We start from the raw sequence: 103,219 nt of genomic DNA on the forward strand, positions 1-103,219 counted from the left end.
AGAAAGAAAACGGGTTTACGATGTCTGGGCCGAATCGCGAGAGGATTGTTTAGCTGTTTTCACACAGCCTCGGCCCAAAGCCGACGGTGGGCATCGCTCTCCAAAGCGGTCTGCGATGCGCTACCCAGCGTTCCCGCGGTCACAACCTTGCCCTGCGAGCGCCCCGATTTCATATCTTTGCAAGCTATAGTTCCGGATTGCAAGCCTGCCGGGTCTCGCGGAATTTTTATACCTGGATGTTTGCACAGAAAGATCGTTAAAACGCAGGCTGTAAGCCACTCTCAGGAGGAAGCCGTGACCAGAATACCCCGCATCACCCAGCTTATCCCGCAGATTTTGCGGCCTACATCACGTTAGACCGCCAGGAAGAATTGAAGTGCACATGGAACTTTCTGATTCGCTGAGCGCGATTCACCGTAGCTACGCCCAGTCTGTTACGTTGCTGAACGGCTACCTTCATCATATGGACAACTCCATAAAGCAGCTCCGAAAGGAACACGGGGCGCTTTTTGCAAGGCTGGAGGCGGCGCAGTATGGGAAGCCAGATCCCCGCCCGCCAAAACCGGGGGAGAAGACATTCGAGATCGAGCTAAGCGGCACGGATTTGGCTCTCATTGTGGAGGCGATGAATCATGCGGCGGGGCACCAGGCGGCATACCCCAACCTGACGTTTCGAATGTCGTTCGTTTACCTCGTGGCGTTGTTCGACGCGTTCCTGGTTGACATATTCGCCAATGTCGTAAAGACACGACCGACGATCCTGAAGTCTTCGAAGAAGCAGATCTCCTACGATCGACTTCTTGAGTTCGGAACGTTCGAGGCTATGGTTGAATTCATCGCAAGCCGCGAGCTTAACGAGCTAAGTTACAAATCAATTAAGGACCAGGCTGAGTACTACCGTGATCGTTTTGGAGTCATACTTGACGACTCCGGCGTCTCTGTGAACGAGCTTGTGGAGCTCAGGTGCACTCGCAACTTGCTTGTGCACAGCAACGGTATCGTTAATCACATCTACTTGGAGCAGGTATCAGGAGCTACGTATAAATCCGGAGACGATGTTCAAGTAGATGCGGAATATTTCAGCCGCGCGGTCAAGAGTCTGGAAGCGGTCGCGTCTTTCATAACAGCAAAGCTGATCGAGAAGCACGCGACCGTGACCGCAGGGGAAACGCTCATTCAACTGCAGGCGACTTGATGCTGTAGACGAGCGGTCTAACTTATTGGTCGACACGGACTCGCGCGGGTGGCGGACCGCAACGTGCGCGCTGGTCACCTTCAGAGTTGAGCGTCCGCTTTCTCAAAAAGTCACTGGCTGATATTGGCCGTATTCTGTCGCACCGGGCTCGCCCCCGCGGCTACCCAGGTGCAGCCCTGCACTAGTGTGTTGTGGTTACGGCTGTATGCCTGTAGACGGCAGAGTCTTTTCAAGATTGGCTTTGACATTCAGGGCGGGGAGCGGCGGTGCATCAGGGTGCGTGGGCCTGCATAGCCACAGCTGGCCATGCTCATGGGGGGCGGCCTTCCTGCAGACCGATCTCGGTCCTGGTCAGCAGCCAGCCATCACCCACGGATCGAAGGATGACGGGATCTGCAATCACGGCAATCGTACGACACGCTGTGCTTCCGTAGCGCTCATACAGCGTAGCGCAGCGAAGGTGGTGTTGCTCTTGGCGTCCATGTCGCCAAAGATCAGGTGCGCGCGCACTGGCTGCGGCCATTCGTCTTGACGCAGCCGCATGCCATTTTTTCGCAGGAAGATGCTTTCGCAAAGCACTGTTCAAACATGCAGTCCTTTGCCCAGGCCATAGGACTGCATCCATGTGCGAAAAAGGTGATCCACAAAAGAAAAAACCGCCATGTAGACGGTCTTAACATTCTTGCTTTGCGGAACGTGTCGCGGAACATGCTACACATTTAATAGCTATAAAGCTATGGTGCCCGGGGCCGGAATCGAACCGGCACGCCTTGCGGCGGGGGATTTTGAGTCCCCTGCGTCTACCAATTTCACCACCCGGGCATGTGCAGAAGCAAGACCAATATTATGGCACAGTGTGGGGCATGAAATACCAAACAATTGAAGACGTCATCGGAAAAACTCCGCTTGTGGCTTTGCAGCGCATTGGTGCTGCGGACAATTCGGCGCGTGGCAACGTGGTTTTGGGCAAGCTGGAGGGCAACAACCCCGCAGGCTCGGTGAAGGACCGGCCGGCCTTGTCCATGATCCAGCGGGCGCAGGAGCGCGGCGAAATCAAGCCGGGCGATAGCCTGATCGAGGCCACCTCGGGCAACACCGGTATCGCATTGGCGATGGCGGCGGCGGTCAAGGGCTACCGCATGGTGTTGATCATGCCGGAGGACTTGTCCATCGAGCGGGCCCAGACCATGAAGGCTTTTGGTGCCGAGCTGATCCTGACGCCCAAGAGCGGCGGCATGGAGTACGCCCGGGACCTGGCCGACCAGATGCAGCGCGAAGGCAAGGGTAAGGTGCTGGACCAGTTTGCTAATGCAGACAACCCCCGCGCCCATTATGAAAACACCGGTCCTGAAATTTGGGCCGATACCCAGGGCAAGATCACGCACTTCGTCAGCGCCATGGGCACGACCGGCACCATCACCGGCGTGTCGCGCTTTTTGAAAGAGAAGAATCCGGCCGTCAAGATCATCGGCGCCCAGCCCAGCGAGGGCTCGCGCATTCCCGGCATCCGCAAATGGCCGCAGGAATACCTGCCCAAGATTTACGACCCCAGCCATGTGGACGAGCTGGTCTATGTGGGCCAGGACGATGCCGAAGAAATGTGCCGCCGCCTGGCGCGCGAGGAAGGCATTTTTGCCGGTATCTCGGCTGCAGGCGCTTGCTGGGTGGCGCAGCAGATTGCACAGCGCGAAGAGAATGCGACCATTGTTTTCGTTGTCTGCGACCGTGGTGATCGCTACCTTTCAACCGGCGTGTTTCCGGCTTGATTCAGACATGCTGAATTTATAAGAAATAGGCCGCTGGCGCTGATTTCACCTGCGCTAGATGCTATGTTTTCTGTAGCTTTGAAGGATGCCCGAAGCCATGGCCGCTGAGTTCAAATTCTGCCCGCAGTGTGCCACTGCGCTGGCCTGGATCAGCCAGGAAGAAGACGGCGGGCCGAAGCAGCGCCTGCGTTGTCCGGCCTGCGACTTCACGCACTGGAACAACCCCACACCGGTGTTGGCTGCCATCGTCGAATACGGCGGGCAGATCCTGCTGGCACGCAACGCCGCCTGGACCTCTGATATCTACGCGTTGATCACCGGCTTCATGGAGGCCGGTGAAACGCCCGAAGAGGGCATTGCCCGCGAAATTCTGGAAGAAACCAACCTCACGGCCTCTGCGCTGGAGCTGATCGGCGTATATGACTTTCAACGCATGAACCAGCTGCTGATCGTCTACCACGCGGTCGCGCATGGCGAAGTGCGTTTGTCGCCCGAGTTGGTCGACTACCGGCTGTACAACTTTGAAGACGTGAAGTGCTGGCCTGCGGGTACCGGCTACGGGCTGGCCGAGTTCCTGAAGCGCCGGGGCTACGAGCCGCAGTTTCGCGAGCTGGGCTGATGCCGTGCGCGGGCATCTTCCGCACTAAAATCACGCACCACCCAAGGACCACCGCCCCATGCAGACAGACAAAGAAATCGACACGCGCGGCCTGAACTGCCCGCTGCCCATCCTCAAGGCCAAGAAAGCGCTGACCGATATGCAAAGCGGCCAGTTGCTCAAGGTGGTGTCTACCGATGCGGGTTCGGTGCGCGACTTCCAGGCTTTCTCCAAACAGACTGGAAACGAACTGATGGAGCAGACCACGGAAGGGGCTGACTTCATCCACGTGCTACGCCGGCGCTAATGCTTGGCACGCGCCGTGCCCCGTAATAGGGGCAGCGGCGCGGCGATTCCTGTTTTACTTCAGCAGCGCCTTGCGTGCTGCCAGCGCCGTGTCGGTGAAGTCGGTGAACACGCCGTCCACACCGGTCTTGTAGATAGCGGTGTATTCGTTTGCGCCATCTTTCGCATAGTCGATGGCCAGGCGGCGTGACTCGTTGCGGAATGTGAAGGGGTGCACGAACAGGCCGGCCTTGTGGGCATCTGTCACCAGGCTGGTGGGCGCCATGGAGGTGGCGTCGGCGTCGTTGATCTTGCCATCACCATTCACGTCCACAGGCTTGCCATCGGCGCCGATGGTGCCTTTGATGCTGATGATGTAGCGCTTCCACGGGCCGATGCCGTCGGCATAGGTTTTGATCTCGGCCAGACCTGTGGGCGTGACCATGGCGTCGAAGTTGCGTTTGTCACCCATCAGCGTCCAGTCATAAGGGCGGTCGCTAGGCAGCTTGAAGGTGACCTTGCCGGTCGCCAGGTCGATGTTGTCGCCGTCGACCAGCTGGACCATCTTGGTTTGCAGGCCTTTGCTCTTCATGTACTTCAGGCTGCCGGGCTCAAACGACTGGACGAAGATGGGCGCCGATTTGCTGTTCCAGCCGGCCTTGACGATGTGTTCGACAAACATGTCTTCCATCGGCAGGCCGAGCGACGCGAAGTAGCTGGGGTTCTTGGTTTCCGGGTAGATGGCAATCGTGCGGCCGGTGGCCTGCGACTGGGCCTTGGCCAGGTCAATCACTTCTTGGAAGGTGATGACCTTGAACTGGCCATTAAATTGCTGTGGCCGCTCTGCATCGGTGGAGATTGCGCCTAGGGTCTTGATTTCGGCCAGCGTGAAGTCGTCGCTGAACCAGCCGGTCTGGGTTTCGCCATCGACCTGGATGGTCTTCTTGCGCGAGGCGAATTCGGGGTGTTTGGCGACATCGGTGCTGATGGCCAGGTTCGGGTCGTGGCGGGCGATCAGTTGGCGGTCTTTGGTGACGATGATGTCCATCTCGATCACGTCGGCGCCCAGTTCGATGGCGCGGATATAGGCTTCGCGGGTTTCTTCGGGCAGGTAGCCGGATGCGCCGCGGTGCGCAATCACCAGTGGTTGTTGGCCGTTGAGGGTAGACACGGCGCCCATGGTTTGGCCAGGCATGCTGCTGCAGGCACTCAGGCCTACCGCGACCAGCAGGGCCGAGGTGGTACGCAGGGGAAAGGAAATCGAGGACATGCACTACTCCTAGGTTAAGTAGCGGCCGATGCTATGGCGGATATGTGACAGTTGTGTTGAAAAAAAGCCCCAGTGCCGCGTGTGCGGCCTGGGGCTTGAGTGGAGCTTGCGGGCTTAACCCAGGCGTGCCAACTGCTCTTTCAGGCGCTCCAGGGTGGCGCCGAAGTCGCTGATGCGGCCGCGCTCCAGCGCGATCACGGCCGGCGGCGCCTTGGCCACAAAGGCTTCGTTACTCAGCTTGTTGGTGGCCTTGGCGATTTCGCCTTCCAGGCGCGCGGCTTCCTTGCCCAGGCGGGCTTTCTCGGCGGCCACGTCGATCTCCATGTGCAAGCACAGGCGGGCATCGCCGGCCACCACGGTGGGGGCGGCCTGCGCGGCAGCTTGCCAGGCGGCTTCGTCATCGAACAGCTTGACTTCGCTGAGCTTGGCCAGCGACTGCAGCACCGGCGCCACCTCTTGCATGAAGGCGGCATCGCCCACGCAGTACAACGGCATGCGGGTGGCGGGTGACACATTCATCTCGCCGCGCAGATTGCGGCAAGCGTCGACCAGGCCCTTGAGCTTGGTCACATGGGCGATGGCGGCCGGGTCAATCTTGGCCGGCTGGCATTGCGGATAGGGCGCGATGCTCACCGAGTCACCGGGAATGCCGGCCACTGGCGCGACCTTTTGCCACAGCTCTTCGGTGATGAACGGGGTGATCGGGTGGGCCAGGCGCAGGATGGCTTCCAGCGTGCGGATCAGGGTGCGGCGGGTGGCGCGTTTTTGGGCGTCGCTGCCGATGTTGATCTGCACCTTGGCGATTTCCAGGTACCAGTCGCAGAACTCGTTCCAGGTGAAGTCGTAGATGGCGTTGGCCACGTTGTCCAGGCGGTAGTCGGCAAAGCCCTTGGCGACTACCGCCTCGGCTTGCTGCAGCTTGGAGCTGATCCAGCGGTCGGCCTGGCTGAAGTCCAGGTAGCCGCCGGGGCCGCATTCCTCGGGGGTGTGGTCGCGTACACCGCAATCCTGGCCTTCGCACTGCATCAGCACGAAGCGGGTGGCGTTCCACAGCTTGTTGCAGAAGTTGCGGTAGCCCTCGCAGCGCTTGCTGTCGAAGTTGATGCTACGGCCCAGGCTGGCCAGGGAGGCAAAGGTGAAGCGCAGCGCATCGGCGCCAAAGGCCGGAATGCCCTCGGGGAATTCCTTCTCGGTGTTCTTGCGCACCGCAGGCGCGGTCTCGGGCTTGCGCAGGCCGGTGGTGCGCTTGTCCAGCAAGGGTGCCAGGGCGATGCCGTCGATCAAATCCACCGGGTCCAGCACATTGCCTTCGGACTTGCTCATCTTCTTGCCCTGCGCGTCGCGCACCAGGCCGTGGATGTAGACATGCTTGAACGGCACCTGGCCGGTGAAGTGCGTGGTCATCATGATCATCCGGGCGACCCAGAAGAAGATGATGTCGTAGCCCGTGACCAGCACGGAGGAGGGCAGGTACAGGTCGTAGTCCTGCGTCTTCTCTGGCCAGCCCATGGTGCTGAACGGCACCAGCGCCGACGAGTACCAGGTGTCGAGCACGTCTTCATCGCGCTTGAGCGTTTTGCCCGGCGCCTGGGCTTGGGCCTCGGCTTCGTTGCGCGCCACATAGACCTTGCCGTCTTCGTCGTACCAGGCTGGGATCTGGTGGCCCCACCACAGTTGGCGGCTGATGCACCAGTCCTGGATGTTGTTCATCCATTGGTTGTAGGTGTTGACCCAGTTCTCGGGCACGAACTGCACCTGGCCGCTGCTCACAGCCTCGATGGCTTTTTGCGCGATGCTCTTGCCGGTCGAGTCCTGGTCGCTGACCTTGGTCATGGCAACGAACCACTGGTCGGTCAGCATGGGCTCGATGACCTGGCCGGTACGGGCGCAGCGTGGCACCTGCAGCTTGTGCTTTTTGGTCTCGACCAGCAGGCCGAGCTCGGTCAGGTCGGCAACCACCTTCTTGCGCGCCACGAAGCGGTCCAGGCCCTGGTAGGCGGCGGGGGCGTTTTCGTTGATCTTGGCGTCCAGGGTCAACACGCAGATCATCGGCAGCTTGTGGCGCTGGCCGACCTGGTAATCGTTCTGGTCGTGGGCGGGCGTGACCTTCACCACGCCGGTGCCGAAGGCCTTGTCCACATAGTCGTCGGCAATCACCGGGATCTCGCGGTTGCACAGCGGCAGCTTGACCATTTTGCCGATCAGGTGCGTGTAGCGTTCGTCCTCGGGGTGCACCATCACGGCCACGTCGCCGAGCATGGTTTCCGGGCGGGTGGTGGCCACGGTCAGCGAACCGGAGCCCGAAGCCGCAAGGCTTCCATCCGGATCCACCAGCGGGTACTGGATGTGCCACAGGAAGCCGTCTTCCTCTTCGCTTTCAACTTCCAGGTCGGACACCGCGCTTTGCAAAATCGGGTCCCAGTTCACCAGGCGTTTGCCGCGGTAGATCAGGCCTTGCTGGTACAGCTGCACAAAGGTTTCGGTCACCGTCTTGGACAGCTTCGGGTCCATGGTGAAGTACTCGCGACTCCAGTCCACGCTGTCGCCCATGCGGCGCATCTGGCCGGTGATGATGTTGCCGGACTTCTCTTTCCACTCCCACACCTTGGCGGTGAAGGCTTCGCGGCCCAGGTCGTGGCGGCTGATTTTTTGTTCCTGCAACTGGCGCTCGACCACGATCTGGGTGGCAATGCCCGCGTGGTCGGTGCCCGGAATCCAGGCGGTGTTATGGCCCGCCATGCGGTGGTAGCGGGTCAGGCTGTCCATGATGGTCTGGTTGAAGGCGTGGCCCATGTGCAGCGTGCCAGTCACATTCGGTGGCGGCAGCTGGATGGCGAACGACTCCGCGCCGGCCTGCGCCTGGCCCGTGCCCCGGTGCCCGGCCACGCCATAACCGCGCCGTTCCCATTCCGGGCCCCAGTGCGCTTCCAGCGCGGCAGGTTCGAAGGATTTGGACAGGGATTGCAAGCCGGGCTGGGCGGGAGCGGTGGAAGCGGTGTCGGTCATGGTCTAACAGGTTCTTTCAGGGAGGGCGCGATTTTACCGGGCGGGTACAGAGATATGGATTTGCTACGGTTTTGGTAGCTGCTGGCGCAGGTGTTATCTGCGCCAGAGCCCTGTTTTTCATATAAATACCCGGGGCCTGCGGGGGCTTAGGCGCTGGGTTAGGCTGGCAGCCACTTTTCAACGGAGTACATCCATGGACCTCGGTTTGGGCGGTAAAAACGTATTGATCACCGGCGGCAGCAAGGGCATAGGCCTGGCCTGCGCCCAGTTGTTTCTGGCCGAGGGCGCGCGCGTGGCACTGGTCTCGCGCTCGCCGGCGAACCTGGATGCGGCCCGTGCCGCACTCGGCGATGTCTACACCGTGGCCGCCGACCTGACGGATGCGGCCGCCGCCGCGGCCATGGTGGCGCAGGTCGAGGCGCAGTTCGGCCCCATCGACATTCTGGTCAACAGCGCCGGCGCCGCGCGCCGCACCCATGCTGACGACCTGACGCCGGCCGCCTGGCGCGCCGCCATGGATGCCAAGTACTTCAGCTACATCCATGTGATCGACCCGGTGGTCAAGCTGATGGCGGCGCGCGGGCAGGGTGCCATCGTCAACATCATCGGCAACGGCGGCAAACTGGCCTCGGCCGTGCACCTAGCCGGCGGGGCGGCGAATGCGGCGCTGATGCTGGCCACCGCGGGTCTGGCCCATGCCTATGCGGGCCGGGGTGTGCGTGTGGTGGGCTTGAACCCGGGCTTGACGAATACCGAGCGCGTGGCCGAAGGCATGCTGGCCGAGGCCAAGCACGCGGGTATCAGCCCCGAGGAAGCGCGCGAGCGTGCCATCCAGAAGCTGGCCCAGGGCCGGCTGGCCGAGCCGGAGGAGATCGCCAACATCGTGCTGTTCGCCGCCTCCGAGCGCGGCCGCTACCTGACGGGTGCCAACATCACTGTGGACGGGGCTTCGGCGCCTACGGTGGTGTAGCTCTTCGCCATGCAAATAGGGCTGGCCTGACACCGAACTCTGTCTCTAGAATGGGCTCACCTTCTTTTTCAAGGAGAGTCCATGATCAAGCCTGGCCTTGCGCCCGACGAGCCTTTCCGCCTCGGCACGCTGCGCTCGCTCAACCTGCTGGACACCCCGCCCGAGGAACGCTTTGACCGGCTGACCCGCATGGCCAAACGCATGTTTGGCGTGCCCATGGCACTGGTCAGCCTGGTGGATGAGAACCGCCAGTGGTTCAAATCGGCCCAGGGTATGGCGCTTACCGAGACCCCGCGCGATATCTCCTTCTGCGGCCATGCCATCCTGAGCGATCGGCCGGTCCTGCTGGTGCCCGATGCGCTGCAGGACGAGCGTTTTTTTGACAATCCGCTGGTGGTGAACCCGCCGCACGTGCGCTTCTACGCTGGCTGGCCCTTGAAGGCGGTCAACGGCAGCAAGCTGGGGACGCTCTGCCTGCTGGATACGCAGCCGCGCAAGCTCAGCCCCGAAGATCTGCAGCTGATGGGCGACCTGGCCGCCATCGTGGAGCAGGAGATATCCACCTACCAGATGGCCACGGTGGACGAGCTGACGCGGCTGCAGAACCGGCGCGGTTTTCTGGCGCTGGCCGAGCACGCGCTGGCACTGGCTACGCGCAAGTCCATTGCATGTTGCCTGGTGTTTTTTGACCTGGACAAGTTCAAGGCCATCAATGACAACTTTGGCCATGCCGAGGGCGACAAGGCTCTGCAGGCCTTTGCTGACCAGATGCGGCGCAGTTTTCGCAATGCCGACATCCTGGCCCGCCTGGGCGGCGATGAGTTCGTGGTCCTGCTGTTCGATTGCCCGCATGCTCTGGCGCAGACCATTGTGGAGCGCTTGCTGGCCGCCTTGGACCGGCGTAACCAGTTCTCCCACAGCGGATATGCGATTGCGTGCAGCCACGGCATTGTGCGGGTGTCCCCGGAGGTGCGCGAGTCGGTGGAGGCTCTGCTGTCGCGTGCGGATGCGCTGATGTACGAAAACAAGCGCAGTAAAAAGACCTTGGCGACGGTCGCGTAGCGCGGTTCCAAGAACCTGTTCAAGGCCTATTCGGAGCGGCAACCGGGTTGTGGGTGGCAGCACCCGATAATCCCGGCCAAAGGATGTTTGCCCATGTTGTTTTTGTTGTCGCCCGCAAAGGCCCTTGATTTTGAAACGCCCGCCACGGGAAAGCCGCATACCCAACCCCTGTTCACCCAACAGTCCACCGAGCTGATTGCGCTGCTGCGGGCCTACTCGCCCCAGCAGATTTCCGAGCTGATGCACCTCAGCGATGCGTTGGCCGGGCTGAACGTGGCCCGCTACCAGGCCTGGAGCCCCCAATTCACTGCCAAGAACTCCAAGCAGGCCGTACTGGCCTTCAACGGCGATGTGTACGGTGGGCTGGACGCGGCTACGCTGGCACCCGAGGCTCTGGCCTGGGCCCAAGACCATGTCTGCATACTCAGCGGCCTGTACGGCGTGCTGCGCCCGCTGGACTGGATGCAGCCCTACCGGCTGGAGATGGGCACCCGCCTGCCCAATCCGCAGGGCGCCACTCTGTACAAGTTCTGGGGCGCGCAGATATCCGACTACCTGAACCAGCGCCTGCAGGCCGATGCCACGCCGGTGGTGGTGAATCTGGCCTCGCAAGAGTATTTCAAGGCGGTGGACCGCAAGACCTTGAAGGCGCGGGTGGTGGAATGCGTATTTGAAGAGCACAAGAACGGCCAGTACAAGATCATCAGCTTCATGGCCAAGCGCGCCCGCGGGCTGATGGCGCGCTACGCCACCCTGCACCACCTCAGCCTGCCGCAGCAGTTGCAGGGCTTTAACCTGGAAGGCTATGCTTATGTGCCCCAGGTGTCCGAGCCCGACCGCCTGGTTTTCCGTCGCCAAGGAGCCCCCCATGCCTAAGTCCCACGCCAACGCCGCGCAGCAGACCATCACCCCGGCACTGCGGCAATGGATCATTGCCCAGGCCGAGGCCGGTTTCACGCCCGATGTGGTGCTGAAGGCCATGCGGGATTCGGGCTGGAGCGAAGAGGTGGCCGTGGAGGCGATGGAGAGCACGCTTACCGCCCATTTGCAGGCGCGTAAACAGAGCTTGCCGCCGGCGGTGGCCGTTCCTGGGCCTGACCTGTCGCAGGCCCCCTTGCAACTGGATGTGGGCGACCGCCAGGTCCGCGTGCTGTCCGTGATGCAGAACCCGCGCGTGGTGGTGTTTGGCAACCTGCTCAGCGACGAGGAGTGCGACGCCTTGGTCGAGGCCGCCCGGCCGCGCCTGAGCCGCTCGCTGACAGTGGCCACCCGGACCGGCGGCGAAGAAGTGCACGTGGACCGCACGAGCGACGGCATGTTCTTCAGCCGGGGTGAAAGCCCGCTGGTCCAGTGCATTGAAGAGCGCATTGCCCGCCTGCTGCAGTGGCCCCTGGAAAACGGTGAAGGCCTGCAGGTGCTGCACTACCAGCCCGGCGCGCAGTACAAGCCGCATTACGACTACTTCGACCCGCAGGAGCCGGGTACGCCCACCATCGTCAAGCGCGGCGGCCAGCGCGTAGGCACCTTGATCATCTACCTGCGCGAGCCCGAACAGGGCGGTGCCACCATCTTCCCCGATGTGCAGCTGGAGGTGGCACCGCAGCGCGGCAACGCCGTGTTCTTCAGCTACGACCGCCCGCACCCGGCCACCAAGACCCTGCACGGCGGCGCACCCGTGCTGGCGGGCGAAAAGTGGATCGCCACCAAGTGGCTGCGGGAACGAGAGTTTAATTAGACACCCCCAGGCTCCACGCTGCGCGTTTCCGCCAACCCCTCCTTCGGCAAGCTCAGGACAGGCCTTGCAGGGGGTGAACCCGACGGCCCGCCAGAGCCGGTTCCACGGGTTCCTTGGAGGAATGCAGGGCGCGCCTATGCCGTGGTGTCACGAATCACAAGAAAAATAAGCAGTTGGCGCAGATATCTTCTGCGCAGGCTGCTACTAAAGGTATAGCAATCATGAACACTCCAGAACAATCCCAACTGGGCAAGTCCTCGGCCTATATCGACCAGTACGACGCGTCGTTGCTGTTCCCGATTCCGCGTGCCGTCAAGCGCGCCGAGATCGGGCTGGCCGACAAAGCCGCGCCTTTCTTTGGTGCCGACCTGTGGACTGCCTTCGAGCTCAGCTGGCTGAACCTGCGCGGCAAGCCACAGGTGGCGCTGGCGCACATCACCGTGCCTTGCGAGACGCCCAACATCATCGAGAGCAAGTCCTTCAAGCTTTACCTGAACAGCTTCAACAACACCCGCTTTGCCGATGCCGCCATGGTGCAGGCGCGCATCCGCACCGATATCAGTGAAGCCGCCTGGCGCGGCAGCGATACGCCCTCAACGGTGGGCGTGCGCATTCTGCTGCCCGAGCTGTTCGACCAGGAGCCCGTGCACGAGCTGGACGGCCTGAGCCTGGACCGGCTGGACATGGACTTTGACAATTACAGCCCCGCACCCGAGCTGCTCAGCGCCGCGCTGGACGAGGCCCCGGTGTCCGAGGTGCTGACCAGCAATCTGCTGAAAAGCAATTGCCTGGTCACCGGCCAGCCCGACTGGGGCAGCGTGCAGATCAGCTACAGCGGCCCGCAGATCGACCAGGCCGGGTTGTTGAAATACCTGGTGAGCTTCCGCAACCACAACGAGTTCCACGAGCAGTGCGTGGAACGCATCTTCATGGAGCTGTGGACCCGCTGCAAGCCGATCAAGCTTAGCGTCTACGCACGCTACACGCGGCGCGGCGGTCTTGACATCAACCCCTACCGCACCAGCCACCCGGGCACGCTGCCGGGCAATATCCGCACTGCGCGGCAGTAGGGGGCGGCCAGGCCTAGCCCCTCCGGCTGCGGATATTCACTGCGGCCATGTGTTTGTCCTGGGGAGCTCCGTTCTTTCCAGTTGTTAGCGCTTTGCTTTAGTTTTGCTACGCAAGGGGGAGGGGCTGCTCTGGGTTGATTGCTGCCATTCGCGGCGGACTTGACGTCAGGCAGCTAGCGCCCCGGACCGGTCACTCGGCCTTCTCGCAAGTCGCGGCTCGTCCAGCGAACTTCGCAACTATCGTTAGTTCAGCCCTTTTGCTCTACGGAGTCGAAGGAGGTTGCATCGCCCCCAAATGCAACGGCTATCCGCGCCTCAGCGGCCTCTTGCGCTTCTCGCAGCACTGAGGGCCGCGACCAGCGCTTGGTGTACTTCCCTAGAAAGTCTGAAAAGAACATCCGGGCCGACTGTCCGTCCTGATTCGCGGCCGCAGATTCCTTTAAAAGCATGGATAAGTTGACTTCACCTGCGGCGACGCAACCCATCGTGTTCTCGAAGTCGTCGATGGAAAGGATGAAGACGTTCGAAAGAGGAAGCCGCTGCTTCGCCTGTTCGTCCGGGTAGTCAAACTCGCTTGGCGTATAGAGCCGCTGGAGCGCATCGCCCCCGCCGATGACTAGGTTTCGGCTCGTTACTACCAGCAGAAAATCCTGTTCCGCACTGAACCGTGAACCAAATCCGCTTGCCTCATCCCGAACCTGACTACCGACGCGCCAGCCCTGCTTAATGCCGTCGCGAACCCGTTTTGTTTTTTGATAAATTGCCTTCTCGTTGTCCTGCAGTAGCACGTCGTCTGCGAACAAGCTCATCTTGGCTTCAACGAAAATGTTGCAGGCCTCACCTTCAAGGATGACTTCTACAGAGTGAGCTTCACCCCCAACCGTTTTCTTATAGTCGGCTTCGGTAAGGGCAGCCATTCCGCATCCGGTGGCGAGTTCCGTCACGTACTGCTCGAACACACGGCTGAATGAATCGACGTAATCCTTCCCGAGCGACGACATGCGGAGGTGCACCGCATCCTCTAGGCCGCGTGCAAACACCAACGGGTGCCAGCAATGCAGCGTGCCATCGCGTAACCGTAGAAAAGGGAATCGACGTAAGTATGGAAACTCATAGAGTTCCTGTTTTCCGCGGATTCGCTGGGCTGCATCTCCCCGCAACTCGGCTCGCAGCCCAGGTAGGTCACGCACGAATAGCTCATACATGCGGTCGACGGCTGCCCCATAGGTAGGTCTCCACGGCGAAAGCCAATCGGGGCCGAGGGGCATCTTCCCGTCAAGGACCGCCGCATAGAGACCGTAAGCTAGGTCGATGAATACATTCGGCTCCATGCCTATCACTTCCCTAAACTGCTTCCTACTAGTGCTACCGGGGTTCAGTCGTGCGTAAAGCGCAGGCCACCTAAGGAAGCTCCAGGTTTCCCGCCGTTGGAACTCGATTTGGACGTGGAGAATTGATCTCACCATGAGCCATACATTTGACCGGTTATTGGCGCCATCCACTAAGCCTGGCAGGTCCCACAACTGCTGGCGCAAGCGGTCGAGCTCTAACTGAGTAATCGGGGGGCCTATGCGGAGATTGACTTCCTTGTCCTGCAGCGCCCATTTCACGAGCAGCAGCGTCAGCCATGGCGCGCTGCGCAGCTCTTCGATTGCAGGTTTGGGTGGGTTCCACATCATATACAGCGCTATGTCAACGATGGACGTAGCGCTGTATCTGCGCAGACGATTTACGATGGATTTGTGCGCCTCTTCGATGCCTCGTTTTGGCAAAGGGGCCACTGTAGCGACCATGCGGTAAATGAGGGGCAATTTCGACGTGGTGGGCATAAGTGCGGCATTGTCCTCCCGACTCAGTTTGCGGTTACTGCGGGTGCGAACGGCTTCGCTGGGTCAGGATAGCAACCACTATCCCCACGCCATTTCTGGCACCCGAACACACGAGGTGACATGAAATTTCAGCCGATGCCATGTTAAGCGCGTGAGCGCGTTTCAGTGACTGGTTGAAGCCGCCGCCGAAAGCCGCCCCTCGTGGTCTGCAAGTTGAGCAACCGCAACCGCTGCGAAGCAGACGCCGTGCGCTCCGGTTACAACTCACCAGCAATCCCGGCACGCTGCCTCTCAACATTAGCACGGCGTGTGTGTAGCGCCAGTAAGCCGACTCAGGCCGACCGGCCGTCGTAGTGCTGCACCGGGATGGCATCCAGGTCCAGCCCCTCCAGGCAGCGGATGTTGATGGCGGCCATGCGATTACCTTTGGGGTCGGTGCCTTCACCAAACGGATGGATGCCGCAGCTGGCGCAGAAGTGGTGCTGGATCACATGCTTGTTGAACAGGTAGGTGCTCAGGTTTTCCTCGGGGGTCTGCAGCTGCAGCTGCTCGCGCGGCACGAACCACATCAGCGAACCCTTGCGCACGCAGATCGAGCAATTGCATTCCATGGCGCCTTTGATTTCACCGTCCACGGTGAAGCGGATCTTGCCGCAGTGGCAGCTGCCGGTGTAGACCATACCGAGTCTCCTGTCGAAGTTGTTGTTAAGGCATCACAATGACCATCCAGGACACGCCGAACTTGTCGGCCACCATGCCAAAGCTGGAGGCGTAAAAGGTCTTGCCCAGGGGCATTTGCACCTGGCCGCCCTGGCTCAGCGCGTTGAACAGCTTTTCGGCATGCGCGCCATCTTTGGCGTCCAGCGACAGCGAGAAGCCTTTGAAGCTTGCCGGCTCGGTGCTGTTGCCGTCCGAGGCCATCACCACCGCTTCGCCTACGCGCATGCTGGCATGCATGATTTTGTTCTCGAAGCCCGGTGGCAGCATGCCTTCTGGGCAGCCACCAGGGGCTTCCGAGTAGCGCATCAGCATTGTGACTTCGGCCCCCAGCGCCGCGGTGTAAAAAGCCAAAGCTTCTTCGCAGCGGCCGTTGAAGAAAAGATAAGGTTGCACTTGCATAAAGCCTCCTGTGGAATGTGGAAACCATCCATCCAGGGATGCTAGAGCCGATGTCGGACGGTGTCTACACCGGATGTAACCGAAGGTGTCTGCCTTGCAATGCTATGTAAATAGGAGCTTCTTACGCAGGTGGAATCTGCGCTGTCGGCATATTTTGTGCAGATTCCTCAATCGAACTGCAGGCCGCCGTTCAGGTCCAGCACCTCGCCGGTGATGAAGCCGCTGAGCGGATGGGCCAGGAACAGCACGCTGTGCGCCAGCTCTTCCAGCTCGCAGAAGCGGCCGACCGGGATCTTCTGCCGCAGCTCGGCCTGGCGCTCGGCGCTGACCTGCTCGGTCAGCATCTGCGTCTTCACGAAGGTCGGGGCCAGCGCGTTGCAGGTGACGCCGAACGGCGCGTACTCGCGGGCGAAGCTGAAGGTCAGCGAAATGATGCCGCCTTTGCTGGCCGCGTAAGCCGGTAGTGGCGACAGGCCGCCGGTCTTGGCGCCGTACGACGACATGTTGACGATGCGGCCAAAGCCGCGCGCCTTCATGCCCGGTACCACGCGCTGGCTGACGAAGAACACGCCGTCCAGGTTGATGCGCAGGGTCTTGTGCCAGAGCTCGGGCGTGGTTTGCTCGCAGTTGGCGTACTGCAGGAAGCCGGCGTTGTTGACGCACACATCGATGCGGCCAAAGTGCGCCTCGATCTGGTCGCAGGCGGTCTGTACCTGGGCGTAGTCGCTGACGTCCATGACGAAGCAGGCCAGGCGGTCGCCGTGCGCGGCCAGAGTGCTGGCTACTTGCTCGGTGTGCAGGTCGGTGGCGGCCACGCGGTAGCCGGCCTCCAGCAGCGCGCGGACGGTGGCCAGGCCCATGCCGGCGTTGGCGCCGGTTACGAGGGCGACCTGGTCTTGGATAGGGGGTGTGTTGTTCAGCATGGGTGAGACTCGGGTTGGTGGAAATTCAGGATGCGAGGCTGCTGCGCAGCTCGGCCAGTGCGGCGGCCACGCTGCCGGTCTGGATGCGCTGCAGCCAGTTCGTCACGCGGGCGGTCCATTGCGGCTTGTGGGGCAGGTCGTCACCCCAGACGGAGGGCAGGGCCAACACGGCTTGGACCGTGGCTGCAGCGTCGCCGCGGTGCTGCTGCGCCAGCGCCTGCAGCGTGGCGCCCAGCGGGTCCGAAATCGCATACGGCTGCCCGGCATCGTCCTCGGCCCGCAGGTAGCGCAGCCATACCGCGCTGGCAAAGGCCAGGGGCTCGACCGGCGCGCCGGCGGCGAGACGGGCCTGGATGGTCGGCAGCCAGCGCAGCGGAATCTTCAGCGAGCTGTCGGAGGCGATCTGGTGCACCTTGTGGCGCAGGTCGGGGTTGGCAAAGCGCGCCAACAGCGCGTCGCGGTAGGCCGGCAGGCCCGGGCGCTGCAGCTGCGGCATCACCACGTCGGTCATTAGGTGGTGGACGAACCAGTGGATGTCCGGCTGGGCCACGCAGTCGGAGACGGTGGGCAGGCCCATCACCGCGCCCATCAGCGCGATGGCCGTGTGGCTGCCGTTCAGCATGCGCAGCTTGGCTTCTTCGAAAGGCAGCACCTCCTGCACCACCTGCACGCCGGCAGAGGCCAGCAAGGCGGCGTCTTGTGGGTCGACAAAGTTGTCTTCGATCACCCATTCCCAGAAGCCCTCGGTGCCCAGCGCGCAGGCGTCTTCCATGCCCAGCATCTGGGCGGCGTCAGCGCGGTGCTGCGCGGTGGCGGCCGGCACGATGCGGTCGACCATGCTGTTCGGGAAGCGGCACTGGCGGTCTATCCATTGCGCCAACGCGGGGTCGGTTGTCTCTGCCGCGTCCAGGCATAGCTGGCGCAGCTTGTGGCCGTTGCCGGTGAGGTTGTCGCAAGAGGCGATGGTCAGCCCGCCCAGGCCCGCCGCCTGCCGTGCCGCCAGGCCTTGGAGCAGCAAGGCGGCGAGTTCGGGTCCATAGGCTTTTTCGGTGACGGTCAGCGTGATCCAGCGGGTGCTGGGCGCGGCGATGGCCGCTACTACCTGCTGCGGTTCGCGCGCGGCCACGCAGGTCTGGCTTAGCGCACCCACCACCTGCCAGCGCCGCCCCTCAGCACTGGCGATCTGCAGCGCGTACAGGCCGTCCTGTGCGGCCAGCGCATCGGCGAGCTCGGTGCTGCGCATGGCCACGCCCAGCACGCCCCAGCGCGGGTCGCCCTGGCCCAGCAAGGCATCGAACACGACGGCCTGGTGGGCACGGTGGAAGGCCCCCAGGCCCAGGTGCACCACGCCTATCGGCAAGGGGCTGCGCTGGTACTGCGGCAGCTGCAGCGATGGGGGGGAGGCGGTCAAGGTAGCAAGAGAGGCTTGGGAAAGTGCGCGCATGGGCTGGTAGGGACAGAGCGAAAAAGGATGTCATTGGACAACTGGACCAACCAATTAGCCCATAGTGGTAAACCATTAAACCAAATTTTGGTTTACCAATTAATATTTGGTCCAACCACTTTGAAGAACACCATGGCACTGCAATTGATCCAACCCAGCGACGATGGCTCGGTCTCCCCAAAGACCGACAAGACCGAGAAACTCGGCTCGGACCGCTCCTACCAGCGGCTGGCAGCGCAAATGCTGCTGCTGATTGCGCAGGGCGAATTCAAGCTGGGCGAGCGCCTGCCTTCGGAGCGCGCGCTGGCCGAGCGCTTTGACGTCAGCCGCACCTCGGTGCGCGAAGCCATGATTGCGCTGGAGTTGCAAGGCGTGGTCGAAGTGCGCGGCGGCTCGGGCATTTATGTGACCCAGACCAGCAGCACCAGCGCCGCCCCGGTCTACATGCCCGAGACCGGCCCCGGCCCCTTCGAGCTGCTGCGCGCACGCTGCCTGATCGAGTCGGAAATCGCCTCGGTAGCGGCTGAGACCCGCAAGGACAGCGACCTGGACCGGATCTTCTCGGCCCTGACCGATATGCACGACAACATGGACGACAAAGAGGCCAACGAAGCGGCGGACCAGTTGTTCCACCTGCGCATCGCCGAGTCCACCGGCAACAGCGTGCTGCTGCAGATGGTGACCGCCATGTGGGCCCAGGCCCGCGGCCCGGTCTGGACCAAGATCGAACACCACTTCCACACCCCCGATCTGCGCCTGGCCTCGCATGCGGACCACCAGCGCATCTTCAAGGCCTTGCTGGCGCGCGACCCGATTGCCGCCCGGGCGGCGATGCGCGCCCATCTGGAGCGCGTCATCGGTGAATTTGCCCAGGCCTGGCGCTAGGCCTCTCGCGCACAGAACAACAGGAGACAACATGAGATTCAAGCCCTTGCATTCCACGTCCGCCCGCCACTGGCTGGCCGGCCTGTTGCTGGCCGCCGGCAGCTCTGCGCTGCTGGCCCAGGCCCCGCCGGCCCCGGGCGCCAGCCCGCGCATCGATGCGATCCAGAAGGCCGGTGAGCTGCGTGTCGGCGTGCTGCAAAACTCGCCCTGGCTGGTAGAGAACACCACCGGCAATGGCGCGGCCTGGAGCGGCCCGGCCTGGCTGCTGGCCACCGAATACGCGCGCTTGCTGAAGGTCAAGCTGCAACCCGTGGCCGTGTCGCATGAAACCAAGGTGCCGGTGCTGGCGGCCAACCAGGTCGACATGACGATCAGTCCGCTGGGCGAAACCCCGGAACGCCTGAAGGTGGTGGACTTCGTTGTCTATTCCAGCACCAGCGTCTGCATGTTCGGACGCGCGGGCAACGAAAAGCTGGCCAAGGTGAACTCGGTGGACGACCTGAACAGCCCCGACATCACCATCGCCTATTTCACCGGCGGCGCCGAAGAAAACTGGGTCAAGGAGCGCTTCCCCAAGGCCAAGCTGCGCGCCGTGGCCAGCTCGGGCGCCACCGCGCCGGTAGAGGAGATCATGGCCAAGCGGGCCGACGCGGCGCCGATCAACCGCGTGCCCTGGGTGAATCTGAACCAGAAGGTCAAGGGCCTGGTGGTCTACCCCAAGGACAACAACTGCCAGGGCAGCCAGGAAAAAGCCTCGCCCGTGGGCCTGGCGGTAGACAAGAACCAGCAGGTGTATCTGGACTGGCTGCGCCAGGTAGAAAAGACGCTGCAGGCCACGCTGACGGCGGACGAAAAACGCGTCATCGACAACATCAAGTGAGCTGGGTGCGGCCACGCACCCAGTAAGCCGCGGCGCGGGACCGCGATGGTTTCCCGCATCCACACATCTATCGGAGACACAACATGCAGAAACACACTGTCCGCCTTGGCGCGGCCAAAATCATCGCCGCTGCCGCGCTATTGGCTGCCGCTTCCAGCGCCGCCCTGGCCCAGACCCCACCGGCCCCCGGTGCCAGCCCGCGCATCGACGCGATCCGCAAGGCTGGCGTGCTGCGCGTCGGCGTGGTCAACAACCCGCCCTGGCTGGCGCAGAACACCACTGGCGAGGGCGAGCCCTGGGCCGGCCCATCGTGGCTGCTGGGCAAGGAGTTCGCCAAGCTGCTGGGCGTGAAGATCGAGCCCGTGCCGGTGAGCCATGAAACCAAGGTGCCGGCGCTGATCGCCAACCAGATGGACATCATGATCGGCCCGCTGAACCAGAACGCCGAGCGCTCCAAGATCATCGACTTCGTCACCTTCTCCAGCACCGGCGTCTGCATGTTCGGCCGCGCCGACAACCCCAAGTTCACCAACGTGAAGACGCTGGAAGAGTTCAACAAGCCCGAGATCACCATGGCCTATTTCTCGGGTGCTGGCGAAGAGCCCATGGTGCGCGCCCAGTTCCCGAATGCCAAGCTGCGCGGTGTGACCAATTCCGGCTCTGTCGCGCCCATCGAAGAAGTGCTGGCCGGCCGCTCCGATGTGGCGCCGCTGAACCGCATGCTGTGGCCCAACATCAGCAAGAAGGTCAAGGGCCTGGCGGTGTTCCCCAAGGAAAACAACTGCCAGGACAGCAAGATCTTCGAGATCAAGACCGGCATGGGTGTGAACAAGAACGAGCAGGTCTATCTGGACTGGCTGCGTGAGGTCGAGAAGCGCATGGAGCCGGCTTTGGCAGCCGAAGAAGTTCGCATGACGCAAGCGCTGAAGTAAGCGCCGGCGCAACCTGAGGACTGCCCCATGGACGTCGACTTTTCCCCGCTGATCGACAACTGGCGCTTCTTCGCCAGCGGTTTCGGCGTCACGGTGGCACTCAGCGTCATCAGCGCCATCACCAGCTTGCTGGCGGGCCTGGTGATCGCCTTGCTGCGCCTGTACGGGCCGCGCTGGCTCAGCCGGCTGCTGGTGTTCTATGTGGACACCATGCGGGCCATCCCCATCCTGGTGGTGCTGGTGTGGATCTACTTCGCGTTTCCGATCCTGGCCGGCGTGACCTTTCCGCCGTTCTGGGCGGCGCTGGTGGGGCTGACCCTGCACATTGCCGCTTACGCGTCGGAGATCATCCGTGCGGGCATCGAGTCCATCCGCCCCGGCCAGACCCGGGCCGGACTGGCGCTGGGCATGTCGCGGGCGCAGATCCTGCGCAAGATCATCCTGCCGCAGGCCACGATACGCATGCTGCCGGCCTTCGGCTCGGTGCTGACCATGGCCATCAAGGACACGGCCATCGCCACCGTGATCGCCGTGCCCGAGCTGATGCACCGCGCCGAGACCGTGGCCGGCCAGAGCTACCGGCCGGTGGAGGTGTTCACCGCGGTGATGGTGCTGTACTTCCTGCTGCTGTTCCCGGTGACCCGCGTGGTCGACCGCGCTTACCACAAACTCGCACACCTGGGGCGCTCATGAACTTCGACTGGAACGTCATATGGACACACCGCAGCGCGCTGATGGAAGGCGCTGCGATGACGGTCGGCCTGACGGTTGTGACCATGCTGCTGGCCGTGCCGGGCGGCATTCTGCTGGCGCTGATGCGCCTCTCAAACAACAAGCTGCTGAACAATGCTTCGCTGGCCTTCGTCGAGTTCTTCCGCAACCTGCCGCTGATCCTGGTCATCTACTGGGCCTTCTACGTGATGCCGATGGCGTTTGACGTGCAGTTCTCGGCCCTGACGACCGCGCTGGTGGCCCTGGTGCTGAACATCTCGGCCTACAACGCCGAGACCTTCCGCGCCGGCATCAACTCGATCCGCAAGGGGCAGATGGAAGCCGCGCTGGCCATGGGCATGTCGCGCCGCCAGGCGATGTTCAAGGTAGTGATTCCGCAGGCCGGCCGGCGCATCCTGCCGGTGCTGGCCAGCACCTGGATATCGCTGTTCAAGGACACCTCGCTGGTCTCGGTGATCGCCGTCAGCGAACTCGCCTACACCTCCATGCAGATCCGCGCGCAGACCTTCCGCGTGCTGGAGATGCTGACCGCCATGGCCGCGCTGTACTGGCTGATGGGCTACCCCCAGGCCAAGCTGGTCGATTGGATTCACAAGAAATACGGAGTCAAGGAATGAACACAACGACTGTGCCCAGTGCACTGGCCCGCAAGGGTGCCGACCAGCCGCCCGTGCTGGTGTATGAAAACGTGCGCAAGATGTACGGCGATTTCGTGGCGCTGAACGGCGTTTCGCTGCAGGTCAACAAGGGCGAGGTGATGTGCCTGATCGGCCCCTCGGGCTCGGGCAAGTCCACCTTGCTGCGCTGTACCAATGCGCTGGAGACGCTGAACGGCGGCCGCGTGCTGCTCGACGGCGTGCCCTTGCCCACCAAGGAGTCCGAGGTGCGCAAGGTGCGCCAGCGCATGGGCATGGTGTTCCAGAGCTTCGAGCTGTTCCCGCACAAGACGGCGCTGGACAACGTGGCCATGGGCCCGATCACCGTGCTCGGCATGCCCGAGGCCGAGGCCCGCGCCCGTGCCATGAAGCTGCTGGAAAAAGTGGGCCTTGCGTCCAAGGCGCAGAACTACCCGGCCAATCTGTCCGGCGGCCAGCAGCAGCGCGTGGCGATTGCCCGGGCCCTGGCCATGGAGCCGGAGGTCATGCTGTTTGATGAGCCGACCTCGGCACTGGACCCGGAGACCGTGGGCGAGGTGCTGAACGTGATGAAGAAGCTGGCGCAAGAGGGCATGACCATGATCGTCGTCACCCACGAGATGAGCTTCGCCCAGCGCGTGGCCAACTGGGTGGTGGTGTTCGAGAACGGCGCCATCATGGAAGAAGGCCCGCCCGCGCAGATCTTCGACAACCCCACCGTGGCGCGCACCCGCGACTTCCTAGGCCACCTGGGCTGGAATGGCTAGAAATGTTGCACACCCCCAGGCTACACACTGCGTGTTTTCGCCAACCCCCTTGCAGGGGGCGACACCAGCGGCCCGGCAAAGCCGGTTCCGCGGTGTCCCTGGAACTGTGCGACAGCTAGCCGTGAGGCCTGATCCAGTGTTCGAGTCCTTGAGCCCAGCAAAGTAACTTCATTTAAACCACCCATTCCATTATGAAAATCACCAACGCCCGCGTGATCGTCTGCAGCCCCGGCCGCAACTTCGTCACCCTGAAGATCGAAACCGACGAAGGCCTGACCGGCATCGGCGACGCCACGCTGAACGGCCGCGAGCTGTCCGTCGTCAGCTACCTGACTGACCACGTCATTCCCTGCCTGATCGGCCGCGATGCGCACCAGATCGAAGACATCTGGCAGTACCTGTACAAGGGCGCCTACTGGCGCCGCGGCCCGGTGACCATGAGCGCGATTGCCGCCGTCGACACCGCGCTGTGGGACATCAAGGCCAAGGCCGCCAACCTGCCGCTGTACCAGCTGCTGGGTGGCCGCAGCCGCTCTGGCGTGATGGTCTACGGCCACGCCAACGGCAAGGACATCGAACACACGGTGGACGAAGTGCTGCGCTACAAGGAGATGGGTTACAAGGCCATCCGCGCGCAAAGCGGCGTGCCCGGCCTGGAAGCGGTCTACGGCGTGGGCAAGGGCAATATGTTCTACGAGCCGGCCGACGGCAACCTGCCCAGCGAACACGACTGGAGCAGCGAAAAATACCTGCTGCACGCGCCCAAGCTGTTCGATGCGGTGCGCCAGGCCGTGGGCCCGGACATCCATTTGCTGCACGACGTACACCACCGCCTGACGCCCATCGAAGCCGGGCGCCTGGGCAAGTCGCTGGAGCCGTTCCACCTGTTCTGGATGGAAGACGCAACCCCGGCCGAGAACCAGGACGCGTTCCGTCTGATCCGCCAGCACACCACCACGCCGCTGGCGGTGGGCGAGATCTTCAACACCATCTGGGACTGCAAGGACCTGATCCAGAACCAGCTGATCGACTACATCCGTACCACGATCGTGCATGCCGGTGGCCTCACGCATCTGCGCCGCATCGCCGACTTTGCATCGCTGTACCAGGTGCGCACTGGCTGCCACGGCGCCACCGATCTGTCGCCGGTGTGCATGGGCACGGCCCTGCATTTCGACACCTGGGTGCCGAACTTCGGTGTCCAGGAATACATGCGCCACACCGAGCTGACCGACGAGGTGTTCCCGCACAGCTACAGCTTCAAGGACGGCTACATGCACTGCGGCGAGACCATAGGCCATGGCGTGGAAATCAACGAAGAACTGGCCGCCAAGTACCCGTACCAGCGCGCCTACCTGCCGGTCAACCGGCTCCAGCACGACGGCACGCTGGTGAACTGGTAATGCTATTTAAATAGGAGCTGCTGGCGCAGGTGGAATGTGCGCTGGCGGCTTGTTTTGTATAAATTTCTGCAGCGCGTCAGCGGGCTCGGGTCGGCCAAAGTGGTAGCCCTGGAAGGCATCGCAGCCTAGGCCGGCCAGGAAGTCGCGCTGGGCTGCGGTTTCCACGCCTTCGGCGATCACCGCCAGCCCCAGGCTGTGGCCTAGCGCCACGATGGTGCGGGCGATGACCGCGTCGCTGGGGTCGGTCAGAATGTCGCGCACAAAGCTCTGGTCGATCTTCAGCTGGTCCAGTGGCAGGCGCTTGAGGTGCGACAGCGACGAGTAGCCGGTGCCGAAGTCGTCCAGCGAGAAGCACACGCCCTGGGCCTTCAGCTGGTTCATCTTCAGGATCACGTCTTCCACATCGTTGACCAGCATGCTCTCGGTCAGCTCCAGTTTCAGCAGGTGCGGGTTGGCGCCGGTGTGCTGCAGTGCGGCCACCACGGTGGCCACAAAGTCGGCCTGGGCGAACTGGCTGGCGCTGACGTTGACGGCCATGGTCCAGCCCGCGGTAGCGGGGTGCTGGGCCCAGGCCTGCAACTGCGTGCAAGCGGTTTCCAGCACCCACTGGCCCAGGGGCAGAATCAGCCCGCTTTCTTCGGCCAGCCCAATGAATTGCCCGGGAGGCACCGGGCCGCGCTGCGGGCTGTGCCAGCGTACCAGGGCCTCGGCACCGATCGGCCCGCCCCGCCCATTCACCTGTACTTGGTAGTGCAATAGGAATTCGTTTTGTGCCAGGCCCTGGCGCAGGTCTTTTTCCAGCTCGGCATGGGCCAGTACGGCGGCTTGCATGGCGGGGTCGAAAAAGCAGGCCGTGTTGCGGCCGGCCGATTTGGCCTGGTACATGGCCACGTCGGCCTTCTTGAGTAATTCATCTTGGCTGGTGTGGTCTTGCGCAAACACCACGATGCCGATGCTGGGCGTGCTTTCGTGGATCTGTTCGCGCAAGGTGTAGGGCTGGCTCAGTGCGTACAGTATCTTGCTGGCAATGGCTTCGGTCTGGGTGGCGGCCTCATGGGCGTGGCTGCTCAAGGCCTCCAGCAGCACCACGAATTCGTCACCACCCAGGCGGGCCACGCAGTCGACTTCGCGCATGCAGTTGTTCAGCCGCAGCGCGACTTGCTGCAATAGCAGGTCGCCCACGTCGTGGCCGCGTGTGTCGTTGAGCTGCTTGAAATGGTCCAGGTCCAGGAACATCACTGCGCCGTGCTGGCGGCTACGGTTGGCACTGGCAATGGCTTGCTTGAGACGGTCCATCAGCATGCGCCGGTTGGGCAGGCCTGTCAGCGGGTCGTAGAAGGCCAGGCGGCGGATTTCCTCATCTTGCCGGTGGCGCTGGGTGGTGTCGCGCACCATGCCGATGAAGGTGGGCTGGCCTGCACGGTCCACCTGCGACACCGAAAGGCTCATGGGAAATATCTGGCCGTTTTTGCGCAGGCCTTCGACCTCTCTTGGCGCACCGATGATGCGGGCTTCGCCGGTGTGCTGGAAATGCCGCAGATAGCCGTCGTGGTGCTGGCGGTGCGGTGCTGGCATCAGCATCGATACATTGCGGCCCAGCACTTCGTCCACGCTGTAGCCAAAAATTTTGCTGGCGGCCTTGTTGAACGACTCCATCAAACCTTGCGCATTGATGGTGATGACGCCATCCACCATATTGTCCAAAATCGCCTGACTGTGCTGGGCAGTGGCCTGCAGCGCTTCCTGGCCGGCCAGCAGCTGCTGCTTGCGCCGTGTAGTGTTTTGGTGCGACACCACAAAGTGCCCAGGGTGGTCGCGCATGGCCGATATGCGGACCATGAACCAGCGCTTTTCCTGTGCGGTGTGGCAGGGGTATTCGCAGTCGAAGGCTTCTTCGTCGCCATCCAGCACGGCCTGGATTTTGGGTAGCACCGGGCCGGAAGGCGGCTTGTTGTGGCCGACGTAGAGGTGGCACATGTCCAGGTAGTTGCTACCTGGCCAGGGATGGTCGGGCGGCAGGCCATGGTGGCCGAAGTCGCGCCAGGCGCGGTTCACGTAATGGATCTGGCCGGTCTTGTCGATGATGGCGATTTGGCTGTACAGCGAGTCGAGTACCGAAGCAGGCAGGCTGCCGGCCAGGGGCATACAGCCCCAGTCAGCCTGGGGGGCAAGGTACATCAGCACATGTCTCAGGGCAGATGGAAGATTTGCACTGCACGCGCCAGGTTCATGCTGCTGTCGCTCAAGCCTTCGGCCGAGGCGGCCGACTGCTCCACCAGCGCAGCGTTTTGCTGGGTGACGCTGTCCAGCTGGGTCACCGCTTCGTTGACCTGCGAGATACCCAGGGATTGCTCTTGCGTGGCGTTGGTGATCTGGCGTATCAAGGCGCCGACTTCCTTCACCGAGGCCACCACTTCGTCGATGGTGCGACCAGCGTCGCTCATCTGGTTGCTGCCGGCGGCAACCTGTTCGGCCGACTGCGCGATCAGTGCGCGGATCTCGCGGGCTGCTGTGGCACTGCGCTGGGCCAGGGCCCGCACTTCGCTGGCGACGACGGCGAAGCCTCGGCCTTGTTCGCCGGCGCGGGCGGCCTCCACGGCGGCATTCAGGGCCAGGATGTTGGTTTGGAAGGCAATGCTTTCGATCACGCCAATGATTTCCTGCACCTTTTTTGACGAGGCGTTGATGTTCTCCATCGCCACGCCCACCTGGTGTACAGCCTGACCGCCACGGGTTGCGACGCTGCTGCTTTTCTCACCTTGCTGGGCGACTTGCCGGGCTGTGTCGGCGGTCTGCTGCACGGTGCTGGACAGCTGCTCCATGCTGGCGGCGGTTTCTTCAAGGCTGCTGGCTTGGGACTCGGTGCGGGACGACAGGTCCTGGCTGCTGGCGGCGATTTCGGCCGCCGTTTGGCTGAAGCCGTTGATCTCTGATTTCACGTCGCCAATCACGGCGCGCAGGTTGATCTGGATCTGCCGCAGGCTGCGGCTCAGGCTGCCCAGCGGGCCGCCGCGGTCCTGCGGGACGGTGGTGCCGAGATTGCAGCCTGAGATATCGCTGGCAAATTGCTCGGCATCGGCAATCACATCGGACACATGGCGCTTGAACCACAGCACCATCACGCTGGCGCCGGCGATTTGCAGGGCGACTTGCAGCAGCCGTCCGCCCATGCCTTCCATGCCCAGCAGCACCGGCGTCAGGCCCACGGCAACCATGCCCGCCAACACCAGCACGTAACGCTGGGTGAAAGAGATACGCTCCAGTCGGCCCAACAGGCCACGCCAGCCTAGCAGGCGCACGGAGCCGGCGTGCAGTTCAAAGCTCGGCTTGCCGGATTCGCGTTCGGCACGGATGCGTGCGTACAACTGCTCGGCGTCCTGGATCTTTTGTCGGCTAGGCTTGGTGCGCACCGACATGTAGCCGCGTGGCTTGCCGTTGTGCATGATGGGGGTGACATTGGCTTCGACCCAGTAGAAGGAGCCGTCCTTGCGCCGGTTCTTCACCATGCCGCTCCAGGCCCGTCCGCGGCCTATGGTTTGCCACATGTCCTTGTATGCCTCCGGGGGCATGTCAGGGTGGCGGATCATATTGTGTGGCTGGCCTATCAGTTCTTCGTAGAGATAGCCGCTGACCTGCTCAAAAGCGTCGTTGCAGTGAGTGATGAGGCCCTTGGTGTCAGTCGTGGACACAAGCATGCTCTTAGCTGGGAAGTCGTATTCCTGGGCCGTGACGGGTAGGTTAAGTCGCATGGTGGCTTGTTCCTAGATGTTGCACGTGGTTGGCATTAGACAATAGCTTGGCGCTCAGCAGATGCTCTCGCGGACAGGATTTTCCGGCTGTCTGATCTAGGTCAAACAGGCTGGGTTTGTTTGCTTCGTTTGCTCACAGAATGTAAGGTTTTAGGCATGTTTTCTAGGGATGCAGATTGCGTTAGCCGTGGCAAGAGCTTTCGTTATCGCGGCGCTGGCGGGCTTATTGGCCTGCTATTTAATTGGGAGCTATCAGTGTAGATAATTCCTGCGCTAGAGCCTTATTTCTTCATGTTTTTAATTGCCTGTGCTGCCTGCTGCACTAGCGCCGGGCCTTGGTAGATCAGGCCGGTGTAGATCTGTACCACGTCGGCACCGGCGTCGATCTTGCTCACAGCGTCGGCTGCGCTCAGGATGCCGCCCACGCCCACAATCGGGAAGCCCTTGCCCAGGGCAGCGCGCAGCTGGCGAATCACGCGGTTGCTGGCCGGCAGCACCGGTGCGCCACTCAGGCCGCCGGTTTCTTCTGCATGCGCCATGCCTTTCACAGCATCGCGGCTGAGGGTGGTGTTGGTGGCGATCACGCCGTTCATGGTGTGGCGCTGCAGCGTGGCGGCGATCACGGCCACTTGGCCCTCGTCCAGGTCGGGGGCAATCTTCACGAAGATGGGCACGCGCTTGCCGTGCTGCTGCGCCAGTTGGGCGCGCCGTTCGGCCACGGCGCCTAGCAAGCCGTCCAGCGCCTCGTCGCTCTGCAGGGCGCGCAGGTTCTTGGTGTTGGGGCTGGAGATGTTCACCGTCACGTAGTCAGCATGCGGGTAGACACCGTCCAGTGCCAGCAGGTAGTCGTCGGTGGCGCGTTCGATCGGTGTCGCTGCGTTCTTGCCGATGTTCAGGCCCAGCAGCATGGGCGTGCCCCCGGCCTTGCTGCGGAAGCGGGCGCGCTGCACATTGGCCACAAAGGCCGCCAGCCCGCCGTTGTTGAAGCCCAGGCGGTTGATCAGCGCATTCGCCTGGGGCAGGCGGAACATGCGCGGCTGCGGGTTGCCTGGCTGCGCCAGCGGCGTGACCGTGCCCACCTCCACAAAGCCGAAACCCATGGCGCCCAGGCCGTCGATGCAGCGGGCGTTCTTGTCCAGGCCGGCAGCCAGGCCCACGCGGTTGGGGAATTGCAGCCCGGCCAGTTGCACCGGGTCGCTGACAGTGGGTTGGCGGTACAGGCATTCCAGCGGCGTGCCCTGGGTACGGGCAATGGCGTTCAGCGTGAGGTCGTGGGCGGCTTCGGGGTCCAGGCCAAACAGAAACGGGCGGGCCAGGGCGTAGGGGATGAGGGGCATTGGATAATTAGGGTTTTTCTACTTAACCACGGATTTTCCCAGATGACACAAGATGAACTGAAAACCCTGGTCGGCCAGGCTGCGTTGCGCTATGTGGTGCCAGGCGAAATTGTGGGCGTGGGCACCGGCTCCACCGTCAACAAGTTCATTGACGCGCTGGCCACCATCAAGGACCAGGTCAAAGGCGCGGTGTCCAGTTCTGAGGCCAGCACCGCCAAATTGAAAGCGCTGGGCATCCCCGTGTTCGACGCCAATGACGTGGGCGAGCTGGCGGTGTACATCGACGGTGCGGACGAGATCGACGGCCAGGGCCATATGGTCAAGGGGGGCGGTGCGGCGCTGACGCGCGAGAAGATCGTGGCCGCCCAGTCGCGCCAGTTCGTCTGCATTGCCGACGAGAGCAAGCTGGTGCAGACCCTGGGCCAGTTCCCGCTGCCGGTGGAAGTCATCCCCATGTCCTCGAACCGCCTGGTGCGCCAGTTTGCCGCCATGGGGGGGCAGGCCAAGCTGCGCCTGAAGGACGGCCAACCGCTGGTGACCGACAACGGCCAGTACATCCTAGATGTGACGGGCCTGCAGATCAGCGACCCAGTGGCTTTCGAAAACCAGGTCAGCCAGTGGCCCGGTGTGGTGACAGTGGGCGTATTTGCCTTGCAAAAAGCCCATGTGTGCCTGCTGGGCACGGCGCAGGGCGTGAAAACCCTGGAGTTTTAAGCTCTAAAACTGGATGCCGCGCGGGTTGCGGCTGGTGTCCACCGGCTCGGGCTGCGGTGCTGCCGGGGCCGGAGCTGGTGCTGCCGGCGCTGCTGCTGGAGGCGCCTTGCTGGCCACCAGGGGCTGGGCCGGCGCACGCTTGTAGCTGGCTGGCAGCACCGATGATTTGGGGTAGGCCGCAGCATCCAGGTACTGCGTCCATTCCACATCCGAGAAGCCTTTGAGCTGCTGGCCGCCAATCGTGCCGAACGGCAGGCTGGTTTCACCGCTGATGCGTTTCAGTGCGTCGGCATCGGCATCGGTGTTCACGCTGCGCTCGGTAAATGGAATACCGCGTTGCACCAGCAGATTGCGCGCACTTTCGCAGGGGCTGCAGCCGGTACCGGTGTACAGCGTGACCGGATAACGCTTTACGATCTCTTGCAACTCAAACGGCAACGACGCGGCATTTACTGCGCTGCTGCCGTTTTTGTTGGTAGTGGTGACCTTGGCCGGGCTGCTGGGCGCCGGTGGTTGGTCAGAGAAAGTGACCTTGCCATCGGGGCCGACGATGCGGTAGACCGTCTGGGCATAGACGCTGCCAGCGGCCAGCGCCAATGTGGCGCAGGCCAGTGCGGTGTGGATGGGGGTAATGCGCATCGTAAAAATCCTCCAGGCCACTATTAAGCCATGCCTTGGTGGCGCAGCAGTGCATCTAGCGTGGGCGCGCGGCCACGGAAGGCCTTGAACGACTCCATGGCCGGGCGGCTGCCGCCGGCTTCCAGAATGGACTGGCGGTAGCGGCGGCCGGTTTCGATGTTGGCCGCGCCGTCCGCGCCAGCGGTTTCTTCGAACGCGGCGTAGGCGTCGGCGCTGAGCACCTCGGCCCATTTGTAGCTGTAGTAACCCGCCGCATAGCCGCCGGCGAAGATGTGGCTGAAGGTGTGCGCGGTACGGCTGAAGGCCGGGGCTTGCAGCACGGCGACCTCGTCGCGCACCTTGCGCAGCAGGGGCATGAAGTCCTGGGCCGGGTCGTGCTCGGTGTGCAGCAGCATGTCAAACAGCGAGAACTCGATCTGGCGCAGGGTTTGCAGGCCGCTTTGGAAGTTCTTGGCGGCGGTCATTTTGTCGAACAGCACGCGCGGCAGTGGCTCGCCCGTCTGCACGTGGGCCGTCATGTGCTTGAGCACATCCCACTCCCAGCAGAAGTTTTCCATGAACTGGCTGGGCAGCTCCACCGCGTCCCATTCCACGCCGCTGATGCCGGACACATCGCGCTCGTTGACCTGGGTCAGCATGTGGTGCAGGCCGTGGCCGAATTCGTGGAACAGGGTGGTCACGTCGTCGTGCGTCAGCAGTGGCGGCTGACCGTCCACGCCGTCGGCAAAGTTGCACACCAGATGCGCCACGGGGGTCTGCAGCGTGTGGGTGTCGGGGCGCAGCCAGCGGGCGCGCACGTCGTCCATCCAGGCACCGCCACGTTTGCCGGTGCGGGCCGATGGGTCCAGGTAGAACTGGCCCACCAATTGGCGGGGGGCATCTGCCGATGTACCACCCAGGCTGCGCTCGATGCGGTAGAACTCCACCGAGGGGTGCCACACGGGGGCGCTGTCGCGGCGGATAGAGACTTCGAACAGGGTTTCGATGATCTTGAACAGGCCGGCCAGCACCTTGGGCGCGGTGAAGTACTGCTTGACCTCTTGCTCGCTGAAGGCGTAGCGGGCTTCCTTGAGCTTTTCGCCCACATAGGGCCAGTCCCAGGGCTGGGGATCGACCAGGCCCAGGTGTTCGGCGGCAAAGCTGCGCAGGTCGGCTACGTCCTTTTCGGCAAACGGGCGGGCGCGCACACCCAGGTCGCGCAGGAAGTGGATTACTTCGGCGGGCGATTCAGCCATCTTGGGCACGACCGAGACTTCGCCGAAGTTCTGGTAGCCCAGCAGGCGGGCTTCTTCCTGGCGCAGCGCCAGGGTTTCGCGGATCAGGGCGGTGTTGTCGAACTGCACGGCCTCGCCTTCGGCCTGGTCGGACGCACGGGTCACGTAGGCGCGGTACAGGCGCTCGCGCAGCGGGCTGCTGGTGGCGAACTGCATCACCGGCAGGTAGCAGGGCATCTTCAGCGTGAGCTTGTAGCCTTCCTTGCCTTCGGCTTGGGCGGCGCTGCGGGCGGTGTGCTGCACATCGGCGGGCACGCCGTCCAGTTCGTCGGCCTGTGCGTAGTAGGCATAGGCGTCGGTCGCGTCCAGTGCGTTTTCGCTGAACTTCTGGCTGATTTCGGCCTGGCGTTCCTGGATGCGGGCAAAGCGCTCCTTGGCTGCTCCTTCCAGTTCGGCACCGCTGAGCACGAAGTTGCGCATGGCGTTGCGGTGGGCTTGCAGCTGTTCGACGTTCAGGCTGGCCGTGTCCACGGCTTTGTACTTGGCGTACAGGCGCTCATCCGCGCCCAGGCGGGTCCAGAACTCGGTGACGCGGGGCAGGGCTTCGTTGTAGGCGGCGCGCAGGGCCGGGGTGTCGGCTACGCTGTTCAAGTGGCTGACGGCGCCCCAGGCGCGGCCCAGTTGCTCGGTGCTCACATCCAGCGCTTTGGCGATCTCGGTCCACTGGGCCGGAAAATCAGGCTGCGTCACCGTGTCCAGTGCCGCATTCGCGTGGGCCAGCAACTGGTCCAGTGCGGGTGCCACATGTTCGGGCTGGATCTGGTCAAACAGGGGCAGGTCAGAGAAGTCGAGCAGTGGATTGGTCATGGTTTGGATGTGGCGTTAAGCGCGATAGATTCAAGAGGCGGCGGAACGTTCCGCAGCTTCCAATGTATTGACCAGCAACATGGTGATGGTCATGGGGCCAACGCCTCCGGGCACCGGGGTGATATGGCTTGCGACCTGGCGCACATTTTCAAAGTCCACGTCGCCGCACAGTTTGCCGTTGTCGTCGCGGTTCATGCCAACGTCGAGCACCACGGCGCCGGGCCTGACCATATCGGCGGTCAACACATTGCGCTTGCCCACAGCGGCGACGATGACGTCGGCTTGCAGGGTCATGGCTTTCAGGTCGGCTGTCGCGCTGTGGCAGATGGTGACGGTGGCGTTTTTTTGCAGCAGCATCAGGGCCATGGGCTTGCCGACGATATTGCTGCGGCCAATCACCACGGCGTGCTTGCCGCGCAGATCGTAGTTAATGCTTTCCAGCATCTTCATGCAACCATAGGGCGTGCAGGGCCAGAAGCCGGGCGTGCCGGTCATCAGCGCACCGGCGCTGGCGACGTGGAAGCCGTCCACGTCTTTGGCAGGTGAGATGGCTTCAATGACTTTTTGTGCGTCGATGTGCGCTGGCAAGGGCAGCTGCACCAGGATGCCGTGGATGCTGGGGTCGTTGTTCAGCGCGTCCACACGGGCCAGCAGATCGGCTTCGGACATACCGGCTTCGTACTTTTCCAGTACCGAGTGCAGGCCGGCATCGGCACAGGCCTTGACCTTGTTACGCACATACACCTGGCTGGCAGGGTTGTCGCCCACCAGAACGACGGCCAGGCCGGGCGTGGTGCCGCGGGCTTTCAGGGCTTGGGCGCGCGCAGCGACATCCTGGCGCAGTTGTTGGGACAGGGCGTTGCCATCGATCAGTTCAGCGGTCATTATTCAAAAAATCAAGTAAAAACGCCCGCTGGCGCAGGTCAGACGGGCGTGGGGTGCTATTTAATGTGTAGCGTCAGGTTTTCGGAGCAGCTTGTCCCAGGGCAATTTTCAGCAGGTCGGCCACGGTGTTGGCGTTGAGCTTTTCCATGATGTTGGCGCGGTGGGCCTCCACCGTCTTGATGCTGATACCCAGGTCGTCGGCGATCTGCTTGTTCAGCCGGCCGGCGACGATGCGCTCCAGCACCTGGGATTCGCGGGTGGTGAGCTTGGACAGCAGGGCGCCACGGCTGGCTGCTTGCTGGTAGTCCGTAAAGGTCTCTTTGGCGTGCTCCAGCATGCGCTCCACCAGGCCGACCAATTCGTCTTCCTTGAAGGGCTTCTGGATGAAGTCCATGGCGCCTTTTTTCATGGTGTCCACCGCCATGGGCACATCGCCGTGGCCGGTGATGAAGACGATGGGCAGGGGGGACTTGCGTTCGATCAGGCGGTCTTGCAGCTCCAGCCCGGTCATGCCACCCATGCGGATGTCAACGATCAGGCAGGCGACTTCGCGGGCGTCAAAGCGGCTTAAAAAGGACTCTGCGGAATCAAAGCAGCGGACCCGGTAGTCCTTGCCTTCCAGCAGCCATTGCAGCGAATCACGGACGGCCTCATCGTCGTCCACGACGTACACAGTACCTTTTTTGGGGATCAAACTCATGCAGTCACTCCGGGGGTTGGGGCGGGATTTGTAGGTCCACTCTGGGTAACAGAAAGTTGCGCCAGCGGGATCCAGAATGAAAAACGGCACCCTGTGCCTTCGTTTCCATTGTAGAGGTTCTCGGCTTGCATCCTGCCCAGGTGGGACTCGATGATGCTGCGGCACAGGTTCAGGCCGATGCCCATGCCTTCGGCTTTGGTGGAGAAGAAGGCTTCGAACAGGCGCTCCTTGACCTCGGGGGCCAGGCCTTTTCCGGTGTCGGTAACCGAGAACTCTATGCCGGCCTTGTCGTTTTCCATCTTCGGCACCACGCGCAGTTCGATGTTGCGTTGGGCGGTCGGGCGTTGCGCCAGATCGATGGCCTCGGCCGCATTGCGCAGCAGATTCACTAGCACCTGTTCGATCAGGATCGGGTCCACCAGCAGCCGGGGCAGGCGTGCCGCCACGTAATGGCTGAGGCGCACATTGCGCCGGCGCAGCTCGATGCCCGCCAGTTCCACCGCCTCGGACACCATGTGTGCCACGTCCGACTGGGTGCGGTTGGGTTCGCTGCGTTTCACGAAGGACTGGATGCGGTGGATGATCTGGCCGGCGCGCTGGGCCTGGCGCGCGGTCTTGTCCAGGGCGGCCAGCAGGTCGTCTTGCGCAATGCCTGGCCCTTTGATGCGCGAGACCATGCCGTTGCAGTAGTTGCTAATGGCGGCCAGTGGCTGGTTCAGCTCATGCGCCACGCTGGAGGCCATCTCACCCATGGTGATCAGGCGGCTGGAGGATTGCGCGCGCTCGGCCTGGGCGGCCGACTGCTCCTCGGCGCGGCGGCGTGGCGTGATGTCGGTGGCAATCACCATCTGTACCAGGCGGCCGTCCACCCAACTGAGATAGCGCGAGCGCACTTCCAGCCATTTGCCCAGGTCGGCCACGAAGATTTCCGCGCTTTCGGACTGGGTATCGGTCAGGCTGTCGGTGGGCAGGCCGGCGAACGCATCCACGTCGTCTTCGTTCTCGTCCTGGGTGGGGGCGGCGGGCACGCCAGCTTGCGCGGCCAGCTTTTCGTGCCCCACGGTCTGCACGCCAAACCACAGCCGGTACAGCTTGTTGGCAAACAGCAGCTCGTTGCTGTTGATCGGGGCCACCGAGACCGAAGCGTCCAGCGCCTCCAGCACCTTGGTGAAGCGTTCGTACGAGGCCGACAGCTGTTCGCGGATGCGGTTGGGCTCGGTGATGTCGGTCATGGAGGTCATCCAGCCGGTTTGCTTGCCCACCGCGTCGATCAGCGGCGCCACATACATGCGGCCATCGAACACCGTGCCGTCCTTGCGTTTCACCCGTACCTGGAAGCCGCCGGGCGGCGTGCGGCCGTTCAGCTCATCCTCCAGCCGTGCGGCCAGGTATTCGCGGTCTTCCTCGGGCCAGTGCGCAAAGGGTGCGGTATGTCCCACCAGGGCGGATTCGCTCCATCCGGTCATGCGGCAAAACGCCAGGTTCACATAAGTAATGCGCCCCTGCATGTCCAGCGCGCGCATGCCGGTCAGCATGGAGTTCTCCATGGCGCGGCGGAAGTTGGTTTCCGACAGCAAAGCCTGCTGGGCCTGCAGTCGGCGACGGGTGTGCTTCCAGTTACCGATCAACATCCAGGCGGTCAGCACGCTTAGGGCGCCGACCAGCCAGAACAGGCCGCTGCCGATTACACCCTGCGAGGTGCGGTAGGCCTGGGCGCGCAGGATCAGGCCGTTGCCCACCGGAGAGACCGGTATTTCATACGGCTCTGCCTGGCTGGACCAAGGCAGCAGCCGGTGGCTGACCGAGCGTATCGGCAACGCATTGCCCGCCAGCACCTGGTTGTTGCCGTTCAGCAGGGCGACCGCGTACTTGGCCAGCACCTCGGCGGGTACGCCGTAGCGCAGCAGGCTGTCGTTGGAATATTCGGCCAGCAGCACGCCGGCAAAGCGGCCCCGGTCGGCCAGCGGAATATGCAACTGCAGCAGGGGAATGGCATCAGCAGCGCCAGCCGGCTGCGCATACACCGGCTGCTGCAGATCGCGCGCCAGGCTGAAGGTGCTTTCGGTGTCGCCGCCCGGGCGCAGGAAGGTGTCCACTGCGCGGGTCTGCGAGGAGGGCAGGCTGGGCGAGGCGTAACTGGCTTTGACGCGGCGGCGTTCATCGATCCAGCTGACCGCCTGCAGGTCCGGGTGCTGGGCCACCAATGATTCCGCGCGGCTGATGAATTCCTCCACGTCCACCTCTTCATTGGAGATGTCGCGGCCGATGCGCATCAGCTGTTCCTGGCGCTCCAGCAGGCGCAGGCGGATTTGCTGCTGGGTGTATTCCACATCGCGTTTCACGGCCTCCTGCTCACGGTCGATTTCCTCCAGCCGCAAATACATAAAGGACGAGCCGATGGCGGCGAAGAACAGCAGCACCGCAATCAGCGGCGCCATCATGGCGAAGCGGTCTTGGCGGTGGGGCGATTGGCGGCTCCACCAGCGCCGCCACCATTTATGGGGCGCGATAGGCGAGGGTAAAAAAGAAGAGGAAGGGGGGCGCAAAGGCATGGTCGAAGTGTAGGGGACGCGTGGCCTACACCGGTTAGCAAGACAAAGACCATGGGGGCTTGTACTGAATTTAAAGCGCTTTTAATTCACATTATGAAATCAATATTCACATATTGAAAATGAAAAACTTTTGTGCAAAAATAGACGGGTCGCTCAAAAAAAACGCGTCAACCCCTCAAAATACCTCTTCCCAACATAGGAGACAAAGCATGTCAGCTGTACCTGAGAGCCTGTTTGGAGCCGCCACGACGGATGCGGACAGTCAGGAGACCCGCGAATGGATGGACGCCTTGTCCGCTGTGATTGAGAGTGAAGGTCCGGAGCGGGCGCACTTTTTGTTGGAGCAGCTGCTGGAACATGCACGTCAGAAAAGCATAGACATGCCTTTCTCCGGCAACACCGGCTATGTGAACACCATCGCCCCCGAGCATGAAGCCCGTTGCCCTGGCAACATCGAAATCGAAGAACGCCTGCGCGCCTACATGCGTTGGAACGCCATGGCCATGGTGGTCAAGGCCAATCGCCACCACCCGGTAGACGGCGGTGACCTGGGTGGCCACATCGGCTCCTTCGCTTCGCTGGCCCATATGTTTGGCGCCGGCTTTAACCATTTCTGGCATGCCGAGAGCGAAAACCACGGCGGCGACTGTCTGTACATCCAGGGCCATGTGTCGCCCGGTGTCTACGCCCGCGCCTACCTCGAAGGTCGCCTGACCGAAGACCAACTGCTGCATTTCCGCCAGGAAGTGGATGGTAAGGGCCTGTCCAGCTACCCGCATCCCAAGCTGATGCCCGAGTTCTGGCAGTTCCCCACGGTGTCCATGGGTCTGGGCCCGCTGATGGCTATCTACCAGGCCCGTTTCCTGAAATACCTGCACGCCCGTGGCATTGCCGACACCGCCAACCGCAAGGTCTGGGTGTTCTGCGGCGACGGCGAAATGGACGAAGTCGAATCCCTGGGCGCCATCGGCCTGGCCGCGCGTGAAAACCTGGACAACCTGATCTTCGTCGTCAACTGCAACCTGCAGCGCCTGGACGGCCCGGTGCGCGGCAACGGCAAGATCATCCAGGAGCTTGAAGGCGAGTTCCGCGGTGCTGGCTGGAACGTCATCAAGCTGCTGTGGGGCAGCGAGTGGGACAGCCTACTGGCCCGCGACAAGGACGGCGCGCTGAAAAAGCTGATGATGGACACGCTGGACGGCGACTACCAGGCCTTCAAGGCCAACGACGGTGCCTACGTGCGCAAGCATTTCTTCGGCCGCGATCCCCGCACGCTGGAAATGGTCGCCCACATGAGCGACGACGAAATCTTCGCCCTGAAGCGTGGCGGCCATGACCCGAAAAAGGTCTACGCAGCCTACGACAAGGCCGTCAACCACACCGGCCAACCCACTGTGCTGCTGATCAAGACCGTCAAGGGCTTCGGCATGGGCAAGAGCGGTGAAGGCAAGAACAACGTCCACCAGACCAAGAAGCTGACCGACGAAGACATCAAAATCTTCCGTGACCGCTTCAACATTCCAATCCCAGACAGCCAGCTGCCCGAGATCCCCTTCTATAAGCCGGCCGACGACACCCCGGAAATGCAGTACCTGCACGAGCGCCGCAAGGCCCTGGGCGGCTACCTGCCACACCGCCGCACCAAGGCCGACGAGAGCTTCACCGTGCCCGCGCTGGAAACCTTCAAGTCGGTGATCGAAGCTACGCCAGAAGGCCGCGAGATTTCCACCACGCAAGCCTATGTGCGCTTCCTGACCACGCTGCTGCGTGACCAGGCCCTGGGCCCCCGCGTGGTGCCAATTCTGGTGGATGAAGCCCGTACCTTCGGTATGGAAGGTCTGTTCCGCCAGATCGGTATCTACAACCCGGCAGGCCAGCAGTACACCCCGGTCGATAAAGACCAAGTCATGTACTACAAGGAAGACAAGGCCGGTCAGATCCTGCAAGAAGGTATCAACGAAGCCGGCGGCATGGCCAGCTGGATCGCTGCAGCCACCAGCTACAGCACCAGCAACCGCATCATGGTGCCGTTCTATGTGTACTACTCGATGTTCGGCTTCCAGCGCATTGGCGACCTGGCCTGGGCAGCGGGCGACATGCAAGCCCGCGGCTTCCTGCTGGGCGGCACGTCGGGTCGTACCACGCTGAACGGCGAAGGCCTGCAGCACGAAGACGGCCACAGCCACATCATGGCTGGCACGATTCCGAACTGCATCAGCTACGACCCGACGTTTGCGCATGAAGTGGCCGTCATCCTGCACCATGGCCTGAAGCGCATGGTTGAGAAACAGGACAACGTCTACTACTACCTGACCCTGCTGAACGAAAACTACGCCATGCCTGGCCTCACCGCCGGCACCGAAGAGCAGATCATCAAGGGCATGTATCTGTGCAAGCCGGCTACCGACGGCAAGGGCGTGGTCCAGCTGCTGGGTTCGGGCACCATCCTGCGCGAGTCGATTGCAGCGCAAGAGCTGCTGGAAAAAGAGTGGGGCGTGTCCGCCAACGTCTGGAGCTGCCCAAGCTTCAACGAGCTGACCCGCGACGGCCAGGACGCAGAACGCTTCAACCTGCTGCACCCGCTGGAAACTCCTCGCGTCAGCTTCGTCGGCCAGCAACTGGCAGGCCAAACCGGCCCGGTCATTGCGTCCACCGACTACATGAAGGCGTACGCAGAGCAGATCCGTCCGTTCATCCCCAAGGGCCGTACCTACAAGGTGCTGGGCACCGACGGCTTTGGCCGTAGCGACTTCCGCAGCAAGCTGCGCGAGCACTTTGAAGTGAACCGCCACTACATCGTCGTGGCTACGCTGAAGGCGCTGAGCGAAGACGGCACGGTGCCGGCTGCCAAGGTGGCAGAGGCGATCGCCAAGTACGGCATCCAGGCCGACAAGATCAACCCGCTCTACGCTTAAACACTCACCTCGCAGGACCGGTCACCCCGGTCCTGTCCGCATCTTTGGAGACACAAACATGGCATTGATTGAAATTCATGTCCCCGATATCGGGGACTTTGACGAGGTGACGGTGATCGAGCTGATGGTCAAGCCCGGCGACACCGTGAAGGCCGACCAGTCGCTGATCACGGTAGAGAGCGACAAGGCCTCGATGGAAATCCCGTCCAGCGCAGCTGGCGTGGTGAAAGAATTGAAAGTTGCCCTGGGCGACAAGGTCAAGCAAGGCTCGCTGGTAGTGATGCTGGAAGTCGCCGGTGGCGCCGCCGCCGCACCTGCGGCTGAAGTACCCAAAGCGGCTGCAGCGCAGGCAGCACCTGCGCCAGCAGCTACAACTCCTGTAGCAGCACCGGCTGCCGCACCCGCGGCCTCCGGCCCGATCCAGATCTTCGTACCCGACATCGGCGACTTCAAGGACGTGACCGTCATCGAAGTCATGGTCAAGGTTGGCGACACCATCAAGCAAGAGCAATCGCTGATCACCGTAGAGTCCGACAAGGCCTCGATGGAAATCCCGTCCAGCGCTGCCGGCGTGCTTAAAGAGCTGAAGGTCAAGCTGGGCGACACCGTCAACATCGGCGACCTGCTGGCTGTGCTGGAAGGCGTGGCAGCTGCTGCACCCGCCGCAGCTGCACCGGTAGCTGCTGCTGTTGCCGCTGCCGCCGCTCCCGTGGCTGCGGCAGCTGCGGCTCCTGTGGTGGCTGCCGCTGCCGCACCTGCTGCGCACAACCCCACCGTGGCGCCCACCGGCGGCCTGCCGCATGCGTCGCCATCGGTGCGCAAGTTCGCCCGCGAACTCGGCGTGCCGCTGGACGAAGTCAAGGGTACGGGCCGAAAGGGCCGCATCACCGATGCCGACGTGCAAAGCTTCACCAAGTCCGTCATGGCGGGCACGGCCCAAACCAAGGCCCAGGCCGCAGCAGCACCCAAGGCTGCAGCCGGCGGCGGTGGCGAGGCTCTGGGCCTGCTGCCCTGGCCCAAGGTCGACTTCGCCAAGTTCGGCCCGGTCGAGCGCAAGGACATGTCGCGCATCAAGAAGATCAGCGGCGCCAACCTGCACCGCAACTGGGTGATCATTCCGCACGTCACCAACCACGACGACTGCGACATCACCGAACTCGAAGCCTTCCGTGTCAGCATGAACAAGGAAAACGAGAAGGCCGGCATCAAGCTGACCATGCTCGCCTTCATGATCAAGGCCAGCGTGGCCGCGCTGAAGAAGTTCCCCGAGTTCAACAGCTCGCTGGACGGCGACCAACTGGTGATGAAGCAGTACTTCAATATCGGCTTCGCGGCGGATACGCCCAACGGCCTGGTGGTTCCGGTCATCAAGGACGCCGACAAGAAGGGCGTGGTCCAGATCAGCCAAGAAATGGGCGACCTGGCCAAGAAGGCGCGCGACGGCAAGCTCGGCCCGGCCGACATGAGCGGCGCCTGCTTCACCATCTCCAGCCTGGGCGGCATTGGTGGACGTTACTTCACGCCCATCATCAACGCACCCGAAGTCGCCATCATGGGCGTGTGCAAGAGCTCGATCGAACCCAAGTGGGACGGCAAGGCCTTCGTGCCCAAGCTGATGCTGCCGCTGTCGCTGTCTTGGGACCACCGCGTGATCGACGGCGCGGCTGCAGCCCGCTTCAACGCCTATTTCGGTCAAGTCCTCACCGACTTCCGCCGGGTACTGCTCTGATATGACGACCGTCGTCGTGGTCAAGAAGGCGGGGGTGGTGGCGATAGCCGCCGACACGCTGGTGACCTTCGGCGACACCCGCCTGGGTAGCCGGTTTGAAGAGAACAGCAAAATCTTCAAGATCGACACCCTGGCGGGCGCCAGCTTCGTCGGCATGGCGGGCACGGTGGCCCACTTTCCCGCGCTGCGCAAGGCCATGGAAGCCCTGCCCAAAGACCAGCTGCTGCTGGGCAGCAAGGACGAAGTGTTCGACACCTTCACCCGGCTGCACCCGCTGCTGAAAGAGACCTTCTTTCTGCAAACCAAAGAAGACGACAACGACCCCTACGAGTCCAGCCAGTTCAGCGTGGTGGTGGCCAATGCCACCGGCATCTACGGGCTGTACAGCTACCGCGAGGTGTTCGAGTTCAAGGAATTCTGGGGCATAGGCTCAGGCCGCAGCTTCGCGCTGGGCGCCCTGCATGCCAGCTGGGGCAGCGCCAAATCGGCGCGCGACCTGGCTGTGCTCAGCGTGCAGGCAGCCTGCGAATTCGACAAGAACTCTGGTGGTCCGGTGGATGTGTTCACCGTCAAGTTAAAGAAATAAAGTGGAGATCAAACAAATGGCATCCCTGGAAATAAAAGTCCCCGACATCGGCGATTTCGACGAAGTCACCGTCATCGAACTGATGGTCAAGGTGGGCGACACCGTCAAGCCCGACCAGTCCCTGATCACCGTGGAGAGCGACAAGGCCTCGATGGAAATCCCGTCCAGCCACGGCGGCGTGGTCACCGCGCTCAAAGTGGCGCTGGGCGACAAGGTCAAGGAAGGCTCCGTCGTGCTGACGCTGGAAGTCGCTGGTGCGGCTGCTGCTCCAGCTTCTGAGTCAAAACCGGCTCCAGCGCAGGCAGCACCTGCGCCAGCAGCTACAACTCCTGTAGCAGCAGCGCCAGCGCCGACTGCATCCAGCTTTGCGGGCACCGCCGATCTGGAGTGCGACGTGCTGGTCCTCGGCGGCGGCCCTGGCGGCTATTCCGCAGCCTTCCGCGCGGCCGATCTGGGCCTGAAGGTCATCCTGGTCGAACGCTACGCCACCCTGGGCGGCGTCTGCCTGAACGTGGGTTGTATCCCCTCCAAAGCCCTGTTGCACGTGGCTGCGGTGATGGACGAAGTCAGCCACCTGGGTGCCCTCGGCATTGACTTCGGTGCGCCCGCCGTCAACATCGATAAGCTGCGCGGCCACAAAGAAAAGGTCATCGGCAAGCTGACCGGTGGCCTGGCCGCCATGGCCAAGATGCGCAAGGTCACCACCGTGCGCGGCGTGGGCTCGTTCGTCGGCGCCAACCACCTGCAGGTCGAAGAAACCACGGGTGCCGAAGGCCAGGAAAAAACCGGCAAGACCCAGACCGTGGCTTTCAAGAAAGCCATCATCGCCGCCGGCTCGCAAGCCGTGCGCCTGCCCTTCATGCCCAACGACCCGCGCGTGGTCGACAGCACCGGCGCCCTGGCACTCAAAGAAGTGCCCAAGCGCATGCTGATCCTGGGTGGCGGCATCATCGGCCTGGAAATGGGCACGGTCTACAGCACCCTGGGCGCGCGCCTGGATGTGGTGGAAATGCTCGATGGCCTGATGCAGGGCGCCGACCGCGACCTGGTGAAGATCTGGCAAAAGATGAACGCGCCGCGCTTCGACAACATCATGCTCAAGACCAAGACCGTCTCCGCACGCGCCTTGCCCGAAGGCATTGAAGTGACCTTCGCCTCGGCAGAAGAGGGCGGCACCGCACCCGCGCCCCAGGTCTACGACCTGGTGCTGCAAGCCGTGGGCCGCACGCCGAACGGCAAGAAGATCAGCGCCGAAAAGGCCGGCGTGGCGGTCACCGACCGCGGCTTCATCAACGTCGACATCCAGATGCGCACCAACGTGCCGCACATCTTTGCCATCGGCGACATCGTCGGCCAGCCCATGCTGGCCCACAAGGCGGTGCACGAAGCCCATGTGGCGGCCGAAGTCATCGCCGGTGAACTGCAGGGCAACAAGGAACTGGCAGCCGCCGCCTTCAACGCCCGCGTGATCCCCAGCGTGGCCTACACCGACCCCGAAGTCGCCTGGGTCGGCCTCACCGAAGACCAGGCCAAGGCCCAGGGCATCAAGGTCAAGAAAGGCCTGTTCCCCTGGACCGCCTCCGGCCGCGCCATCGCCAATGGCCGCGACGAAGGCGTCACCAAGCTGCTGTTCGACGACTCCCCCGAAGCCCACGGCCACGGTAAGATCCTCGGTGGCGGCATGGTCGGCACCCATGCCGGCGACATGATCGGCGAAATCGCCCTGGCGATCGAGATGGGCGCAGACGCAGTGGACATCGGCAAGACCATCCACCCCCACCCCACGCTGGGCGAAAGCATCGGCATGGCGGCGGAGATTGCGCATGGCAGCTGCACGGACGTGCCGCCTGCACGCAAGTAAGTTGCTAGCCTGAGATTGCTACTGATTCAGTAGCTGGCCGCGCAGATTCCAATTGGGCTGCGCGGCTTTTTAAATGGCTTTAGTTTGCGTCAGGGCATTCCTCTAGAATCATTCCATGTCCCACCCCCAAGCTCAAATCAACCCCGAAGTGCTCCGTTGGGCGCGCGGTCGCATGGGTATGGATATTGGGGCTGCAGCAACTGCGGCTGGCGTGAAGCCGGAGCAGTTGGAACGCTGGGAGACAGGCGACGATTTGCCTACTTTTCGGCAAGCCCAAAACATTGCCCAGGCGCTGCATGCGCCCTTCGGCTTCTTTTTCTTGCCGCAAGCTCCTGTAGAAGTCCCGCTGCTGCCAGACCTTCGTACAGTGGCTGGCAGGCCGGTAGGGCGACCAAGCGTCGATTTACTGGAAACCATCAAGCAGGCGCTCCAACGTCAGGCTTGGTTCGCGGAATATCAACAAGAGCAGGGGATTGCAGCTTTGCCGTTCGTGGGCAAATTCCGGTTGGACGTAAACCCCCACGTAGTAGCGGCGGATATTCGTGCTGTATTAGGCGTGGAGCTTGAGCACGGGCAACGCAAGTGGGACGACTACCAGCGGGCACTCATTCACGGAGTAGAGAAAGCTGGCGTGCTTGTTATGCGCAGCGGCATGGTGGGTAACAACACCCACCGCAAGCTTGATGTCAGTGAGTTCCGTGGCTTTGCTATCAGCCATGCCGTGGCGCCTGTGGTGTTTATCAATTCTGCAGATGCGCCCACTGCCAGGTTGTTCACGCTGATGCACGAACTCGCACACATCTGGTTTGGATCCAGTGGTATATCCAACGGGGTAGCTGGCAATGCGCGCCAAGAGGAAATTGCCTGCAACGCAGTGGCTGGTGAGTTCTTGGCACCTGCAGTGGTATTCCGCCAGCTTTGGGCTGGTGGCGAAGCAGACTTGCGCACCCGTTTGGCGGAGCTGGCGCAGCGCTTTCATGTAAGCCAATTGGTTATTGCCCGCCGTGCATTGGATTTAGGTTTGATGGAACGCGGGGCCTATAACAATTTTTACCTCGCGGAACTGGAGCGCTTTCGGAATGCTGAAAACAAAGGGGGAGGAAGTTTCTATCGCACAGCTGTGTCTAAAAATAGCGAGCGATTCGCCAAAGCAGTTACCGCTGAAGCTCTGAGTGGTCGCTTGCTCTTGCGAGATGCAGGAAAGCTCCTCGGTGTACAACCGGCGAAGATTCGTCAATTTTCCGAGCAGCTGAGCGCATGATTTATCTGCTGGACTCCAATACCCTCATCGAAGCCAAAAACCGTTACTACGGCATGGCCATCTGCCCCGGCTACTGGTCGTGGGTTTTGCGCAGCAACGGTCAAGGTACGGTGGCCAGTATCGAGACCGTGGGCGACGAACTCAAGCGCGGCAACGATGAGCTGGCCCAGTGGACCAAGCACAATGCTGCTTTGTTTCTTCCGGTATCCGACACCGCCACCCAAGCGGCATTCGTACAAGTGGCCGCGCATGTCGCGTCGCAAATGGCGCTCATGAAAGCTGGTGCACTGGAGGAGTTCTTGGGTGGCGCAGACCCTTGGCTCATTGCCAAGGCCATGACGCTGCCCGACAGCGTGGTGGTCACCCACGAGCAGTTCAACCTGCAAATGCGCCGCAAGTTCTGCATCCCCAATGTTTGCCAGCACTTTGGGCTGCAATGGATGGACACCTTTGCTGTGCTAGGCCACACCCAGGCCAACTTTGTCTTGTCAGACGAATAAACACTTCTTTTTGGGCCAATGGTCATCCGGTGTTCTGGTGAGCGCAAGTCACCAGAACCAAGCAGACTGCTGTCTGATCGTCTACAGCACCATTGAGCACAATGATTTTGATAGCTTATCCCCCTTGATGAGCAAGGACTGAGGGCTATTTAGCAAGTTGTATGATGATGTGACGGCCGCCATCCACGAAGCCGCCTGTTGATTTACACCCTTGGAGACAAAAGCATGCAAAGACGCGAACTGATCGCTGGTGCCCTTGGCGGTATGGCCACGGCTGCCGTACCCCAGTGGGCCTCTGCACAAGCCCTGGAGAAGCCCGCTGTGACGCTGGCTGTGGGTGGCAAGAACCTCTTTTACTACCTGCCACTGACCATTGCGGAGCAGCGCGGCTACTTCAAGGCAGAGGGGCTGGATGTGACCATCGTGGACTTTGCCGGTGGCTCCAAAGCGCTGCAGGCGGTGGTTGGCGGTAGCGCCGATGTGGTGTCAGGTGCGTTCGAGCACACGATTGTCATGCAGGCCAAAGGCCAGCCCATGCGTGCCTTTGTGCTGCAAGGCTTGGCACCGCAGATCGTGCTGGGTATCAACCCCAAAACCATGCCTAACTTCAAGTCGGTGGCCGACCTCAAGGGCAAGAAAATCGGCGTGACGGCGCCGGGCAGCTCCACCAATATCATGGTCAACTATGTGCTGGCCAAGGCGGGCTTGAAATCCGGCGACGTGAGCTTTATCGGTGTGGGTGCAGGCAGTGGCGCGGTGGCTGCCATGCGGTCGGGGCAAATCGACGCGGTGAGCAACCTGGACCCGGTCATCACCCTGCTGCTGCGCTCGGGCGACCTGAAGATCGTGACCGATACACGTAATGTTGCCGAGGCAGAAAAAGTCTTCGCGGGCCCCATGCCAGCCGGTTGCTTGTACGCACCGCAAAGCTTTCTGGACAAGAACCCCAACACCGTGCAGGCCTTGACCAATGCCATGGTGCGGGCCGACAAGTGGATTCGCAGTGCGAGCGCAGGTGAGATCATCAAGGTCGTGCCTGAAAGCTATCTGCTGGGTGATCGGGCGGTCTATATCGATGGCTTCCTGGCCGCACAAAACGCGCTGTCACCCGACGGCATGATCCCGCCCAAGGGGGCCGAGACCGCCTATAAGGCAATGGTCAGCGTGGATGAAAAACTGGGCAGCGCCAAGATGGACCTGAACGCCATCTACACCAATGAGTTCGTCAAAAAGGCCAATGCTAAATACCCCAAAGGCTGACATGGCAGCTGCGCTTGAACTGCAGGGCGTTGCCTGCACATTCACGGACCGCAACAACCCGGCCCAACGCTACACCGCCGTGCAGGACGTGACGCTATCGGTGGGCGCGGGTGAGTTTGTCAGCGTGGTCGGCCCGACCGGCTGCGGCAAAAGCACTCTGCTGAATGTAGGGGCCGGCTTGCTGCCACCCAGCGCCGGTGCGGTAAAGGTGTTTGGCGAGGCACTGAATGGGCTGAACCGGCGTGCTGGTTATATGTTTCAGGCCGAGAGCCTGATGCCCTGGCGTACCGCGCTGGGCAATGTGATGGCTGGGCTCGAATTCCACGGCGTGCCGCAAGGCCAGGCGCGCGCGCAAGCTGAAGAGTGGTTGCGCCGTGTGGGCCTGGGCCGTTTTGGCGACCGCTATCCGCACCAACTGAGCGGTGGCATGCGCAAGCGCGTGAGCCTGGCGCAGACCCTGGTGCTCGACCCCGACATCATTCTGATGGACGAGCCTTTTTCCGCGCTGGATATCCAGACGCGCCAGCTCATGGAAAACGAGCTGCTGTCGCTGTGGCAATCCAAAAAGAAGGCAGTGCTGTTCATCACCCACGATCTGGACGAGGCTATCGCCATGAGCGACCGGGTGGTGGTGCTGAGCGCCGGTCCCGGTAGCCACCCGATTGGCGACTTTGTGATTGACATCGAGCGACCGCGCGACGTGGCCGAGGTCAAGATGACGCCCCGCTTCATCGAGCTGCACAAGGCCATCTGGGCCGTGTTGCGCGAAGAGGTGCTCAAGGGCTACCAACAACAACTTACGGCGGCATAAAGCACGCATACAGCACATGTGGACATGGTTGAAGCCGCGTCGCGGCAATTTGTGGATCTGGCAGCTGGTGCTCCTGGTGCTGCTATTGGTGTTTTGGTTTGTGATGACGGCGCCGGGGCTGATCCCGCCAATGCTGTTCAACAGTGAGAGCCAGGCCGCGTTCTTCTTTGGCGAGCCACTGCAGGTGGGCAAGCGCATATGGGCCTGGTTTGTGGTGGATGCCGATATTTACAAGCACCTTGGTATTACCCTGGCCGAGACGCTGATGGCATTTGCCATTGGCTCCGGCCTAGGCCTGGCCGGCGGCTTGTGGCTGGCGCTGGCGCCCATGGCATCGGCTATTTTGGAGCCCTATATCAAGGCCATGAATGCCATGCCGCGCATCATCTTGGCGCCGATTTTCTCGGTGTGGTTTGGCCTGGGTATGGGCTCCAAGGTGGCCCTGGGTGTCACGCTGGTGTTTTTCATTGTGTTTTTCAATGTGTACCAGGGTGTGAAGGAGGTCAGCCATGTGGTGCTGGCCAATGCGCGCATGCTGGGGGCTGACCGGCGTCAGCTGTTGCGCCATGTGTACCTGCCTAGCGCCACCAGCTGGGTATTCAGCTCGCTGCACACCTCGGTTGGCCTGGCGTTTGTGGGCGCGGTGGTGGGCGAATACCTGGGCTCCAGCGCAGGTGTGGGCTACCTGATCTTGCAGGCCGAGGGCAGCTTTGACATCAACACTGTGATGGCCGGCATTGTGGTGTTGACGGTTTTTGCTCTGGCGTTGGACCGCCTGGTGGGCCGAATTGAGTCCCGGCTGATGAAGTGGCAGCCCAAGACCGGCGAGACCGAGAAACTCTGAGCTTCAGACGACTCTGTGGGCCGGCGTAACTGAGGCCATCGTTGCTTTTAGTAGCGCATCGGAGTTGTCAGCAGTGGGCTGCCCCACTGGGCGTGGCGATGTGCGTTGTGTAACGTGCCTGCATCCAGGAGTGGGGTAGTAGGTGTTGCTCTGAATTTTAAACTTGAGATCACATTGATTGGTTTAAATTGGATTAATTGGGAATTGTTGTTTATTTGTGATCACAAATTTGACTTTCGAAGTAAGATGGCCGTATCTCCATGAACAGATACGGCCATGTCGACTACCTCGCCTATTGAAGATTTCCTGATCACGCACCGCATCCACGAGGTGGAATGCGTGATCCCCGATATGACCGGGATTGCCCGCGGCAAGATCCTGCCGCGCGACTTGTTTCTGGCTGCGGGTGAGATGCGCCTGCCCAAGAGCGTGCTGCTCAATACCGTGAATGGCCAGCAACCCGACAACGGCCCCTTTGTGGGTGACACCGACCCGGACATGCTCTGCATCCCCGATGCCAGCACCGTGCGTATCGTGCCCTGGGCCGCCGAGCCTGTGGCTGTGGTCATTCACGACTGCCAAGAATGGGACGGCAGTACCGTCGAGATATCCCCGCGCGGCGTATTGCGCCGGGTGCTCAAGCAATACGAAGAGCGCGGCTGGAGGCCGGTGGTTGCACCCGAGATGGAGTTCTATCTGGTCGCACGCCAGCAGAACCCCCACGAGCCGCTGCAGCCACCCTTAGGCCGCACTGGCAAGCCCGAGGCCGGCCGCCAAAGCTACTCCATTGATGCGGTCAACGATTTCGACCCATTCTTCATGGAGCTCTCCAGCTTCTGCGAGCAGCACCGGCTCGGCGTGGAGACACTGATCCATGAGGCTGGCCCTGGCCAGATGGAAATCAATTTCAGCCATGGCGATGCACTGGACTTGGCCGACCGCGTATTCCTTTTCAAGCGCACCGTGCGCGAAACGGCCCTGCGCCACGGCATTTTTGCCACCTTCATGGCCAAGCCCATGGAACAAGAGCCGGGTAGCGCCATGCACATTCACCAAAGTATCTTGGACAAGGACGGCAACAACCTGTTCAGTCTGCCAGATGGTTCTGCCAGTTCCTACTTTGCCCAATGCATTGCAGGCCTGCAGACCTACATCCCCAAGCTCATGCCAATGTTTGCACCCTATGTGAACTCTTATCGCCGCCTTGCGCCCTTCATGTCGGCGCCCATCAATGTGCGCTGGGGCCACGACAACCGCACCTGCGGCATCCGCGTGCCCAACTCCAGCCCCGCCAACCGCCGTGTGGAAAACCGGGTGCCCGGTGTGGACGTGAATCCCTACCTGGCCATGGCCGCCACCCTGGCCTGCGGTTTGCTGGGCATGACCGAGGGCCTGACGCCCAGCGCGCCTACCACCGACAGCGCCTGGAACGTCAACCATGAGCTGCCACGCCACCTGGAAGACGCCATTGAATCCATGCGCGCCAGCGCACCACTGCGTGAGGTGCTGGGCATCGGATTTGTCGATGCCTTCTGCGCTGTCAAAGAGCTGGAATACGCCACCTACAACCGCGTGATCAGCTCGTGGGAACGCGAGCACTTGCTCTTGCTGGTGTGAGTTCGCACGTCTCCTTTATCTAATTTTTCTGACTCTTGCACCCCGCTATGACTGTCACTTACAAAACCCTGGACCCCCAACGTCTGAACGACGTGCGTGCGCGGGAACGCGCCCACTATGCAGCGAGCAACCCCGCCTCCCGCGCGTTGGCTGACCGCGCCAAAGACCACTTGATGTTCGGTGTGCCCATGCACTGGATGAACGACTGGTCCACACCCTATCCGATGCATGTGGCCGAAGCGCGCGGCGCGCGCCTCACCGATGTGGATGGCCACCACTATGTGGACTTCTGCCTGGGCGACACCGGCACAATGTTCGGCCATAGCCCCGCCCCTGTGGCTCGCGCAGTAGCGGCACAGGCCGCATGCGGCATCACCACCATGCTGCCGAGCGAAGACGGCGTGTGGGTGTCCGAAGAGTTGGCACGCCGCTTTGGCATGCCGGTGTGGCAGTTTGCGCTCTCGGCGTCGGACGCCAACCGTTTTGCCATCCGCTGGGCGCGAGCGCTCACTGGATGCACGCAGATACTGATCTTCAATGGCTGCTACCACGGCACCGTCGACGATGTGTTTGTGGACTTGGTGGATGGCCTACCACGCACCCGCGACAGCCTGCTGGGCCAGGTGGTGGACATCACCCGTACCACGCGCAGCGTGGAGTTCAACGACTTGGCTGCGCTGGAAGTTGCCCTGGCCGATGGCCAAGTGGCCTGCCTGCTGGCCGAGCCCGCCATGACCAATATCGGCATGGTGCTGCCCGAGCCCGGCTTCTGGGAAGCTGCCCAGGCCCTGTGCCGCCGCTACGGCACCTTGCTGCTGATAGACGAAACCCACACTATCAGCTCCGGCCCCGGTGGCTACACCCGTGCGCACGGTCTGCAACCCGACTTGTTCGTGGTGGGCAAGCCTGTGGCAGGCGGTGTGCCCTGTGCGGTCTACGGCTTCAGCGCAGAAACCGCTGCGCGCGCCGAAGCAGCCAAGCGCAACGCCCCACCTGGCCACAGTGGCATTGGCACTACGCTGACTGCCAACTTACTGACCATGGCGGCGATGCGCGCCAACCTTTCGGAAGTGATGACGGATGCAGCCTACGCACATATGTTTGGCCTGGCCGAACGTCTGGCGGATGGCTTGCGTGGGGTGATTGCCCACCACGGTCTGGGCTGGTGCGTCACGCAAGTCGGCGCGCGCACTGAATTCCAGTTCACCCCCACGCCGCCGCGCAACGGTAGTGAGGCCGACGCCATTTTGGACCCGGCGCTGGAACAAAACATCCACCTCTACCTGCTCAACCGCGGCCTGATCATCACGCCCTTTCACAACATGATGCTGGTGTGTCCTGACACCACCGCAGACGACGTGGACCGACTGGTGGCTGCCGTGGACGGCTTTATCCGTGAAACCATCGCCGTTTGAGCCACGGCACCCGCACACCGCGCACCCGCTGTTCTCCCTGCATGGCCAGGTGGCCCTGGTCACCGGCGCCGGGGCCGAGCAGGGCATTGGCCTGGCCACCGCCCGGCTGCTGGCCGAGTTGGGCGCGCGCGTGGCCATTGCGGCCACCGGCCCGCGTATCCACATCCGTGCGGCTGAATTCTGTGCCGCAGGCCATACCGCACGTGGCTACCAAGCCGACCTGACCGACCGTGCTGCCACAGCCGCGCTGGTGGCCGCTGTAGAGGCTGACTTTGGCCGGATCGACATCCTGGTCAATAACGCTGGCATGGCCATGGAGGGTTCGGCCGAGCGCTTTGCCGCGTTCGCTGACACCGCCCTGAGCGACTGGGACCTGGACCTGGAGCGCAACCTGGGCACCTGTGTGAATGTCACGCGTGCCTGCCTGCCCGGTATGGTGGCCCGTCGCCACGGGCGCATCATCAATGTCAGCTCTGTCACCGGGCCCTTGGTGGGCAACCCGGGCGAGGCTGCTTACTGCGCCGCCAAGGCCGCCATGGTGGGCATGGGTCGCGCCATCGCGCTAGAGGTGGCGCAGCACGGTATCACCATCAACAACCTGGCCCCTGGCTGGGTGGCTACTGGTTCGCAAACCGAGGCGGAAGCCTTGGCGTCCCGCTATACACCCATGGGCCGTGCGGGCAGCGCCACTGAAATGGCCTGCATGGTGGCGTTTCTGGCCAGCCCGGGCGCCAGCTATATCACCGGCCAAATGATGGTGGTGGATGGCGGCAACTGTCTGCAAGAACGCAAAGGCCCTTGACGGTGGTGTGTGCTGGTTCACGTCTCTTGCCGCCCCGCAAGAAGTGGCGCATTAAATGGCTTTCTACCTCAGCGCTGCCGCCGCAATGGCCCTAGCCCATATGATGCTGAACTTTGGCCTGAGTGCAGGCTATTACCCAGCACTATGAGCGTTACGGACCTACTCGCCACCACTACCCCGGCCACCAGCACCCACCAGGATCAGATCTACAGCACCTTGCGCCAGTGGATTACGGTGGGGCGCTTTTTGCCGGGTGAGCGGCTAAAGATCCGCACCGTGGCAGCGGACATGGGCGTGGGCCAGATGCCGGTGCGCGCGGCGTTGCAACGCCTCTCTGCAGAAGGGGCCTTGGTCAATATTCCCAACGCCGGTGTGGCGGTGCCGCGCCTGTCGATGCCGGAGTTCGACGACCTGCTGCAAATGCGCATGCTGCTTGAAGGGGAGGCTGCCGAGCGCGGCTGCCTGCGCCTGGAGCCCGCGCAGGTGGCGCAGATGCAGCGCTGGAGTGAGGAGATGGATGCAGCGCTGCAAGCAGGCGACTCCAAGCATTACCTGGACATTAACGAAAATTTTCACGTGCTGCTGTACAAGGCGGCGGGATCCCCGCTGCTTTTTCAGCTGATAGACACCTTGTGGCTGCGTGCGGGGCCCATTTCCAACCGCCTGTTCGACACACCCGAGGCCAGCGCGGTGCTCAATGACGCCCATGACGACCTGGTGCGCGCCCTGGCACAACGCGACAGCAGCGCCGTGCGCCGAGCCATCGAGCGCGATATTTTTGTCGCAGGCCAGTTTTTGCGCACCAGCTGCATGGACAAAAAGCGCCAGTGAGTACAGGCCACACAGGCAGCCGACACCGAAGGCATTTTCACCCGCTCCCAAGCGGGGCGAGAGCATCGGTATGGCGGCAGACGTGGCGCTTGGCAGGCGCAGGGATGCACTGCCCAGCAAGAAGCAAGTGTCTCAATTGCTATTGATTCAATAGCTGGTCGCGCAGGTTTTGCGAGCGCTATACGACGATTCGGCTGGATAAAAATAGCTTGAAAACTCCGGCTTGGCGGTGAAGTTTGCGCATGGCTGGCAGCTGCCGCAACGGTGGTTGCCCCAAAGTGGTGGAAAATAGCAGGTTTGCTGCCCTTGGCTCCCTCGGCAGAAACCCCGCCCAGTTTTTCGACCTTTTTGCTCCTTTCAGCTTCTCCATGCACGACGTAAATTCTTCCAAAATCTCTGTCGAGAAGATCGGCGGTACTTCCATGACCGCTTTTGGCGATGTGCTGCGCCACATCGTGCTGCACGACCCCAAGCGCATTTACGGCCGCATTTACGTGGTGTCGGCCTATTCGGGCGTGACCAACCAGCTGCTGGAACACAAGAAGACCGGCGAACGCGGTATCTACGCCCTGTTTGCCGAGAGCAAGGGCTACCAGGATGCGCTGACAGGCCTGGCCGCCAGCCTGAAGAAGATCAACGCCGGTTACGCGGATATCGGTCTGCCACTGGATGTGGCCGATGCCTTCATAGACAAGCGCATTGCCCAGGCCCGCGAATACCTGGGGGCCATGCAGCATGTGTTGGCCAGCGGCTACCTCAGCCGCCACGACGTGCTGCTGGCCGCGCGTGAAGTGCTGGCCTCTATCGGTGAATCGCACAGCGCGTTCAATTCGGTGGAGATTCTCAAGGCCAATGGCGTGAAGGCCGTGCTGATGGACCTGGCCGGCTTTGATGACAACGAAGCCTGGACCATCGACGAGCGCATTGCCAACAGCTTCAAAGACCTGGACTTGGTCAACAACGTGATCGTGGCGACCGGCTACACCAAGGGCACGGAAGGCATCATGCGCGAGTTTGACCGCGGCTATTCCGAAGTCACGTTCAGCAAGATTGCCGTGGAAGTGCGTCCTGCCGAGGCGGTGATCCACAAGGAATTCCACCTGTCGTCCGCCGACCCCAACCTCGTGGGCCTGGAAAACGCCATTGTGGTGGGCGCCACCAACTATGACGTGGCCGACCAACTGGCCGATGTGGGCATGGAAGCCATCCACCCCAAGGCGTCCAAGCCGATGGAGCTGGCGGGTATCCCTATCCGCTTGAAGAACACGTTTGAGCCGGACCACCCCGGTACGCTGATCACCAAGGACTTTGTGGGCGAGCGTGCCCGCGTGGAAATTGTCACCGGCACGGACAAGGTCACGCTGATCGAAATCCACGACCCCAGCATGGTGGGCACCGTGGGCTTTGATGCCAGCCTGATGCAGGTGTTCTGCAAGCACGATATCAGCTACATCCTCAAGGCGACCAATGCCAACTCGATTGCCCACCTGGTGTGGGACAACCAGGTGTCGGCCGAACTCCTGGCTGAGCTGGAGGAGCTGTACCAGGTGGTGACGGTCAAGCCCAGCGCCATCGTGTGCACCATCGGCTCCAACATCGGCATTCCGGGCGTGCTGGCCAAGGCTGCGCAGGCTTTGGCAGATGCCCAGGTCAACGTGAACTGCGTGTCGCAGACCCTGCGCCAGGTGAATATGCAGTTTGTGATTGAGCGCGAGGACTATAAAACGGCCATCAAGTCGCTGAATATGGCGCTGTGCGTCAACTCCGGCACGCCGGTGCCACGCGTTTGATTGCTGCTTAAAACGCTACAAATTCAGTAGCTGGCCGCGCAGATCCTACGGGTGGCGCGGCTTTTTTTTGCCTTCCCTGGGGCGCATAATGGCCGATGACCGACGCCACCCCTCCCCACAAGCGCCGCGTACGTTACGCCGGCACTCACCCCCGCCAGTTTGAAGAAAAGTACAAAGAGCTGGACCCCACGCGCCATGCGGACGAGGTGGACAAGGTCATGCAGCGCGGGCAAACGCCTGCGGGTATGCACCGCTCGATTTGCGTCGATGAAATCCTTGCCATCTTGAAGCCCGTGCCAGGCGAAACCGGCTTGGATCTGACCTTGGGCTTTGGCGGCCACATGCTGGCCATGCTGCCGCTGGTGCAGCCCGGCGGGCGCATGTTCGGCATGGATGTGGACCCGATCGAGCTGCCCCGCACGACTGCGCGGCTGCGCGCAGCGGGCTTTGGCGAAGAGGCGCTGACCGTGCACCGCGCCAACTTCAGTGAATTGGTGACGCTGCTGCCGCAGGCGGGCGGTGGCTTCGACTTTGCCCTGGCCGACCTGGGCGTGTCGTCCATGCAGATCGACAACCCGGCACGGGGCTTCAGCTTTCGTGCTGATGGTCCACTGGATTTACGCCTGGACCCGAGTAGCGGCCAGTCGGCCAGCGAGCTGCTGCTATGCGTAACCCGGCACCGGCTGCGCGATTTGTTGACCGACAACTCCGACGAGCCCTTTGCCCAGCCATTGGCGGCGGCCCTGCAGGGCCAGTTTCTGGAAACCACGGTGCAGCTGGCCGACCTGGTGCGCGCCACCATGGAACTGGCCTACAAGCGCAGCATGCCGGCAGAGGAGCGCCTGGCCGAGACCAAGAAGGTGCTGCAGCGCACGTTCCAGGCGCTGCGCATCGAGGTGAATGACGAGTTTGGTGTGCTGGACAAGATGCTGCTGAACCTGCCCGACTGCCTCAAGCCCGGTGGGCGCGTGGCGATTCTGAGCTTTCACTCCGGGGAAGACCGGCGCGTGAAGAAGTGCTTTCAAACCGGCGAGCGCAACGGCACCTTCAGCAGTGTGGCCGCCGATCCGATCCGGGCCTCATTTGAGGAGCAGCGCAGCAACCCGCGCTCCACGTCCGCCAAGCTGCGTTGGGCGGTGCGGGCACCGCACTGAATGCAAACCGGGTGCTTGCATATGATGCTACTAATTTTGTAGCTGGTGCCGCATATTCTGTGTGCGTTGCAGCGCTTTTTAAACAAAAAAATACCCGGGGTATCAGGCCCGGGTATGTGTTCTGTATGCGTGTTCCGCTTACGGCGTGGGGGCGACGGCTGCGCTCATGTCCATATCGCGGGTTTCACGCGACAGGTACAGCGCCAGCATGGTGATGGCGCCGTTGCCAGCCATGTACAGGCCCACGCCCATCAGGCCATAGTTCTTGTTCAGTTCCATGGCCACCAGGGTGGGAATGGAGGCGCCCACGATGGACGACAGGTTGTACGCCAGCGAAGCACCCGAGTAGCGCACTTCGGTGGGGAACAGCTCTGGCAGCAGGGCAGCCATAGGGCCGAAGGTCATGCCCATCAGCGCCATGCCGACCACGAGGAATGCCGCCACGGACTGCACACTGCCTTGGTTCAGGAAGGACGGCATCAGCAGGCCCAGCACCACGATGCCCGTCGTGACCTTGAGCAGCCAACTGCGGCGGCCCAGCTTGTCGGCCCACACGCCGCCCAGCGTCGTGAAGATGCCAAACACCACCGCACCCACCAGCAGCAGGCCGGTGAAGGTGTTGGGCGGAATGCCCAGGCCCATCGCATGGCCCGCGGGCGAGAGTGCCGCCGGGCTCTTGGAGTAGACCTGTACAAAAGCCGTCATCAGATAGAACAGCACATAGGTGGTGGACATGCAGAAAATACCGCGCAGCAAAGCGCCGCCATGGTGCTTAAACACCGCGCTCACCGGGGCTTGCAGCTTGCGGCCTTCGCGTTCGACCTTTTGGAAGGCTGCGCTTTCGTGCAGGTTCAGCCGCACATACAAGCCCACGGCCACCAGCACGAAGGACATCAGGAAGGGAATGCGCCAAGCCCAGGCGACCATGGTTTCCGTGCCCAGGAAGTAGGTCACCAGAAAGAACACGCCGTTGGCCACAAATAAGCCAATCGGCGCACCCAACTGGGGAAAGCTGCCAAACAGGCCGCGTTTGCCCTTGGGCGCGTTTTCAGTGGCGACCAGTGCCGCGCCACCCCATTCGCCGCCCAGGCCAATGCCCTGGCCGATGCGGCAGACACACAGCAGAATCGGCGCCCACAGCCCGATGCTGTCGTAGGTGGGTAGCAAGCCGATAGCGACGGTGGACAGGCCCATGGTCAGCAGCGAAGCCACCAGCGTGGTCTTGCGGCCGATGCGGTCGCCAAAGTGGCCAAACAGGGCAGAGCCGATGGGGCGGGCCAGAAAGGCCAGCGCCAGGGTGGACAAAGACAGCAGGGTGGCGGCCGACGGGTCGCCCTTGGGGAAGAACTGGCTGTTGAACACCAGCACCGCAGCAGCGGCGTAGATGTAGTAATCGTAAAACTCGATCGCGGTACCCACCAGGGACGCGATGGCTACTTTGCCGGGCGAATTGCCCTGCGCAGCAGTAGATGCAGACATGGAAAACCTTTCAGAACATGCTTCTAGACGTGTGCCTGCGGACCTCCGTATGAGGGCAGTGCACTGGGGCGGAAATCGGTGGGTGGTTTTCTGCCTGCCAGGCTGGGGGATAAACCAGTTGGCATGCCAGGGTGGCCAGAGCCGGTGTAGGGCCCTGTTCATAATTCATACATAAACCTGGGGAGTCGCGGATTATGCCTGCTGGTCTGGCGAAGCCATGGCGGCTGCGCACCAAACCCCACGCACAAGCAGGGCTAGTGCCATGGGGTTGCGGCGGGATGGCTAGTGCTTGTATGAACGAAACCTTATTTTTACCCAGTATGGCGGAGCTGTATGCACCAGCTGATCACGGCATGCTCCAGCCGCCCCATATGGGGCAATTGTTCCCCAATCATGGCGACAAGCTTGTCATACTCTGGATGCGCTAGCTGCAGTGCTGCCAGTAATGGGTGTTCCAATGGGCGCTGTCTTTTTTCCTAGGAAGCAGATGAACCTGGACAGTGCCCGCAATCGATTCATTGCCTTGGCCACATCTGCCTATCTGGCCTTTGCCTTGGTGTGGATTTTTTTATCCGACCAGTTGCTGGCCCACTTTGCCGATCTTTCATCCTTGCTCTGGTTATCCACGGCCAAGGGTTTGTTCTTTGTAGTGAGTACTACCGGCATCTTCTTCGTCTTGTTGCATGCGGTGCCGCCGGCGCAGCTTGCAGCCGGAAGTAGCTTTGTTGGCAGCCTGGACCACGGTTTGGGTATGTTGAAGCTCCCCCGCTGGTTGGTCTACGTGTTTGCGCTGCTGGTGACCTCTCTCATGGTTTTGGTGCGGGAGGGAATTGCGCATGGGCTGTCTGACAAGCCCATGCTCATATTGTTCATGATGCCTATCATTCTTAGCGCGCTGATGGGCGGCTTAGGCCCTGGCTTGTTATCTACGACGGTAGCGGCTGCGGGAGGGTATTGGGCTATCACGTCATCGTTTGGCTTGCACACGTCGGCCTCCAGCCATGATCAGTTCCAGTGGGCTGCATTGATTGCCAATGGCGTGGCCATTAGCCTGCTCAGTGCCGTGTTGCGGCACGCATTGCGCCGTGCCGAGAACCAGCGCCGCTTGCTGGACAGCGTGGTTTTGGGTACTTCGGATGCAGTGTTTGTCAAAGACATCCAGGGCCGTTATTTGATGGCCAACCAATCTGCGGCTCAATTCATAGGAAAGTCTGTGCCCGAGATTCTGGGCAAAGACGACACCGCGCTCTTCGACAGGGCGTCGGGCGAGCGCTTGATGGCCTTGGACCGCGCCATCATGGATGGCGGCACCACGCTAACGCATGAGGAGTCCGTGGAGACCCAGGATGGCAAGAAGTTGGTTTTTTTGGTGACCAAGGGACCTGTACGTGATGCCGATGGTGTTGTGACTGGCATTTTTGGTGTCTCGCGCGATATCACTGAGCGGCAGAATGCCAAGGAGTTACTGCACGCGCGGGAGCGGCAATTGGCGCGCGTCACCGAGGGTTCGGACCAGGGTTTTTGGGACTGGAACTTGCAGACCAACGTCTTCCAGGTTAGTCCGCGCTGGGAAACCATGCTGGGCTACCAGCCGGGCGAGATGGATATCCGCGTGGAAAACTGGGCTGCATATGTGCACCCGGACGACCTCGTCGCATCCTCGGCTTCTATCCAGCGGCATCTGGCGGGTGAGACCAGTAACCACGAGCTGGACCTGCGCTGTATTTCAAAGAGCGGCGAATGGCGTTGGATCCATACCCGTGGCCGGATCGTCGAGTGGGACAGCGATGGCAAGCCGCTAGCCATGGCCGGGTCGCACACCGACGTCACTCAGCAAAAAGCTTTTGAACAGGCTCAGCGCGAGGCCACCACCGTGTTTGAGAGCAGTTACGAAGGGCTGATGGTGGTGAATGCCGACGGCCTGATTGCCAAGGTCAATCCCGCCTTTGTGCGTATCACTGGCTATGCCCTGGAGGAGGTGATTGGCCAGTCGCCCCGCATCCTGTCCTCCGGCAGGCAGGACGTCGAGTTTTATCGGCAGATGTGGACAGCGATTCTGGCGCAGGACTTCTGGCAGGGCGAGATCTGGAATCGACGCAAGAGCGGCGAGATCTATGCCGAGCTTCTGTCGATCTCGGTGGTACGGGGGAGCACGGGGGCGATTGAACATTACGTGGCGGTGTTTTCCGATATCAGCCGTTTGAAGGAGCACGAAGCTGAGTTGGACCGCATTGCCTATTACGACCCGCTCACGGGAGTACCCAATCGCAGGCTCTTGGCAGACCGCCTGGCGCAGGCGATTGCCCGCACGGGGCGCAGTGATTTGTCGCTGGCGGTTTGCTATTTGGACCTGGACGGCTTCAAGCAGGTGAATGACCAGTACGGTCACGCGGGCGGGGACCAGTTGCTGATTGGGGTGGCTGAACATCTGAAGCAGATCCTGCGCACCGAAGACACGCTGGCCCGTCTGGGCGGCGATGAATTCGTGCTGCTGCTGGCCGATATCGCCTCGCCCGAGGAGTGCTCTGTTGTGCTGGAGCGGGTGCTGGCGGCCGCCTGCAGCCCGGTATTGTTGGCGGACGATCACACGGCCAGCGTTTCGGCCAGCATCGGCGTCAGCCTGTATCCGCAAGACCATGCCGATGCCGACACTTTGCTGCGCCATGCCGACCAGGCGATGTATCTGGCCAAGAACGCTGGCAAGAACCGCTTTCACCTGTTTGACCCGGAGAGCGACCGCAAAGCCCAGCAGCGCCGCCATTACATTGACCGGGTGCGGCTGGCGCTGGAGCAGGGCGAGCTGGTACTGCACTACCAGCCCAAGGTGGATCTGCGCGACGGCAGTCTGGTGGGTGTGGAGGCACTTGTGCGCTGGCAGCATCCCGAGATGGGCTTGTTGCCGCCATCGGAATTTTTGCCACAGATCCAAGGTAGCCATCTGGAGTCGGCATTGGGTGACTGGGTGATTCGCACTGCACTGTCTCAGGCTGCACAGTGGCTGCAACAAGGCCTGGTGTTGCAGATCGGCGTCAATATCGCCGCCTCCCATATGGTCCAGGATGATTTCTGCGACAAGCTGGCAGCAGCTCTTGCGGCACACCCCGAGCTGCCCGCAGCGTCGCTGGAGCTGGAGGTGTTGGAGACGGCTGCCTTCGAGGATATGAACGAGGCCGGTGCCATGCTGGCACGCTGCCAGGCCTTGGGGGTGCGTTTCGCCCTGGATGACTTTGGTACTGGCTACTCCTCTCTTACCTACCTGCGCAAGCTACCAGTGGATACGCTGAAGATCGATCAAAGCTTTGTACGTGACATGCTCAGTGACGCTGACGACCGCGGCATTGTGGAGAGTGTGATCCGTCTGGCCGGAGCCTTTGGCCGCGAGGTGATTGCAGAAGGGGTGGAGAGCATGGACATCGGCGCGGCGCTGATGCACTTGGGTTGCTATCTCGTGCAGGGTTACGGTATCGCCAAGCCTATGCCGGCTGCTGCGCTGGCGGGATGGTCCGCGCAATGGCAACAGCAGGCGCTGTGGCGTGGCCTGAATATAGAGCCCGTAAATTGAGTTCAGAGGGTGACGTGGCACGCTGTTGCATACTGCGTGCAGGCTGCCGCTTTCTGCTTTATGGAATACGGCGTTGTGGCAGCCTTGTTCCCAACCACCCGCGCACGCGCTCCTGATGCCGCCACTTTGGCATCCCTGGCAACTCGCTCACGAAAGTCGATATGCCGGGCTACGCGCTCAAGCAAGAATCCATCCCTGTACTGGGCGTTGCGGCGCTGCAAATTCGCAGCCTGCTGGACCGCCAGCAGTTCAGCGACCCGCAAGGCCAGGCCCTGGCGGTGGGCATTTCCTCGGGTAACTGGCCGCTGTTCGGGCTTGTCTGGCCTTCGGGTCTGCAGCTGGCCGCGGCTGTGGCACTGCGCCCTATGGGCGTGGATGAGAGCATTCTGGAGATTGGCTGCGGCCTAGCGCTGGCCAGCATGGTCTGCCACCGGCGCGGCGCGCTGGTGACGGCCAGCGACTGCCATCCGCTGGCGGGTGCCTTTTTGCTGGAGAACCTGCGCCTCAACGGGCTGGCGCCCATGCGCTACTGCCACGGCGACTGGTCCCACGTGCCCCAGCAGTTGCCCGGGCAAGACCTGGCGCCCACGGTGCAGGGGCGCTTTGATCTGATCATGGGCAGTGACGTGTTGTATGAGCGCGATGACGGCGGGGCCTTGCCCCTTTTTATCGAGCGCCACGCCATGCCGGTGAGTGAGGTGCTGATCGTGGACCCGGAGCGCGGCAACCGTGCGGCCTTCACGCGGCGCTTGCAGCAGCTGGGCTATGTGCTGGAAGAAACCCTGCTGCGTGACGAGGCGGTGGAGCAGGCGCCGGAGTACCGTGGGCGGCTGCTGCGCTACCGCCGCCACTGAAGTACCTATTTCAGCGTACTACCGTCCGAGATGCGCCGCGCATACACGGCCAGCACGATGCGCTCGGAATGCACCAGGTAGTCGTTCAGCGCAGTAGCCGCTTCCTGCAGCTTGCCAGCTTCAAACAGCTGCAGGATGTTCAGGTTCATCTCTACATAAGGCATGTGCAGAAACTCGGGGTCGTTGAGCAGGCCGAAAGCCAGGCGCAACTCGGCCAGCACGTGGGAGAACATCACGTTCAGTCGTTCGCTGTCGGCCAGCTCGACGATGGCCATGTGGAACTCCATATTCGCCGTGCCCACGCCTTGCCAGTTGCCCACGTCGCGGTGGCGCTGGGCGGTTTCCACAGCTTCGCGCAGATGCTTTTTGGCGGGGTGGCGCGGGTAGGCCTGGGCCAGGGCCTGGCATTCGATCAGCCGGCGCACACGGTAGATGTCGATGATGGACGCAATGCTGGGGATGGCCACGAACACGCCCCGGTTGGGCTCGTGCTTGAGCAGGCCCTCCTTGGTCAGCAGCCGGAACACCTCGCGCAAAGTGTTGCGCGATATCTCCAGGCTTTCGCTTAAAGCGGCCTCAGACAGGCGTTGGCCGGGTGAAAACTCGCCTTGCACGATCTTCTGGCGGATCAGCTCGGCCATGCGGTCATTCAGGGTCTGGGTGCTGGCTGGTTCGGATTTCATGGCCCGATGGTAGCGGTGATGGCGCCCCATGGTTCGACCATTCGAGGGTTTCCATGGATATGTTGCGCACTACTGTTGGGCAATAATTAATTTATTGTTCAACAATTTGTATGTTTGTGCTGCACGATAGTGCATTATTTGTTCATTCATATGGCATGCAAGTTGCGTTGTTCCAAGGGCTGGCGCGGTGTGGCGAAGGTGGCTGCAGCGCGCTGTGTGTAGGTGAACTCAATCAAGGATGCATATGCAAAGTGTTGTGAATCTATGGCCGCTCATCGGGGTGGCCATCATCATCGCGGGCTTTGTCCTGCGGTTTAACCCCATGCTGGTCGTGATCGTCACGGCCATGGGCACGGCGCTCGCCGCCGGATTTCCCATCGACAAAATCCTGGCCACCATAGGCACAGGCTTCATCAAGACGCGCAATCTGCCGCTGATCATCCTGCTGCCACTGGCGGTGATCGGCCTGCTGGAACGCCACGGCCTGCGCCAGCATGCGCAGAGTTGGATCAGCAGCATCCAGTCGGCCACGGCCGGCCGCCTGCTGATCGTCTACCTGGCGGCGCGCCAGTTGACGGCCGCCATCGGCCTGACCAGCCTGGGCGGCCACCCGCAGATGGTGCGGCCACTGCTGGCCCCCATGGCCGAAGGCGCCACCGAAGCCCGCTATGGCCCGCTGCCCGAGCGTATCCGCCACAAGCTGCGCGCCTTCTCGGCGGCAACGGACAACGTGGGCCTGTTCTTTGGCGAGGACATCTTCGTGGCCTTTGGTGCCATCGTGCTGATGAGTACCTTCTTGCATGAAGCTGGCATCGATGTAGAGCCGCTGCACATTGCGTTCTGGGGCATCCCCACCGCAGCCTGTGCCTTTTTGATCCATGCCTGGCGGCTGTACCGCCTGGACGGCGTGCTGGCCCGTGAGCTGCAGGCCGAGGGCATCAGCCCTCTGAACGCCAAAGCCGCCACCGCAGCCAAGGGAGCGTGAACATGATCATTTCCATCCAATACCTGTACTACCTGGTGGGTGCCGTGCTGGCGATCACCGCGCTGTCTACCCTTGCTGACGCCAGCAATCCCAAGCGCTACAGCAGCGGCTTGTTCTGGGGGCTGTATGCGCTGGTCTTCCTGGTGGGCGACTTGCTGCCACCGCTGTGGGTGGGCGTGGGCGCCGTGGTGATGGCGCTGATCGCGGGCTTTGGCGGTGTGGGTGCCGGCAAGCATGCGGCCCGCAGCCCGGCCGAGTACGTGGCCAGCGCCAAGCGCCTGGGCAACAAGCTGTTTGCACCGGCCTTGGCGATTCCGCTGGTGACCATGGTGGGCACGTTGTCGGCCAAGCATTTGTCGGTAGGCGGCGTGCCTCTGCTGGACCCGAAAAACACCACCCTGGTCAGCCTGGGCGTGGGCTGCGTGCTGTCGCTGGCCCTGGCCTGCTGGTTGACCCGCGAGACGCCGGCCCAGGGCCTGCGCGAGTCGCGCCGCCTGACCGATGCGCTCGGCTGGGCCCTGGTGCTGCCGCAGATGCTGGGCATGCTGGGCCTGGTGTTTTCCGATGCCGGCGTGGGCAAGGCCGTGGCCTACGTGACCACCACCTACATCAATATGGACCTGCGCTTTGTGGCGGTGGCCGTCTACGTGATTGGCATGGCCTTGTTCACCGTCATCATGGGCAATGGCTTTGCCGCCTTCCCGGTGATGACTGGCGGCGTGGGTGTGCCGGTGCTGGTGGGCGTGTACCACGGCGATCCGGCAGTGATGGCGGCAGTCGGCATGTTGTCGGGCTACTGCGGCACCTTGCTGACGCCCATGGCGGCCAACTTCAACATCGTGCCCGCTGCGCTGCTGGAATTGCCGGACAAAAATGCCGTCATCCGCGCCCAGGTGCCAACGGCCTTGACCCTGCTGGTGGTGAATGTGTTTTTGCTTAACTTCCTGATGTTCCGCTGATGTCCTCCCAACCGACCCCTGCCGCGCTGAACGTGCTGCTCACCGGCTTTGAGCCGTTCGAGAAAGACCCGCTGAACCCTTCCTGGGAAGTGGCGCGTGCGCTGGACGGCTGGCAGCACGCGGGTGCTACGGTGCGCTCCGTGCAGCTGCCCTGTGTGTTTGGCGATGCCATCACGCGGCTGGACCAGGCTCTGCAGCAATGGCAGCCCACGCTGGTGCTCTGTCTGGGCCTGGCCGGTGGCCGCGCTGCGCTGACGCCCGAGCGCGTGGCCATCAATGTGGACGATGCGCGCATCGCTGACAACGCGGGCCGCCAGCCGGTGGACATGCCTGTGGTGGCGGGCGGGCCGGCGGCGTATTTTTCGACCCTGCCGATCAAGGCCATGGTGCGCGACATGCTGGCCCAGGGTGTGCCAGCGGCGGTGTCCAACACCGCCGGCACCTTTGTCTGCAACCATATCTTTTATGCGTTGATGCACCGTTTGGCGCAGGCTGGCGAGAGTGGGGTAGGGGCCCGCGGCGGCTTCATGCACGTACCCAGCTTGCCCGCGCTGGCGGCTTTGCACCCCGGCATGCCCAGCATGGCGTTGGAGACCCAGGTGCTCGGCGTGCGGCAGGCCATACAGACCGCACTGGCTGTGCATGAGGATGTGCGCGAAACCGGCGGCCAGCTGCATTGAACTTATTTACGAGAACAGCATGATGAAAATGGACCTGAACAGTGACCTAGGCGAGAGCCTGGGCGCATGGAGCATGGGCGACGATGCCGCCATGCTGCAGATCGTCAGCAGCGCCAACGTGGCCTGCGGCTTCCACGCCGGTGACCCGGCCGGCATATTGGCCACGCTGCGCGCCGCCGCCGCACGCGGTGTGGTGGTGGGCGCCCATGTGGCCTACCCGGACCTGCAAGGCTTTGGCCGCCGCAATATGGACGTGGCCAGCGCCGACCTGGTGGCCGATGTGGTCTACCAGATCGGTGCGCTGCAAGGACTGGCCCGGGCTGCCGGTACCACGGTGCGCTACGTCAAACCGCATGGCGCGCTGTACAACACCATCGCCCAGGACGCGCGCCAGGCCAAGGACGTGATCAACGCCATCCTGGCCATCGATCCCACTCTGGTGCTGGTGGCATTGGCGGGCGCACCCCTGGTGCAGTGGGCGCGCGATGCCGGCCTGCGCGTGGTGGCCGAGGCCTTTGCCGACCGTGCCTACACACCGACCGGCGCACTGGTGTCGCGTCGCGAAAAGGGCGCTGTGCTGCACGACCCCGAAGTCATCGCCCAGCGCATGGCGCGCCTGGTGCGCGAGGGCGTGGTCGAGGCCATCGACGGCAGCCTGGTGCGCATAGAGGCCGATTCCATCTGCGTGCATGGCGACAGCCCGGATGCGGTGGACATCGCCCGCCAGCTGCGCACGCGCTTCGAGCAGGACGGCATCACGATCACCTCGTTTGTGGCCCTGTGATGCGCTTTCTGCCCGTCAACCTGGATGCGCTGCTGGTAGAGCTGGACGACCTGGACCAGACCCTGGCCCTGCTGGCCACGCTGCAGCGCGAGCCTTTGCCCGGCGTGGAAGAGCTGGTGCCCGCCGCGCGAACTATTCTTTTGCGCTTTCGTCCCTCGGCTACCAGCGCAGCAAAGCTGGTGCAGAGCATCGCCGGCCGCGACATCTCGCAGCGCGCCGAGCGCAGCAGCACCCTGGTCGAAATCCCTGTGCAGTACGACGGTGAAGACCTGGCCGAGGTTGCGCAGATGCTGGGCACCACGCCCGAGGAAGTGGTGCGCCGCCACACGGGCAGCGAGTACACCGTGGCCTTCACGGGCTTCGCGCCCGGCTTTGCCTACCTCAGCGGCGGCCACCCCAGCCTGGACGTGCCACGCCGCAGCACGCCGCGCACCCGCATTCCCGCCGGTGCCGTGGGCCTGGCGGGAGCTTTTAGCGGCGTCTACCCGCAGGCCAGCCCCGGTGGTTGGCAGATCATCGGCGTGACACCGGTGGCGATGTGGGATCTGGCCCGCGCCCAGCCTGCGCTGCTGCAGCCCGGCTACCGTGTACGCTTCGTCGATATTGCTACACAAATAGGAGCTACTGGCGCAGGTAGTACCTGCGCTGGAGGCCTAAAAGACTTAAACCCTTCTCAACGTACCCGTGAGAGCTTGGCCCCTGGTCAGGCTGCGCTGCAGGTGCGGGGCACCGGGCTGCAAACCTTGTTCCAGGACTTGGGCCGCCACGGGCAGGCGGGGCAGGGCGTGTCCGCCTCCGGCGCCATGGACCCCACCGGGCTGAAGGCCGCCAACCGCCTGGTTGGCAATGCCAGCAACGCCGCTGCGCTGGAGACCGTGGGCGGTGGCCTGCAGTTGCAAAGCCAGGGCGAGAACGTGGTGGCCGTCACCGGTGCCGATGCGCCTCTGACGGTGACCACCGCTGCGGGCCGCCGCTGGTCTGTGCCGCACTACCAGGCCGTGGCCCTGGCCGATGGCGACACCCTGGCCGTGGGCCAGCCCGAGGCCGGCGCGCGCTGTTATGTGGCGGTGCGCGGTGGTTTTGACGAAGCACTGGTGATGGGCAGTTGCGCTACCGATACCCTGGCCAATGTGGGCCCGGCGCCGCTGGCCGCTGGCGAGCTGCTCGGCGTGCGCCCAGCCCCGGTGAGCATGGTGGTGGGGGCTGTTGAATTGCCACCCGAGGACCTGCCCACGCTGCAACAAGAGGTGGTGCTGGACGTGGTCATGGGCCCGCGCACCGACTGGTTTAGCGCCGCAGCGGTAGAGCGCCTGGCGGCCCAGCGCTGGCAGGTCACCGCCCAGTCGAATCGCGTCGGCCTGCGCCTGGCCGGCGAAGTGCCGCTGGACCGCGCCAGCACCGGCGAGCTGCCCAGCGAGGGCACGGCCTTGGGCGCCTTGCAGGTGCCGCCTAGCGGCCAACCCGTGCTGTTCCTGGCCGACCACCCGCTGACCGGCGGCTACCCGGTGATCGCCTGTGTGGCGCCTTACCACCTGGACCGCGCAGGGCAGATCCCCGTGGGGGCCTGGCTGCGCTTTAACCCCATCCGAACATTTGCAGAGTTGTGAATATGAAAAAAGTCCTGATCGCGAACCGAGGCGAAATCGCCGTCCGTATCGCCCGCGCCTGTGCCGACTACGGTGTGCAGTCCGTGGCCGTGTATGCCAATGCCGACATCGACGCGCTGCACGCACGCATGGCCGACGAGGCCTATGGCCTGGACGGCGACCGCCCGGCCGACACCTACCTGAACATGGCCAAGCTGCTGGATCTGGCGCGCAAGAGCGGTGCTGACGCGGTGCACCCCGGCTATGGCTTCCTGTCCGAGAACCAAGCGTTCGCCCAGGCGGTGATCGATGCGGGCCTGGCCTGGATCGGCCCCTCGCCCAGCACCATTGCCCAGCTGGGCGACAAGGTGCAGGCCCGCAAGATCGCACTCAAGGTCGGCGCGCCGCTGGTGGTCGGTACGCCCGACCCGGTGAAAGACGCCAGCGAGGTGCTGGCCTTTGCCGAGCAGCACGGCCTGCCCATCATCATCAAGGCGGCCTTTGGCGGCGGCGGCCGGGGCATGAAGATCGCCTGGCGCATGGACGAGGTGGCCGAGCTGTTCGAGTCCGCCGTGCGCGAGGCGGTGACAGCCTTTGGCCGCGGTGAATGCTTTGTCGAGCAGTTTCTGGACAAGCCGCGCCACATCGAGGCCCAGGTGCTGGCCGACACCCACGGCAACGTGGTGGTGCTGGGCACGCGCGACTGCTCGCTGCAGCGGCGCAACCAGAAGCTGGTGGAGGAGGCGCCCGCGCCCTTCTTGAGCGACGCGCAGCGCGAGCGCATCCACAGCTCGGCGCGCGACATCTGCGCCGCCGCCGGCTATGTCAGTGCCGGCACGGTGGAGTTTTTACTCAGCCAAAGCGGCGCCATTTCCTTCCTGGAGGTGAATACCCGCCTGCAAGTGGAGCACCCGGTCACCGAGCAGACCACCGGTGTGGACCTGGTGGTGGAGCAGCTGCGCGTGGCCGATGGCCTGCCCCTGTCCATCACGCAGACGCCGGCGCCGCTGGGCCATTCCATCGAGTTCCGCATCAACGCCGAAGACGTGGGCCGGGGCTTCCTGCCCACGCCCGGGCCGGTGTTGCGCTTCGACCCGCCGTCTGGCCCCGGCGTACGCCTGGATACGGGCGTGTTGGCTGGCTCGGTGGTGCCAGGCACGTTCGATTCGCTGATGGCCAAGCTGATCGTCACTGGCGCCACCCGCGAGCAGGCGCTGGCCCGCGCCCGCCGTGCGCTGCGCGAGTTCAAGATCGAAGGCGTGGCCTCGGTGCTGCCGTTTCACCGCGCGGTGATCACGCACCCGGACTTCGTCGGCGCTGATGGCTTCAAGGTGCATACCCGCTGGATCGAATCCGACTTCGCCGCACCGCTGGCCGAGGCCATCCAGGCCCAGGCACGCGCCGAACCCCAGCCCGATAGCAGCCTGCTGCGCACCGCCATCGAGATCGACGGCCGCCGCGTGCTGCTGGGCCTGCCGGCCGTGCTGCTGCAGGGTTTGGCGAATGCCTCTGGCAGCGCAGTGCAGACTGCCACGCCCGAGGCGGCGGTGGACGCCAGCGCCGTCAGCTCGCCCATCGCCGGCAATCTGCAGGCCTGGAAGGTGGCCGAGGGCGATGCGGTGCAAGAGGGCGATGTGATCGCCGTCATGGAAGCCATGAAGATGGAGATGCAGGTCACGGCGCACCGCAGCGGCCGCATTACGCTGGCGGCACAGGCGGGCACGGTGCAGGCGTTGGGCGCAGTGATCGCGCAGATCGCCTAAAACCTGCTCCGGCGGTTTAGGCGGCGAGCGCCCACGGGGCAATCTTGAAGTGCGCCACCAGGTGGTCCACCAGAGCCCGCACGGCGGGCGACAGATGGCGGCGCGAGGGGTACAGGGCGTACACCGTCATCGTCGGCACCTGCCAGTCGGGCAGTACCTGCACCAGCGCACCGCTGCGCAGATAGCTGTTGACCAGGTAGCTGGGCTGCAGGGCAATGCCCGCGCTCGCCAGCGCGGCCTGTAGCAGCACGGTGGCCTCGTTGGCGCTAAATGGGCTGTTTACGCGCACCTCCACCACCTCGTCGTTGCGTGACAGCTTCCACAGGCTTTTACCCACGGTGGCATGGCTCAGGCAGCGTTGTTGCGCCAGCTCCCCGGGGTGCTGCGGCATGCCGTGTGCTTGGATGTATTGCGGCGAGGCCACCAGCACCGATTCGCAGGCCACCAGCGGGCGGCCGATCAGCATGGGATCGGGCTCGCTGCTGATGCGTATGGCCAGGTCGATGCGCGCCTCCACCAGGTTCAGGGTGCTGTCGCCCACCTGCAGGTCCACCGAGAGCAGGGGGTGTACGGCCAGGAACTCGGTGATGGCGGCCGCCAGGTGGGCGTGGCCGAAGGACATGCTGGCGGTCAGCCGCAGCTGCCCGCGCAGGGTGTCACTGCCGCTGGCGGTTTCTTCTTCCACCGCGCTGGCCAGCTCCAGCATTTGCTGGCTGCGGCGCAGGGCCTGTTCGCCTGCATCGGTCAAGGTCACGCGGCGTGTGGTGCGCTGTAGCAGCCGCGCCTGCAGCCAGTTCTCCATCTCGGTGACATAGCGCGTCACCATGGCGCGGGACATGTCGAGCTTGTCGGCGGTGGCGCTGAAGCTGCCGCTGGTGGCGACTTCGGCAAACACACGCATGGCGGTAATGCGGTCCATATTGGTTCTATTTATGCAACAGTAATGCGTAGTTTATGGGGTTTATTGGTTTGAATGGTGAAACTAAACTGCTTTCCATCGCAACACCTACCCAGGAAACCACCATGCTCCGTACCTCTCTTGTCGCTGCCACCATCGCCGTCGTTACCGGCACCGCCTCCGCCGCCCAGCCTTTGCAGCTGCGCGTGTACAACGCCGATGGCAATAGCTTCAACGTCAACTCCACCCTGGTCTACGGCGAGAAGGAAGCCATGGTGATCGACGCTGGCTTTACCCGCGCCGACGCGCTGCGCATCGCCGCCAATGTGCTGGACAGCGGCAAGCAACTGAAGACGATCTACGTCAGCCAGGCCGACCCCGACTACTACTTCGGCGTGGAAGCGCTGAAGGAGATATTCCCCCAGGCTGATGTGGTGACTACGCCGGCCGTGCTGGCCAAGCTGAGCGCCAAGCATGCCGGCAAGGTGGCCTTCTGGGGCCCCAAGATGGGCGCCAACGCCCCGCGTACGCCCGTACTGCCCCATGCCATTGAAGGCAACAGCTTGACGGTGGACGGCGAGAAGGTGGAGATCCGTGGCACCACGGGCGCGCTGGCACACCGTCCTTACGCCTGGATTCCGTCCATCAAGGCGGTGGTGGGCAATATCGGCGTGTTCGGCAATCTGCATGTGTGGACGGCAGACACGCAAACCGTGGCCGAGCGCAGCGCCTGGCTGGCCCAGCTGGACGAGATGGCCGCGCTGCAGCCAGCCATCGTCGTGCCCGGCCATATGCAGGCGGGTACGCCCATCGATGCCAGCAGCATCGGCTATACCAAGGCCTATTTGCAGACCTTCGAGAAGAACCTGGCCAGCAGCAAGAACAGTGCTGAGCTGATAGACGCCATGAACAAGGCCTTCCCTGCAGTGGGCGGTGCCATGGTGCTGGACATTGGTGCGAAGGTGAACAAGGGCGAAATGAAATGGTAAGCGTTCGCTATGTCGTCCGTTACCTTATGGACCCCTTGTGCGGCTGGTGCTACGGCGCGGCCCCCGCCTTGCAAAAGCTGCGCAACGCGCCGGGTGTGCAGCTGGAGATCGCCCCCACGGGCTTGTTCACCGGGGCCGGCAGCCGCACCATGGACGCCGACTTTGCCGCCTACGCCTGGAGCAACGACGAACGCATAGAACGCCTGACGGGCCAGCGTTTCACCCCGCGCTACCGCAGCGAGGTGCTGGGCAAGCACGGCCAGCGTTTCGACTCCGGCCCCGCCACCCTGGCTTTGACCGCCGTGCAGCGCACCGCGCCTGAGCGGGAGTTCGACGCGCTGCGTGCAATCCAGGAGGCCCGCTACGTGGACGGCCTGGACACCACGGCCGTGGCGGTCTTGGCCGAGCTGTTGCGCGGCCTGCGGCTGGATGCGGCCGTTGAGCAGTTGTTGCAGGCGGATGCAGCATTGACTGCTGCCAACCGCGAGCGCATGGCCGACGCCCAGCGCGATATGCAGCAACTGGGTGCCCAGGGCGTGCCCAACCTTGTGCTTGTGAATGCCCAAGGCCGGCACCTGGTGCGTGGCAATGCCTTGTACGGCAGTCTGGACAGCCTGTTGGCACAACTCCAAGCTTCCTGAGCCGACCGACCAGAGTGCTACTAAAAAAGTAGCTACTTGCGCAGGTTCTATCTGCGCCAGAGCACTTTTTCTCTTACCATCGGCGTTTGATTTTCTAGACGCCAAGCCATGCAAGCCCTGCTCGACACCATCGCCACGATGGCCCTGCCCACCGACGCCCAGCGCATCTTCCACGGCCGGGGTAGTCGCTACCCGGGCTGCGAGCACTGGGCGCTGGACGCCTTTCCGCCGGTCTTGCTCTTGACCAGCTTCCAGCCCGCCAGTGACGACGAGCTGGCCGCCATTGGCGCCGCGCTGGAGGCCCGCTGGCAGCAGCTGACGCCCGGCCAGCCGTTGAACTGGGTCTACCAATGCCGGTTTGACGGCCGTTCGGAGGCCCGCCTGATGGCAGGCGTTGTGCCCGACCCGCATGTGGTGACGGAGCAGGGCGCACGCTACCGTGTGCATGTGCTCAAGGGCCAGAACCACGGTCTGTTTCTCGACATGGCCGAAGGCCGGCGCTGGGTGCGCGAGCACGTGGCCGGCCGCGCCAACTTCCGCGTGCTAAACCTGTTCGCCTACACCTGCGCCTTCTCGGTAGTGGCATTGCAGGCGGGGGCCAAACATGTGCTCAACGTGGACATGGGCCACGGCGCCATTGCCACGGGGCAGCAAAACCACCAGCTCAACGGCCTGAGCACCGGCGCCAGTTTTCTGCCGCACGACATCTTCACCACCTGGGGCAAGATCAACCGCGGCGGCGCCTACGACCTGATCATCGTGGATCCACCCAGCTACCAAAAAGGCAGCTTTGTCGCTACCAAGGATTACGCCCGCCTGATGCGCCGCCTGCCCGACCTGCTGATGCCCGGCGGCCACGCGCTCTTGTGCCTGAATGCACCCGAGCTGGGCGTCGCATTTCTACAGGACCAGATGGCTGAACTGGCACCCGAGCTGACCTTTGTCGAGCGCGTAGCGAACCCGACGGTGTTTGCCGACGTGTCGGAGGATCGGGCCTTGAAGGTGCTGGTGTACCGGGCGCCCGACAAGGTGGTTGACCCTAGTTAGGCCAGCAGCTGCTGTGTAATCAGCTTCCATTCCGCAGCCTCCACCGGCGTGATCGACAGCCGGTTGCCCCGCTGCAGCACCCGCATCTCGGCCAGCGCCGGCTGTTCGCGCAGTTCGGCCAAACCCAGCACCCGCGTCTTGCGCAGGGCCTGCACGTCCAGCAACAGCCAGCGCGGCTTGTCGGGGGTGGACTTGGGGTCGCAGTAGGGTGAGGTCGGGTCGAACTGGGTGGGGTCTACGCGTGTGCCGGAGGCCACGCGGGCGATGCCGGCGATGCCCGTCTCTTTGCTGCTGGAGTGGTAGAACAGCACGCCGTCGCCGACCCGCATGTCGTCGCGCATGAAGTTGCGGGCCTGGTAATTGCGCACGCCGGTCCAGGGGACGGTGGCGCTTGGGGCGGCCAGCGCGTCGTCGATGGAACACTCTTCGGGTTCGGACTTCATCAGCCAATAGCGGGGAGCGCGGGGGGAGAGGGTGGGGGCGGTCATGGCGCCATTTTTGCAAAAATTTGGCTGCGCACCGGCTGTCGGGGCTTTCTGCTGCTTGCTTCTATTTTGATAGCTGCTAGCGCAGGTAAATCATGCGCTGGGGGCTGATTTCTTGTGTGTTGTCATGTGCCGTCCAAAGTAAAAGGCCCCGGTGCTTGTACACCGGGGCCTTTCACGGGCAGCGCAGAGCGCTTAGCTTTGCTGGATGCCGGACAGAATCCAACCGCCCGCGCCTTGCAGGGGCTTGGTCAGGTGCCAGATTTCGTCAAAGGCTTCGGGCGTGCCGCCGTCTTCGCGGATCTGGCCGCTGAAGCGCACGCTGACCACGTACTGGCCGTTTTCTTCGGCAACTTCCAGTACGTCACCATCGACATTCACCACATCGGTCTGCTGTTTGGCGGCGCCGCGTTCGGACATGTCCATCTTCAGCTCGGCAAACATTTCCGGCGTGGTGAACTGGCGGATGTCTTCCAGATTGCCGGCGTCATTGGCGGCCTGCAGGCGGATGAAGTTGACCTTGGCATTGCGCACAAAACCGACCACATCAAAGTCCGCAGGAATGCGCGGCTTGGCCGCCAGGTTGGCACCAATGCTGGAGCCGCCGGGCATGGACATCTTGTAGGCCGGAGCCGCGGGGCTCAGCTCTGCCGGAGCGCCTGCCGTGGCGTATTGCATGCCGCCGATGCGCGCTGTCGACGGCTGCTGGCGAGCTGCAGCGCGTTTGCGCATGAAGAAGCCCACGGCCGCCATGATGGCGGCAGCCAGCAGACCGAACATCAGCATGGATGCGAGTTCGCTACCAAAACCCAAGGACGATGCCAGTGCGGCCAGGCCCAAGCCCGCGGCCAGACCGGCCAGCGGGCCCATCCAGGAGCGCTTGGGGGCTGCAGCCGCAGCTGCGGCGCCGGGAGCGGCCGCTGCGGCCGAGTTGGCCGCGGGCGTTTGTGCCGGCGTGGCGGTGGGCGATTTATCGGGTGTGGCCTGGCGCTGCATGCCCAGGGATTTACCCGCGCCCATGCGCTTGGCCGCTTCCGCGTCTACAGCGATGGTGGACAGGCCTAGGGCCATGACCACGGCCATTAGGGAGAGTATCTTTTTCATGGGTTGTGCTCCTTGGGTATCAAGTTGATGTGCTTTGCATAGTAGGTCTGTGAACGCTTCTGAAAAAGCAGATTAATAAGAAGTATTTATTCTGTAAAAACTGAATGTTGGTTGCGGCGATGATGGGCTGCTGCGCAGATGGCACGCCAAGGCGAGCATCGTGCACAGCGATTGCGCGAGTGGAGCCGAGAAAATAAACCTCAGAATTCAGGCTTAAACATGCCGCTGGCGTAGATTTATGATGGGTTTGTTGCTATGAATATGATGGCTAAACAGAAGGCTTGCCAGTGGTGGCTATCTGCTGCACGCTGAAGTAATCTATGGCATCAAATTTTTAGAACCTTCCTCTGCCCGAATCCAGCCTGTATCTGGTCCATCCCACTTGACTGCTCCATTCGTCACCACTAGCCCAGCGACGCCGCCCAACTGGACCCGCGCGCCAGACCAAGATACCGAAGACAACCCCTGGAAAGTCGCCTTGGAGGGCTCGGGTGTAGGGGTATGGGAGTGGGATCTGGTGAACGACACGCAGACCCATTCGCGGCGCTGGGAGGAAATCCTGGGCTATAGCGGCGGCGAGGTGCAGGGCGGTTATGCCAACTTTGTGCACATGGTGCATCCTGACGATCTGGCGCTGATGCAGAGTGCGGTCCACGCCTATCTGGACGGTACTGCGCCCGACTACATCACGCAGCTGCGCATGCGCCACAAGGATGGGCACTGGGTCTGGATACTGTCGCATGGCCTGATCGTCAGCCGGGATGCGCAGGGCAGGCCGCTGCGCATGATTGGCACCCATACCGATATCAGCGCCCATAAGCAGTCCGAGGAGCAGCTGTTGGGTTTGAATGCGCGGCTGCTGGAGCAGTCCCGGCTGCTGCAGACCACCATGGCCAGTATCAGCCAGGGGCTGTTTGTGTTCGATGCGGATCGGCGCCTGATCTTGTTCAACCCCAGGGTGTGCGAGTTGCTGGATCTGCCGGAGAGATTTCTGGCCACCCACCCGACGCTGGAGCAGGTCAACCAGTTTCAAACGGCACGCGGTGATTTCGGCCCCGAGGGGGGCTGGGTGGAAAGCCATGCGCGCAGCTATGTGCTGAGCGGTGGCAAATCTGCGATTCCGGGGCACTATCTGCGCGTAACGCATACCGGGCGCACCTTGGAGGTCAAAAGCCAGCAGTTATCCGATGGCGGCGTGGTTCGCACCTTTGCCGATGTGTCGGACTATGTGCAGGCGCAGACTGCGCGTAAGCGCCTGGACCGGTTGCTGACCGCCATGCAGTCGCTTGCGCAAGTGGGCGGCTGGGAGGTGGACCTGCTGACCAACCGGGTGTTCTGGACCGAGGGTATGTACCGCATTTTTCAGACTACACCAGAGGAGTACACGCCCAGCACGCCGATGGAGTCCATAGAGCGGGTGTTTACACCGGCCTCCATCGCCAGGATACGGGCTTCGTATGCCGATACGCAGCACCAGCCTGATTCGCACGACTATGAGCTGGAGGCCATTACTTTTCGGGGCGAGCGCATCTGGGTGCATGCAGTGGGAACTTCAGTTAGAGAGGACGGCCGGCTGGTGTCACGTACCTCGGTGCTGCAGAACATTACGGAGCGTAAGCAGACGCAGTTGGCCTTGCAGGACGCTGAGAACCGCTGGAAGCTGGCTTTGGAAAGTACCGGCGATGGTGTGTGGGATTGGGATATCCAGAGCGGGGTCGAGCATTTCTCCAAACGCCTGGTGGAGATGTATGGTTTCCAGGAAGGAGAGATCCCGAATATGGCGTCGGAGCTGGATAGCCGCACCCATCCGGATGATGTGGCGCAGATGGCGCTGGACCGCGACGCCCATTTCCAGGGGCACACCGCGATCTACCACAACGAGCACCGCATACGGTGCAAGGACGGCGGCTGGAAGTGGGTGCTGAGCCGGGGCATGCTGATCAACCGCGATACCGATGGGCGGCCGCTGCGCATGATTGGCACCCATACCGACATCACCGACCGCAAATCCGCCGAGGCCTTGGTGCGCCAGCAGGCATTTTTTGACACGCTTACCGGTCTGCCCAACCGGCGCATGCTGCGCGACCGGCTGGAGCAGGAGATCAAGCGTTGCAAGCGCGACGCGCAGCAACTGGCCATCCTGTTCATTGATCTGGACCACTTCAAGGAGGTCAACGACACCCTGGGCCACGGCAATGGCGACCTGCTGTTGGTGCAAGCGGCGCAGCGTATCCAGGACTGCGTGCGGGAAGCCGATACGGTGGCCCGTATGGGGGGCGACGAGTTCACCGTGATCCTGACCGAGGTCAGCGATGCCCCCCGGCTGGAGCCCACGCTGCAAAAAATTTTGCGGGCGGTGGAAAAGGTGTTCCAGTTGGGCAACGAGCAGGTGTTTGTGTCTGCCAGCATCGGCATCACGCTGTATCCGACCGATGCGCGCGATATTGACGACTTGCTGAAGAACGCCGACCAGGCGCTGTATGTGGCCAAGGGGGCGGGGCGTAACCGGTTCAGCTTTTTCACCCCTGCTTTGCAGGAGGCGGCGCAAAACCGGGTGCGCCTGGCCCACGACCTGCGTGCCGGCCTGCAGGAGCAGCAGTTCCGTTTGGTCTATCAGCCGATTGTGGAACTGGCTACCGGGGCGGTGCACAAGGCCGAGGCATTGATACGCTGGCAGCACCCGCTGCGTGGCCTGGTCAGCCCGGCGGAATTTATACCGATTGCCGAGTCCAGCGGTTTGATCGTGGACATCGGTGAATGGGTGTTCCAGCAGGCGGCCCTGCAGGTGCAGGCCTGGCGCCGCAGCGTGCACCCCGACTTCCAGATCAGTGTGAACAAGTCCCCTGCGCAGTTTCATCATGATGGCAGTGGCAAACAGGCCTGGGCCCAGCAGCTGCAGGCGCTGGGTTTGCCCGGCTCAAGCATTGTGGTGGAAATCACCGAAGGCCTGCTGCTGGATGCCAACCCCCGCGTGACCGGGCATCTGCTGGAGCTGGGCGAGGCGGGCATCCAGGTATCGCTGGACGACTTTGGTACGGGCTATTCGTCGCTGTCGTACCTGCAAAAGTTTGACATTGACCTCATCAAGATCGACCAGTCGTTTGTGCGCCACCTGCGTCCTGCGTCCACTGAGCTGGCGCTGTGCAAGGCCATGATCGTGATGGCCCACGAGCTGGGCATGCAGGTGGTGGCCGAGGGCGTGGAAACCGCGCAGCAGCGTGACCTGCTGGCGGCCGCCGGCTGCGACTATGCCCAGGGCTATCTGTTCTCCCGGCCCCTGGCCAGCCTGGAGTTTGAGTCTTTTGTAGCCGGTCGCCACTAAATTTTATTGAGAAAATAGGGCTCTAGAGCAGGTATTACCTGCGCTGGTAGCTATGGATACTATAGCGTTGCAGTTGGCGTGATCAAGCCGTTTTGCGGGCTTGCACGCTGAACTGGTTGACTGGTCGCTCCAGTCCCAGGTTTTCGCGCAGCGTCGTACCTTCGTATGTGGTGCGGAACAGGCCACGGCGCTGCAGCTCGGGAATCACCAGGTCCACAAAGTCGTCCAGCGACTCGGGCAGCACCGGCGGCATCACATTGAAGCCATCGGCCGCGCCGTTCTCAAACCAGCTCTGCATCTGGTCGGCAATCGATTCCGGCGTACCCACCACCACCCAGTGGCCGCGTGCGCCGGCCAGGTATTCGTAGAGCTGGCGCACGGTGAGCTTGTCGCGCCGGGCCAGTTCCAGTACCACATGGGCGCGGCTGTTGCGGCCCAGCGGCGGCTGCGGGATGTAGGGCGGCGGGGCGTCCAGGTTCCACTTCGAAAGGTCTTCACCGGGCCAGAAAGGTGCCAGGGTGCTAAGGCCTACCGAGGGATGGATCAGCTTCTGCAGTTCGGCCCATTTGGCCTCGGCCTCGGCCTGGGTGCGGCCGACCACCGGCGAGATGCCAGGCAGCACCAGCAGTTGCTCGGGCCGCCGACCGTATTTGGCGAGCCGGCCTTTCACATCGCTGTAGAAGGCCTGGGCCTCGGCCAAGCTGGTCCAGGCGGTGAAGATGGCTTCGGCGCTGGCGGCGGCCAGCTCCTTGCCGGGCTCGGACGAGCCGGCCTGCACGATCACCGGGTAGCCCTGCGGCGGGCGCTCGATGTTCAGCGGGCCCTTGACCTTCAGGTGCTTGCCCACATGGTTTAGCGTGTGCAGCTTGGCTGGGTCGAAGTACACGCCGCTGGCCGCATCGCGGCTGAAGGCATCGTCTTCAAAGCTGTCCCACAGGCCTTTGACCACGTCCACATACTCCTGTGCGCGCTCGTAGCGGGTTTCGGGGTCGGGGTGTTTGTCCAGGCCGAAATTGCCGTAGACGTTTTCGGCGCTGGTGGTCACCACGTTCCAGGCTGCGCGGCCTTTGCTCAGGTGGTCCAGCGAGGCGAATTTGCGCGCCAGCAAATACGGGTCCTCGTAGGTGGTGGAGGCCGTGGCGACAAAGCCGATGTGCTTGGTCACGGCCGACAGCGCGGCCCACAGCGTCACCGGTTCGAAGTGCGACACCCGGCCCTGGCGGCTGAAGGCCTCGTCGTCACCCTCGAACCACAGGCCGGGGCTGTCGGCCACGAAGACCTGGTCGAACAGGCCGCGTTCTGCCGTCTTGGCGACCTCGATGTAGTGGTCGATGTTGACGCCCGAATCGATCTGCGCGCCCGGGTGCCGCCAGGCAGCGATGTGGTGGCCGGTGGCCATGATGAAGGCGCCCAGGCGCAGTTTGCGTTGAGTCATATGTGTTTTCTGAAGTGGATGTGGTCAGGCGTTTAGGCGCTCAAGTGCTTAGGGGGCGGGCTTCCAGGCGGTGAGGCGCCGCTCCAGCAGCTCTAGCGCGAAGTTCCAGGCCACCCCGATGGCGGTGATGGCGATGATTCCGAAGTACATGTCGGGGATCAGAAAGCTGTACTGCGCGTAGATGATCAGAAAGCCCAGGCCCGACTTGGCGCCGACCATTTCGGCGGCCACCAGCACCAGGATGGCGGTGGCACTGGCCAGGCGGATGCCGACAAAAATCGTCGGCACCGAGGCCGGCAGGATCACCTTCAGGAACAGCTGGCGCGGGCTGGCACCCATGGTACGCGCCGACTTGATCAGCAGCGGGTCGACCTGTTTCACCGCCGAGATGGTGTTCAGCAGCAGCGGCCAGGAGCAGGCATACACCACCATCGCCACTTTGGACACTTCGCCTATGCCCAGCAGCAGGATGAACACCGGCAGCAGGGCCAGCGGCGCGGTATTGCGCAGCAGCTCGATCATCGGGTTCACAAACTGGCCCAGGCGCCGGTACCAGCCGATCGCCAGCCCGAGCGGCACGCTGTAGAGCACGGCCAGCGCAAAGCCGCCGAGGGCGCGCGCCAGGCTGGCCGAGGCATGCTGCCAAAGCTGGCCGTTCAACGCTAGGGCCCAACCGGCGGCCAGTACCTCGCTCAGCGGTGGCAGAAAGGTGGAGTCGGTCAGCGCCAGGCGCGGCGCCAGCTCCCACAGCAGGGCCAGCGCCAGAACCAGGGCCGACCGCCAGAGCGCGCTGCGGGCGTGCTGGTAGATGCGGTAAAGGCGTGCCCAGCGGGGCGCCTGGGGCAAGGCCAGCGGCGGGTGGCCGGCGGCGAGGCTGAGTTCAGACATGGAGGCTTTCCTTTAACGTGGGTAGCGTGGGTAGGGCTGCGATGCGGGCGCGGCGCTGCTGCCGGGCGGCGGCCACTTCGTCGTGCAACAGCGACCAGATTGCGTGGCGCAGTTCGCCAAACAGTGGCAGCGAACGCACGTCTTGGCCGCTGGCGCGCAGTGCGTCCGGGATGTCCACAATCTGCTTGATACGGCCGGGCCGGGAGGTCATCACCGCCACGCGCTGGCCCAGCACCACCGCCTCGTCGATGCCGTGGGTGATGAACACAATGGTCTTGCCGGTGCGTTGCCAGATGTCCACCAGCTCCTCCTGCAGGGTCTCGCGGGTCTGTGCGTCCAGCGCGGCAAAGGGCTCGTCCATCAGCAGTACTTGGGGCTCATAAGCCAGGCTGCGGGCAATCGCCACCCGCTGCTTCATGCCGCCCGACAGCTCGTGCGGGTAGCGGTTGGCAAACGCGCTCAGGCCCACCAGGTCCAGGTAACTGGCGGCCTTGGCGCGACGCTCGCGCAGGCCAACGCCGGCGATCTCCAGGCCAAAGGCCACGTTGTCCAGTGCCGTGAGCCAGGGGAACAGCGCGTACTGCTGGAACACCACGCCGCGGTCACGTGCCGGGCCGGTGATGGCTTTGCCGTCCAGTAGCACGCGGCCGCTGGTGGGCAGGGTCAGGCCGGCTAGCAGGTCCAGTAGCGTGGACTTGCCGCAGCCGCTGGGCCCCACCAACACCAGGAATTCGCCGGCCCGCACCTCCAGCGAAACGTCGTCCAGGGCCACAAAGCGTTGCTCCGGGCCGCCATCGTCAGCGCGCACGGTGAACTCCTTGCGCACATGCTCAAAGCGGATATTGCCGGTGCTCATTTGGCGGCTACCTTGGCGCCGGTGGCGTAGGGGTTGTAGGCATTGGTGTACAGGTCGGCGGGCTTGATCTGGCCGGGCTTGATGACCTCTTCCTTCACCAGCCAGTCGATCCAGACTTGCAGCTCCTTGTCTTGCACCACGCCGCCAATGGACGGCACGCCGGTGCTCTTCCAGTACTGGATGGCGTCGGCGCTTTCGGCGCGGCCGCGGGCCTTGATGATCTTCTCGAACGTGGCGCGCACTTCGGCCGGCGGCGTCTTGCGCGCCCATTCGATGGAGCGGGCCAGTGCGCTGACCAGGTGCTTGGAGGCCTTGGGGTTCTGCTCCAGGAACTTGTTGCGCATCACCAGCGAGCCGGCGGTGAAGTTGCCGAACAGTTCCTGGTCGGTAAACAGCGGGCGGATGCCCCCGCGCTCCAGTGCCTTGTCGCGCAGAATGCCGCCCAGCGTGGTGACGTCCACATGGTTCTGCCGCAGTGCCTGCTCGCCAGTAACCGGCGGCGTGATCACCAGGGTGACTTGTTTTGCGTCCTCATCGTTGAGCTTGTTGCGCTCCAGGTATTCGCGCACCATGAATTCGTGGTGGGCGCCCAGGGTGTTGACCGCCACTTTCTTGCCCAGCAGGTCGCGGGCTGTCTTGATCGGGCTGTCGGTCTTCACGTAATAGCCGGTCCAGGTGTTGTCGTCCACGCCGTAGTAGCCGAGCACGGCTTTCACTGGCGCCTTCTTGGCCAGCAGCTTGACCAGCGCGCCGTTGAAGGCGCCGCCGATGTCGATGTCGCCGGTGACCACGGCCTGCACGTCCTGCGGGCCGCTGATGGTGTTGCCCACCCACTTGGCTTTCAGCGGCGCTAGATAGCCCAGACTTTCGGCCAGTTCAATCCAGACCACCTGGCCGGCCGAGCCCTGGTAGCGGATGTCGGTGACTTCCAGGGCCTCTTGCGCCAGGGCCTGGGCCGACAGCCCGAAGGCCACTGCCATGGCGGTGAATAGCTTGAAAACGGTTCGCATGCATGTCCCTTGGGAGTTGTCGTGAAGTTGCAGCGTAGATTGGCAAGGCCTACGCAACAACGAAGGAAATTGCGCATGCATATGCGCATCTGTGCGGTGTAGATGCACATGCGAATTCCATGCTTTGGTTTCCGGGTTGCAGTTCCTAGCATGGGCGGGTGTTTTTTTCGATCCTGTTTCAACCCGTCTTACCAAGGAAATTGCATGTCCGCTGTTCTCAATGCTCCCCATACTGAAGTCGTTCCCACACTCGATATCTATCCTTTGGCGGGGCGGATTGGTGCACGCATACAAGGCGTGCGCCTGTCGGGCCAGTTGGCGCCCGAAACCTTTGCCGCCATCCACCAGGCGCTGCTGCAGCACAAGGTGCTGTTCTTCCGCGGCCAGCAGCATCTGGACGATGCCGAGCACCAACTGTTTGCCGGGCGCTGGGGCAGCATCGTGCCGCACCCCACCGTGCCCTCGCGCAGCGGCACCGAGATTCTGGAGCTGGACTCGAACCACGGCGGCCGGGCCAATTCCTGGCATACCGACGTGACCTTCGAAGCCGCTTATCCCAAGGTATCGGTGCTGCGCGCGCTGACCATTCCGCAGCAGGGCGGCGACACAGTGTGGGCGAATACCGCCGAGGCCTACAACCAGTTGCCGACCGAGCTGAAGACCCTGGCAGATACCTTGTGGGCGGTGCACGGCAACGACTACGACTACGCCGCCACCCGCGTCGAAGTGGATGCCCACGGCGCCCAGCATTACCGCGAAGTGTTTACCTCGCGCCTGATCGAGGCCCGCCATCCGCTGGTGCGCGTACACCCCGAAACCGGCGAGCGCAGCCTGGTGGCCGGGCATTTCCTGAAGCGCTTTGTGGGCTACAACACCCACGACTCGCAGCGCCTGTTCGAGATCTTCCAGCACCATATCACGCGGCTGGAAAACACCGTGCGCTGGCATTGGGCCGAGGGCGATGTGGCGATCTGGGACAACCGCGCGACCCAGCACTACGCGATCAATGACTACGGCGACCAGCACCGCGTGGTGCGCCGCGTCACCGTGCATGGTGACCTGCCGGTGTCGGTGCACGGCCGGCGCAGTGCGGCCGAGCCTGCGAAAAATTAGAGCGCGGTTCGGCCGGGTAAATCAGTCGACCTTATGGGCGGATGCAATTGATTGACCGAGTCATTCCGGTCCTGGGGTGCGCGAACCCCATGCGATAATTGCGGCAGGTACCGGGAGAGTCTGGGGCCCTTGTTGCTCAACAAGTTTGCCCACAGCGCCGAAGGAGCAACCGCCCCGGAAACTTTCAGGCAAAAGGACCGGTACCTGTCACACACATCTGAAGAGCAACCGGGTTTCGTCACCCGGTTCACCGCAGGAGCAAGCGGCTTGGCTATGTGCCAGTCGTGAATCTCTCAGGTCCAAAACAGAGGGGCGATAGCTGCGCACGCTTGTTGCTATCCCCACTTTGACGTTTTGGAACTCTCATCATGAAAAAGTTTGCTGTTATAGGCGGCGGTATTACGGGCGTGACCACGGCATATGCCCTCGCAAAGCGGGGTTTCGCGGTCACTTTGTTTGAAAAACACCGCTATGCGGCCATGGAAACATCGTTTGCCAATGGCGGGCAGTTTTCGGTGTCGAACGCCGAGGTATGGAACCATTGGTCTACCGTGCTCAAGGGGCTGAAGTGGATGCTCAAGAGCGACGCACCTTTATTGGTCAACCCCAAGCCGAGCTGGCACAAGCTGGCCTGGTTTGCCGAGTTCATTGCTGCCATCCCGCACTACGAGAAAAACACCGTGGAGACCACCCGCCTTGCCATTGCTGCGCGTGCGCACCTGAATGCCTGGGCGGATGCGGAAGGGCTGGACTTTGACCACAAGCGCGAAGGCATTCTGCACATCTACCGTGACAAAGCCAGCTTCGACCATGCCGGCAAGGTCTCCAAATTGCTGGCCCAGGGCGGGCTGGAGCGCCGCGCGGTCACACCGCAAGAAATGCGCGCCATCGAGCCCACCTTGGCTGGCAACTACTATGGCGGTTACTTCACTGAAAGCGACACCACGGGCGACATCCACAAATTCAGCACCGGCATGGCCTTGGCGGCCGAGCGCCTGGGCGTGCAAACCCGCTATGGCCAGCACATAGATGCCGTGCAGAGCGATGGCAAACAGGTGACTGTCACTGCCAATGATGGAATCGAACGGCAGTCCCATGTGTTTGACGGTGTGGTGGTTTGCGCCGGTACGGCCAGCCGGGACCTGGCGGCGCAGCTGGGCGACCGCGTCAACATCTATCCCGTCAAAGGCTATTCAATTACGGTGAATTTGCAGGATGCACAAAGCCAGGCTGCTGCACCGATGGTGAGCCTGCTGGACGACGGCACCAAATTGGTCACCAGCCGCTTGGGTGTGGACCGATTCCGCGTGGCCGGTACGGCGGAGTTCAATGGCTATAACCGGGATATCCGGGCCGACCGCATCCGTCCTTTGGTGGAATGGGTACAGCAGTGCTTTCCGGGTGTGCGCACCGAAAGTGTGGTGCCCTGGGCTGGACTGCGCCCCATGATGCCCAACCTGCTGCCTCGGGTGGGCAAAGGCAAGCGACCTGGCGTGTTCTACAACACCGGGCACGGGCACCTGGGGCTGACTCTGTCGGCCGTGACGGCCGATATGGTGGGCGCCATCGTTGCCTCCAGCTACGCCTAGCCGGTGTTATTCGCTCAGGCGAACGTAGGTGGACAGCAGGCTGCTTTTGTTGACCACGCCCAGCAAGACGGGGGATTGCAGGCTTTCAATCACTGGCAGGCGTTCACCGCGGTGGTCCATGAAGCGTTGTAGTGCCTCGGCCAAGGTCATGTCCGAGGTCAGAGGAGCAATGTCCTGTCCCAGCAGATCGGCCGCGCACAGATGGTCCAGGTTGGCTGCGCCTGCTGCGGGACTCAGCTTCTTCAGCGGCACGACGCCCAGGTAGTGCTTGTGGGCGTCCGTGACATACAGGTATTTGACGGGGTATTGTTGAAATAGCTGGCCCATGGTGTGCAGGTCGGCATCCGGCGCCACCACCGTCTGCGCGGGCAGAACCAGGTCACGCACATGCAGCGTGCGCAGGCGTCGCCGCTCGTCACGCTGGGCCTGGCGGCGCAATGTGATGTCGTACATGGACCCGGCGTTGGCCGAACGGGCAACAAAATAGGCCAGCACGCATGCCACTATCAAAGGCAGCATGACCTGGTAGCTCAACGTCATTTCAAAAACCATCAGTATCGCCATCAGTGGTGCCTGGGTGGCGCCAGCCAGAAATGCGCCCATGCCCACAATGGCGTAGGCAAATGGGGCTGCCGATGCCTGGGGCCAGACATGCTGCACGGTTTGGCCGAAGATGCCGCCCAGCAGGCAGCCAAAAAATAGTGCTGGGGTAAAAACCCCGCCTACGGCACCGGAACCCACCGTGGCCAGGGTGGCTACAGCCTTGGCTGCGAGCAGAATCAACAGGGTTGCGATGGTCCAGGGCGAGTGCAGCACTTCGTTCACCACGCTATAGCCATTGCCCCAGACTTCGGGCCACCGCACAGAGAGCAGTCCCACGACCAGCCCACCCAGACCCATGCGTGCGGGCAGGGGCAGGCTCAGGCGCCGAAACAGTTTGCGGCTGGCGTCTAGGCCGCGCAGAAACAGGGCGGATGCGGCTCCGACCAGTAGACCCATCATGGCAAACAGCAGCACTTCCGGGCCGGCCACGGCCGGAAATGCTGGTATGACATAGGGGGGCTGGTAGCCGGGGAAGGCACGCATGGTGATGTTGGCCACTACTGAAGCCACCATGATGGGCCCCAGGCTTTCCATTTCCATAGAACCCAGCACCACTTCTGCTACAAAAAAAGCACCTGCGATGGGTGCGTTGTATGCGGCAGTGACCCCAGCGGCCGCACCGCAGGCCACCAGCAGGCGCAATCTCTCTGTACGCAGGTGCAGTAAGCGACCCAGTAAGGATGCACCCAGCGCGGCCAACTGCACCATGGAGCCCTCTCGGCCTATGGAGCCGCCGCTGGCGATGCTGAGCAGGGAGGAGCCGCTGCGGACCAGACTGGCTTGCACGGGAATATGGCCGTTGCCCAGCGCGACGGCTTCCATATAGTCGCTTGGGGCATTTTGTGGGGTGCGGTTCTGGGCCCAGGTGAGCAGCGCACCTGCCAGCAGTCCCCCCAGACTGGGTACCAGTATGCGCTGCCAGGCTTGCAGTTGCATGGCAATGGCGACCAGGCCGCCACCTTGCCCCAGCACCAAGCGGTCCAGCTCGAACAACGCACTACGGAAACCAATGGTTACCAGTGTGCCCAGCGCACCCGCAGGCACGGACCAAAAAAGCATGGCTGGCAATTCGCTGCTACGCCATCCTTGTTTCCAGCGTGCTGCCCATGCTTGGAGATGGGCTTGTATATGCATCATGCTTCGTTTTGAATGATTCTGCTGGCAGGGTGATGGCGCGCATACTTCGAGACCGTAGCTGTGGCCGGCATGTAACCTGCTTGAGGGGCCCTGCAATCACTAAATCGTAAGGCTCATAAGGGGCTCATACTTGTAACGTGTAGTATGGCGATCTTGTCTAGGCATATTTCTGTAATTGCTTTCTTCAATAGTAGACTCTTTCATAACTTACGGGTTCAAAGGGCGTTCATGTGCAACCGTTTTCCATTCAAAGAGACATGGTCTCGGTGCGTGCGTCCGGCATTCTTGCTGGTCGTTCTGGCGTCGTTGGCATCGTTTGCTTGGGCGACTGAAACTTGTAAACAGCTGGTTGCCACAGGCAACCCCGAATACCCGCCGTATTTGTGGCGAGATCCCGCCGACAGCAACCGTCTGATTGGCGCGAATGCCGATTTGATGCAAATGGTGGCCAAGGAAATCGGTATTCCGATCGAGGTACGTTATGCCGGCTCCTGGGCCCGTGTGCAGGAAGAGGCCAAGCTTGGGCGTGTTGATCTGGTTGCTGGCGCTTTCTTCACTGTGGATCGCCTGGACTATATGGATTACGTTTATCCGTCGTTCCGCGAGACGCGTTCCCTGGTGTGGGGCCGCCAGTCTGCTCCGATCAAATACCAGCGCTGGGCGGACCTGCAGGGCCTGTCTGGTGTAACCGTTATCAATAATAGTTTTGGCGAGGATTTCGACCGTTTCGCCAAAACTTCACTGAAGATCGCTACCGTACCTAGCCTAGAGCAGGCGCTCAAGATGTTGCAGCTAGGGCGGGTGGACTATTTGGTGTACGAAGAGTCGCCGGCCTTGGCCTACATTGCCAAGCTGGGTATAGATGGGTTGCTGCCCATGGCTACATCGATCAGCAACGAGAGCCTGTACCTGACGCTTTCACACAAGTCTCCCTGTAACAGCAGCGAATTGCGTGCTGCATTGGCCAAGGCCATGTACAAGCTGGCACGTCAAAACGCGATGAAGAAAATGATCGATACCAACATCCAGCTATGGCGCACGAAATAAGGCCCATGTCTACGGGAGGCTGCCGGTGTACTTAGCCCGCATTTACCGCCACTGCTTGGAGGTCATCCATCGGAAAAGGACCGCGTGCCGAAGCTATCCCTAAGACAAATCATGACGCTGGGCGTAGCGCTCGGCATTGTGTTGCCAGCCTTGGTGCTGGGTAGCCTGCTTCTGAACAATCGCTACGAGCGTGAGTTGACCTTGCGCATACGCGAGCCCATGCTGCAATACACGCAGTTGCTGTCCAGCGGCCTGGGCATGCCGATCTGGAACGTGGACAAGGCGGTGGCTAAGCAGTTGATCGACTCGGTCACGCGCAATGCCGACGTGGTGGCCGTGACGATAAAAGACGAGTTCGGCAATGTGTTTGTCTCCAGCGAGCTGTCTGCGCGCCGCCAAGGCACGGTGCTGAGCCAGCAAAGCGATATCGTGATGGATGGCCGGCGTGTGGGCCAGGTCACAGTGGAGCTCAGTACCGACCGCGTGGTGCGTCAGCTGTGGGCCGACTTCACCAAGCTGGGCCTGTTTATTCTGGCCCAGGTAGGCATTTCATTCCTGCTGGTGTTTTTGCTGGTGGAACGTCGCGTGGTACGCCCTCTGTATCGGCTGCAAATGGCCACCGCCAGGTTGGCCCGCGGCGAGCTGGAGCAGGCGCTGGACTGGCACAGGCATGACGAGATCGGCAGCCTCGCGCACAGCCTGGACCAGATGCGCGAGTCCCTCGGTCGGGCCATTGCCGAGCGTGACGCCAAGAACGCAGACCTGCAGCACGAACTGTATGACCGGCTGCGGGCCGAACACGCGCTGCGCTTTACCGAGGCCAAGTTCAAGGCTATTTTCCATGCCTCGCCGCTGGCCATGACGGTGAGCCGCAATGAGCCAGACTACCTGATTGTCGACATCAATGACGCGGGGCTGCGCCAGTTCGGCCTGCTGCGCGACGACCTGGTCGGTGCCCGCCATGCGGTGCTATGGTGCAACCCGCAAGACCAGAGCAATGTGCTCAATGTGATTGAGCGTGTCGGCCATATCAAGGGCTACGAGGCCTGGCTGCACCGGGGCAACTTACTGCCTGCACACGCCCAGGAGGACCAGGCTGCAGGTGTCAAGAACACGATGGTGGAGGGGCGTGAAGACGCCATGCTCTGCGAAATCTCGGGCCGCAAGATCGACCTGGGCAGTGAGCAGCTGTTCGTCCTGGTGCTGGAAGATGTGACCGAGCGCAAGCGTGCCGCCCAGATGATCTGGAACCAGGCCAACTTTGACCGCCTCACCGGTTTGCCGAACCGCCATATGTTTCAAAATCGGCTGGAGCAGGATATGGCAGCTGCCCAGCGTGATGGCCGCTCTCTGGCGCTGGTGTTTTTTGACCTGGACTTGTTCAAGGAAGTCAACGACACCCTAGGGCATGAAGTAGGCGACATGCTGCTGCAGGAGGCGGCGCGGCGCCTGCGCATGGGGGTGCGGCAGACGGACCTGGTGGCCCGCCTGGGGGGTGACGAGTTCACCTTGATTCTCAGTGGCCTGACTGATATAGGCTACGTACACCAGATCGTGCAGGGCGCGCTGCAGCGTCTGGCCGAGCCCTTTTTATTGGCTGGGCAGCAGGTGCACATCTCGACCAGCGCTGGACTGACCTTCTACCCGCAGGACGCGACCCAGGTCGAGGCCCTGCTGAAGAACGCCGACCAGGCCATGTATGCCGCCAAGAGCCAGGGGCGCAACCGTTACACCGTGTTCACGCCGTCCATGCAGGACGCTGCGCAAAAGCGCATGCGACTCATCAATGACTTGCGTGTGGCCATAGCCGAGCAGCAGTTCAGCGTTTTCTACCAACCCATCGTGGACCTGAGGACTGGCCATATCCACAAGGCCGAGGCCTTGATCCGCTGGCACCACCCGGTGGAGGGCATGGTCAGTCCTGCCGATTTTGTGCCCATCGCCGAAGAAACCGGCATGATCGTGGACATAGGCAACTGGGTTTTCAGCGAGGCGGTCCAGCAGGCGGCGGTATGGCGCAAGACGCACGACCCGCAGTTCCAGGTCAGCGTGAATGTATCGCCGGTGCAGTTCCGCAACGAAGGAATAGACCAGGTGACCTGGATGGCGCATTTGCAGGCTGCTGGCATGCCGGGCGATGCGGTGATGATCGAGATCACCGAAGGCTTGTTGATGGACGCCGGCGGCAACGTCACCGAGCAACTGCGCGGTTTCCGTCAGGCTGGCATAGGCCTGTCTCTGGACGACTTTGGCACCGGCTACTCCTCGCTGTCTTATCTGAAGAAATTTGACATCGATATTCTGAAGATCGACCAGGCTTTTGTGCGCAACCTCACTGCCGGTTCGGACGATATGGCCTTGTGCAATGTGATCATCGTCATGGCCCACACCCTGGGCTTGAAAGTGGTGGCCGAGGGCGTGGAGACGCAGGAGCAGTGCGATCTGCTGGCTGCTGCCGGCTGCGACTACGGCCAGGGGTATCTGTTCGCGCGGCCCACGCTGGCGGCAGATATGCCTTTGAATCTGGCGTGGAAGCCTGCGCACCAAGATACTTACACAATGAGCATCTAGCGCTGATATTAGCTGCGTTGGTAGCTATATTTTTTGTAGTGTGTGTCTAGAGCCGACTGCCTGTTCGACCCCAGCGGCGGGCAGCTTCTTCCGGGCTTTGCGGGATTTCTAAGTTCTGCGTCAAGGCTGTCAGTGGCGCCAGCAGCGCATCCAGATCAGCCGCATCAAACTTCAGTGCTCCGGCCGCGTCGTGGCCCAACACGCTATCGGCCAGCGCCAGTTTGCGCGCCTGCAGCTCCAGCATGCGTTCCTCGATGCTGCCCTCGACCACCAGCTTGTAGACGAACACCGGCTGGTCTTGCCCGATACGGTGAGCGCGTGCCGTGGCCTGTTCTTCCACCGCCGGGTTCCACCACGGGTCCATGTGGATGACGGTGTCGGCGGCGGTCAGGTTCAGGCCCACGCCGCCAGCTTTCAGGCTCAGCAGCAGCACTGGCACTTCCTGCGCCTGGAAGCGCTGCACCACGCCGCCGCGCTCTTTCGGCAGGGTTTTGCCGGTCAGGCTCAGGAACGGCAGCTCCAGCATGCGCAGCTGCTCGGCCACCAGCTCCAGCAGCTCGGTGAACTGCGAGAACACCAGTACGCGCCGGCCCTCGGCCACCAGCTCGGGCAGCATGTCGGTTAGCAGCTCCAGCTTGGCGCGTTCCATGGTCTTGGCCGGCTTGCTTCCCTTGACGAGGTGCGGGTCGCAGCAGACCTGGCGCAGCTTGAGCAGCGCGTCCAGGATGCTGATCTGCGCGCCATTGAAGCTCTGGCGCTGCAGCACGCGGCGCACCTGTACATCGGCCGCCGCGCGTACGCCTTCGTAGAGCTCGCGCTGCTGGCCTTGCAGTTGCACGCGCTTGATGACTTCGGTGCGCGGCGGCAGCTCGCTGGCCACATCCTGCTTGCGCCGGCGCAGGATGAAGGGGCGCACGCGCTGGGCCAGCAGGGCGGCGCGCAGGGTTTCGCCGTTCTCTTCAATCGGCTTGCGCCAGCGCGCGGCGAAGTGGCGGGCATCGCCCAGAAAGCCCGGCATCAGCCAGTCGAACTGCGCCCACAGCTCGCCCAGGTGGTTCTCCATCGGCGTGCCGGTCAGGCACAGGCTATGCCGGGTCTGCAGGCGGCGCAGGGCGCGGGCGCTGCGGCTGCCGGCGTTCTTCACCATCTGCGCCTCGTCCAATATGACCAGGTGGAAGCGCTGCGCCGCCAGCGCATCCATGTCGCGCCACAGCAGCGGGTAGGTGGTCAGCACCAGGTCGTGCGTGGCCATCTGCGCGAACAGCGTGTCGCGCTCGGGCCCCTGCAGGGTCAGCAGGCGCAGGCCGGGCGCCATGCGGCGGGCCTCGGCCTGCCAGTTGAAGATCAGCGAAGTCGGCAGCACCACCAGTACCGGCAGATCCAGCCGGCCGGCCTGCTTCTCGGTCAGCACATGGGCCAGCGCCTGCGCGGTTTTGCCCAGGCCCATGTCGTCGGCCAATATGCCGCCCAGGCTGTGCGCGCGCAGGTACTGCAGCCAGGCCAGGCCTTCGAGCTGGTAGGGGCGCAGCTGTATCTGCAAGCCGTCAGGAGCGGCGACCGGCTGCGGCGTGCCCAGGGCTTGCAGGCGCTTCGCCAGACTGGCCAGGCCCAGATCGCCCTGCAACTGCCAGGCGTTGTGCGTGCCGACGCGGTGCGCGTCCAGCAGGCTGGCGCGCAGCGCATCCAGGCGCCGGGCCTCCCAGGCGCCCAGCTTCAGCAGGCCCTGGTTTTGCGCGCGCAGCGGGTCGGTCAGCAGATCGACCATGGCGCCGATGATGGCCTTCAGCGGCGCGGCCGGGGCGTCGATGCGGCGGCCGCCGGGCGCGCGCAGCGAGACGATGGCCAGGTCGTCGATGGCCGCGATCTGCGCGGCGTTCAGCCAGCGGCGGTCGCGGCGCAGCAAGTCGGCCAGCATGGGCGCCAGGTCCAGCGTCTGGCCGTCGATCTCGATGCCCAGGCTCAGCAGCCACGCGCCTTCGCGCGCCGGCAGCTGCAGTTTTTCGACGCCACGCCCGGGCTTGATGAGCGGGCTAGCTAGTTCTTTGCCGATGATCTCGCCGGTGTCCGGGCTGACCACCAGCTTCCAGCGCTGCACCGGCACGCTCTCGTGAGCGAAGCCGGGTTTCACTACCACGGCCCAGCCCAGGGCCTGCAACTGCGGCACCTGGTCGGCCCAGAAGTCGCCGAAGAATTCCTCCTGCGGCAGGGTCCACACCGGCCCCAGCACCGGGCTGTGGTCGCGGCTGCGCCACTGGAACGAGTTGGGGTCCAGCGGCACAAAGCCCATGTCCCAGACCAGGTCCATCGCATCCGCCTCGGCGGCCAGATCGCGCCGCATCTTCAGCACCGGGCCGCCGGTGTCGAACAGCTCCTGCACGGCGGCCGGCCGGTTGTTCAGGATGGAGGTCGGCGCTGGCGTGTGCCAGCGCGTACCGCTGTCGGTGTGGTACGTCCAGTCGAACTGCGCCAGTGTCACGCTGTCGCCGCGCGGCCCCAGCTTGCCCTGCGGCTTCAGGCCCAGCAGGCCATCGCCGCGGCCCAGGGTTTGCAGCGTGAGGCGAGGGCGGAAGTGGCCGGTGACGCCGTCGGTCGGTGGTGCGGGCGGCGGCGGTGTCTCCACTACAGGCGGACGGTCCATCCGCAGCAAGGCCATGACGCGCGCTGCATCCTCGTCGGCCAGGGTCGGCAGGCTTTTCAGGGTCTTTGCGTCGGCCTGGCGCCGCAGTGCATCGACCCAGGCGGCCACCGCGTGGTCGCGCGCATCACTTGCGGACGATGGAGCAGCGGAACGGATTGGGGAGCGGGCCATGCGGAGATTGTGCCGCGCTGGTCGTCAGAGGGGCTAGGTGGATCGAATCGCGGTAATCAGTATGTCGGCCAAGGTCTGGGCCGCGTCATGCAGCTTGTCACCTTTGCGAACGATCAGCCCCAATGTGCGCGTGATGGCGGGGTCTACCAAGGGCACGCCGACCAGGCCTGGATGCAGCACGGCGTCCAGTGCCAAGCCAGGAATGATGGCAACACCCAGGCCGGCCGCCACCAGGTTGATGGCACCGGTCACATGGTTGATTTCGTATTGGATGCTGGGCCTTTTCGCCGACTTCGCAAAGGCGCTGTCGATGATCAGTCGATTGCCGCTGCTGCTGGATACCGATACCAGCGGCTCTTTCTCCAGCAATTTCCAGGCGACGGTCTTGCGCTGCGCCAATGGATGGCTGCTTGGCACCACGGCCACATAGCGTTCTTCGCGAATGGGCATGAAATCAAGATCGGGCTCTTGGCTGCCCAGAAAGTTCAAGCCGAAGTCTGCATGCCCTGCGGTGACGCTGTCCAACACAATCTGTGCACTTTCATCAATCACCTTGACGCGTACCGCAGGGTTGCTGTTGTGGAAGTCTTTTAAAACCGATGGCAGCAAATGGTTGGCCACCGACGGAATGCAGGCAATGGTGACCTTGCCCGTGCGCGCCGCGGCCCTGGCTTCAAGCCCCCGGTAGGCAAATTCCAGCTCGTCCATGATGGCTTGGGCGTGCTTCAAAAACTGCCGGCCCGCGTCGGTCAGAGACACCCGTCGGGTGGTTCTTTCCAGCAGCCGACTTTTCAAATCGCCTTCCAGTTTTTCGATACGCCGGCTTAAAGCGGGCTGCGATATGAATAGGCTCTCTGCCGCCGCCTTGAAGCTCGATTTCTCTGCTACGGCGATGAACGCCTGGATTTCTCCGATGTCTGTATTGATGCGCATGGTCTATCAATATATAAAATTAATGCAATTGTGTTTCTAATTGAAGACCCGCATCATCCGCCCCCAACCGCACACTTACAAACACAAAAGGAGATGATGTGAAATTGGGACTCAACACGCGGCGCAGCTTGCGCCTCCTCATCCTGGTGATCGCGCCGGCCATGGCCGCAGTTGCGACGGCGGACGAAATCCATGTGGCAAGCTCGGGTGGTTTCGCTGCCGCCTACCGCGCCTTGGCGCCCGGCTTCGAGGCCCGCACCGGGCACACATTGGTGGCGGTGTGGGGCCCTTCGATGGGTGAAACCTCGGGCGCCATCCCCAAGCGCCTGGAACGCGGCGAGCCCATCGACGTCGTGATCATGGTAGGTGATGCTCTGGACAAGCTGATCCAGCAAGGGCGGGTGGAAGACACCGGCCACCGCCTGTTGGCCAACTCAAAAATTGGTGTCGCCGTCAAGGCGGGTGCTGCGAGGCCCGATGTCACCACCGTAGACGGTCTCAAGAAGGCGCTGCTCAGTGCGCGGTCTATTGCTTACTCGGACAGCGCCAGCGGCGAATTTTTGTCCAAGGTTCTATTCCCACGTCTCGGGGTGGCCGACCAGATCCGCAGCAAGAGTCGCATGATTCCCGCCGAGCCCGTAGCCCAGGTTGTGGCACGGGGGGATGCGGATTTGGGCTTCCAGCAAGTCAGCGAACTGCTGCCAGTTGCTGGCATCGATTTTGTGGGCGAGCTGCCTGATGAAGCGCAGCAACTCACGCCGTTTTCCGCCGGCGTGGTGGCGGGTGCGAAGGCGCAGGGCGCCGCGGTGCAGTTGATCGATTACCTCGGCTCGGCCGAAGCCGCACCGCTGATCCGTAAGACGGGCCTGACTCCGGCCCCTGCTGCCGCACACTGAAAGAACCCACCATGGCTAATACAAAAAAAACGGAGCAATCCAAGCTGTCCACTGTGTTGCGCGTGACCAGCGGCAACTTTCTGGAAATGTTCGACTTCTTCCTGTACGGCTTCTACGCCACGTACATTTCCAAAACATTTTTCCCCAGCAATGACGAGTACGCCTCGTTGATCCTGACCTTCGCCACGTTCGGCGCTGGTTTTCTGATGCGGCCTTTGGGCGCTGTGATCCTGGGTAGCTACATCGACCAGATCGGACGGCGCAAGGGGCTCATCGTCACGCTGGGCATCATGGCGCTGGGCACGGTGTTGATCGCCTTTGTGCCGGGCTACGCGACGATAGGCATCGCCGCACCTATTCTGGTGCTGGTCGGGCGCTTGCTGCAGGGCTTTTCGGCTGGTGTGGAGCTGGGCGGCGTGTCGGTGTATTTGTCCGAAATGGCCACTCCTGGCAACAAGGGCTTCTATGTGAGTTGGCAGTCCGCCAGCCAGCAGGTTGCCATCATGGCGTCGGCCATCATTGGCTACCTGCTGAGCCAGTGGCTGTCGGCGGAGCAAATCGGCGCGTGGGGCTGGCGCGTGCCGTTCTTCATAGGCTGCATGATTGTTCCGGTAATCTTTGTGATTCGACGCTCGCTGCAGGAAACAGACGAGTTCCTTGCTCGCAAGCACCACCCCACGTTCAAGGAAATCCTGCGCTCAATAGGCTCCAACTGGCGCGTGGTGGTTGCGGGCATGATGATGGTGGTGATGACCACCGTGTCTTTCTATCTGATCACGGTCTACACACCCACCTTTGGCAAAAGCGTGCTAAAGCTCAGTACTGCAGACAGCCTGTTGACAACCTTCTGTGTCGGCATGTCGAACTTCTTCTGGCTGCCGGTGATGGGCGCTTTGTCGGACAAGGTTGGGCGCAAGAAGATTTTGCTGGTCTTCACCGTGCTGCCCATCCTCACAGCGTATCCCATCATGTCCTGGCTGGTCGCCAACATCAGCTTCGAGAATCTGCTGGTGACTGAACTGTGGCTGTCCTTTATGTACGCCAGCTACAACGGCGCTGCCGTAGTAGCGCTCACAGAAGTCATGCCCGCCCATGTGCGTACGGTGGGCTTCTCTCTGGCCTATAGCCTGGCGACGGCTATTTTTGGTGGCTTCACCCCGATGCTGTCTACTTGGCTGATTGAGGCTACTGGTGATAAGGCCGCTCCGGGCTACTGGATGACCTTCGCCGCGGCGTGTGGCCTGGTTTCGGTGTTCATGTTGTACGGGCGGACACGCTTCTCTGGGACGTATGCCGCCGTACATGCGGTGAAATAACTCGGGGGGCCGGTTCCATGATGTGCCCGGCCATGCTTGGTCAGCCTCTGTGCTGCTTTCTGAACTCGCTGGGTGCACAACCTGCTTCCCGGCGGAAGAACTTGATGAAATTGGTCGCTTCATCAAATCCCAGCTTGTCTGCCACTTGGGCAACGGGCCAACTGGTGTACGCAAGCATGCGCTTTGCCTCCAATGCGATACGCGTGGACAGGTATGACTTTGCGGACAGTCCGGTCAGCTGTTGTGCTGCTCGACTTAGTGTCTTCTCAGAGATGCCAAGGGCCTTGGCGTAGGCGGATATTTGATGCCATTCATGGAAGCTTTGCTCCGTTGCATGTCGAAACTTCCGGAAGTGCTTGGACAGCGATGAGTTGTCTGACGGCAGCGCAAGCCGTTGTGCGCTGGCAAGCTGCAACCTGGTGAGTAATGCCTGGAGCTGCGCGCGCTCCAAGGCATTTACCAACTGCATAGGGCCCGACATGGACGCATCTTTATGCATTTGCGCCATGGCTTGTTGCATTGCCGTGAAGGTCGTCGCGTCCAACATCAATTGAACCGGTATGTCTTCGACGAAAAGACCTGGCGGTGCTTCGCCCATGTTGGCCGTGGTTTGGAACGATTCCGGACGAAAAAGAATGACCCAGCCATCCCAGATGTTGTTGGCTTCGAAGCGCTGAACCTGGCCTGGTCGCATGGCCAATATTGAGCCGCTATCCGGCGACTCCAGCCGGAAGTCCACCGTATGACGGAATTGTCCCTGGGTTACCAGGATGAGTTGGTGAAAGTCCAGGCGTGACGGATATCTGAAGTGCTCGGCTGGTACCCGTTTCAGCCAGTCATTGGCGGGAAACACCTCAATGTCAAACGCGTAGCCCACCGGAGGGCGAAAGCCCACGCGGGGAATGTCCGTAAGATTTGCCATATGCCAGAAATGTCCGATTTGGATAACTATGGGTCAGGAATCTACCTCGTAAATATGCGTATGGAAACCGACACTTGTTTGCTTTCACTCAGAAGCAACGATGAAAGCTTGTCCCCCATGAAACTCAAAGTCAGAAACACCATTTTGCTGTCGGTTGTCGCCATCACAGCTGCAATGACAGGCTGTGCATCGAACGGAATCAGCACTACAAAGGAAAACGGAATGTCTACAAATTACAAACCCCAAGTTACCGAACTGCTCAAGAGCATTGAGATCGGCGATACAAAGCCCGTGGGCTACATCAATTCTGAAAAGTACATCCAACACAACCTCGCCGTCGGTGACGGCCTTGCTGGCTTTGGCGCTGTGCTGCAAGCCTTGCCCAAAGGCTCAGCCAAGGTGAACACGGTGCGTGTCTTCCAGGATGGGGACTTCGTATTCGCCCATACCGACTACAACTTCTTCGGCCCGAAGATTGGTTTTGACATCTTCCGCTTTGAGGATGGAAAGATTGTCGAGCACTGGGACAACCTGCAGGAAAAGCCAGCCATGTCCAATCCAAGTGGGCGTTCGATGATCGATGGGCCAACAACTGCAATGGATCTTGACAAGACTGCGGCCAACAAGAAGCTGGTCGCCGCATTCGTGGACGACATCTTGGTCAATGGCCGTATGGACAAGCTGGTCGGCTACTACGACGGCGACAACTACCACCAGCACAACCCGCAGATCGCCGACGGTCTTTCGGGGCTAGGCAAGGCGCTGGAGGCAATGGCCAAGGCCGGCGTTAGCATGAAATACGAACAAGTGCATAAGGTGCTTGGCGAGGGCAATTTCGTACTCGTCGCGAGCGAAGGTCAGTTTGGCGGCAAGCACGTCGCTTTTTACGATCTGTTCCGTGTGGACAACGGCAAGCTCGCTGAGCATTGGGACACCATTGAGGCTATTCCAGCTCGCTCGGAGTGGAAGAACTCCAACGGCAAGTTCTAAACGGGAAAGGGTTTCTAGATGAAAAATTTCTACAGATTACTGCTGGCTACCTTCTCGGCTGGTGTGCTTTCGATGCAGTCCTACGGCGCAGCGGGGGCGCCGGCTGAAGTCGTTGAGGTAGTTACTTTCAAGCTGCAGCTTGGCGTCAGCGCCTCGGAGTTCCGGGCTGTGGATCAGGCCGTCGAAAAGCAGCATGTGGCCAAGCAACCGGGCTTCGTCTCCCGCGAGAGTGTGGCGGGCGACAACGGCGAGTGGCTCGTGATCGTGCACTGGCGCTCGGCAAAGGATGCAGACGCATCCATGGCGAGCTTTCAGACAGCACCGGCAGCGGCGGAATTTATGTCGAAGATTGACGCCGCGACCATGTCGATGAAGCGGTACGGGAACATACTGCCGCACTGACGTTGCCGACATAGATATCAAAGGGGTCCTACTTTGCAGTGTTTAAGAGCCGCCTAAAACTTGGTTGTCACGTTTTCTAATAGATAAATCGGGCTGTAGCGCAAGTATTACCTGCGCTACCAGCTATCGATTAAGTAGCAGTCTCGCCAAGACTCACACCGGCTTCACCACATTGGCCGGCAGATCGCGGCCATGGTATTTCTTGTAGATGGCGTTGAGCTTGCCGCTCTTGATGTTGGTGGTGACCCAGGCGTTGATCCATTCCTTCAGCTTGGGCTCGCCTTTGTTCATGGTGATACCCAGGCCGGAGTCGAGCTGCGAGAACTTCACCTCAAAATTCTTGCCCGGCGCGCGCTTGTTGATCTCGCCCATGTTTGATGGCGTGCTGGAGAAGATATCTACCTGGCCGGTGACGACAGATGTAATCAACGTGGCGTCGTCTTCGTAGCGCATGATTTCCGCGCCCTTGGCTTCCTTGGTGGTCAGCGCGTCGTTGGTGGTGGCGCGGGTCAAACCCACCCGCTTGCCGGCCAGGTCGGCGTAGCTGGTGATCTTGATGTCCTTGGGGGCCGACACGATGATGGTGATGGCTGAGTACGGGATGGAGAAGTCGACCACCTTGGCGCGCTCTTCGGTGATGGACAGGGCCGAGATCACCAGGTCCGCGCGCTGGGCTTGCAGCGTGGGGATGCGCGCTGCGGTGGTGATGGGCACGATCTCCAGCTTCACGCCCAGGTCTTTGGCCAGCTCGGTAGCGGTGTCTACGTCTGAGCCGGTGGGCTGCAGGTTCGCATCGGCAAAGCTGAACAGCGGCGTGCCGATGGCGATGGCCACGCGGACCTTGCCGGCCTTCTTGATGTCGTCAAACTGGTCGGCCATGGCGGCGTGCGTGCCGCAAGCGAGTAGCACGGTAGCGATGGCGGTGCGGGTGAAGTGGGTGGTGCGCATGTTTGTCTCCTGGTGGTTATAAATAATCAAAGGCCGTTGTCGAGAAAGGCTTTGAGCTCGGGCGTCTTGGGCTCGTCCAGCATGTCGCCGGCGCCGACCTCCCAGACCTTGCCTTGGTGCATGTAGATAATGCGGTCGGCGACGCGTTTGGCGAAGGCCATTTCGTGCGTCACCAGCAGCATGGTCATGCCGCCGGCGGCCAGGTCCTCCATCACGCGCAGCACCTCGCCGGTGAGCTGTGGGTCCAGGGCCGAAGTCACTTCGTCGAACAGCATCACCTTGGGCGACATCGCCAGCGACCGGGCAATCGCCACGCGCTGCTGCTGGCCGCCAGAGAGTTGCTCGGGGTAGGCTGCGGCTTTCTCTTTCAGGCCCACCTGCTCAAGTACGCGCAGCGCCACCTGGTGGGCCTCGGCGCGCGGCAGCTTCTTCACGTGGCGCAGCGCCAGCAAGATGTTTTCTTCGACCGTCAGGTGCGGAAACAGGTTGTAGCTCTGGAACACAATGCCGACTTCCAGCCGCAGCTGCTTCAGGTCCACTGTGGGGCTGTCCACGCGGATGCCGCAGACTTCGATACTGCCCTGGTCTATGACTTCCAGCCGGTCAATGCAGCGCAGCGCCGTGCTCTTGCCCGAGCCGCTGGCGCCGATGATGGCGATCATTTCGCCCTTGGCGACTTCGAAGGACACGCCTTTGAGCACCTGGTTCGCGCCGAAGCTCTTGTAGACCTGGTCGAGCTTGACGATAGGGCCGGGTTGGGCGGCAGTGTTGACACTGCCACCGCCTTCGGTAGCGACCAGGCCGGTGTACAAGCTGCCGGGCAGGGGGTTAACGGTTGGCGACATTGAGTTTTTTCTCCATCGCTTCGCTCCAGCGCGACAGCGGATAACACAGGGCAAAGTAAAACGCCCCCACGATCGTGAAGATTAAAAAGGGCTGGAAGATGCTGTTGTTGATGATCTGGCCGGCCCGGGTCAGCTCCACAAAGCCGATTACCGAGGCCAGCGAAGTCATCTTGATGATCTGCACCAGAAAACCGACGGTGGGCGGCAGCGATAGCCGCACCGCCTGCGGAATGATCACCAGGCGCAGCGTCTGCCAGCGGCTGAAGGCCAGGCATTCGGCGGCCTCCCACTGCGGCTTGGGCATGGCGTCAATACAGCCGCGCCAGATCTCACCCAGATAGGCGCTCACATACACCATCATCGCGATGCCGGCCGCCACCAAGGAGGGCAGCGAATAGCCGTACACCGACAGGCCAAAGTACACGATGAACAGCAAAATCAGCAGCGGAATGCCCTGTATGCATTCGATATAGGCCAGCGCCATCCAGCGCAGCCAACGGCGCGACGAGATGCGCGCCAGCATCACGCCAAAGCCGCCGATGCTGCCCAGCACGAAGGCCACTGCCGACAGCACCAGCGTCCAACCAATCGAGGTAAACAGGTACAGCAGGTGTGTGCCGGTGAAACTGCCCCAGCTCATGCCGCACCTCCGTGGCGAGCAACCTGCACGGTCGGCTCCAACTGCTTTTGCCGGCTATTGCGCAAAGCCGCCTGGCGGATCACGCGGCGGCGGCGGAACAGGTATTCACCCAGCAGATGCGTCAGCAGCTTGATCACCAGCGACAGCGCCAAGTAGAGCGCCGCCACCACGATATAGGTCTCCAGCGAGCGGAAGGTGTCGGACTGCACGGTGTTGGCAATCGCCGTCAGCTCTTCGGCTGAAATCTGCGAGGCCATGGCGGACGCCTGCATCATCAGCAGGAACTGGCTGGTCAGCGCGGGGTAGACCTTCTCGATCGACGGCTGCAGCATCACATGCCAGCCGATGCGCCACTTGGACAGACCTAAACATTCGGCCGTCTCGATCTGACCCTTGGGCACCGACTCCAGTCCGGCGCGGATGATCTCGGCGGCGTAGGCGGCGATGTTGATGATCATCGCCAGCACCGCGGCGGCAAAGGTTGGCATGCGGATGCCGATGCTGGCCAGGCCGAAGTACAGCAGAAAGATCTGCACTAGAAACGGCGTGTTGCGCACCACCTCGATGTAGCCGGCGCAGATGCGCGACAGCGGCTGGATCTGGCTGCGCTTGGCAAAAGCCACCAGCGTGCCGACCGCGACGCCGACCACCACGGCCACCGCCGTCATCTTCAGCGTCAGCCAGGCGCCGTTCAGGAACACGGGCCAGTAGGGCAGCAGGGTGCTGAAGTCGAGCGCGTACTTCATGCGTGCTGCGCCTGCCCGTGGGCTGTGCCCGGGGTTGCGTGGCTTGGCGCGGGCTGTTGCGGTAGGGGCGGATGAAGTGGCCGAGGCGGCCGGGCAAGGTGCGCAGAAATCATGGCGTCCGAGGTGGTTAGTTATCTGTTGTCGTACAACATGAGCCGGATTATGGGGAGCGCCAAGGACTTGGCGGCAGGGGGTATTCCCTTGGATGTGTCAGACGGGTCGCGGTCGGGTTGTGCTATGCAAATAGGACTAAAAACTACACATTAAAAATACTGTCAGCGCAGGTATTACCTGCGCAGGCCGCTATTAAATTGATACTGATTTTCCCCAAATGGAGCAGGTGCTTAGCGTGTGCTGGTCGCCTTGGGCGGATGCAGTGGCCGGTCCGGGGACTGGCCGCGCGCGCGGGCTACGGCTTCGACCAGCAGGTAGAAGCTATGAATAGCGGTGATCTGGTCCAGGTCTTCATGCAGAACTGTTGCGAGGGGCAGGTAGCGGCTGGTGCCAGTTTTCGCAGTCCAGTGCGCCGCAATTTTCTGTCGAGTCGGTGGGGGGATTTGCGGGGAGGGCTTATGTTGGTTTGGGGCCCTGAAGCGGCTGCTGAGCGATTCTTGGGGAGTGGCTCCTAAGCAGCGATTGCTGTCGGTCACCAATCAAGCCTGAACGGGTACTATCGGCCAACAGCGGACACCTATCTTCTATGAAAAAGCCGGCTCAATACAACGACCTTGCTGCCTACTTTCGGTGGCAGGAGGAGTGGGGGCCTCGCCTGCAAACCCTGGCGATAGTCGCTTTTTTCGCGGCAGGGCTTGTGCCTCTATTTGTTGGCCTCAATGGCCTTGTAACGGGCGTGGTGCCCACAATGGCGAAGTACAACTCGAATCTCGTCCGAAGCTTTGACGAGCCAATGTTGTACTGGTTCTTTGTGTGCTTGTGGCTTGGAGTCGCCATCCTGTTTTGGACGTTTGCGATACGCAGTGTGATTTGGGTAAAAAGACAAAACAAACGCTTTTGGTGACAGGCCGCTTTGGGCCGAGGCTGTGTGAAAACGCTTCACGCATGGCGGGTTCAAAAATAAAATAAAGCAACCCGTTTCCAGCGAGGTAGTCCATGAAGCGATTCATCGAAAGCCAAGACCGCCAGCAAGTCACCTTGCTGCCCGA

The 103,219-nt window shown here is 62.3% G+C and carries 86 protein-coding genes, 1 tRNA gene and 1 riboswitch; of the genes, 53 read left to right on the top strand and 34 right to left on the bottom strand.

What is annotated here, in order from left to right; translation table 11 throughout:
* The first annotated feature begins 382 nt into the window (after positions 1-382).
* Positions 383-1,195: a hypothetical protein gene (locus AC07R0_RS23375; RefSeq protein ID WP_495106666.1), complete on the top strand. Its 813-nt coding sequence runs from the start codon at positions 383-385 to the stop codon at positions 1,193-1,195.
* A gap of 399 nt (positions 1,196-1,594) precedes the next feature.
* Here AC07R0_RS23375 and AC07R0_RS23380 read toward each other — a convergent pair whose 3' ends face one another.
* Both AC07R0_RS23380 and AC07R0_RS23385 read right to left on the bottom strand, forming a co-directional pair.
* Positions 1,595-1,738, bottom strand: coding sequence for a hypothetical protein (locus AC07R0_RS23380; RefSeq protein ID WP_495106667.1), 144 nt, complete (start codon positions 1,736-1,738; stop codon positions 1,595-1,597).
* Positions 1,739-1,932: 194 nt separating this feature from the next.
* Positions 1,933-2,017: transfer RNA gene (locus AC07R0_RS23385), tRNA-Leu, on the bottom strand.
* A 41-nt stretch (positions 2,018-2,058) separates the two neighbouring features.
* Between AC07R0_RS23385 and cysM the strand changes: the two genes are divergently transcribed.
* From cysM to AC07R0_RS23400, 3 genes are all read left to right on the top strand, one after another.
* A complete protein-coding gene (gene cysM, locus AC07R0_RS23390; RefSeq protein WP_495106668.1) occupies positions 2,059-2,961 on the top strand; it encodes a cysteine synthase CysM in 903 nt (300 codons plus the stop codon).
* A gap of 97 nt (positions 2,962-3,058) precedes the next feature.
* A complete protein-coding gene (locus AC07R0_RS23395) occupies positions 3,059-3,580 on the top strand; it encodes an NUDIX domain-containing protein (RefSeq protein ID WP_495106735.1) in 522 nt (173 codons plus the stop codon).
* A gap of 58 nt (positions 3,581-3,638) precedes the next feature.
* A complete protein-coding gene (locus tag AC07R0_RS23400) occupies positions 3,639-3,866 on the top strand; it encodes a sulfurtransferase TusA family protein (protein WP_490593390.1) in 228 nt (75 codons plus the stop codon).
* Positions 3,867-3,920: 54 nt separating this feature from the next.
* Here AC07R0_RS23400 and AC07R0_RS23405 read toward each other — a convergent pair whose 3' ends face one another.
* Together AC07R0_RS23405 and AC07R0_RS23410 are read right to left on the bottom strand one after the other, a co-directional pair.
* Complete coding sequence (locus AC07R0_RS23405) at positions 3,921-5,114, bottom strand: glycerophosphodiester phosphodiesterase (RefSeq protein WP_495106669.1); 1,194 nt, start codon at positions 5,112-5,114, stop codon at positions 3,921-3,923.
* Positions 5,115-5,228: 114 nt separating this feature from the next.
* Positions 5,229-8,120, bottom strand: a complete 2,892-nt coding sequence (locus AC07R0_RS23410; protein WP_495106670.1) for a valine--tRNA ligase — start codon at positions 8,118-8,120, stop codon at positions 5,229-5,231.
* 193 nt (positions 8,121-8,313) lie between these two features.
* Here AC07R0_RS23410 and AC07R0_RS23415 point away from each other — a divergent pair, with 193 nt between their 5' ends.
* From AC07R0_RS23415 to queF, 5 genes are all read left to right on the top strand, one after another.
* Positions 8,314-9,090 (top strand): SDR family NAD(P)-dependent oxidoreductase, encoded by a 777-nt coding sequence (locus AC07R0_RS23415; protein ID WP_495106671.1) that lies wholly within the window; start codon positions 8,314-8,316, stop codon positions 9,088-9,090.
* An 81-nt stretch (positions 9,091-9,171) separates the two neighbouring features.
* Positions 9,172-10,152 (top strand): sensor domain-containing diguanylate cyclase, encoded by a 981-nt coding sequence (locus tag AC07R0_RS23420; protein ID WP_495106672.1) that lies wholly within the window; start codon positions 9,172-9,174, stop codon positions 10,150-10,152.
* 93 nt (positions 10,153-10,245) lie between these two features.
* Positions 10,246-11,028, top strand: a complete 783-nt coding sequence (yaaA, locus tag AC07R0_RS23425; RefSeq protein ID WP_495106673.1) for a peroxide stress protein YaaA — start codon at positions 10,246-10,248, stop codon at positions 11,026-11,028.
* Positions 11,021-11,887, top strand: coding sequence for a 2OG-Fe(II) oxygenase (locus tag AC07R0_RS23430; protein WP_495098877.1), 867 nt, complete (start codon positions 11,021-11,023; stop codon positions 11,885-11,887). The genes yaaA and AC07R0_RS23430 overlap by 8 nt, the downstream gene beginning before the upstream one ends.
* 221 nt (positions 11,888-12,108) lie before the next feature.
* Entirely contained in the window at positions 12,109-12,957 is an 849-nt protein-coding gene (gene queF / locus AC07R0_RS23435) for an NADPH-dependent 7-cyano-7-deazaguanine reductase QueF (protein WP_495098878.1), read from the top strand.
* Between the two features lie 248 nt (positions 12,958-13,205).
* Here the strand turns inward: queF and gapS1 are convergent, their stop codons facing one another.
* From gapS1 to AC07R0_RS23460, 5 genes are all read right to left on the bottom strand, one after another.
* Positions 13,206-14,786, bottom strand: coding sequence for a GapS1 family protein (gene gapS1, locus AC07R0_RS23440; RefSeq protein ID WP_495106674.1), 1,581 nt, complete (start codon positions 14,784-14,786; stop codon positions 13,206-13,208).
* Positions 14,787-15,118: 332 nt separating this feature from the next.
* The gene (locus AC07R0_RS23445) at positions 15,119-15,466 is read right to left on the bottom strand and encodes a GFA family protein (RefSeq protein WP_495106675.1); all 348 of its coding nucleotides are present in this window, start codon (positions 15,464-15,466) and stop codon (positions 15,119-15,121) included.
* A gap of 25 nt (positions 15,467-15,491) precedes the next feature.
* The gene (locus AC07R0_RS23450; protein WP_495106676.1) at positions 15,492-15,905 is read right to left on the bottom strand and encodes a VOC family protein; all 414 of its coding nucleotides are present in this window, start codon (positions 15,903-15,905) and stop codon (positions 15,492-15,494) included.
* Between the two features lie 167 nt (positions 15,906-16,072).
* Positions 16,073-16,828: an SDR family NAD(P)-dependent oxidoreductase gene (locus AC07R0_RS23455; protein ID WP_495106677.1), complete on the bottom strand. Its 756-nt coding sequence runs from the start codon at positions 16,826-16,828 to the stop codon at positions 16,073-16,075.
* A 25-nt stretch (positions 16,829-16,853) separates the two neighbouring features.
* Positions 16,854-18,239: a mannitol dehydrogenase family protein gene (locus AC07R0_RS23460; RefSeq protein WP_495106678.1), complete on the bottom strand. Its 1,386-nt coding sequence runs from the start codon at positions 18,237-18,239 to the stop codon at positions 16,854-16,856.
* Positions 18,240-18,404: 165 nt separating this feature from the next.
* Here AC07R0_RS23460 and AC07R0_RS23465 point away from each other — a divergent pair, with 165 nt between their 5' ends.
* The 7 genes from AC07R0_RS23465 to manD all read left to right on the top strand — a co-directional run bounded on the left by AC07R0_RS23465 (position 18,405) and on the right by manD (position 24,506).
* Positions 18,405-19,157 (top strand): FadR/GntR family transcriptional regulator, encoded by a 753-nt coding sequence (locus AC07R0_RS23465; protein WP_495106679.1) that lies wholly within the window; start codon positions 18,405-18,407, stop codon positions 19,155-19,157.
* Positions 19,158-19,188: 31 nt separating this feature from the next.
* The gene (locus AC07R0_RS23470) at positions 19,189-20,037 is read left to right on the top strand and encodes a substrate-binding periplasmic protein (RefSeq protein ID WP_495106680.1); all 849 of its coding nucleotides are present in this window, start codon (positions 19,189-19,191) and stop codon (positions 20,035-20,037) included.
* 83 nt (positions 20,038-20,120) lie between these two features.
* Positions 20,121-20,969, top strand: a complete 849-nt coding sequence (locus AC07R0_RS23475) for a transporter substrate-binding domain-containing protein (RefSeq protein WP_495106681.1) — start codon at positions 20,121-20,123, stop codon at positions 20,967-20,969.
* 27 nt (positions 20,970-20,996) lie between these two features.
* Entirely contained in the window at positions 20,997-21,662 is a 666-nt protein-coding gene (locus AC07R0_RS23480; RefSeq protein WP_116604620.1) for an amino acid ABC transporter permease, read from the top strand.
* Complete coding sequence (locus tag AC07R0_RS23485) at positions 21,659-22,318, top strand: amino acid ABC transporter permease (RefSeq protein WP_495106682.1); 660 nt, start codon at positions 21,659-21,661, stop codon at positions 22,316-22,318. Before AC07R0_RS23480 ends, AC07R0_RS23485 begins: the two co-directional genes overlap by 4 nt.
* Positions 22,315-23,103, top strand: a complete 789-nt coding sequence (locus tag AC07R0_RS23490) for an ATP-binding cassette domain-containing protein (RefSeq protein WP_315232637.1) — start codon at positions 22,315-22,317, stop codon at positions 23,101-23,103. Before AC07R0_RS23485 ends, AC07R0_RS23490 begins: the two co-directional genes overlap by 4 nt.
* A 191-nt stretch (positions 23,104-23,294) precedes the next feature.
* The gene (gene manD, locus AC07R0_RS23495) at positions 23,295-24,506 is read left to right on the top strand and encodes a D-mannonate dehydratase ManD (protein ID WP_495106683.1); all 1,212 of its coding nucleotides are present in this window, start codon (positions 23,295-23,297) and stop codon (positions 24,504-24,506) included.
* Positions 24,507-24,512: 6 nt separating this feature from the next.
* Here manD and AC07R0_RS23500 read toward each other — a convergent pair whose 3' ends face one another.
* The 3 genes from AC07R0_RS23500 to AC07R0_RS23510 all read right to left on the bottom strand — a co-directional run bounded on the left by AC07R0_RS23500 (position 24,513) and on the right by AC07R0_RS23510 (position 29,592).
* Positions 24,513-26,684, bottom strand: a complete 2,172-nt coding sequence (locus AC07R0_RS23500) for a putative bifunctional diguanylate cyclase/phosphodiesterase (RefSeq protein WP_495106684.1) — start codon at positions 26,682-26,684, stop codon at positions 24,513-24,515.
* 11 nt (positions 26,685-26,695) lie between these two features.
* A complete protein-coding gene (locus AC07R0_RS23505; protein ID WP_495099260.1) occupies positions 26,696-28,255 on the bottom strand; it encodes a methyl-accepting chemotaxis protein in 1,560 nt (519 codons plus the stop codon).
* Between the two features lie 281 nt (positions 28,256-28,536).
* Positions 28,537-29,592 carry a quinone-dependent dihydroorotate dehydrogenase gene (locus AC07R0_RS23510; protein WP_495106685.1) on the bottom strand — a complete coding sequence of 352 codons (1,056 nt, stop codon included), beginning with the start codon at positions 29,590-29,592 and terminating at the stop codon, positions 28,537-28,539.
* A gap of 42 nt (positions 29,593-29,634) precedes the next feature.
* On the opposite strand from AC07R0_RS23510, the gene rpiA reads away from it, so the two are divergent.
* On the top strand, positions 29,635-30,306 hold the full coding sequence (gene rpiA / locus AC07R0_RS23515; protein ID WP_495106686.1) for a ribose-5-phosphate isomerase RpiA: 672 nt from the start codon (positions 29,635-29,637) through the stop codon (positions 30,304-30,306).
* 3 nt (positions 30,307-30,309) lie between these two features.
* Here the strand turns inward: rpiA and AC07R0_RS23520 are convergent, their stop codons facing one another.
* From AC07R0_RS23520 to AC07R0_RS23540, 5 genes are all read right to left on the bottom strand, one after another.
* Entirely contained in the window at positions 30,310-30,945 is a 636-nt protein-coding gene (locus AC07R0_RS23520; RefSeq protein ID WP_495106687.1) for a DUF4124 domain-containing protein, read from the bottom strand.
* A gap of 23 nt (positions 30,946-30,968) precedes the next feature.
* Complete coding sequence (locus AC07R0_RS23525; protein ID WP_495106688.1) at positions 30,969-33,026, bottom strand: M3 family metallopeptidase; 2,058 nt, start codon at positions 33,024-33,026, stop codon at positions 30,969-30,971.
* Positions 33,027-33,056: 30 nt separating this feature from the next.
* Positions 33,057-33,911, bottom strand: coding sequence for a bifunctional methylenetetrahydrofolate dehydrogenase/methenyltetrahydrofolate cyclohydrolase FolD (folD, locus tag AC07R0_RS23530; RefSeq protein ID WP_495106689.1), 855 nt, complete (start codon positions 33,909-33,911; stop codon positions 33,057-33,059).
* A gap of 73 nt (positions 33,912-33,984) precedes the next feature.
* A complete protein-coding gene (locus AC07R0_RS23535) occupies positions 33,985-34,611 on the bottom strand; it encodes a response regulator transcription factor (protein ID WP_495099254.1) in 627 nt (208 codons plus the stop codon).
* A complete protein-coding gene (locus tag AC07R0_RS23540) occupies positions 34,608-37,163 on the bottom strand; it encodes a PAS domain S-box protein (protein WP_495099253.1) in 2,556 nt (851 codons plus the stop codon). The genes AC07R0_RS23535 and AC07R0_RS23540 overlap by 4 nt, the downstream gene beginning before the upstream one ends.
* Positions 37,164-37,372: 209 nt before the next feature.
* On the opposite strand from AC07R0_RS23540, the gene aceE reads away from it, so the two are divergent.
* The 15 genes from aceE to rsmH all read left to right on the top strand — a co-directional run bounded on the left by aceE (position 37,373) and on the right by rsmH (position 56,539).
* On the top strand, positions 37,373-40,078 hold the full coding sequence (gene aceE, locus AC07R0_RS23545; protein ID WP_495099252.1) for a pyruvate dehydrogenase (acetyl-transferring), homodimeric type: 2,706 nt from the start codon (positions 37,373-37,375) through the stop codon (positions 40,076-40,078).
* Between the two features lie 58 nt (positions 40,079-40,136).
* Positions 40,137-41,807 (top strand): dihydrolipoyllysine-residue acetyltransferase, encoded by a 1,671-nt coding sequence (gene aceF, locus AC07R0_RS23550; RefSeq protein ID WP_495106690.1) that lies wholly within the window; start codon positions 40,137-40,139, stop codon positions 41,805-41,807.
* 1 nt (position 41,808) lies between these two features.
* The gene (locus tag AC07R0_RS23555; RefSeq protein ID WP_116606221.1) at positions 41,809-42,393 is read left to right on the top strand and encodes an Ntn hydrolase family protein; all 585 of its coding nucleotides are present in this window, start codon (positions 41,809-41,811) and stop codon (positions 42,391-42,393) included.
* Between the two features lie 16 nt (positions 42,394-42,409).
* A complete protein-coding gene (lpdA, locus tag AC07R0_RS23560) occupies positions 42,410-44,254 on the top strand; it encodes a dihydrolipoyl dehydrogenase (protein WP_495106736.1) in 1,845 nt (614 codons plus the stop codon).
* Positions 44,255-44,369: 115 nt separating this feature from the next.
* Entirely contained in the window at positions 44,370-45,515 is a 1,146-nt protein-coding gene (locus AC07R0_RS23565; RefSeq protein ID WP_495106691.1) for a helix-turn-helix domain-containing protein, read from the top strand.
* Positions 45,512-46,015, top strand: coding sequence for a DUF4411 family protein (locus AC07R0_RS23570; RefSeq protein ID WP_495106692.1), 504 nt, complete (start codon positions 45,512-45,514; stop codon positions 46,013-46,015). Before AC07R0_RS23565 ends, AC07R0_RS23570 begins: the two co-directional genes overlap by 4 nt.
* 264 nt (positions 46,016-46,279) lie before the next feature.
* A complete protein-coding gene (locus tag AC07R0_RS23575) occupies positions 46,280-47,275 on the top strand; it encodes an ABC transporter substrate-binding protein (RefSeq protein WP_495106737.1) in 996 nt (331 codons plus the stop codon).
* A gap of 1 nt (position 47,276) precedes the next feature.
* Complete coding sequence (locus AC07R0_RS23580; protein WP_495106693.1) at positions 47,277-48,086, top strand: ABC transporter ATP-binding protein; 810 nt, start codon at positions 47,277-47,279, stop codon at positions 48,084-48,086.
* Between the two features lie 16 nt (positions 48,087-48,102).
* On the top strand, positions 48,103-48,930 hold the full coding sequence (locus AC07R0_RS23585; protein ID WP_495106694.1) for an ABC transporter permease: 828 nt from the start codon (positions 48,103-48,105) through the stop codon (positions 48,928-48,930).
* 276 nt (positions 48,931-49,206) lie between these two features.
* Positions 49,207-50,547, top strand: a complete 1,341-nt coding sequence (locus AC07R0_RS23590) for a glutamine synthetase family protein (protein WP_495106695.1) — start codon at positions 49,207-49,209, stop codon at positions 50,545-50,547.
* A 47-nt stretch (positions 50,548-50,594) separates the two neighbouring features.
* Positions 50,595-51,962 (top strand): aspartate aminotransferase family protein, encoded by a 1,368-nt coding sequence (locus tag AC07R0_RS23595; RefSeq protein ID WP_495106696.1) that lies wholly within the window; start codon positions 50,595-50,597, stop codon positions 51,960-51,962.
* Entirely contained in the window at positions 51,943-52,764 is an 822-nt protein-coding gene (locus AC07R0_RS23600; protein WP_495106697.1) for an SDR family NAD(P)-dependent oxidoreductase, read from the top strand. Before AC07R0_RS23595 ends, AC07R0_RS23600 begins: the two co-directional genes overlap by 20 nt.
* Before the next feature lie 144 nt (positions 52,765-52,908).
* A complete protein-coding gene (locus AC07R0_RS23605; RefSeq protein WP_495106698.1) occupies positions 52,909-53,595 on the top strand; it encodes a GntR family transcriptional regulator in 687 nt (228 codons plus the stop codon).
* Between the two features lie 368 nt (positions 53,596-53,963).
* A complete protein-coding gene (locus tag AC07R0_RS23610) occupies positions 53,964-55,385 on the top strand; it encodes an aspartate kinase (RefSeq protein WP_495106699.1) in 1,422 nt (473 codons plus the stop codon).
* A 95-nt stretch (positions 55,386-55,480) separates the two neighbouring features.
* Complete coding sequence (gene rsmH / locus AC07R0_RS23615; protein WP_495106700.1) at positions 55,481-56,539, top strand: 16S rRNA (cytosine(1402)-N(4))-methyltransferase RsmH; 1,059 nt, start codon at positions 55,481-55,483, stop codon at positions 56,537-56,539.
* Between the two features lie 138 nt (positions 56,540-56,677).
* Here rsmH and AC07R0_RS23620 read toward each other — a convergent pair whose 3' ends face one another.
* On the bottom strand, positions 56,678-58,018 hold the full coding sequence (locus tag AC07R0_RS23620; RefSeq protein ID WP_495106701.1) for an MFS transporter: 1,341 nt from the start codon (positions 58,016-58,018) through the stop codon (positions 56,678-56,680).
* A 487-nt stretch (positions 58,019-58,505) separates the two neighbouring features.
* Here AC07R0_RS23620 and AC07R0_RS23625 point away from each other — a divergent pair, with 487 nt between their 5' ends.
* Both AC07R0_RS23625 and AC07R0_RS23630 read left to right on the top strand, forming a co-directional pair.
* Positions 58,506-61,580: a sensor domain-containing protein gene (locus AC07R0_RS23625; RefSeq protein WP_495106702.1), complete on the top strand. Its 3,075-nt coding sequence runs from the start codon at positions 58,506-58,508 to the stop codon at positions 61,578-61,580.
* Positions 61,581-61,741: 161 nt separating this feature from the next.
* The gene (locus AC07R0_RS23630) at positions 61,742-62,434 is read left to right on the top strand and encodes a class I SAM-dependent methyltransferase (protein ID WP_495106703.1); all 693 of its coding nucleotides are present in this window, start codon (positions 61,742-61,744) and stop codon (positions 62,432-62,434) included.
* A 5-nt stretch (positions 62,435-62,439) separates the two neighbouring features.
* Here AC07R0_RS23630 and AC07R0_RS23635 read toward each other — a convergent pair whose 3' ends face one another.
* Positions 62,440-63,117, bottom strand: coding sequence for a GntR family transcriptional regulator (locus AC07R0_RS23635; RefSeq protein WP_495106704.1), 678 nt, complete (start codon positions 63,115-63,117; stop codon positions 62,440-62,442).
* 244 nt (positions 63,118-63,361) lie between these two features.
* Between AC07R0_RS23635 and AC07R0_RS23640 the strand changes: the two genes are divergently transcribed.
* Genes AC07R0_RS23640 through AC07R0_RS23665 form a run of 6 tightly spaced genes read left to right on the top strand, consistent with a single transcriptional unit; the run spans position 63,362 to position 69,874 of the window.
* Positions 63,362-64,102: a DUF969 domain-containing protein gene (locus AC07R0_RS23640; protein ID WP_495106705.1), complete on the top strand. Its 741-nt coding sequence runs from the start codon at positions 63,362-63,364 to the stop codon at positions 64,100-64,102.
* Positions 64,103-64,104: 2 nt separating this feature from the next.
* Complete coding sequence (locus AC07R0_RS23645) at positions 64,105-65,061, top strand: DUF979 domain-containing protein (RefSeq protein ID WP_495106706.1); 957 nt, start codon at positions 64,105-64,107, stop codon at positions 65,059-65,061.
* Positions 65,061-65,741, top strand: coding sequence for a pyroglutamyl-peptidase I (pcp, locus tag AC07R0_RS23650; protein ID WP_495106707.1), 681 nt, complete (start codon positions 65,061-65,063; stop codon positions 65,739-65,741). The genes AC07R0_RS23645 and pcp overlap by 1 nt, the downstream gene beginning before the upstream one ends.
* Positions 65,742-65,763: 22 nt before the next feature.
* A complete protein-coding gene (locus AC07R0_RS23655; protein ID WP_495106738.1) occupies positions 65,764-66,525 on the top strand; it encodes a LamB/YcsF family protein in 762 nt (253 codons plus the stop codon).
* Positions 66,525-68,132, top strand: a complete 1,608-nt coding sequence (gene pxpB, locus AC07R0_RS23660) for a 5-oxoprolinase subunit PxpB (RefSeq protein ID WP_495106708.1) — start codon at positions 66,525-66,527, stop codon at positions 68,130-68,132. Before AC07R0_RS23655 ends, pxpB begins: the two co-directional genes overlap by 1 nt.
* Positions 68,133-68,134: 2 nt before the next feature.
* Positions 68,135-69,874 carry an acetyl/propionyl/methylcrotonyl-CoA carboxylase subunit alpha gene (locus tag AC07R0_RS23665; protein WP_495106709.1) on the top strand — a complete coding sequence of 580 codons (1,740 nt, stop codon included), beginning with the start codon at positions 68,135-68,137 and terminating at the stop codon, positions 69,872-69,874.
* Positions 69,875-69,890: 16 nt separating this feature from the next.
* Here the strand turns inward: AC07R0_RS23665 and AC07R0_RS23670 are convergent, their stop codons facing one another.
* A complete protein-coding gene (locus tag AC07R0_RS23670) occupies positions 69,891-70,793 on the bottom strand; it encodes a LysR family transcriptional regulator (protein ID WP_495106710.1) in 903 nt (300 codons plus the stop codon).
* A gap of 104 nt (positions 70,794-70,897) precedes the next feature.
* Between AC07R0_RS23670 and AC07R0_RS23675 the strand changes: the two genes are divergently transcribed.
* The 3 genes from AC07R0_RS23675 (at position 70,898) to AC07R0_RS23685 (ending at position 73,449) form a co-directional block, all read left to right on the top strand.
* Positions 70,898-71,761, top strand: a complete 864-nt coding sequence (locus AC07R0_RS23675; RefSeq protein WP_495106711.1) for an MBL fold metallo-hydrolase — start codon at positions 70,898-70,900, stop codon at positions 71,759-71,761.
* Between the two features lie 26 nt (positions 71,762-71,787).
* Positions 71,788-72,402: a DsbA family protein gene (locus tag AC07R0_RS23680; protein WP_495106712.1), complete on the top strand. Its 615-nt coding sequence runs from the start codon at positions 71,788-71,790 to the stop codon at positions 72,400-72,402.
* Positions 72,403-72,510: 108 nt separating this feature from the next.
* Complete coding sequence (locus AC07R0_RS23685; protein ID WP_495106713.1) at positions 72,511-73,449, top strand: class I SAM-dependent methyltransferase; 939 nt, start codon at positions 72,511-72,513, stop codon at positions 73,447-73,449.
* Here AC07R0_RS23685 and AC07R0_RS23690 read toward each other — a convergent pair.
* Both AC07R0_RS23690 and AC07R0_RS23695 read right to left on the bottom strand, forming a co-directional pair.
* Positions 73,446-73,937: an EVE domain-containing protein gene (locus tag AC07R0_RS23690; RefSeq protein ID WP_495106714.1), complete on the bottom strand. Its 492-nt coding sequence runs from the start codon at positions 73,935-73,937 to the stop codon at positions 73,446-73,448. The two genes, AC07R0_RS23685 and AC07R0_RS23690, sit on opposite strands and share 4 nt — an antisense overlap.
* Positions 73,938-74,129: 192 nt before the next feature.
* Positions 74,130-75,038 (bottom strand): Tim44 domain-containing protein, encoded by a 909-nt coding sequence (locus tag AC07R0_RS23695; RefSeq protein ID WP_495106715.1) that lies wholly within the window; start codon positions 75,036-75,038, stop codon positions 74,130-74,132.
* Between the two features lie 382 nt (positions 75,039-75,420).
* On the opposite strand from AC07R0_RS23695, the gene AC07R0_RS23700 reads away from it, so the two are divergent.
* Complete coding sequence (locus AC07R0_RS23700) at positions 75,421-78,360, top strand: EAL domain-containing protein (RefSeq protein ID WP_495106716.1); 2,940 nt, start codon at positions 75,421-75,423, stop codon at positions 78,358-78,360.
* An 82-nt stretch (positions 78,361-78,442) separates the two neighbouring features.
* Here the strand turns inward: AC07R0_RS23700 and AC07R0_RS23705 are convergent, their stop codons facing one another.
* Genes AC07R0_RS23705 through AC07R0_RS23720 form a run of 4 tightly spaced genes read right to left on the bottom strand, consistent with a single transcriptional unit; the run spans position 78,443 to position 82,549 of the window.
* Positions 78,443-79,795: an LLM class flavin-dependent oxidoreductase gene (locus AC07R0_RS23705; protein WP_495106717.1), complete on the bottom strand. Its 1,353-nt coding sequence runs from the start codon at positions 79,793-79,795 to the stop codon at positions 78,443-78,445.
* Between the two features lie 48 nt (positions 79,796-79,843).
* The gene (locus tag AC07R0_RS23710) at positions 79,844-80,683 is read right to left on the bottom strand and encodes an ABC transporter permease (protein WP_495106718.1); all 840 of its coding nucleotides are present in this window, start codon (positions 80,681-80,683) and stop codon (positions 79,844-79,846) included.
* Entirely contained in the window at positions 80,676-81,539 is an 864-nt protein-coding gene (locus tag AC07R0_RS23715) for an ABC transporter ATP-binding protein (protein ID WP_495106719.1), read from the bottom strand. The genes AC07R0_RS23710 and AC07R0_RS23715 overlap by 8 nt, the downstream gene beginning before the upstream one ends.
* Positions 81,536-82,549, bottom strand: coding sequence for an ABC transporter substrate-binding protein (locus AC07R0_RS23720; protein WP_495106720.1), 1,014 nt, complete (start codon positions 82,547-82,549; stop codon positions 81,536-81,538). Before AC07R0_RS23720 ends, AC07R0_RS23715 begins: the two co-directional genes overlap by 4 nt.
* Before the next feature lie 204 nt (positions 82,550-82,753).
* Here AC07R0_RS23720 and AC07R0_RS23725 point away from each other — a divergent pair, with 204 nt between their 5' ends.
* Together AC07R0_RS23725 and AC07R0_RS23730 are read left to right on the top strand one after the other, a co-directional pair.
* Positions 82,754-83,662, top strand: coding sequence for a TauD/TfdA dioxygenase family protein (locus tag AC07R0_RS23725; protein WP_495106721.1), 909 nt, complete (start codon positions 82,754-82,756; stop codon positions 83,660-83,662).
* A gap of 101 nt (positions 83,663-83,763) precedes the next feature.
* Positions 83,764-83,872, top strand: a riboswitch (glycine riboswitch).
* A gap of 158 nt (positions 83,873-84,030) precedes the next feature.
* Positions 84,031-85,251 (top strand): D-amino acid dehydrogenase, encoded by a 1,221-nt coding sequence (locus tag AC07R0_RS23730; protein WP_495106722.1) that lies wholly within the window; start codon positions 84,031-84,033, stop codon positions 85,249-85,251.
* Between the two features lie 6 nt (positions 85,252-85,257).
* Here the strand turns inward: AC07R0_RS23730 and AC07R0_RS23735 are convergent, their stop codons facing one another.
* Entirely contained in the window at positions 85,258-86,991 is a 1,734-nt protein-coding gene (locus AC07R0_RS23735) for a ClcB-like voltage-gated chloride channel protein (protein ID WP_495106723.1), read from the bottom strand.
* Positions 86,992-87,261: 270 nt separating this feature from the next.
* Between AC07R0_RS23735 and AC07R0_RS23740 the strand changes: the two genes are divergently transcribed.
* Together AC07R0_RS23740 and AC07R0_RS23745 are read left to right on the top strand one after the other, a co-directional pair.
* Positions 87,262-88,038, top strand: coding sequence for a substrate-binding periplasmic protein (locus AC07R0_RS23740; RefSeq protein ID WP_495106724.1), 777 nt, complete (start codon positions 87,262-87,264; stop codon positions 88,036-88,038).
* An 84-nt stretch (positions 88,039-88,122) separates the two neighbouring features.
* Entirely contained in the window at positions 88,123-90,609 is a 2,487-nt protein-coding gene (locus AC07R0_RS23745; protein ID WP_495099214.1) for a putative bifunctional diguanylate cyclase/phosphodiesterase, read from the top strand.
* Positions 90,610-90,655: 46 nt separating this feature from the next.
* Here the strand turns inward: AC07R0_RS23745 and AC07R0_RS23750 are convergent, their stop codons facing one another.
* Together AC07R0_RS23750 and AC07R0_RS23755 are read right to left on the bottom strand one after the other, a co-directional pair.
* Positions 90,656-93,418, bottom strand: coding sequence for a DEAD/DEAH box helicase (locus tag AC07R0_RS23750; RefSeq protein WP_495106725.1), 2,763 nt, complete (start codon positions 93,416-93,418; stop codon positions 90,656-90,658).
* A 33-nt stretch (positions 93,419-93,451) separates the two neighbouring features.
* Positions 93,452-94,351, bottom strand: coding sequence for a LysR family transcriptional regulator (locus tag AC07R0_RS23755; protein WP_495106726.1), 900 nt, complete (start codon positions 94,349-94,351; stop codon positions 93,452-93,454).
* A gap of 161 nt (positions 94,352-94,512) precedes the next feature.
* Between AC07R0_RS23755 and AC07R0_RS23760 the strand changes: the two genes are divergently transcribed.
* Entirely contained in the window at positions 94,513-95,247 is a 735-nt protein-coding gene (locus tag AC07R0_RS23760; RefSeq protein ID WP_495106739.1) for a substrate-binding domain-containing protein, read from the top strand.
* A gap of 11 nt (positions 95,248-95,258) precedes the next feature.
* Positions 95,259-96,563: an MFS transporter gene (locus AC07R0_RS23765; RefSeq protein ID WP_495106727.1), complete on the top strand. Its 1,305-nt coding sequence runs from the start codon at positions 95,259-95,261 to the stop codon at positions 96,561-96,563.
* 40 nt (positions 96,564-96,603) lie between these two features.
* Here AC07R0_RS23765 and AC07R0_RS23770 read toward each other — a convergent pair whose 3' ends face one another.
* A complete protein-coding gene (locus AC07R0_RS23770; protein ID WP_495106728.1) occupies positions 96,604-97,485 on the bottom strand; it encodes an AraC family transcriptional regulator in 882 nt (293 codons plus the stop codon).
* Between the two features lie 117 nt (positions 97,486-97,602).
* Here AC07R0_RS23770 and AC07R0_RS23775 point away from each other — a divergent pair, with 117 nt between their 5' ends.
* Positions 97,603-98,475: a nuclear transport factor 2 family protein gene (locus tag AC07R0_RS23775; protein ID WP_495106729.1), complete on the top strand. Its 873-nt coding sequence runs from the start codon at positions 97,603-97,605 to the stop codon at positions 98,473-98,475.
* Between the two features lie 18 nt (positions 98,476-98,493).
* The gene (locus AC07R0_RS23780) at positions 98,494-98,877 is read left to right on the top strand and encodes an antibiotic biosynthesis monooxygenase family protein (RefSeq protein WP_495106730.1); all 384 of its coding nucleotides are present in this window, start codon (positions 98,494-98,496) and stop codon (positions 98,875-98,877) included.
* 153 nt (positions 98,878-99,030) lie between these two features.
* On the opposite strand, the gene AC07R0_RS23785 is transcribed toward AC07R0_RS23780, so the two are convergent.
* The 4 genes from AC07R0_RS23785 to AC07R0_RS23800 are packed head-to-tail and all read right to left on the bottom strand — an operon-like array spanning position 99,031 to position 102,056.
* Complete coding sequence (locus tag AC07R0_RS23785; RefSeq protein WP_495106731.1) at positions 99,031-99,825, bottom strand: transporter substrate-binding domain-containing protein; 795 nt, start codon at positions 99,823-99,825, stop codon at positions 99,031-99,033.
* Positions 99,826-99,851: 26 nt separating this feature from the next.
* The gene (locus tag AC07R0_RS23790; RefSeq protein WP_495106732.1) at positions 99,852-100,670 is read right to left on the bottom strand and encodes an amino acid ABC transporter ATP-binding protein; all 819 of its coding nucleotides are present in this window, start codon (positions 100,668-100,670) and stop codon (positions 99,852-99,854) included.
* Positions 100,654-101,310 carry an amino acid ABC transporter permease gene (locus AC07R0_RS23795; RefSeq protein ID WP_495099200.1) on the bottom strand — a complete coding sequence of 219 codons (657 nt, stop codon included), beginning with the start codon at positions 101,308-101,310 and terminating at the stop codon, positions 100,654-100,656. The genes AC07R0_RS23790 and AC07R0_RS23795 overlap by 17 nt, the downstream gene beginning before the upstream one ends.
* A complete protein-coding gene (locus tag AC07R0_RS23800; protein WP_495106733.1) occupies positions 101,307-102,056 on the bottom strand; it encodes an amino acid ABC transporter permease in 750 nt (249 codons plus the stop codon). The genes AC07R0_RS23795 and AC07R0_RS23800 overlap by 4 nt, the downstream gene beginning before the upstream one ends.
* Positions 102,057-102,756: 700 nt before the next feature.
* Between AC07R0_RS23800 and AC07R0_RS23805 the strand changes: the two genes are divergently transcribed.
* Complete coding sequence (locus tag AC07R0_RS23805; RefSeq protein WP_495106734.1) at positions 102,757-103,074, top strand: hypothetical protein; 318 nt, start codon at positions 102,757-102,759, stop codon at positions 103,072-103,074.
* Positions 103,075-103,219 lie beyond the last annotated feature (145 nt).

The organism is Rhodoferax sp. GW821-FHT07F03 (assembly GCF_059418745.1).

What these genes read in the sequence shown, in the direction of transcription:
- AC07R0_RS23375 (WP_495106666.1), top strand. Translation starts at nt 383, where the DNA reads ATGGAACTTTCTGATTCGCTGAGCGCGATTCACCGTAGCTACGCCCAG.
- AC07R0_RS23380 (WP_495106667.1), bottom strand. Translation starts at nt 1,738, where the DNA reads ATGCGGCTGCGTCAAGACGAATGGCCGCAGCCAGTGCGCGCGCACCTG.
- cysM (WP_495106668.1), top strand. Translation starts at nt 2,059, where the DNA reads ATGAAATACCAAACAATTGAAGACGTCATCGGAAAAACTCCGCTTGTG.
- AC07R0_RS23395 (WP_495106735.1), top strand. Translation starts at nt 3,059, where the DNA reads ATGGCCGCTGAGTTCAAATTCTGCCCGCAGTGTGCCACTGCGCTGGCC.
- AC07R0_RS23400 (WP_490593390.1), top strand. Translation starts at nt 3,639, where the DNA reads ATGCAGACAGACAAAGAAATCGACACGCGCGGCCTGAACTGCCCGCTG.
- AC07R0_RS23405 (WP_495106669.1), bottom strand. Translation starts at nt 5,114, where the DNA reads ATGTCCTCGATTTCCTTTCCCCTGCGTACCACCTCGGCCCTGCTGGTC.
- AC07R0_RS23410 (WP_495106670.1), bottom strand. Translation starts at nt 8,120, where the DNA reads ATGACCGACACCGCTTCCACCGCTCCCGCCCAGCCCGGCTTGCAATCC.
- AC07R0_RS23415 (WP_495106671.1), top strand. Translation starts at nt 8,314, where the DNA reads ATGGACCTCGGTTTGGGCGGTAAAAACGTATTGATCACCGGCGGCAGC.
- AC07R0_RS23420 (WP_495106672.1), top strand. Translation starts at nt 9,172, where the DNA reads ATGATCAAGCCTGGCCTTGCGCCCGACGAGCCTTTCCGCCTCGGCACG.
- yaaA (WP_495106673.1), top strand. Translation starts at nt 10,246, where the DNA reads ATGTTGTTTTTGTTGTCGCCCGCAAAGGCCCTTGATTTTGAAACGCCC.
- AC07R0_RS23430 (WP_495098877.1), top strand. Translation starts at nt 11,021, where the DNA reads ATGCCTAAGTCCCACGCCAACGCCGCGCAGCAGACCATCACCCCGGCA.
- queF (WP_495098878.1), top strand. Translation starts at nt 12,109, where the DNA reads ATGAACACTCCAGAACAATCCCAACTGGGCAAGTCCTCGGCCTATATC.
- gapS1 (WP_495106674.1), bottom strand. Translation starts at nt 14,786, where the DNA reads ATGCCCACCACGTCGAAATTGCCCCTCATTTACCGCATGGTCGCTACA.
- AC07R0_RS23445 (WP_495106675.1), bottom strand. Translation starts at nt 15,466, where the DNA reads ATGGTCTACACCGGCAGCTGCCACTGCGGCAAGATCCGCTTCACCGTG.
- AC07R0_RS23450 (WP_495106676.1), bottom strand. Translation starts at nt 15,905, where the DNA reads ATGCAAGTGCAACCTTATCTTTTCTTCAACGGCCGCTGCGAAGAAGCT.
- AC07R0_RS23455 (WP_495106677.1), bottom strand. Translation starts at nt 16,828, where the DNA reads ATGCTGAACAACACACCCCCTATCCAAGACCAGGTCGCCCTCGTAACC.
- AC07R0_RS23465 (WP_495106679.1), top strand. Translation starts at nt 18,405, where the DNA reads ATGGCACTGCAATTGATCCAACCCAGCGACGATGGCTCGGTCTCCCCA.
- AC07R0_RS23470 (WP_495106680.1), top strand. Translation starts at nt 19,189, where the DNA reads ATGAGATTCAAGCCCTTGCATTCCACGTCCGCCCGCCACTGGCTGGCC.
- AC07R0_RS23475 (WP_495106681.1), top strand. Translation starts at nt 20,121, where the DNA reads ATGCAGAAACACACTGTCCGCCTTGGCGCGGCCAAAATCATCGCCGCT.
- AC07R0_RS23480 (WP_116604620.1), top strand. Translation starts at nt 20,997, where the DNA reads ATGGACGTCGACTTTTCCCCGCTGATCGACAACTGGCGCTTCTTCGCC.
- AC07R0_RS23485 (WP_495106682.1), top strand. Translation starts at nt 21,659, where the DNA reads ATGAACTTCGACTGGAACGTCATATGGACACACCGCAGCGCGCTGATG.
- AC07R0_RS23490 (WP_315232637.1), top strand. Translation starts at nt 22,315, where the DNA reads ATGAACACAACGACTGTGCCCAGTGCACTGGCCCGCAAGGGTGCCGAC.
- manD (WP_495106683.1), top strand. Translation starts at nt 23,295, where the DNA reads ATGAAAATCACCAACGCCCGCGTGATCGTCTGCAGCCCCGGCCGCAAC.
- AC07R0_RS23500 (WP_495106684.1), bottom strand. Translation starts at nt 26,684, where the DNA reads ATGTACCTTGCCCCCCAGGCTGACTGGGGCTGTATGCCCCTGGCCGGC.
- AC07R0_RS23505 (WP_495099260.1), bottom strand. Translation starts at nt 28,255, where the DNA reads ATGCGACTTAACCTACCCGTCACGGCCCAGGAATACGACTTCCCAGCT.
- AC07R0_RS23510 (WP_495106685.1), bottom strand. Translation starts at nt 29,592, where the DNA reads ATGCCCCTCATCCCCTACGCCCTGGCCCGCCCGTTTCTGTTTGGCCTG.
- rpiA (WP_495106686.1), top strand. Translation starts at nt 29,635, where the DNA reads ATGACACAAGATGAACTGAAAACCCTGGTCGGCCAGGCTGCGTTGCGC.
- AC07R0_RS23520 (WP_495106687.1), bottom strand. Translation starts at nt 30,945, where the DNA reads ATGCGCATTACCCCCATCCACACCGCACTGGCCTGCGCCACATTGGCG.
- AC07R0_RS23525 (WP_495106688.1), bottom strand. Translation starts at nt 33,026, where the DNA reads ATGACCAATCCACTGCTCGACTTCTCTGACCTGCCCCTGTTTGACCAG.
- folD (WP_495106689.1), bottom strand. Translation starts at nt 33,911, where the DNA reads ATGACCGCTGAACTGATCGATGGCAACGCCCTGTCCCAACAACTGCGC.
- AC07R0_RS23535 (WP_495099254.1), bottom strand. Translation starts at nt 34,611, where the DNA reads ATGAGTTTGATCCCCAAAAAAGGTACTGTGTACGTCGTGGACGACGAT.
- AC07R0_RS23540 (WP_495099253.1), bottom strand. Translation starts at nt 37,163, where the DNA reads ATGCCTTTGCGCCCCCCTTCCTCTTCTTTTTTACCCTCGCCTATCGCG.
- aceE (WP_495099252.1), top strand. Translation starts at nt 37,373, where the DNA reads ATGTCAGCTGTACCTGAGAGCCTGTTTGGAGCCGCCACGACGGATGCG.
- aceF (WP_495106690.1), top strand. Translation starts at nt 40,137, where the DNA reads ATGGCATTGATTGAAATTCATGTCCCCGATATCGGGGACTTTGACGAG.
- AC07R0_RS23555 (WP_116606221.1), top strand. Translation starts at nt 41,809, where the DNA reads ATGACGACCGTCGTCGTGGTCAAGAAGGCGGGGGTGGTGGCGATAGCC.
- lpdA (WP_495106736.1), top strand. Translation starts at nt 42,410, where the DNA reads ATGGCATCCCTGGAAATAAAAGTCCCCGACATCGGCGATTTCGACGAA.
- AC07R0_RS23565 (WP_495106691.1), top strand. Translation starts at nt 44,370, where the DNA reads ATGTCCCACCCCCAAGCTCAAATCAACCCCGAAGTGCTCCGTTGGGCG.
- AC07R0_RS23570 (WP_495106692.1), top strand. Translation starts at nt 45,512, where the DNA reads ATGATTTATCTGCTGGACTCCAATACCCTCATCGAAGCCAAAAACCGT.
- AC07R0_RS23575 (WP_495106737.1), top strand. Translation starts at nt 46,280, where the DNA reads ATGGCCACGGCTGCCGTACCCCAGTGGGCCTCTGCACAAGCCCTGGAG.
- AC07R0_RS23580 (WP_495106693.1), top strand. Translation starts at nt 47,277, where the DNA reads ATGGCAGCTGCGCTTGAACTGCAGGGCGTTGCCTGCACATTCACGGAC.
- AC07R0_RS23585 (WP_495106694.1), top strand. Translation starts at nt 48,103, where the DNA reads ATGTGGACATGGTTGAAGCCGCGTCGCGGCAATTTGTGGATCTGGCAG.
- AC07R0_RS23590 (WP_495106695.1), top strand. Translation starts at nt 49,207, where the DNA reads ATGTCGACTACCTCGCCTATTGAAGATTTCCTGATCACGCACCGCATC.
- AC07R0_RS23595 (WP_495106696.1), top strand. Translation starts at nt 50,595, where the DNA reads ATGACTGTCACTTACAAAACCCTGGACCCCCAACGTCTGAACGACGTG.
- AC07R0_RS23605 (WP_495106698.1), top strand. Translation starts at nt 52,909, where the DNA reads ATGAGCGTTACGGACCTACTCGCCACCACTACCCCGGCCACCAGCACC.
- AC07R0_RS23610 (WP_495106699.1), top strand. Translation starts at nt 53,964, where the DNA reads ATGCACGACGTAAATTCTTCCAAAATCTCTGTCGAGAAGATCGGCGGT.
- rsmH (WP_495106700.1), top strand. Translation starts at nt 55,481, where the DNA reads ATGACCGACGCCACCCCTCCCCACAAGCGCCGCGTACGTTACGCCGGC.
- AC07R0_RS23620 (WP_495106701.1), bottom strand. Translation starts at nt 58,018, where the DNA reads ATGTCTGCATCTACTGCTGCGCAGGGCAATTCGCCCGGCAAAGTAGCC.
- AC07R0_RS23625 (WP_495106702.1), top strand. Translation starts at nt 58,506, where the DNA reads ATGAACCTGGACAGTGCCCGCAATCGATTCATTGCCTTGGCCACATCT.
- AC07R0_RS23630 (WP_495106703.1), top strand. Translation starts at nt 61,742, where the DNA reads ATGCCGGGCTACGCGCTCAAGCAAGAATCCATCCCTGTACTGGGCGTT.
- AC07R0_RS23635 (WP_495106704.1), bottom strand. Translation starts at nt 63,117, where the DNA reads ATGAAATCCGAACCAGCCAGCACCCAGACCCTGAATGACCGCATGGCC.
- AC07R0_RS23640 (WP_495106705.1), top strand. Translation starts at nt 63,362, where the DNA reads ATGCAAAGTGTTGTGAATCTATGGCCGCTCATCGGGGTGGCCATCATC.
- AC07R0_RS23645 (WP_495106706.1), top strand. Translation starts at nt 64,105, where the DNA reads ATGATCATTTCCATCCAATACCTGTACTACCTGGTGGGTGCCGTGCTG.
- pcp (WP_495106707.1), top strand. Translation starts at nt 65,061, where the DNA reads ATGTCCTCCCAACCGACCCCTGCCGCGCTGAACGTGCTGCTCACCGGC.
- AC07R0_RS23655 (WP_495106738.1), top strand. Translation starts at nt 65,764, where the DNA reads ATGAAAATGGACCTGAACAGTGACCTAGGCGAGAGCCTGGGCGCATGG.
- pxpB (WP_495106708.1), top strand. Translation starts at nt 66,525, where the DNA reads ATGCGCTTTCTGCCCGTCAACCTGGATGCGCTGCTGGTAGAGCTGGAC.
- AC07R0_RS23665 (WP_495106709.1), top strand. Translation starts at nt 68,135, where the DNA reads ATGAAAAAAGTCCTGATCGCGAACCGAGGCGAAATCGCCGTCCGTATC.
- AC07R0_RS23670 (WP_495106710.1), bottom strand. Translation starts at nt 70,793, where the DNA reads ATGGACCGCATTACCGCCATGCGTGTGTTTGCCGAAGTCGCCACCAGC.
- AC07R0_RS23675 (WP_495106711.1), top strand. Translation starts at nt 70,898, where the DNA reads ATGCTCCGTACCTCTCTTGTCGCTGCCACCATCGCCGTCGTTACCGGC.
- AC07R0_RS23680 (WP_495106712.1), top strand. Translation starts at nt 71,788, where the DNA reads ATGGACCCCTTGTGCGGCTGGTGCTACGGCGCGGCCCCCGCCTTGCAA.
- AC07R0_RS23685 (WP_495106713.1), top strand. Translation starts at nt 72,511, where the DNA reads ATGCAAGCCCTGCTCGACACCATCGCCACGATGGCCCTGCCCACCGAC.
- AC07R0_RS23690 (WP_495106714.1), bottom strand. Translation starts at nt 73,937, where the DNA reads ATGACCGCCCCCACCCTCTCCCCCCGCGCTCCCCGCTATTGGCTGATG.
- AC07R0_RS23695 (WP_495106715.1), bottom strand. Translation starts at nt 75,038, where the DNA reads ATGAAAAAGATACTCTCCCTAATGGCCGTGGTCATGGCCCTAGGCCTG.
- AC07R0_RS23705 (WP_495106717.1), bottom strand. Translation starts at nt 79,795, where the DNA reads ATGACTCAACGCAAACTGCGCCTGGGCGCCTTCATCATGGCCACCGGC.
- AC07R0_RS23710 (WP_495106718.1), bottom strand. Translation starts at nt 80,683, where the DNA reads ATGTCTGAACTCAGCCTCGCCGCCGGCCACCCGCCGCTGGCCTTGCCC.
- AC07R0_RS23715 (WP_495106719.1), bottom strand. Translation starts at nt 81,539, where the DNA reads ATGAGCACCGGCAATATCCGCTTTGAGCATGTGCGCAAGGAGTTCACC.
- AC07R0_RS23720 (WP_495106720.1), bottom strand. Translation starts at nt 82,549, where the DNA reads ATGCGAACCGTTTTCAAGCTATTCACCGCCATGGCAGTGGCCTTCGGG.
- AC07R0_RS23725 (WP_495106721.1), top strand. Translation starts at nt 82,754, where the DNA reads ATGTCCGCTGTTCTCAATGCTCCCCATACTGAAGTCGTTCCCACACTC.
- AC07R0_RS23730 (WP_495106722.1), top strand. Translation starts at nt 84,031, where the DNA reads ATGAAAAAGTTTGCTGTTATAGGCGGCGGTATTACGGGCGTGACCACG.
- AC07R0_RS23735 (WP_495106723.1), bottom strand. Translation starts at nt 86,991, where the DNA reads ATGATGCATATACAAGCCCATCTCCAAGCATGGGCAGCACGCTGGAAA.
- AC07R0_RS23750 (WP_495106725.1), bottom strand. Translation starts at nt 93,418, where the DNA reads ATGGCCCGCTCCCCAATCCGTTCCGCTGCTCCATCGTCCGCAAGTGAT.
- AC07R0_RS23755 (WP_495106726.1), bottom strand. Translation starts at nt 94,351, where the DNA reads ATGCGCATCAATACAGACATCGGAGAAATCCAGGCGTTCATCGCCGTA.
- AC07R0_RS23760 (WP_495106739.1), top strand. Translation starts at nt 94,513, where the DNA reads ATGGCCGCAGTTGCGACGGCGGACGAAATCCATGTGGCAAGCTCGGGT.
- AC07R0_RS23765 (WP_495106727.1), top strand. Translation starts at nt 95,259, where the DNA reads ATGGCTAATACAAAAAAAACGGAGCAATCCAAGCTGTCCACTGTGTTG.
- AC07R0_RS23770 (WP_495106728.1), bottom strand. Translation starts at nt 97,485, where the DNA reads ATGGCAAATCTTACGGACATTCCCCGCGTGGGCTTTCGCCCTCCGGTG.
- AC07R0_RS23775 (WP_495106729.1), top strand. Translation starts at nt 97,603, where the DNA reads ATGAAACTCAAAGTCAGAAACACCATTTTGCTGTCGGTTGTCGCCATC.
- AC07R0_RS23780 (WP_495106730.1), top strand. Translation starts at nt 98,494, where the DNA reads ATGAAAAATTTCTACAGATTACTGCTGGCTACCTTCTCGGCTGGTGTG.
- AC07R0_RS23785 (WP_495106731.1), bottom strand. Translation starts at nt 99,825, where the DNA reads ATGCGCACCACCCACTTCACCCGCACCGCCATCGCTACCGTGCTACTC.
- AC07R0_RS23790 (WP_495106732.1), bottom strand. Translation starts at nt 100,670, where the DNA reads ATGTCGCCAACCGTTAACCCCCTGCCCGGCAGCTTGTACACCGGCCTG.
- AC07R0_RS23795 (WP_495099200.1), bottom strand. Translation starts at nt 101,310, where the DNA reads ATGAGCTGGGGCAGTTTCACCGGCACACACCTGCTGTACCTGTTTACC.
- AC07R0_RS23800 (WP_495106733.1), bottom strand. Translation starts at nt 102,056, where the DNA reads ATGAAGTACGCGCTCGACTTCAGCACCCTGCTGCCCTACTGGCCCGTG.
- AC07R0_RS23805 (WP_495106734.1), top strand. Translation starts at nt 102,757, where the DNA reads ATGAAAAAGCCGGCTCAATACAACGACCTTGCTGCCTACTTTCGGTGG.